Annotated in this window: 126 protein-coding genes and 4 pseudogenes (1 of these 130 cut by a window edge); 91 read left to right on the forward strand and 39 right to left on the reverse strand. The window is 34.3% G+C overall.

Annotated features, from left to right (window positions below; translation table 11 throughout):
- Positions 1 to 428: 428 nt before the first annotated feature.
- Positions 429 to 1,772 (reverse strand): erythromycin esterase family protein, encoded by a 1,344-nt coding sequence (locus BM350_RS11240; RefSeq protein WP_090911982.1) that lies wholly within the window; start codon positions 1,770 to 1,772, stop codon positions 429 to 431.
- Between the two features lie 399 nt (positions 1,773 to 2,171).
- Between BM350_RS11240 and BM350_RS11245 the strand changes: the two genes are divergently transcribed.
- Positions 2,172 to 2,789, forward strand: a complete 618-nt coding sequence (locus tag BM350_RS11245; RefSeq protein WP_090911980.1) for an HAD family hydrolase — start codon at positions 2,172 to 2,174, stop codon at positions 2,787 to 2,789.
- Positions 2,790 to 2,860: 71 nt separating this feature from the next.
- A pseudogene (locus tag BM350_RS11250) lies at positions 2,861 to 3,120 on the forward strand (recombinase family protein); the annotation flags it as partial.
- A gap of 217 nt (positions 3,121 to 3,337) precedes the next feature.
- Here BM350_RS11250 and BM350_RS11255 read toward each other — a convergent pair.
- Positions 3,338 to 3,805: a DUF4240 domain-containing protein gene (locus BM350_RS11255; protein ID WP_090911978.1), complete on the reverse strand. Its 468-nt coding sequence runs from the start codon at positions 3,803 to 3,805 to the stop codon at positions 3,338 to 3,340.
- 594 nt (positions 3,806 to 4,399) lie between these two features.
- Here BM350_RS11255 and BM350_RS27850 point away from each other — a divergent pair.
- Complete coding sequence (locus tag BM350_RS27850; RefSeq protein ID WP_090911976.1) at positions 4,400 to 4,528, forward strand: hypothetical protein; 129 nt, start codon at positions 4,400 to 4,402, stop codon at positions 4,526 to 4,528.
- Between the two features lie 50 nt (positions 4,529 to 4,578).
- Here the strand turns inward: BM350_RS27850 and BM350_RS11265 are convergent, their stop codons facing one another.
- Positions 4,579 to 5,430: a LysR family transcriptional regulator gene (locus tag BM350_RS11265; RefSeq protein ID WP_090911973.1), complete on the reverse strand. Its 852-nt coding sequence runs from the start codon at positions 5,428 to 5,430 to the stop codon at positions 4,579 to 4,581.
- Between the two features lie 98 nt (positions 5,431 to 5,528).
- Between BM350_RS11265 and BM350_RS11270 the strand changes: the two genes are divergently transcribed.
- Both BM350_RS11270 and BM350_RS11275 read left to right on the forward strand, forming a co-directional pair.
- Positions 5,529 to 6,680: an MFS transporter gene (locus BM350_RS11270; RefSeq protein ID WP_090911971.1), complete on the forward strand. Its 1,152-nt coding sequence runs from the start codon at positions 5,529 to 5,531 to the stop codon at positions 6,678 to 6,680.
- A gap of 363 nt (positions 6,681 to 7,043) precedes the next feature.
- A complete protein-coding gene (locus BM350_RS11275; protein ID WP_090911969.1) occupies positions 7,044 to 8,855 on the forward strand; it encodes an acyltransferase family protein in 1,812 nt (603 codons plus the stop codon).
- Positions 8,856 to 9,160: 305 nt separating this feature from the next.
- Here BM350_RS11275 and BM350_RS11280 read toward each other — a convergent pair whose 3' ends face one another.
- Entirely contained in the window at positions 9,161 to 9,925 is a 765-nt protein-coding gene (locus tag BM350_RS11280; protein WP_090911967.1) for an alpha/beta fold hydrolase, read from the reverse strand.
- A gap of 824 nt (positions 9,926 to 10,749) precedes the next feature.
- On the opposite strand from BM350_RS11280, the gene BM350_RS11285 reads away from it, so the two are divergent.
- From BM350_RS11285 to BM350_RS11295, 3 genes are all read left to right on the forward strand, one after another.
- Positions 10,750 to 11,646: a LysR family transcriptional regulator gene (locus BM350_RS11285; protein ID WP_090911965.1), complete on the forward strand. Its 897-nt coding sequence runs from the start codon at positions 10,750 to 10,752 to the stop codon at positions 11,644 to 11,646.
- A 52-nt stretch (positions 11,647 to 11,698) separates the two neighbouring features.
- Entirely contained in the window at positions 11,699 to 12,532 is an 834-nt protein-coding gene (locus BM350_RS11290; RefSeq protein ID WP_090911963.1) for a YitT family protein, read from the forward strand.
- A gap of 323 nt (positions 12,533 to 12,855) precedes the next feature.
- On the forward strand, positions 12,856 to 13,863 hold the full coding sequence (locus BM350_RS11295) for an LCP family protein (protein ID WP_090911961.1): 1,008 nt from the start codon (positions 12,856 to 12,858) through the stop codon (positions 13,861 to 13,863).
- 159 nt (positions 13,864 to 14,022) lie between these two features.
- Here the strand turns inward: BM350_RS11295 and BM350_RS11300 are convergent, their stop codons facing one another.
- Entirely contained in the window at positions 14,023 to 14,634 is a 612-nt protein-coding gene (locus tag BM350_RS11300) for a LysE/ArgO family amino acid transporter (RefSeq protein WP_090911959.1), read from the reverse strand.
- A gap of 153 nt (positions 14,635 to 14,787) precedes the next feature.
- Between BM350_RS11300 and BM350_RS11305 the strand changes: the two genes are divergently transcribed.
- The 3 genes from BM350_RS11305 (at position 14,788) to BM350_RS11315 (ending at position 17,502) form a co-directional block, all read left to right on the forward strand.
- Positions 14,788 to 16,239 carry an aminotransferase-like domain-containing protein gene (locus tag BM350_RS11305; protein WP_090911957.1) on the forward strand — a complete coding sequence of 484 codons (1,452 nt, stop codon included), beginning with the start codon at positions 14,788 to 14,790 and terminating at the stop codon, positions 16,237 to 16,239.
- A 225-nt stretch (positions 16,240 to 16,464) separates the two neighbouring features.
- Entirely contained in the window at positions 16,465 to 16,632 is a 168-nt protein-coding gene (locus BM350_RS11310; RefSeq protein WP_090911955.1) for a DUF3933 family protein, read from the forward strand.
- Between the two features lie 165 nt (positions 16,633 to 16,797).
- On the forward strand, positions 16,798 to 17,502 hold the full coding sequence (locus BM350_RS11315) for a class I SAM-dependent methyltransferase (RefSeq protein ID WP_090911952.1): 705 nt from the start codon (positions 16,798 to 16,800) through the stop codon (positions 17,500 to 17,502).
- 336 nt (positions 17,503 to 17,838) lie between these two features.
- On the opposite strand, the gene BM350_RS11320 is transcribed toward BM350_RS11315, so the two are convergent.
- Both BM350_RS11320 and BM350_RS11325 read right to left on the reverse strand, forming a co-directional pair.
- The gene (locus BM350_RS11320; protein WP_090911950.1) at positions 17,839 to 18,792 is read right to left on the reverse strand and encodes a patatin-like phospholipase family protein; all 954 of its coding nucleotides are present in this window, start codon (positions 18,790 to 18,792) and stop codon (positions 17,839 to 17,841) included.
- 95 nt (positions 18,793 to 18,887) lie between these two features.
- On the reverse strand, positions 18,888 to 19,052 hold the full coding sequence (locus tag BM350_RS11325; protein ID WP_090911948.1) for a YjcZ family sporulation protein: 165 nt from the start codon (positions 19,050 to 19,052) through the stop codon (positions 18,888 to 18,890).
- Between the two features lie 307 nt (positions 19,053 to 19,359).
- Between BM350_RS11325 and BM350_RS11330 the strand changes: the two genes are divergently transcribed.
- Together BM350_RS11330 and BM350_RS11335 are read left to right on the forward strand one after the other, a co-directional pair.
- Positions 19,360 to 20,133 carry a YwqG family protein gene (locus BM350_RS11330; RefSeq protein WP_090911946.1) on the forward strand — a complete coding sequence of 258 codons (774 nt, stop codon included), beginning with the start codon at positions 19,360 to 19,362 and terminating at the stop codon, positions 20,131 to 20,133.
- A 519-nt stretch (positions 20,134 to 20,652) separates the two neighbouring features.
- Complete coding sequence (locus BM350_RS11335) at positions 20,653 to 21,810, forward strand: transglutaminase domain-containing protein (protein ID WP_090911944.1); 1,158 nt, start codon at positions 20,653 to 20,655, stop codon at positions 21,808 to 21,810.
- Positions 21,811 to 21,852: 42 nt separating this feature from the next.
- Here BM350_RS11335 and BM350_RS11340 read toward each other — a convergent pair whose 3' ends face one another.
- A complete protein-coding gene (locus tag BM350_RS11340; RefSeq protein WP_090911942.1) occupies positions 21,853 to 22,161 on the reverse strand; it encodes an ArsR/SmtB family transcription factor in 309 nt (102 codons plus the stop codon).
- A 117-nt stretch (positions 22,162 to 22,278) separates the two neighbouring features.
- Here BM350_RS11340 and BM350_RS11345 point away from each other — a divergent pair, with 117 nt between their 5' ends.
- The gene (locus BM350_RS11345; RefSeq protein ID WP_090911940.1) at positions 22,279 to 23,217 is read left to right on the forward strand and encodes an aldo/keto reductase; all 939 of its coding nucleotides are present in this window, start codon (positions 22,279 to 22,281) and stop codon (positions 23,215 to 23,217) included.
- 247 nt (positions 23,218 to 23,464) lie between these two features.
- Positions 23,465 to 24,649 carry an MFS transporter gene (locus tag BM350_RS11350; RefSeq protein ID WP_090911939.1) on the forward strand — a complete coding sequence of 395 codons (1,185 nt, stop codon included), beginning with the start codon at positions 23,465 to 23,467 and terminating at the stop codon, positions 24,647 to 24,649.
- A 64-nt stretch (positions 24,650 to 24,713) separates the two neighbouring features.
- Here BM350_RS11350 and BM350_RS11355 read toward each other — a convergent pair whose 3' ends face one another.
- Positions 24,714 to 24,938 (reverse strand): hypothetical protein, encoded by a 225-nt coding sequence (locus tag BM350_RS11355; RefSeq protein ID WP_139207577.1) that lies wholly within the window; start codon positions 24,936 to 24,938, stop codon positions 24,714 to 24,716.
- 85 nt (positions 24,939 to 25,023) lie between these two features.
- Positions 25,024 to 25,371 (reverse strand): DUF4257 domain-containing protein, encoded by a 348-nt coding sequence (locus tag BM350_RS11360; protein WP_035438188.1) that lies wholly within the window; start codon positions 25,369 to 25,371, stop codon positions 25,024 to 25,026.
- 310 nt (positions 25,372 to 25,681) lie between these two features.
- Here BM350_RS11360 and rsgA point away from each other — a divergent pair, with 310 nt between their 5' ends.
- Both rsgA and BM350_RS11370 read left to right on the forward strand, forming a co-directional pair.
- Positions 25,682 to 26,734: a ribosome small subunit-dependent GTPase A gene (gene rsgA, locus BM350_RS11365; RefSeq protein WP_090911935.1), complete on the forward strand. Its 1,053-nt coding sequence runs from the start codon at positions 25,682 to 25,684 to the stop codon at positions 26,732 to 26,734.
- Between the two features lie 203 nt (positions 26,735 to 26,937).
- Positions 26,938 to 27,309 carry a DUF3979 family protein gene (locus BM350_RS11370; RefSeq protein WP_090911933.1) on the forward strand — a complete coding sequence of 124 codons (372 nt, stop codon included), beginning with the start codon at positions 26,938 to 26,940 and terminating at the stop codon, positions 27,307 to 27,309.
- Between the two features lie 278 nt (positions 27,310 to 27,587).
- Here BM350_RS11370 and BM350_RS11375 read toward each other — a convergent pair whose 3' ends face one another.
- Positions 27,588 to 28,628, reverse strand: coding sequence for a YkvI family membrane protein (locus tag BM350_RS11375; RefSeq protein WP_090911931.1), 1,041 nt, complete (start codon positions 28,626 to 28,628; stop codon positions 27,588 to 27,590).
- 338 nt (positions 28,629 to 28,966) lie between these two features.
- Here BM350_RS11375 and BM350_RS11380 point away from each other — a divergent pair, with 338 nt between their 5' ends.
- Together BM350_RS11380 and BM350_RS11385 are read left to right on the forward strand one after the other, a co-directional pair.
- Positions 28,967 to 29,422 carry a DUF3939 domain-containing protein gene (locus tag BM350_RS11380; RefSeq protein ID WP_090911930.1) on the forward strand — a complete coding sequence of 152 codons (456 nt, stop codon included), beginning with the start codon at positions 28,967 to 28,969 and terminating at the stop codon, positions 29,420 to 29,422.
- Between the two features lie 76 nt (positions 29,423 to 29,498).
- Positions 29,499 to 30,764 (forward strand): MDR family MFS transporter, encoded by a 1,266-nt coding sequence (locus BM350_RS11385; protein ID WP_090911928.1) that lies wholly within the window; start codon positions 29,499 to 29,501, stop codon positions 30,762 to 30,764.
- Between the two features lie 287 nt (positions 30,765 to 31,051).
- Here the strand turns inward: BM350_RS11385 and BM350_RS11390 are convergent, their stop codons facing one another.
- Positions 31,052 to 31,468, reverse strand: coding sequence for a DUF1259 domain-containing protein (locus tag BM350_RS11390; protein ID WP_090911926.1), 417 nt, complete (start codon positions 31,466 to 31,468; stop codon positions 31,052 to 31,054).
- 578 nt (positions 31,469 to 32,046) lie between these two features.
- On the reverse strand, positions 32,047 to 32,238 hold the full coding sequence (locus tag BM350_RS11395; protein ID WP_090911924.1) for a DUF3896 family protein: 192 nt from the start codon (positions 32,236 to 32,238) through the stop codon (positions 32,047 to 32,049).
- A 179-nt stretch (positions 32,239 to 32,417) separates the two neighbouring features.
- Between BM350_RS11395 and BM350_RS11400 the strand changes: the two genes are divergently transcribed.
- Positions 32,418 to 33,890, forward strand: coding sequence for a flavin monoamine oxidase family protein (locus BM350_RS11400; protein ID WP_090911923.1), 1,473 nt, complete (start codon positions 32,418 to 32,420; stop codon positions 33,888 to 33,890).
- A gap of 175 nt (positions 33,891 to 34,065) precedes the next feature.
- Entirely contained in the window at positions 34,066 to 35,016 is a 951-nt protein-coding gene (locus BM350_RS11405; RefSeq protein ID WP_090911921.1) for a CobW family GTP-binding protein, read from the forward strand.
- A gap of 30 nt (positions 35,017 to 35,046) precedes the next feature.
- Here the strand turns inward: BM350_RS11405 and BM350_RS11410 are convergent, their stop codons facing one another.
- Positions 35,047 to 35,517: a GNAT family N-acetyltransferase gene (locus BM350_RS11410; RefSeq protein ID WP_090911919.1), complete on the reverse strand. Its 471-nt coding sequence runs from the start codon at positions 35,515 to 35,517 to the stop codon at positions 35,047 to 35,049.
- 338 nt (positions 35,518 to 35,855) lie between these two features.
- A complete protein-coding gene (locus BM350_RS11415) occupies positions 35,856 to 36,800 on the reverse strand; it encodes a metal ABC transporter substrate-binding protein (RefSeq protein WP_090911917.1) in 945 nt (314 codons plus the stop codon).
- A gap of 272 nt (positions 36,801 to 37,072) precedes the next feature.
- Here BM350_RS11415 and BM350_RS26895 point away from each other — a divergent pair, with 272 nt between their 5' ends.
- Positions 37,073 to 37,216 carry a hypothetical protein gene (locus tag BM350_RS26895; RefSeq protein WP_090911915.1) on the forward strand — a complete coding sequence of 48 codons (144 nt, stop codon included), beginning with the start codon at positions 37,073 to 37,075 and terminating at the stop codon, positions 37,214 to 37,216.
- A 77-nt stretch (positions 37,217 to 37,293) separates the two neighbouring features.
- On the forward strand, positions 37,294 to 37,953 hold the full coding sequence (locus BM350_RS11425; RefSeq protein WP_090911913.1) for an oxidoreductase: 660 nt from the start codon (positions 37,294 to 37,296) through the stop codon (positions 37,951 to 37,953).
- A 181-nt stretch (positions 37,954 to 38,134) separates the two neighbouring features.
- On the opposite strand, the gene namA is transcribed toward BM350_RS11425, so the two are convergent.
- On the reverse strand, positions 38,135 to 39,175 hold the full coding sequence (gene namA, locus BM350_RS11430) for an NADPH dehydrogenase NamA (protein ID WP_090911911.1): 1,041 nt from the start codon (positions 39,173 to 39,175) through the stop codon (positions 38,135 to 38,137).
- A 175-nt stretch (positions 39,176 to 39,350) separates the two neighbouring features.
- Here namA and BM350_RS11435 point away from each other — a divergent pair, with 175 nt between their 5' ends.
- The 13 genes from BM350_RS11435 to BM350_RS11500 all read left to right on the forward strand — a co-directional run bounded on the left by BM350_RS11435 (position 39,351) and on the right by BM350_RS11500 (position 52,751).
- Positions 39,351 to 39,803 (forward strand): methylated-DNA--[protein]-cysteine S-methyltransferase, encoded by a 453-nt coding sequence (locus BM350_RS11435; protein WP_090911909.1) that lies wholly within the window; start codon positions 39,351 to 39,353, stop codon positions 39,801 to 39,803.
- 383 nt (positions 39,804 to 40,186) lie between these two features.
- Positions 40,187 to 41,845: a peptide ABC transporter substrate-binding protein gene (locus BM350_RS11440; RefSeq protein WP_090911907.1), complete on the forward strand. Its 1,659-nt coding sequence runs from the start codon at positions 40,187 to 40,189 to the stop codon at positions 41,843 to 41,845.
- Between the two features lie 57 nt (positions 41,846 to 41,902).
- Positions 41,903 to 42,319, forward strand: coding sequence for a FosB/FosD family fosfomycin resistance bacillithiol transferase (gene fosB, locus BM350_RS11445; RefSeq protein WP_090911906.1), 417 nt, complete (start codon positions 41,903 to 41,905; stop codon positions 42,317 to 42,319).
- Between the two features lie 20 nt (positions 42,320 to 42,339).
- The gene (locus BM350_RS11450) at positions 42,340 to 42,885 is read left to right on the forward strand and encodes a short-chain dehydrogenase (RefSeq protein ID WP_090911904.1); all 546 of its coding nucleotides are present in this window, start codon (positions 42,340 to 42,342) and stop codon (positions 42,883 to 42,885) included.
- A 14-nt stretch (positions 42,886 to 42,899) separates the two neighbouring features.
- A complete protein-coding gene (locus tag BM350_RS11455) occupies positions 42,900 to 43,517 on the forward strand; it encodes a phosphoserine phosphatase 1 (protein ID WP_090911902.1) in 618 nt (205 codons plus the stop codon).
- Positions 43,518 to 43,731: 214 nt separating this feature from the next.
- Entirely contained in the window at positions 43,732 to 44,199 is a 468-nt protein-coding gene (locus tag BM350_RS26900; RefSeq protein WP_090948241.1) for a hypothetical protein, read from the forward strand.
- A gap of 495 nt (positions 44,200 to 44,694) precedes the next feature.
- Positions 44,695 to 45,768, forward strand: a complete 1,074-nt coding sequence (locus BM350_RS11465; protein ID WP_090912622.1) for a CotH kinase family protein — start codon at positions 44,695 to 44,697, stop codon at positions 45,766 to 45,768.
- A gap of 196 nt (positions 45,769 to 45,964) precedes the next feature.
- Entirely contained in the window at positions 45,965 to 46,582 is a 618-nt protein-coding gene (locus BM350_RS11470; protein ID WP_090911899.1) for an NUDIX hydrolase, read from the forward strand.
- Positions 46,583 to 47,389: 807 nt separating this feature from the next.
- Positions 47,390 to 47,992: an undecaprenyl phosphate transporter UptA gene (locus BM350_RS11480; protein WP_090911897.1), complete on the forward strand. Its 603-nt coding sequence runs from the start codon at positions 47,390 to 47,392 to the stop codon at positions 47,990 to 47,992.
- Between the two features lie 269 nt (positions 47,993 to 48,261).
- On the forward strand, positions 48,262 to 49,641 hold the full coding sequence (locus tag BM350_RS11485) for a putative polysaccharide biosynthesis protein (protein WP_090911896.1): 1,380 nt from the start codon (positions 48,262 to 48,264) through the stop codon (positions 49,639 to 49,641).
- Positions 49,642 to 49,828: 187 nt separating this feature from the next.
- Positions 49,829 to 50,770, forward strand: a complete 942-nt coding sequence (locus BM350_RS11490; RefSeq protein ID WP_090911894.1) for a magnesium transporter CorA family protein — start codon at positions 49,829 to 49,831, stop codon at positions 50,768 to 50,770.
- A 211-nt stretch (positions 50,771 to 50,981) separates the two neighbouring features.
- Positions 50,982 to 51,878 (forward strand): permease, encoded by an 897-nt coding sequence (locus tag BM350_RS11495; RefSeq protein WP_090911892.1) that lies wholly within the window; start codon positions 50,982 to 50,984, stop codon positions 51,876 to 51,878.
- 3 nt (positions 51,879 to 51,881) lie between these two features.
- A complete protein-coding gene (locus BM350_RS11500; protein ID WP_090911890.1) occupies positions 51,882 to 52,751 on the forward strand; it encodes a TIGR03943 family putative permease subunit in 870 nt (289 codons plus the stop codon).
- A gap of 491 nt (positions 52,752 to 53,242) precedes the next feature.
- Here BM350_RS11500 and BM350_RS11505 read toward each other — a convergent pair whose 3' ends face one another.
- Positions 53,243 to 53,332, reverse strand: a complete 90-nt coding sequence (locus BM350_RS11505) for a YjcZ family sporulation protein (protein WP_020060957.1) — start codon at positions 53,330 to 53,332, stop codon at positions 53,243 to 53,245.
- A gap of 555 nt (positions 53,333 to 53,887) precedes the next feature.
- Between BM350_RS11505 and BM350_RS11510 the strand changes: the two genes are divergently transcribed.
- The 3 genes from BM350_RS11510 (at position 53,888) to BM350_RS11520 (ending at position 55,704) form a co-directional block, all read left to right on the forward strand.
- Positions 53,888 to 54,346, forward strand: a complete 459-nt coding sequence (locus tag BM350_RS11510) for a spore coat protein (RefSeq protein ID WP_090911889.1) — start codon at positions 53,888 to 53,890, stop codon at positions 54,344 to 54,346.
- A 437-nt stretch (positions 54,347 to 54,783) separates the two neighbouring features.
- A complete protein-coding gene (locus tag BM350_RS11515) occupies positions 54,784 to 54,978 on the forward strand; it encodes a hypothetical protein (protein ID WP_139207576.1) in 195 nt (64 codons plus the stop codon).
- A 105-nt stretch (positions 54,979 to 55,083) separates the two neighbouring features.
- Positions 55,084 to 55,704 (forward strand): NAD(P)-dependent oxidoreductase, encoded by a 621-nt coding sequence (locus BM350_RS11520; protein WP_090911884.1) that lies wholly within the window; start codon positions 55,084 to 55,086, stop codon positions 55,702 to 55,704.
- A 25-nt stretch (positions 55,705 to 55,729) separates the two neighbouring features.
- Here the strand turns inward: BM350_RS11520 and BM350_RS11525 are convergent, their stop codons facing one another.
- Complete coding sequence (locus BM350_RS11525; protein ID WP_090911882.1) at positions 55,730 to 56,212, reverse strand: DUF456 domain-containing protein; 483 nt, start codon at positions 56,210 to 56,212, stop codon at positions 55,730 to 55,732.
- A pseudogene (locus BM350_RS11530) lies at positions 56,209 to 57,522 on the reverse strand (hemolysin family protein). Before BM350_RS11530 ends, BM350_RS11525 begins: the two are co-directional and overlap by 4 nt.
- Before the next feature lie 620 nt (positions 57,523 to 58,142).
- On the opposite strand from BM350_RS11530, the gene BM350_RS26905 reads away from it, so the two are divergent.
- From BM350_RS26905 to BM350_RS11580, 10 genes and pseudogenes are all read left to right on the forward strand, one after another.
- Positions 58,143 to 58,427, forward strand: coding sequence for a hypothetical protein (locus tag BM350_RS26905; RefSeq protein WP_170857686.1), 285 nt, complete (start codon positions 58,143 to 58,145; stop codon positions 58,425 to 58,427).
- A gap of 500 nt (positions 58,428 to 58,927) precedes the next feature.
- Positions 58,928 to 59,575 (forward strand): cyclic di-AMP binding protein CbpA, encoded by a 648-nt coding sequence (cbpA, locus tag BM350_RS11540; RefSeq protein ID WP_090911879.1) that lies wholly within the window; start codon positions 58,928 to 58,930, stop codon positions 59,573 to 59,575.
- Between the two features lie 517 nt (positions 59,576 to 60,092).
- Positions 60,093 to 60,422: a chaperone CsaA gene (gene csaA / locus BM350_RS11545; protein ID WP_090911877.1), complete on the forward strand. Its 330-nt coding sequence runs from the start codon at positions 60,093 to 60,095 to the stop codon at positions 60,420 to 60,422.
- A 16-nt stretch (positions 60,423 to 60,438) separates the two neighbouring features.
- Positions 60,439 to 60,954 carry a DUF1572 family protein gene (locus BM350_RS11550; protein WP_090911875.1) on the forward strand — a complete coding sequence of 172 codons (516 nt, stop codon included), beginning with the start codon at positions 60,439 to 60,441 and terminating at the stop codon, positions 60,952 to 60,954.
- Positions 60,955 to 61,114: 160 nt separating this feature from the next.
- Positions 61,115 to 62,269 (forward strand): stage II sporulation protein P, encoded by a 1,155-nt coding sequence (locus tag BM350_RS11555; protein ID WP_090911873.1) that lies wholly within the window; start codon positions 61,115 to 61,117, stop codon positions 62,267 to 62,269.
- Positions 62,270 to 62,683: 414 nt separating this feature from the next.
- Positions 62,684 to 63,424, forward strand: coding sequence for a M15 family metallopeptidase (locus BM350_RS11560; RefSeq protein ID WP_090911871.1), 741 nt, complete (start codon positions 62,684 to 62,686; stop codon positions 63,422 to 63,424).
- A 401-nt stretch (positions 63,425 to 63,825) separates the two neighbouring features.
- Positions 63,826 to 64,119: pseudogene (locus BM350_RS11565) on the forward strand (inositol monophosphatase family protein); the annotation flags it as partial.
- 405 nt (positions 64,120 to 64,524) lie between these two features.
- The gene (locus BM350_RS11570; RefSeq protein WP_090911869.1) at positions 64,525 to 65,229 is read left to right on the forward strand and encodes an alpha/beta hydrolase; all 705 of its coding nucleotides are present in this window, start codon (positions 64,525 to 64,527) and stop codon (positions 65,227 to 65,229) included.
- Between the two features lie 582 nt (positions 65,230 to 65,811).
- Positions 65,812 to 66,243, forward strand: a complete 432-nt coding sequence (locus tag BM350_RS11575) for an NfeD family protein (protein WP_090911866.1) — start codon at positions 65,812 to 65,814, stop codon at positions 66,241 to 66,243.
- Entirely contained in the window at positions 66,243 to 67,202 is a 960-nt protein-coding gene (locus BM350_RS11580; protein ID WP_090911864.1) for an SPFH domain-containing protein, read from the forward strand. The genes BM350_RS11575 and BM350_RS11580 overlap by 1 nt, the downstream gene beginning before the upstream one ends.
- A 107-nt stretch (positions 67,203 to 67,309) precedes the next feature.
- Here the strand turns inward: BM350_RS11580 and BM350_RS11585 are convergent, their stop codons facing one another.
- Entirely contained in the window at positions 67,310 to 67,771 is a 462-nt protein-coding gene (locus BM350_RS11585) for a DinB family protein (RefSeq protein ID WP_090911862.1), read from the reverse strand.
- Positions 67,772 to 67,937: 166 nt separating this feature from the next.
- On the opposite strand from BM350_RS11585, the gene alr reads away from it, so the two are divergent.
- A complete protein-coding gene (gene alr, locus BM350_RS11590; RefSeq protein ID WP_090911860.1) occupies positions 67,938 to 69,113 on the forward strand; it encodes an alanine racemase in 1,176 nt (391 codons plus the stop codon).
- Between the two features lie 111 nt (positions 69,114 to 69,224).
- Here alr and BM350_RS11595 read toward each other — a convergent pair whose 3' ends face one another.
- Both BM350_RS11595 and BM350_RS11605 read right to left on the reverse strand, forming a co-directional pair.
- Positions 69,225 to 69,641, reverse strand: coding sequence for a GNAT family N-acetyltransferase (locus tag BM350_RS11595; RefSeq protein ID WP_090911858.1), 417 nt, complete (start codon positions 69,639 to 69,641; stop codon positions 69,225 to 69,227).
- Positions 69,642 to 70,498: 857 nt separating this feature from the next.
- Positions 70,499 to 71,893 carry a MocR-like pyridoxine biosynthesis transcription factor PdxR gene (locus BM350_RS11605; protein ID WP_090911854.1) on the reverse strand — a complete coding sequence of 465 codons (1,395 nt, stop codon included), beginning with the start codon at positions 71,891 to 71,893 and terminating at the stop codon, positions 70,499 to 70,501.
- Between the two features lie 128 nt (positions 71,894 to 72,021).
- Between BM350_RS11605 and BM350_RS11610 the strand changes: the two genes are divergently transcribed.
- Positions 72,022 to 72,450, forward strand: a complete 429-nt coding sequence (locus tag BM350_RS11610; protein ID WP_090911852.1) for a GNAT family N-acetyltransferase — start codon at positions 72,022 to 72,024, stop codon at positions 72,448 to 72,450.
- Positions 72,451 to 72,526: 76 nt separating this feature from the next.
- Here BM350_RS11610 and BM350_RS11615 read toward each other — a convergent pair whose 3' ends face one another.
- Both BM350_RS11615 and BM350_RS11620 read right to left on the reverse strand, forming a co-directional pair.
- A complete protein-coding gene (locus BM350_RS11615) occupies positions 72,527 to 73,543 on the reverse strand; it encodes an ABC transporter permease subunit (protein WP_090911850.1) in 1,017 nt (338 codons plus the stop codon).
- A complete protein-coding gene (locus BM350_RS11620) occupies positions 73,540 to 74,442 on the reverse strand; it encodes an ABC transporter permease subunit (protein WP_090911848.1) in 903 nt (300 codons plus the stop codon). The genes BM350_RS11615 and BM350_RS11620 overlap by 4 nt, the downstream gene beginning before the upstream one ends.
- Positions 74,443 to 75,041: 599 nt before the next feature.
- Between BM350_RS11620 and BM350_RS11625 the strand changes: the two genes are divergently transcribed.
- Both BM350_RS11625 and BM350_RS11630 read left to right on the forward strand, forming a co-directional pair.
- The gene (locus BM350_RS11625; RefSeq protein ID WP_090911846.1) at positions 75,042 to 75,527 is read left to right on the forward strand and encodes a GNAT family N-acetyltransferase; all 486 of its coding nucleotides are present in this window, start codon (positions 75,042 to 75,044) and stop codon (positions 75,525 to 75,527) included.
- A gap of 23 nt (positions 75,528 to 75,550) precedes the next feature.
- The gene (locus BM350_RS11630; protein WP_090911844.1) at positions 75,551 to 75,994 is read left to right on the forward strand and encodes a GNAT family N-acetyltransferase; all 444 of its coding nucleotides are present in this window, start codon (positions 75,551 to 75,553) and stop codon (positions 75,992 to 75,994) included.
- 263 nt (positions 75,995 to 76,257) lie between these two features.
- Here the strand turns inward: BM350_RS11630 and BM350_RS11635 are convergent, their stop codons facing one another.
- Complete coding sequence (locus tag BM350_RS11635) at positions 76,258 to 77,043, reverse strand: GNAT family N-acetyltransferase (RefSeq protein WP_090911843.1); 786 nt, start codon at positions 77,041 to 77,043, stop codon at positions 76,258 to 76,260.
- A 129-nt stretch (positions 77,044 to 77,172) separates the two neighbouring features.
- Here BM350_RS11635 and ytfJ point away from each other — a divergent pair, with 129 nt between their 5' ends.
- The 4 genes from ytfJ to BM350_RS11655 all read left to right on the forward strand — a co-directional run bounded on the left by ytfJ (position 77,173) and on the right by BM350_RS11655 (position 79,187).
- Positions 77,173 to 77,598, forward strand: a complete 426-nt coding sequence (gene ytfJ / locus BM350_RS11640; protein WP_090911842.1) for a GerW family sporulation protein — start codon at positions 77,173 to 77,175, stop codon at positions 77,596 to 77,598.
- 161 nt (positions 77,599 to 77,759) lie between these two features.
- Positions 77,760 to 78,536, forward strand: a complete 777-nt coding sequence (locus tag BM350_RS11645; protein ID WP_090911840.1) for an oxalate:formate antiporter — start codon at positions 77,760 to 77,762, stop codon at positions 78,534 to 78,536.
- Positions 78,537 to 78,584: 48 nt separating this feature from the next.
- On the forward strand, positions 78,585 to 78,905 hold the full coding sequence (locus tag BM350_RS11650) for a hypothetical protein (protein WP_090911838.1): 321 nt from the start codon (positions 78,585 to 78,587) through the stop codon (positions 78,903 to 78,905).
- Positions 78,906 to 78,977: 72 nt separating this feature from the next.
- Positions 78,978 to 79,187 carry a hypothetical protein gene (locus BM350_RS11655; protein WP_035438071.1) on the forward strand — a complete coding sequence of 70 codons (210 nt, stop codon included), beginning with the start codon at positions 78,978 to 78,980 and terminating at the stop codon, positions 79,185 to 79,187.
- A gap of 117 nt (positions 79,188 to 79,304) precedes the next feature.
- Here BM350_RS11655 and BM350_RS11660 read toward each other — a convergent pair whose 3' ends face one another.
- Positions 79,305 to 79,643: a permease gene (locus BM350_RS11660; RefSeq protein ID WP_090911835.1), complete on the reverse strand. Its 339-nt coding sequence runs from the start codon at positions 79,641 to 79,643 to the stop codon at positions 79,305 to 79,307.
- Positions 79,644 to 79,857: 214 nt separating this feature from the next.
- On the opposite strand from BM350_RS11660, the gene BM350_RS11665 reads away from it, so the two are divergent.
- The 4 genes from BM350_RS11665 (at position 79,858) to BM350_RS11680 (ending at position 84,160) form a co-directional block, all read left to right on the forward strand.
- Positions 79,858 to 80,535: a class I SAM-dependent methyltransferase gene (locus BM350_RS11665; protein ID WP_170857687.1), complete on the forward strand. Its 678-nt coding sequence runs from the start codon at positions 79,858 to 79,860 to the stop codon at positions 80,533 to 80,535.
- A 129-nt stretch (positions 80,536 to 80,664) separates the two neighbouring features.
- The gene (locus tag BM350_RS11670) at positions 80,665 to 82,353 is read left to right on the forward strand and encodes a formate--tetrahydrofolate ligase (protein WP_090912618.1); all 1,689 of its coding nucleotides are present in this window, start codon (positions 80,665 to 80,667) and stop codon (positions 82,351 to 82,353) included.
- 90 nt (positions 82,354 to 82,443) lie between these two features.
- Positions 82,444 to 82,971, forward strand: coding sequence for a hypothetical protein (locus BM350_RS11675; RefSeq protein ID WP_139207574.1), 528 nt, complete (start codon positions 82,444 to 82,446; stop codon positions 82,969 to 82,971).
- A gap of 19 nt (positions 82,972 to 82,990) precedes the next feature.
- Positions 82,991 to 84,160, forward strand: a complete 1,170-nt coding sequence (locus tag BM350_RS11680) for a DEAD/DEAH box helicase (protein WP_090911831.1) — start codon at positions 82,991 to 82,993, stop codon at positions 84,158 to 84,160.
- Between the two features lie 202 nt (positions 84,161 to 84,362).
- Here the strand turns inward: BM350_RS11680 and BM350_RS11685 are convergent, their stop codons facing one another.
- Positions 84,363 to 84,983 (reverse strand): hydrolase, encoded by a 621-nt coding sequence (locus BM350_RS11685; protein ID WP_090911829.1) that lies wholly within the window; start codon positions 84,981 to 84,983, stop codon positions 84,363 to 84,365.
- 31 nt (positions 84,984 to 85,014) lie between these two features.
- A complete protein-coding gene (locus tag BM350_RS11690) occupies positions 85,015 to 85,998 on the reverse strand; it encodes a quinone oxidoreductase family protein (RefSeq protein ID WP_090911827.1) in 984 nt (327 codons plus the stop codon).
- Positions 85,999 to 86,182: 184 nt separating this feature from the next.
- Here BM350_RS11690 and BM350_RS11695 point away from each other — a divergent pair, with 184 nt between their 5' ends.
- Together BM350_RS11695 and BM350_RS11700 are read left to right on the forward strand one after the other, a co-directional pair.
- On the forward strand, positions 86,183 to 86,758 hold the full coding sequence (locus BM350_RS11695) for a sigma-70 family RNA polymerase sigma factor (RefSeq protein WP_090911825.1): 576 nt from the start codon (positions 86,183 to 86,185) through the stop codon (positions 86,756 to 86,758).
- Positions 86,758 to 87,441, forward strand: a complete 684-nt coding sequence (locus tag BM350_RS11700) for a DUF3600 domain-containing protein (RefSeq protein WP_090911823.1) — start codon at positions 86,758 to 86,760, stop codon at positions 87,439 to 87,441. The genes BM350_RS11695 and BM350_RS11700 overlap by 1 nt, the downstream gene beginning before the upstream one ends.
- Positions 87,442 to 87,535: 94 nt before the next feature.
- Here BM350_RS11700 and BM350_RS11705 read toward each other — a convergent pair whose 3' ends face one another.
- Both BM350_RS11705 and BM350_RS11710 read right to left on the reverse strand, forming a co-directional pair.
- Positions 87,536 to 88,507, reverse strand: coding sequence for an MBL fold metallo-hydrolase (locus BM350_RS11705; RefSeq protein ID WP_090911821.1), 972 nt, complete (start codon positions 88,505 to 88,507; stop codon positions 87,536 to 87,538).
- An 88-nt stretch (positions 88,508 to 88,595) separates the two neighbouring features.
- On the reverse strand, positions 88,596 to 88,817 hold the full coding sequence (locus BM350_RS11710) for a DUF3925 family protein (RefSeq protein ID WP_170857689.1): 222 nt from the start codon (positions 88,815 to 88,817) through the stop codon (positions 88,596 to 88,598).
- Between the two features lie 213 nt (positions 88,818 to 89,030).
- On the opposite strand from BM350_RS11710, the gene BM350_RS11715 reads away from it, so the two are divergent.
- The 3 genes from BM350_RS11715 (at position 89,031) to BM350_RS11725 (ending at position 92,455) form a co-directional block, all read left to right on the forward strand.
- Positions 89,031 to 89,507, forward strand: coding sequence for a glutathione peroxidase (locus BM350_RS11715; protein WP_090911817.1), 477 nt, complete (start codon positions 89,031 to 89,033; stop codon positions 89,505 to 89,507).
- Positions 89,508 to 89,747: 240 nt separating this feature from the next.
- On the forward strand, positions 89,748 to 90,275 hold the full coding sequence (locus tag BM350_RS11720) for a DUF4398 domain-containing protein (RefSeq protein ID WP_090911815.1): 528 nt from the start codon (positions 89,748 to 89,750) through the stop codon (positions 90,273 to 90,275).
- Positions 90,276 to 90,538: 263 nt separating this feature from the next.
- Positions 90,539 to 92,455, forward strand: coding sequence for an LTA synthase family protein (locus BM350_RS11725; protein ID WP_090911813.1), 1,917 nt, complete (start codon positions 90,539 to 90,541; stop codon positions 92,453 to 92,455).
- Between the two features lie 115 nt (positions 92,456 to 92,570).
- On the opposite strand, the gene BM350_RS28010 is transcribed toward BM350_RS11725, so the two are convergent.
- The gene (locus BM350_RS28010; protein ID WP_090912616.1) at positions 92,571 to 92,711 is read right to left on the reverse strand and encodes an excalibur calcium-binding domain-containing protein; all 141 of its coding nucleotides are present in this window, start codon (positions 92,709 to 92,711) and stop codon (positions 92,571 to 92,573) included.
- A 286-nt stretch (positions 92,712 to 92,997) separates the two neighbouring features.
- On the opposite strand from BM350_RS28010, the gene BM350_RS11735 reads away from it, so the two are divergent.
- Positions 92,998 to 94,020, forward strand: a complete 1,023-nt coding sequence (locus BM350_RS11735; protein WP_090911811.1) for a GH25 family lysozyme — start codon at positions 92,998 to 93,000, stop codon at positions 94,018 to 94,020.
- A gap of 250 nt (positions 94,021 to 94,270) precedes the next feature.
- Here the strand turns inward: BM350_RS11735 and BM350_RS11740 are convergent, their stop codons facing one another.
- The 8 genes and pseudogenes from BM350_RS11740 to BM350_RS11780 all read right to left on the reverse strand — a co-directional run bounded on the left by BM350_RS11740 (position 94,271) and on the right by BM350_RS11780 (position 102,108).
- The gene (locus BM350_RS11740) at positions 94,271 to 94,567 is read right to left on the reverse strand and encodes an LVIVD repeat-containing protein (protein ID WP_244547980.1); all 297 of its coding nucleotides are present in this window, start codon (positions 94,565 to 94,567) and stop codon (positions 94,271 to 94,273) included.
- Between the two features lie 755 nt (positions 94,568 to 95,322).
- A pseudogene (locus tag BM350_RS11745) lies at positions 95,323 to 95,634 on the reverse strand (hypothetical protein); the annotation flags it as partial.
- Between the two features lie 806 nt (positions 95,635 to 96,440).
- A complete protein-coding gene (locus tag BM350_RS11750; RefSeq protein WP_090911808.1) occupies positions 96,441 to 97,583 on the reverse strand; it encodes a site-specific integrase in 1,143 nt (380 codons plus the stop codon).
- A gap of 25 nt (positions 97,584 to 97,608) precedes the next feature.
- Complete coding sequence (locus BM350_RS11755; RefSeq protein ID WP_090911807.1) at positions 97,609 to 98,130, reverse strand: ImmA/IrrE family metallo-endopeptidase; 522 nt, start codon at positions 98,128 to 98,130, stop codon at positions 97,609 to 97,611.
- A gap of 116 nt (positions 98,131 to 98,246) precedes the next feature.
- Positions 98,247 to 98,576, reverse strand: a complete 330-nt coding sequence (locus tag BM350_RS11760; protein WP_090911805.1) for a hypothetical protein — start codon at positions 98,574 to 98,576, stop codon at positions 98,247 to 98,249.
- An 18-nt stretch (positions 98,577 to 98,594) separates the two neighbouring features.
- The gene (locus tag BM350_RS11765; RefSeq protein WP_170857690.1) at positions 98,595 to 100,574 is read right to left on the reverse strand and encodes a DEAD/DEAH box helicase; all 1,980 of its coding nucleotides are present in this window, start codon (positions 100,572 to 100,574) and stop codon (positions 98,595 to 98,597) included.
- A 134-nt stretch (positions 100,575 to 100,708) separates the two neighbouring features.
- Positions 100,709 to 101,563 carry a hypothetical protein gene (locus BM350_RS26910; RefSeq protein WP_348272199.1) on the reverse strand — a complete coding sequence of 285 codons (855 nt, stop codon included), beginning with the start codon at positions 101,561 to 101,563 and terminating at the stop codon, positions 100,709 to 100,711.
- Between the two features lie 161 nt (positions 101,564 to 101,724).
- Positions 101,725 to 102,108 (reverse strand): helix-turn-helix domain-containing protein, encoded by a 384-nt coding sequence (locus tag BM350_RS11780; protein ID WP_090911801.1) that lies wholly within the window; start codon positions 102,106 to 102,108, stop codon positions 101,725 to 101,727.
- Between the two features lie 174 nt (positions 102,109 to 102,282).
- On the opposite strand from BM350_RS11780, the gene BM350_RS11785 reads away from it, so the two are divergent.
- From BM350_RS11785 to BM350_RS11895, 24 genes are all read left to right on the forward strand, one after another.
- Positions 102,283 to 102,528, forward strand: a complete 246-nt coding sequence (locus BM350_RS11785; RefSeq protein ID WP_090911799.1) for a helix-turn-helix transcriptional regulator — start codon at positions 102,283 to 102,285, stop codon at positions 102,526 to 102,528.
- A gap of 13 nt (positions 102,529 to 102,541) precedes the next feature.
- Positions 102,542 to 102,835 (forward strand): helix-turn-helix domain-containing protein, encoded by a 294-nt coding sequence (locus tag BM350_RS11790; protein WP_090911796.1) that lies wholly within the window; start codon positions 102,542 to 102,544, stop codon positions 102,833 to 102,835.
- A gap of 67 nt (positions 102,836 to 102,902) precedes the next feature.
- Positions 102,903 to 103,418: a helix-turn-helix domain-containing protein gene (locus BM350_RS11795; RefSeq protein WP_035434653.1), complete on the forward strand. Its 516-nt coding sequence runs from the start codon at positions 102,903 to 102,905 to the stop codon at positions 103,416 to 103,418.
- A gap of 46 nt (positions 103,419 to 103,464) precedes the next feature.
- Entirely contained in the window at positions 103,465 to 103,707 is a 243-nt protein-coding gene (locus tag BM350_RS11800) for an RNA polymerase subunit sigma (RefSeq protein WP_090911794.1), read from the forward strand.
- Between the two features lie 57 nt (positions 103,708 to 103,764).
- Entirely contained in the window at positions 103,765 to 103,941 is a 177-nt protein-coding gene (locus BM350_RS26915) for a hypothetical protein (protein ID WP_170857692.1), read from the forward strand.
- A gap of 1 nt (position 103,942) precedes the next feature.
- Entirely contained in the window at positions 103,943 to 104,878 is a 936-nt protein-coding gene (locus tag BM350_RS11805) for a DnaD domain-containing protein (protein WP_090911792.1), read from the forward strand.
- Entirely contained in the window at positions 104,875 to 106,203 is a 1,329-nt protein-coding gene (gene dnaB, locus BM350_RS11810) for a replicative DNA helicase (protein WP_090911790.1), read from the forward strand. The genes BM350_RS11805 and dnaB overlap by 4 nt, the downstream gene beginning before the upstream one ends.
- Positions 106,204 to 106,205: 2 nt before the next feature.
- Entirely contained in the window at positions 106,206 to 106,397 is a 192-nt protein-coding gene (locus tag BM350_RS11815; RefSeq protein ID WP_090911789.1) for a Fur-regulated basic protein FbpA, read from the forward strand.
- Complete coding sequence (locus tag BM350_RS11820; RefSeq protein WP_090911788.1) at positions 106,372 to 106,659, forward strand: hypothetical protein; 288 nt, start codon at positions 106,372 to 106,374, stop codon at positions 106,657 to 106,659. The genes BM350_RS11815 and BM350_RS11820 overlap by 26 nt, the downstream gene beginning before the upstream one ends.
- Positions 106,634 to 106,996 (forward strand): cell division protein SepF, encoded by a 363-nt coding sequence (locus BM350_RS11825; protein ID WP_090911786.1) that lies wholly within the window; start codon positions 106,634 to 106,636, stop codon positions 106,994 to 106,996. Before BM350_RS11820 ends, BM350_RS11825 begins: the two co-directional genes overlap by 26 nt.
- 81 nt (positions 106,997 to 107,077) lie before the next feature.
- Entirely contained in the window at positions 107,078 to 107,269 is a 192-nt protein-coding gene (locus BM350_RS11830) for a DUF3954 domain-containing protein (RefSeq protein WP_090911784.1), read from the forward strand.
- A 93-nt stretch (positions 107,270 to 107,362) separates the two neighbouring features.
- The gene (locus BM350_RS11835; protein WP_090911782.1) at positions 107,363 to 107,626 is read left to right on the forward strand and encodes a hypothetical protein; all 264 of its coding nucleotides are present in this window, start codon (positions 107,363 to 107,365) and stop codon (positions 107,624 to 107,626) included.
- A 450-nt stretch (positions 107,627 to 108,076) separates the two neighbouring features.
- Positions 108,077 to 108,232, forward strand: coding sequence for a hypothetical protein (locus BM350_RS11840; protein WP_244547981.1), 156 nt, complete (start codon positions 108,077 to 108,079; stop codon positions 108,230 to 108,232).
- A gap of 226 nt (positions 108,233 to 108,458) precedes the next feature.
- Complete coding sequence (locus tag BM350_RS11845; protein ID WP_090911780.1) at positions 108,459 to 108,806, forward strand: YopX family protein; 348 nt, start codon at positions 108,459 to 108,461, stop codon at positions 108,804 to 108,806.
- Between the two features lie 108 nt (positions 108,807 to 108,914).
- Positions 108,915 to 109,079 carry a hypothetical protein gene (locus BM350_RS26920; RefSeq protein ID WP_090911778.1) on the forward strand — a complete coding sequence of 55 codons (165 nt, stop codon included), beginning with the start codon at positions 108,915 to 108,917 and terminating at the stop codon, positions 109,077 to 109,079.
- 26 nt (positions 109,080 to 109,105) lie between these two features.
- On the forward strand, positions 109,106 to 109,594 hold the full coding sequence (locus BM350_RS11855) for an ArpU family phage packaging/lysis transcriptional regulator (RefSeq protein WP_090911776.1): 489 nt from the start codon (positions 109,106 to 109,108) through the stop codon (positions 109,592 to 109,594).
- Positions 109,591 to 110,133 (forward strand): site-specific integrase, encoded by a 543-nt coding sequence (locus tag BM350_RS11860; protein ID WP_090911775.1) that lies wholly within the window; start codon positions 109,591 to 109,593, stop codon positions 110,131 to 110,133. The genes BM350_RS11855 and BM350_RS11860 overlap by 4 nt, the downstream gene beginning before the upstream one ends.
- 158 nt (positions 110,134 to 110,291) lie before the next feature.
- Entirely contained in the window at positions 110,292 to 110,567 is a 276-nt protein-coding gene (locus BM350_RS11865; protein WP_090911774.1) for a stage V sporulation protein S, read from the forward strand.
- A gap of 352 nt (positions 110,568 to 110,919) precedes the next feature.
- On the forward strand, positions 110,920 to 111,762 hold the full coding sequence (locus tag BM350_RS11870; RefSeq protein ID WP_090911772.1) for a hypothetical protein: 843 nt from the start codon (positions 110,920 to 110,922) through the stop codon (positions 111,760 to 111,762).
- A 507-nt stretch (positions 111,763 to 112,269) separates the two neighbouring features.
- A complete protein-coding gene (locus BM350_RS11875; RefSeq protein ID WP_090911770.1) occupies positions 112,270 to 113,007 on the forward strand; it encodes a DNA-methyltransferase in 738 nt (245 codons plus the stop codon).
- A 619-nt stretch (positions 113,008 to 113,626) separates the two neighbouring features.
- The gene (locus tag BM350_RS11880) at positions 113,627 to 113,890 is read left to right on the forward strand and encodes a hydrolase (RefSeq protein ID WP_090911768.1); all 264 of its coding nucleotides are present in this window, start codon (positions 113,627 to 113,629) and stop codon (positions 113,888 to 113,890) included.
- Positions 113,877 to 114,212 (forward strand): HNH endonuclease, encoded by a 336-nt coding sequence (locus BM350_RS11885; protein ID WP_090911766.1) that lies wholly within the window; start codon positions 113,877 to 113,879, stop codon positions 114,210 to 114,212. The genes BM350_RS11880 and BM350_RS11885 overlap by 14 nt, the downstream gene beginning before the upstream one ends.
- A 121-nt stretch (positions 114,213 to 114,333) precedes the next feature.
- A complete protein-coding gene (locus BM350_RS11890; RefSeq protein WP_090911764.1) occupies positions 114,334 to 114,645 on the forward strand; it encodes a P27 family phage terminase small subunit in 312 nt (103 codons plus the stop codon).
- On the forward strand, positions 114,642 to 115,343 hold the beginning of the coding sequence (locus BM350_RS11895) for a terminase TerL endonuclease subunit (RefSeq protein ID WP_090911762.1). It continues 966 nt past the right edge of the window; 702 of the gene's 1,668 nt are visible here — the first part of the coding sequence; its start codon is at positions 114,642 to 114,644; its stop codon lies off the right edge, out of view. Before BM350_RS11890 ends, BM350_RS11895 begins: the two co-directional genes overlap by 4 nt.

The raw sequence follows: 115,343 nt of genomic DNA on the forward strand, positions 1-115,343 counted from the left end.
AGTCGGTTCCTAAGGAATTCGACTTTTTTAGGTTGAATTTCACAATTCGTGTTTCTTTAATACTATTTTTGATATTGTTCGATTTGGAAATAAAAGTAATCCTATGACCTGTTTTTACACATATCTCGGCTGAACCGCTTAAACGACTTTATTGTAAATTAAACTACTATATTATCTTTAAACAATTAAGATTTAACAGCTTTATTATTTAAACAGTAAGTGTTTTAAAAGGTAAAAAACAGCTATTTTTAGCACAAAAATAGTGCTATTTCCAAGAGGAATTTTTTACTTCTCCTTAGGATAGCACTACACTACATTAAATAATTTTATTGTTACTTTATCCTCACAATTAACAGCACTTTCTAAATTATGTTCAATCGAACATAATAAAAAATACTCCTCATGTTTGAAAGTGACTTCTTTTTGTTTTACTTGATTCGTGAAGGGCTAATATGCTCTAGCCATAGAATCCCATCATATTGTTGGTTAGGAATCATGATTTCATCTATAAATCCCCAATACTGCCCGATAATAGGCCTATACATCCAAGAGGTTTCAGGACGATTTTCCTCACCTTTTAAATTTACAAATACTTGCGGATGTTGTGCAACTTTCAAAATTTCTTCGACACTATTGGCTTGATGCGTTTCCTTTACAGGAACAAGCTTATGATTATCCATACCTAAACTGCTACCACTATATGCAAATAAACCGACTGTGTACATTTGATTTTTTAAATAATGTGGTATCATATCCATCATATTTGGAAATTGTAATACGGTTTGAACCATTTTAGAATTTTGTTTTCTAATATGATAATTGTGTCCCCACACAATGATTTTTTTATTCTTAAATTGCATTTCGCTTAACCATGCTAAATTCTGTGCCATCCCTTGCTCTCGATTGTAAAATGGGAAATCATCTGGATATTTTTCAGGTGGAATATTCTTCCGCTCTTTCACATCATTTGGAATACATGTTTTAAGCGCAGAGATTCGAATCTGGATTGACTTTTCTAGAAGATTTACATCATAGGATGCTTTAGGCGCTACTTGTTGCAATTCATTTTTATAGTGTTGGATAAATTCTTTTATTTTTTCGTATTTGTCCAAAAGGGATGCCTGCATTACCTGAAATTCCTTATAAGAAGAGACAGAACGGTATTTCGGGATTTCTCCTTCTGCTTCTACAAGTAATTTACCTATCTCAGGATCCAATTTTTCAATCCATTCATTTGTAGATTTTGCAAATATAGCAGTAGCAGCATCCCCAGGTATTTGTATATCAAATCCCGTTAAAACAAGAGGTGTTCCTTTTTCTTTTTGTTCTTTTATATATTGAATTAATTCTTCCACATCTTCTGTATGCCAAACTCCCAAAATAGCCTTCTTCATGGCTTGTTCGGCTGTTAGATCATCTATATTTTGATACACAGCATTCGCTTCCGCAAAGCCTGATTCAAATGCGATCACATCATAACCCATTTCTTCATGCAAATACTTAATGATACGAACCTTAGATTGATTCATTTCTGTTGAACCATGAGTAGACTCACCTAGTGAAACAATACGTTTGCCTTGTAAGGTTTGTTTTAAAAATGATAAATCCTCATTCGAACTAGCAGTTGGTTCTTGTAATTTAACTGCATGTTCACGAACCCAATTCTGCCATTTTTGTTGATCTGCAGGCAGTTCTTCAGCAGATGTTACTGTCGAAAACGTTGTGAGTGCAAATAAAGTAGTTATGAATCCTTTTTTCCATTTTGAAAACACACATATCCCTCCTGTTTTTTATAAATTTTATCAAATAAATCTAATTATCTATCATTAATTTGAATAAATGGTAATAATTAGATTTATATGTTTATACTAGAGGATGGGATTTATAAAAATCAAGTAGAAAGTATAATGATTCTATAAATTTAAAATGTTACCAAAATAATTTTCCTTCCCCAAGGAATAAGAAAGGGGAAGCCCAATGAGTAGGAAGGGGATGAGTTTGGGTTGGCGTAAGTCGAACGTTTTTTCTTTCTATTTCTGGTTCTGTTGCAAGGAGTTGATATTTTAAAAGTTTGTATTTGTGATATAATTTACATATATAGGAAAGATGAGGGGTTATGATTTAGCTGAGTTTCGCACATAGATGTTATAAATGATGGGGAGGAAATACATATGGATAGCATAATTTTTGATTTGGATGGAACTATTTGGGATTCTATAGACACCGTACTACTTGCATGGAATAGTATAGTTGAGGAAAATAAACAAGTAGAAAAGAAATTAACAAGAAGAGACTTCGAAAGTACTATGGGACTGCAAATGGACGACATAAGTAGCAAGTTATTTCCAAGCTTAGATTTAAACACTCGAACACAAATAATTAAACAGTGCTTTGAAATTGAAGGTAAATATATAGAGGAACACGGTGGAGCTCTTTTTGAAAACGTGGAAGATGTACTACATAACCTTTCTAAGAAATATAAACTTTTTATCGTCAGCAATTGTCAACAGGGTTATATTGAGGGTTTTTTTCGGTATCATAAACTTGAGAATTACTTTTTAGATTATGAAAACCCTAGTAGAACGGGTCTTACAAAAGGAGACAATATCAAATTAATAATTGAAAGAAACAATCTTTCAAAACCTGTTTATGTTGGAGACACAGAGAGTGATCTAAAGGCGTCTAGGCATGCAGGTATCCCTTTTGTTTATGCAAAGTACGGTTTTGGAAATGTAAGTGAATATGATCAAGTTATAGAGAAATTTGATGATCTTTTAGACCTATTCTAAAGAATAATAACAAATGATTAACAGAATAACAGATTTTTACTTTAAGATATTTCTCGATTTGAAAAGGGTTCAATATGGGTTTAATTGAAAACATACCAACAGGAAAGCTTGTATTCAACGTCATGAGTACATTTGCTGCATTTGAAAGAGAAATGATAGTAGAACGTACACAAGAAGGTAAAGTAATTGCAAAGCTTCCTGAAGATTCTAGAGAAGGTCGATCAAAAAAATTAACAAGAAGCAAATTGAACACGCATTAGTATTATTAGAAAGTCATTCTTATAAACAAGTTGAAGAAATAAGAGGTATTAGTAAAAGTATATTAATTTGAGCCAAGAAGAAAGCACAAATCAGCATGCCTTTCAACTAAAAATAAAAGGACTCATTAATTGAGTTCTTTTATTTTTAGTTAGTGCCTTTTTCTTTGTTCGAATCAATGTACTTGAGGTTTGTGTAGTAATGGCACAGAAACGGTAGCTTGTTTAGAAAGAATAACGTTTTTTAGTATTTAGAGTTGATGAGCATAGTGTGCTCCCCCTAGTAGCAATTTATCCTGTCCATTTGCTCTTATTACTGTATGTTTCATAATCAAACTTTGGCAGATAATCAAAATCCTCATCATTTTTCTGTTCGTATGCTTCTCTACTTATACTCAATAAAGATTCAAACTCCATATCTTTTGGCATTTCCTCTGGATGCTGCAACACATGATAATAAAAATCCCGCCCATTTGCTATAACCATGCATCTTGCATACAGAAAGTTATCTACGGAGAAAAACTCTTCTTCATCTACATAGGAATACTCACCAATATTTTTGGCGTATTCAACCCCGTCCAAATCATAAAGTAATTTGGAGAGCATGTCCTCGAAAGCAAATATCTCTTCATTGGATTTTTTACTTAAATAATTTACCGCTTCTTCCAAAACTGTTTCATCATCACCCTCATGTTCCCAATCGAACATATCAATGATTTTCCAAAACTCGTTCTCGTCCATCTTTAAATCGTTAGACATATAAGCCTCTCCTTTCACTTTTTTAACTAAATAACATTTTTAAAATGAACATATTAAAGCTAAAACTGCCCTGGTATATGACGGAAAGGAAAAACACATATTAGAGGTTCCTAAATATTAAAATAGTGGAATGAATTTGGGATAATGCGAATTTTACTACTCCCTATAAAAAAACTTAAGATTGGAAAAAACGTTATTCTTTCTGGAAAATGATAAGAAAGGATAGCGTTTTTTGGTTTAGGAGTACCGCCCCATCACCATCAAGTTAAGAAATTCATTGTTTCCCAAAACGAAAAAAATGAACTGAATTCCCATAGATAACTATGAGGAGATAAAATTTTCGTTTTGGGGATACTTCAAAATATTAGCTTGATGGGCATGCGGCAAGACCTCTGTATAAATAATATTAAATATATATTATTTAGAACTTTTTGTTAAATTGTTGTGAAATTGGAAATGGAGTAGATGGGTAAGAGTTCTAATTTTAGGGAATAAATATGAAAAAACAATGTTTCATTTACAACTAGTCAAAAAAATTCAATTGTACTTTATAAAAAAGTAGTATGTATTAATTTTTAAAAAAGGATGTGCAGTATGAACAAAGAGAAAAAGTACACTGTTGTTGGTACCGATATTGATGAAGTGAAGAAGCTGAATAAGAACTCTGGTTTAACATATAACGAGGTAAAGCAATTATTAGCAAAACAAATGAAACAAAAGTGATTATCCATGAAACCGAAAGTATATTATTATTTTTGGTTCCATGGATACCGCTATAATTGATTACACACTAAAAAGGCGTTTATAATAGGAGTTTGTTCTTTAAATGCAAGGCTAATTTGCCGATATTTTTTTTGTTTTAGTTTTTTTATTTCAATGTTTTTATGGGATTTAAAAAATAGTTCAGGTCCCATGCTAATTCCAATATTTTGTGAAATCATATTAACAATCGTTTCACAATGCAATACTTCTAATATAATGTTTGGATACACATCATAAGCGGATAAATTTTCTAAAACTAATGACTGATAGGAAGATTTTGGCATAATAAAGTCCATATTAGCAATAGTTTTTATATCAATTGTTTTCTCATTAACCAGTGGGTGATTTTTTGGTAACCCTAAGACAATTTCATCTTTTGTAATAGGTATTGATGGAAATTGTTTTTTTGTATCTTCTTCGATAATGAATCCTATATCTACAGTGCCGTTATGAATCCAATCTACAATCTCCATATAAGTACCTTCATATAATATTACCTTAATTTCTGAGTAGTTCTTTTTAAGCTGAGATAGCATTTTGGGTAATATTTGAGCTGCAGCACTTGTAAATGCGCCTATTTTTAAAGTGCCCTCTAGTTGATTGTTTTGAAGAGATATTTCTTGTTTAATAATAGCCTCACTGTTTAAAATTTGCCGAATGTGAGGAATAATTCGATCTGCAAAAGCAGTTTTTTGAATCTTTGCTTGTTTGTTTCGATGTAATAAAGGATAACCAAATTCTTTTTCTAAGCTAGAAATAGCATGACTTACTGCGGATTGTGTCATGTTAAGTTGTTCAGCCGCCCTAGTGAAATTCCCTAGTTCAACTACTTTTTGGAGTACCTCGTATCTTGCTATAGTCATGAGTTAAATTCATACCTCCTATGCTAAATATTAATTTCACTAATCACATTATACCCTTTACGATAGAAAAAGGAATAATTGACAAAAGGGTGATGATATTGAGAAAGATTGTTTTATTAACAATAGGAATGTTTGCGTTAGGAGTAGATGCTTATGTAATGGCAGGGATTTTACCAAGTATTGCAGATGAATTTCATGTATCTATAGGGAAAGCGGGGCAAGCGGTAAGTGTATTTACATTATGTTATGCGCTTGCAGCACCTTTGTTTGCTGCAATGATGAGTAAAACGAATGCAAAACATACATTATTAATAGCGTTGTCTATTTTCGTATTAGCCAATGTAGTAAGTACAATTACAAACAATTTTATCATGTTATTAATTTCAAGAGGAATAGCAGGTATAGGTGCTGGTTTGTATTCACCATTTGCTTCATCTGCAGCTGTTACATTCGTTCATGAAAGTAAAAAAGGTAGAGCGCTAGGCATGATACTACTTGGAATGAGTGCAGGAACCGTAATAGGTGTTCCTATCGGTATATATATTTCGGATATTTATGGGTGGCGCATGACAATATGGTTTATTGTTGCAATCGGTGTAGTAGGAATATTAGGCTTATGGTTTAGGCTTCCAGTCATACAATCAACCCATTTACCAACATTAAAAGAACGACTAGCGATGTTTCAAAACAAGGTTATTTCATTGGTCATGTTTATAACAATGATACTAAGTTTTTGTAGCTTAGGGCTATACACATATTTAGACCTTATCATAGCCTCTTATGGCTTTGAAAAATCCGTAGTCTTTATATGGATGTGGGGAATAGGTGGCATAGGAGGAAGTTTCATTATAGGATATATAATGGATTTTTATAAGAAACCTAAAATCATATTAATATATCTAATGATTATTATGTTTTTATCTTTAATATGTATGGGGATTTTTCAACAAATAGCAATTTTGGTGGCTATCTGTTTAATTCTTTGGGGAGCTACTGGATGGGGAGCAGTAGCGACTCAACAAAAAACATTAATTGAAATAAGTCCAGAACATGCCACTATTTCTATTGCCTTGCTTAGTTCTATTAATTATTTTGCTGGTTCAATGGGAACACTGGCAAATGGTGTATTTCTAGAAAAGGGTATAGATCCTTTAAATTTTCCGTATTTTACAGCTGGTATATTAGTAGTTGCAATTGGATTGCAATCTATTTTAATAGTAAAAAAGAAGTATAGTGAAATAAATCAGTAAGGTATTGTTTGTACAAAAGTAGTCTAAGTCGCGTATTATGACTTAGACTATTTTTATTTGTTAAGGATTATTTAAAGAGTCTAATACAATATTTTATTCTTTTTTCACTTCACTTTCGGTAAGGGAAATGTAATGAAGTAGTTATTTTTATTTGCATAAACAATTTTATAATAATAGATGATATGGTAGAATTTTATGTATGGTGTGCATTATTATACAAGATAAGTATGTTTATTATGATAATGTACTATTTTTGTAAACCTTTTATTTCGAAATTCGTTTATACTTGTTAAGTGTAAATTCGTAGAATTTCGTAATGTGAATAGTTACATAGTTTCTAGAGAAAGATGGGGGTGACTGTGAATGCCCACACCATTAAAGAAAAATAGTCGTTATATGGTTGGATTAGACAGTTTAAGGGGCCTAGCCATACTAGGTGTTATTTTGTATCATATCAATTTTAACTGGATACCTGGAGGGTTTTTAGGTGTTACTGTGTTTTTTGTACTTTCGGGTTATTTAATTACGGATATTCTTGTTGTTGAATGGAAGGAAAAAAGAAGAATCGACTTGAAGAATTTCTGGTTGCGCCGGGCAAGGAGATTGCTTCCGGGAATGCTTGTCATGCTTGTTATAACTTTAGCTTGGATTACAATTTTTCATAGTTCATTACTTGGAAAAATGCGTGGAGATTCGGTAGCAGCTTTATTTTATTTTAGTAACTGGTGGTATATTTATCACAAATTATCATATTTTGATAGCTTCGGTAAACTGTCTCCACTAAATCATTTTTGGTCGTTAGCTGTTGAAGAACAGTTCTATGTGGTCTGGCCTCTTATCATTAGTTTAGGACTTTCTTATATAAAAAAACAATCACGTCTGACTTTATTTATTTTTCTCGGAGCGATTGCTTCAGCTGTCGCAATGGCAATAATATATGTACCAGGTGCTGATCCAAGTAGAGTGTATTATGGTACTGATACAAGGGCGTTTTCCTTACTGATTGGTGCAGCACTTGCTTTCATTTGGCCGAGCAGTAGATTAGCTAATAAAATTATTCCACCAGCTCGTCTCGTTCTTGATATAATTGGAGGAATTGCTCTTCTTATTATTCTTGTTATGTTTTGGAAGACGAATCAATATGATCCATTCCTATACCGCGGGGGAATGTTCCTTTTATCGATTGCTACTGCATTATTAGTAGCGAATCTTGCTCATCCAGCTAGCCGTATTAGTGTTTTTTTAAGGTTCAGACCTTTGCGCTGGATTGGAGTTCGATCTTATGGGATATACCTTTGGCATTATCCGATCATCACATTGACAACTCCACAAGTAAGTACTGGAGAATTTCAGCTTACGAGAGCTATTTTTCAATTTTTTCTTATTTTGTTTATTGCGCAGCTTTCATGGAAATTTATCGAAAATCCAATTCGTCAAGGCGCATTGAGGAATATTCGTTTACATAACTTAAGAATAAGAAACTTAGCGTTAGGTGGTAAGTTAGCTTTAGCGTTTGCAATATTGGTTACTATGACAGCAAGTTTTGGTTTATCAACAGCGGGCAAAGCGAAAGAAAGCCCTAAAAACAAAGTAGAGGCGGTACAAACACAGCAAAAAGATCAGCCTAAACATCCAGACGCAGTTTTGGAAGAACCGGCTGATAAACCATCACAAAACAAAGAAGAAGTTAAGTCTGCGGGGGCTAAAGAATCTGCGCCGATCACAGCTATTGGAGATTCAATTATGATTGATGTCTCTCCCAATTTAAAAAATGCATTTCCTAATATTAGGATTGATGCGAAGATTGGAAGGCAAATGTCTGAAGCGACCTCTGCGGTAGACAGAATGAAAAAAGAGGGTGCTTTAGGGGAGTGCGTTATTATTGGATTAGGTACAAATGGCGCATTTACTACTGAGCAAATAACATCACTAATCCAATTAATAGGTAATGAACGTAAAGTAGTATTAATTAATACAAGAGTACCGCGTCCATGGGAATCATTAGTTAATAAAAAGTTAGAAGAAATAGCATCAAACTTCTCAAATGTTACGCTAGTTGATTGGTATTCAGCTAGTGCTGGGAAGCAAGAATACTTTGAACCAGATGGGGTTCATTTGACGAAAGCAGGAGCGGAGGTATATTCTTCACTTATAGTGAAGAGTATTAAAAAGTAGAGTAATAGCAAATTGATAATTTTTCACTTGATTTCACTTGGATGTGTAGAATTTTATTTTTTTTTAATATATTTCTATATGTATACAAATTGAAAAAACAACATAATTCCTTTTTTTAGGAGGGACGAGAGCGTCCGGCCATACATACAATCGGCTTAGATGTCGAAAAATTAAAATGGATTTTAAAAACATATGGATTATTAGATGGGGATAAAAAAGAGAGATTGTACTCAAATATAGTTTACATATGAGAAGAGAGTCGCGTTGATATGCGACTCTCTTTATTAAATAAAAAATGTTTTATATTATGACGATGTGTCTCGTAAAAATTGAGAGTACAAATCGAAAAAATAATTTGGCCGAAAGATATTTGCAGCATGACCAGCTAAGGGGATTTCTTTATATGAAACATTTGGAAGAATGGATTTTAAATCAAATAAACAAGATTTATAGAGATGATCGTGTTCTCCCATCACCCATAAAATTGGTTGCGTAAGTTCTCGTAATCGGGATTTTAAATCGAATTCCAAACGATGCCGCAGTGACTCTCGAATAATAGATGAGTGTAATTGTAACCCGAATCGATAGTAAATATTTTTGGAAACAATCGCAAATGGATTGGCTTTTAGTATGCCACTTGGAAATATAGTACTTGCATACTGATGAAGCCAAGAAGAGTATTCATTATTTCGTTTGTCCCAAAACTTTTGGAAGACATTAAACAAAATAGATGGGTTATTGTAATGACCTCCAATATGACAAAGGCTCAATACTTTTTCTGGGTACTTATGAGCAAATATAGAGGCAATATAGCATCCATAGCTTAGGGCGCAAATATGAGCTTGCTGGATCCCTTCTTTTTCATATAAATTTGACAATTGCTCTACTAATCGATCTAAAGAAAAATCAATGGCTTGTCCTTTGTCATCACCATGGCCAAGTAAGTCATATGTGATGATGTTATAAGATGAGGAAAATAGTTTACATTCTTTTTTAAATGCACGACGATTTCCAACTAGTCCATGAATGAATATAATCGTTTTTTTCTCAAAATCTTTTTTTGTTTGCAAAAGTATGCCCCTTTCAAGTCTATGGTAGAAAAAAGAAAATAAGTTCTACTAGAATGGTGTTATTACTAGTAAGCTTAGGCACCGATTATGCTCGGAACATTGAAATGAATGAATATATAATGATAGAAAACATGTTTATGGAAAGTGTATATAAAAATAACACAAGAATTCTTTGTACTAAGTTAATTGATTTTTCATGTTTAATAGATTGAGTACAACTAATTTTAAGCACCAGGTAATAATACCAGATAATTGTGGTGGTTGTAAAGGTAACTTTCCAACGAGGGTGTATTCATCTTAAATATGCCGGGAACTGTAAAATAATTTAATTTGATAATTGCTGATGGAGTGATCGTAAATGAGTATCTTTCGAATATTTGTACAACTTTTAAATTGTAGAAGTATAGTGAAAAGTATGAGAACTGCATTTCATGCTTTTAATTAAATCCATCCATCATTTTTTTAAATGGTTTCTATTAAAATAATTCATTTTATTTATTTTTATTATAAATATATAATAGCGATTAGGTGAGTGTATAGGACTGTTATCTATTTTTTCTTTCGTTTTTCATTCAGATGTGAAAGATTAAGAATGTATAAAGTTTACCTATGAAGCTAACTATTTCTATCAAAATAGTTAGCTTCATAGGTGTTTTAGAAAAGATTTTATTTCATATACTTTCTAATATCATTTTTCGTTATGATGGAAATATGGTTATAACAATAAGTTGATGATACGAGAATCTTGTAATCTTTATACATACATAAACCGTAATTTATGCTATTGAGGATGAAATAATGATTGTACAACAGGAGGCATTATTATGGAGCTGCGTCATTTGAAAACTTTTATTATTGTAGCAGAGAGCGGAGGATTTACACGGGCCGGAGAAAGACTCGGATATACACAATCAACAATCACAAATCATATTCAATCCCTGGAAGAAGTAATTGGAAGTCCGTTGTTTGATCGCCTCGGTAAAAAGGTAGTTTTAACTGAAGTAGGAGAGCATATGCTTTCTTACGCGCAAAAAATATTGGCATTATCAAATGAAGCACTTGAATCATCTCAAATGAACGGCAAACCATCAGGAACGATACGTATTGGGGCAAATGAATCTTTAATGATATATCGATTACCTGTTATTTTATATGAATTTAAAAAGAAGTATCCGCAGGTTCATATCATTTTACAGCCATCAGAGAGTCAGGAGTTGCATAATGAATTAAAGTCAGGGAAATTTGATTTTGCTTTATTTACAAATCCAGAAAAACTAGGTGTAGATATTGTCACTCGTTCGCTTGTTAGAGAAACAATTGTGCTTGTTGCTCCGCCAGGGCATCCGTTAACGAAGCGGAAAATTGTTACTCCTGCTGATTTAGAAGGAGAAATGTTATTGCTTACCGAGCCAGGGAGTTATCGAGACTTACTAGAAAAATGGATAAAAGGAGAAGGGATTAGTTGTTCACGTATTCATTTTTGGAGTATAGAGGCAATTAAACAAACTGTTATGTGCGGGTTAGGGTTATCGTATTTACCGCTTATTACAGTTAAAGAAGAAATTGAGCGTGGAAAGTTAATTGCCTTGCCATGGATGTACAGTGAAGATTTTGTCACAACTGAACTGGCGTATCATAAAAGTAAATGGTTGACACCAGCGATGAAGAAGCTAATAGAAATGATAGAGAAACATGCAGAGAGATGGAGAGAGACAATTTAGTTTCCTATGATGTATAGAGATTAAACATAGGAATAGACGGGAGGAAAACGTAATGAATGAACGTATGAAAGAGATTATACTTGTTGTACTTGGATCGTTATTGTTTGCAATTGGAATTAACTTTTTTGCTATTCCAAACCGATTATCAGAAGGAGGAATTATCGGTCTTACGGTAATTACTTACTATTTGTTTGACTGGTCTCCTGGTGCTGTAAACCTTATAATGAATGCCATTTTACTTGCAATTGGTTATAAATTTTTTGATAAGAAAACGATGGTATATACAATTCTTGGTATTATATCTACATCTTTCTTTTTATATATCACAGAAGATGTGGCCACTCCGGTAAATCATGATACATTATTAGCAGCTCTGTTTGCAGGGGTTTTTGTTGGTGTTGGTTTAGGGTGTATGTTTCGTGCAGGTGGTACATCAGGTGGTTCAGCTATCATAGCTAGGTTAGCAAATCAATATTTAGGCTGGAGTGTTGGAAAAGGTGTGCTAATTATCGATATCGTTGTTATTGCTGGCTCAGTATTTATTATTGGACAAGAGAAAGCGATGTATACACTTGTAGCAGTCTTTATCGGTGCAAAGGTTATTGATTTTATTGTGGAAGGATTAAATACAAAAACAGCAGTGACGATTATTTCAAATAATCCAGATATTATTCGAGAATCTATTATGCAAAATATGACACGCGGTGTAACGGTATTAGAAGGACGAGGTGGTTACACAGGAAATAATAAGGAAGTGTTATATGTTGTCATTAATAAACAAGAACTCGTCCAATTAAAACAAGTTGTAGGTCGAAAAGATCAAAATGCATTTGTTGTGATTCATGATGTACGAGATGTATTAGGTGGCGGCTTTAAAGCGAGTTGAAAAATCTAGCCCTCAAATGTTTGAGGGCTAGATTTTTTGTCTATATAGCCAAAATGTTATTTATCTCTAATGATTTCATAAAATAGTATTGAAAATTATGCCAAATAAGAGAAAGATTACTTGGGATTTCAAAAAATATTTGTGTTAAAATTTCGTTGTCATCATTTTGTTACAAAACGATGTTATTTTTTTTGTAACGAAAAGCTATGATTCGTACGTTGTAGATTCTTACAAAAATGTAAGGTTGATGAAATGTAATTCGATACAAAGGATGTTACATTTCAATTAAACTAATAGAGGATGTTCTGAAAGGGGGAAGTGAAATGAAAACGGACATGGAAGCAACAAGTAGAATTGAAAAGAAAAAGAAGCGCTCTAAAAAAAGAGGTTTTTTATTGTTTTTGATCATTCCTGTTTTATTTCTCGTTATTGGAGGAATAAGTTACAGTTCCTTTATATATAGTAAAGCAAAAGCGGTTGTAAGTAATTCTTATGCAGAAATAAATAAGTCTAATAAACGTGATGTAGAGGTGGCTCCTTTAAAAGATAATATTTCTATTTTAATTATGGGTGTTGATGAAAGTGAGCAAAGAAAAAGTCAATATGGTGAAGCAGTTCGTACGGATGCATTGCTACTGGCAACGATTAATAAAAATGATAAATCGGTAAAATTAGTGAGCATTCCTCGTGATTCACGCGTATATATACCGTCACGAAAGAAATTAGATAAAATTACACATGCGCACGTATTTGGCGGTGTGGAAAGTACACGTGATACGGTTGAACGTTTTTTAAATGTACCTGTTGATTATTATGTGAAATTTAATTTTGAATCGTTCATTAAAATAGTGGATTCACTTGGTGGTATTGATATTGATGTGCCGGTTACTTTTACGGAACAAGATAGTAAAGACCAAGCTGGTGCCATCCATCTTGAAAAAGGGTACCAACATTTAAATGGAGAACAGGCGCTTGCGTTAGCGAGAACACGGAAAATTGATAGCGATGCAATGCGTGGTCAAAGACAGCAACTTGTAATCGAAGCAATTATGAAAAAAGCGGCATCAGTCCATTCAATCCCAAAACTTAGTTCATTATTAGATGCAGTGGATCAAAACTTGAAAACAAACTTAACATTCAATGATATGTTGGCAATTACAAAAAATATGGCAGGAACAGACTTGAAGTTAGAAAAAATACAAGTACAAGGTACAGACAAACGTATGAATGGTATTTATTATTATCAACCAGATGAGCAAAATGTTAAAGGAATATCAAAACAATTGAATGATCATCTTGGAATTGCTGAGAAATCAGAATCTAATAAATAAGAAAAAGGTTGGCTTTTTGCCAGCCTTTTTCTTATTTATTATGACCACTCTTATGCCCGGCTAGATGCTCTCGTTTTCCTATAAAAAGGAAAGGGGTTTTATGTCGGTTTTCTAACTTATATACATATATATCAGGATATTTTGAATATTCGACTGTAATTAAGTGAATAGTTTTACCAACATATAAAACGCAACGGCCCAAATAATAACACCAGAAATTTTATTTAATAGTTGTATTCGTTTTCCGGATGCATCCACTTTCCCTAGTATCCGTCCGGCGAATGCTAATCCGATAAACCATAGCCAAGAAACGAAAATTGTTGCGAAGGTAAACGCCCATTTTTCAGCGCCAATGTATTGAATAGAGTTCGTTCCAATGACTCCAATTGTATCTAAAATAGCATGTGGATTGAGTAAAGAGACAGAAGCTGCAAATGCAATTTGTTTTTTTATTGTAATGGTTTGCTCATCATTTTGGGAAGCGGTAGGTTCACTCTTCCATATCGCCCATCCCATGTAAAGAAGAAAGAAAAATCCAACTGCGTAGAGTGTAGTTGTTAGCCAGGAAAATGTTAATAGCACAAGAGATACGCCTTGCACAGCTACCAAAATCAAAATAGTGTCACAGATTGCCGCTGTTATAACAACTGGAGCAGCCTGTAATAAAGTAGATTGACTGGCACCTTGAGTAAAAACAAACACATTTTGAACGCCTAAAGGAATAATAAGTCCAAATGAAAGAATGATGCCGTGAAGAAATGCTTCGCTCATTTTTCGCCTCCTATGTAAAAGCATATTTTTTGGGGGTTACCTATTGGTGTCTAGTATATAAAGCGAAATATCAATTGTATCCATCCATATGGATGGATGATGACCCAACCAAAGTGTATACTACAATTGTAGATACATAATTGGGGTGATGTTATGGAACGGTTTGATTGGCAACCAAATGTTTTATCTCCAATACCTTTATATAAGCAAATTGAAGATTATATAAAAGAGAAAATTGCAAATGGAGAATGGACAATCGGGATGAAATTACCGTCTCAACGAACGTTAGCTGATGCATTTAAAGTTAACAGAAGCACAATTGTCACTGCACTAGATGAATTAGCTGCTCAAGGATTGGTTGAAGGAAAAGGACGACAAGGAACGAGAGTGATAAATAATACATGGGGGTTATTAACTTCTTCGGCACCTCTGAATTGGAATTCATATGTTGATACCGGAATGCATTATCCTAATTTACCTATAATTAGAGAAATTAACCGAGCAGAGTTTGATCCGAATATCATTCGATTAGGAACAGGAGAACTCTCGTCAGAACTTTTGCCGCAAGAGAAGACCAAACATATTATGAATAAACTTTCGAAGCAGTATATACCTTTAGGGTATGAAGAACCAAAAGGAGACATTTTACTACGTGAACAGATAGCAAAATATTTACAAACATTAGGAATACAGGCATCAACATCATCTATTTTAGTTGTTTCAGGTGGCATTCAGGCTTTACAGTTAATTTCTATGGGGCTATTACAAAAAGGTGCAACAATTTTAGTAGAAAAACCCTCTTACTTATATTCTCTTAATATTTTTCAGTCAGCAGGGATGCGTTTAATTGGTATTTCGATGGATCGGGATGGAATACAATCAACACTTATTTCAAAATATAAAAAGCAATTTTTGGGTTCGCTTCTTTATACCATTCCTTCTTTTCATAATCCAACTGGGATTTTGATGAGTGAAGAGAGAAGAAAAGTTGTTGTAGCAACTTGTAATGAAATTGGTCTACCTATAGTCGAAGATGGTGTGTATCAAGATTTGTGGTTCGGCTCGCCATCTTCAAAGCCCTTAAAGGCATATGATAGAAGTGGGAGTGTTCTTTACATAGGAAGTATGTCTAAGACAATTAGTCCAGGATTGAGAATTGGCTGGATTGTAGGACCAGAGGCTGTTATTAATCGATTAGCAGATATTAAAATGCAAACAGATTATGGATCAAGTTCTTTGTCACAACGAGCTGCCGCTCAGTGGTTTTTAAGCGGATTGTATGAAGAACATTTAGATTGTACCCGGCGACAATTACAAATACGCAGAGATATTGCATTACATGCGTTGGAAAAACATTTTGCATATATTGCAACGTGGAATGTACCGGAAGGCGGTTTTTACATCTGGTTACATATAAATTTGAAATTTTCTATGCAGGAACTATTTTATAAAGCTTTACAAGCGGGGATTTTACTTAATCCAGGAAATTTGTATGATCGGCATGCTAATCAACATTTGCGAATTTCCTACTCTTATGCATCGCTGCATGATATTGAAAGAGGAATTGAAAAACTTGCACGAATTATACAAGAAATAAAACAATAAATACGATAATATATAAATCCAAATTAAAAACCTGACATAAACCCCTTTTCTTTTTAGATGGTCGAGAGCATCTGGCCATGCGTAGAAGCGGTCAGGGCCTTTTTCTTCCACGTGCGAAGTTCAAACAAAGAGAGAAAGAAAGTAGCAGGTTATTTTTTGTTCAGCATGGCGGCAACTTGTGTGTTGGAAAGTCAAGTTGGATTTATATATAAAAGGAGAATGAAAATGAAACGCTATGTCATTTGCCAAGTGATAAATGGAACAAAATATTTAGCTGCTTATGCAGAAACAAAACAAGAAGCAATTGAAAAAGCAGAACTGTTAGGGTTAAGAACGGGAGAACGTTATATTGTTATCACGGAGGAAGAAGCAGAGGGATTGCAATATCCGTAAAAGGACGGTAGCTATTATGGCTACCGTTTTTTCTTCTTATATTTATTTTTTTAGCAGTTTTTCTCTAATTAGCTGTATACAGTGAATTTAGACTTGAGGAGGGAATTATATGTCCCAATGCGAATGTATATGCGTGGTATATAATAAAGGAGCTGAAGTAAAAAAGTGAACCGAATTCAACATATAAGACAGAAAGAAAAAGAGTATCACGAACATTGTTATGCTAATCATAAGTTATTTGAGGAAGGGTCATGGTTATATAAGCCAGTTTCGGGTGTTATTGAGATGATGAATTTATTTCAAAATCAACAAAGCGTTACTGCATTGGATTTAGGATGTGGAGTTGGAAGAAACAGTATACCGATTGCGCAAAGAATGAAAGCAGGAAAAGTGGTATGTGTAGACTTGCTTTCTTTCGCACTGCACCGATTGCAGCAATATAGTTATGATTGTGACGTTGCTGATCGTATTCAAACTGTAGAGAGTAATATCGAAGATTATCAAATTATCGCAAATGAATACGATTATATTGTGGCTGTATCTAGTTTAGAGCATGTCCCTTGCAAAAGTGCCTTGGAAGAAGTATTGCATAATATGAAAATTGGGACGAAAGATAAAGGAGTTAATTATATTGTAATAAATTCTAGTGTAGAAGAAATTGATATGAACACGAAGATAAGATTGGACCCATTATTTGAAGTAAATCTTTCAACAGAAGAAATGCTTTGTATGCTGGGCAAGATATATAAAGGATGGGAAGAACTAAACGTAGGAGTAAAGCCGCTAGAGTATCACATTGTAAGGGATGAACAGCCAATTTTATTAAAAACAAATGCAATTACTTGTTGTGTAAAGAAAACCATTTGGTAACTACTCAGTCATACATTTCATTTAGCAGTTTGGTAAAGAATATAATTCCAGCGAAAATACGCTTACCTATAATTGCTGCCATGAAGATAAAAATGGATCTACACCTCTCGCTGCCTTTCTTTGTTTTAAAACTTTGCGCGTGGCAGGAAAAGGCTCTGACCGCTACTATACATAGCCAGTCCCTCTCCACCACTTAAAAAAATGCTTTTCTATCTGTTTTTCATAGAGTGACTGAGTAGTTACACCATTTGAAAATATATAAGTAAGTCTCTTGAATTTACGTTTTGAAGAAGAAAAGAAGCTAGTTAAAATCTTACTGCTAGCTGTTGTATTTTATCATTTGTTTTGGTTATCTGGAGCATGAAATGAAGATTCGCTACGATATTGACGTATATACTGTTTAAAATTCCAAGAGCTCAGAAATTTTTTAGCTGCCTGATAGCCAGAATGATAAAGCCAATCTCTTTCTTCATCACTTAAATTAAAATTGGTACTCGTAATACTTCCAGTAGGGATTTTAATTGTGCGTGCGCTTGTTTCTGTATTGAGGTAGCGTAAATCGTGGGCTTGCATCATTGTTTTAAATAGCCCTTTAAACATAGAAACAGGTTCTTCATAATGCACAGGTTCAGCTTGAATTTCGTCTTTCGCGAAATGAAATCCAAAGGTAGGCCAGCGAGGGATGTTTGGTGAGTCGAAAATCCATATCGGATAATTACTGAGAATGCCCCCATCAAGCATATAGCAAGGTTTATTCCACTTAGGGGTTTTCCATTTTACAGGTTGAAAAAAGAAAGGAATTGTTCCGCTCATTCTTGCTGCTTTTGCAATAGAAAATTTTTTATTTGGAAATCCATAATGCGGTAAGTCATCAGGGAAAATTACCATGTTCCCATTGCTAATATCAGAAGCGATAATTTTTAAGCCGCTCGGGTTAGGTAAGTCACTAAAACAATAAACGCCCTTTTGAGATAATAAATCCTCTAACCATTGTTCTATAAAATCGTTTTTATATATACCCATTTTGAACCACACATTTACTCCTTTTCCAATAAGGGGAATTTTATCTAACCATGTTTTTGTTATGAAGTTTGTATAATCAGCACTATTTATAATTGTTCGTAGTTCTTTTCCTGTATAACCGCATGCGAGCAGTGCGGCTATAATAGCACCGGCTGATGTACCAGCGACTCGCTCCCATTCATAACCATGTTCTTCTAATGCACAAATTGCTCCAACATGTGCAATGCCTCGAACGCCGCCGCCTTCAAAGACACCATCTATTTTCATGAAAATACCTCTCTTCAATTCATTATTTATAAAGTTAAAGAAAATAAAAAAGCACGACAAATGCGTGCTTTTCTACAATAGTTGTTAAAGATTACTTAGAAGACAAAGCCATTACAGCAGCTTGCTCCAATGATGATAAGAAGGATAAATAAAACGATTAATAAAGCAAAACCGCCAAATCCACAACCGCCATATCCTCCACAGCCGCCATATCCTCCATAACCGTAACCAAATCCACAACCGCCATATCCATAGCCCATATTTATTTCCTCCTTAATATAAGAATTTTGAGTAAAAAAAGTGGGAATTACGAGGGTGTCTTACAAGGGATGAAAAGTTTGCATGTTTGTAGGAACACTGTATATTATGTGTTAGAAAGGCATTCCGATTATAATGAACAAGCCCTTTTTCATAATGGGCAGTACAGGTAGAGATAAAGAAAAAAACGAAAGAAGTTTTATCATACCTAGCGAGATGACCCTCACCTCAAGCACGAAACGGTAGATGGGGGTAGTTCAATAAATTTTATGATATGATGTAGGTAATCATGTAGAAAAAGGAGTTTGTATGACGAAGCATATTGAAGAATTAATTGACAAGTATCAACTGAATCATATAAAAGATGAATTGTTAGCCACAGCATTTGAATGTATAAAAGTGGTACCAAAACAAGAAGAGATATTGCCAATAGGGTGTTCAAAAATGGGAGGATCACCTGATTTGCCAGCAGAGTTGGCGTATCCAGCTTATAAAGGGCGTCCCCTTCACTTTGTTGCCCAGTTTAATTTAGCTGAAATTCAAGCTGTAGGTATAAAAAATGATTTTCCTGAAAATGGCATGTTATATTTCTTCTATTTTGCTGATGATGAGCAAGAAGACTTTTATGAAGTGTATGGAAATGCAAACATAAAAGAAAGCTGGCGTGTTTTATATTATGAAGGAGCAATCGAGGATTTACAAAACACGAATCAAATGAAAGGGCAATTTTCTCAGTGCAGAATTACATTTGAAAAAGTGCAAAAACTCCCTGAGTTGTTTATTGAAAATGAAGATGATTCAGATCGTTTCTTGCAATTGTTAGAGGAATTAATACCTGATCACTATGACAATCATCAAATTTTTGGTACACCATTTTCCGTTCAAACAGAAGTATTTGAGGAAGCACAGGAATATTTGAATGTGCATCACAGTGAGATGATATTATTATTTCAAGTAGATTCTGATGAGCAACATTTAAACATGATGTGGGGAGATATGGGAATGTTATATTTCTGTATTGCAAATGAAGATATAAAGCAACGCCGTTTTGAAAACACTTGTTGTATTTTACAAAGTTTATAATTTAAAGAAGTTTCGCATGTGAACGGAAATTACTTTTCCATATATACAAGCTAAAAAAACGATATAAAAACCCTCTTTTTTTAGGGGAGGACGAGAGCATCTGGCCGCGCATAGAAACGGTCAGAGCCTTTTCCTGCCACATGCAATGTTTAAAACAAAAGGAGGAAGCGAGAGTAGGTCATGTTGTATTCTCTATAGCAGTGACTTATATGTCGGAGAATTAAAGTGGATTTATATAGTTTAGCGTTGTTTAAATTACTTCACTTACGTGTATGTAATCTTTATATCTAGCACATACATTTTTAGGTGATGTCAACGAGTTTTTGTTGTCTAGGTCCGTATACTTAACTGGAAAAACGCGGAACTGCTACCTGTTACGCGCTTAAAGATGTGGGTTTCTTTTGGAAATACGTTAAAATATCAAAAAATGTATTTTCTTTTTTGATAGAATTAATATATGTTTATATATATTAGAAAATCATTTTTTATAATTACTTTATATTACGAGGATGTGATTAAATGAAGAAATCTGTAAAATGTTTATCAACTATAGTACTTTGTTCGTCTATTATAAGTGGAACTCTTCATATGCCTTCAGTATCATATGCTGCTACAAAACAGGTAGATAGTTCTGTAAGCGATGCAAAACTAATTGCAGCGTTTCAACAAGAGTTACAAAAGCATTTAAATAATCATGAAACAAATATTACAATTGTTTATAAGACAAAGAATTCAAACATAAAAGAAGTGTTAAATACACTGGTGCAAGCCTATAATCAAACGTTGGAAAAGGATGAATATTTAAAATATAATGTAAGTGGTACGAAATTTTCGATTCGTGGTGTACCAGGGAATTATTCATTTACAGTGAATATTTCATACCGAGAAACGAAAGAACAATCACAGTACGTGATGAAGCAAGCAAAATCAATTGTAAATTCAATAATTACAGCTGGAATGGACCAAAATGAAAAAGTAAAAGCCATTCATGACTATGTAGTGAAAAATGTTTCATATGACACATCACTACGTTCTTACACTGCATATGAAGCGTTATCAAAACATTCGGCAGTTTGTCAAGGATATGCACTATTAACCTATCAGTTATTAAAAGAAGCGGGAATTCAATCTCATATTGTAACGGGAACTGGAAATGGGCAGTCTCATGCATGGAACCTTGTGAATGTTGAGGGGAAATGGTATCACCTCGATACGACATTCGATGATCCCGTTCCGGATAAACAAGGCCGTGTTACGTACTCTTATTTTAACTTGTCCGATGAGCAAATGAGTAAAGATCACCAGTGGGATCGTAGTAAATATCCAGCTGCAAATACAAGTTATTATAATGAGTTAACAAATAAAATTAAAGCAGGAAATAAGAAAGCTCCTATTTATCAACAAATCTTAAAAGATACAAATCTTGTTTATTTAGCGGCAGAATTTGGAGCTGAAAACTATAACCAGTTAAAACAAAAATTACAGCAAAAATTTACAACGAAACAAGAAAAGGTAGAATTTCGTTACCATCAAACAATCGATAACACGATGAACGATGTTAAAAAAGTACTGAATGAAGTTGCTTGGCCAAAAGGAGCAAAGCGAGTGTCATATCAGGTAGCTCCTTACCAAGCGCAAAGTGGATATTCATTGTTAACAATTACATTTTCATATTAATAACAAACAGGAGCATCTTTATGAAGATGCTCCTGTTTGTTATTAATAAGGTTCTGTCGCTTGTAAAATAGCGTCTAATAATCCTGGGAATCTCTTGTTTAAATCTTCTGTCCTAATGGAGATGAAACGCTGTGTTCCTTCGATTCTCGTATACATAACACCGGACTCTCGTAATACTTTAAAATGATGCGAGAGTGTAGATTTTGCTATCGGGATGTTTAAAGCGCCGCAAGACTGTTCACCGCATGTCAGTAAGTCGTTTACAATCTTTAACCGGATTTGATCGCTAAGTGCATATAATACAGAGGAGAGTTGAATTTCCTCATGATTTGGATGGTATAGAGTTCGCATTTTTCCACCTGCTTTTCGTAACGTATTTTATTTTCTATTTGCACTATAACATATATCATGATATATTTCTATTGTTCGAATATATTAGAACAATAGAAATATAAAGGGGATAGAAAAATGAAATTAGTAACTTTACAGAAGGCAAAATTGGAAGTTTCACAAATTGGTTTTGGAACAAATGCAGTTGGTGGCTATAATTTATTCTCAAATATTGATGAGGCAGAAGGAACGAAAATGATAGAAGAAGCTTTATATCAAGGAGTTACTTTTTTTGATACAGCAGACGTATATGGATTTGGACGTTCAGAAGAGTTGTTAGGAGAGGTATTACGAAGGAAACGAAAAGATATTACACTTGCTACGAAAGGTGGGGTTCAAAAGTTATTAGGAGCTACTACTCGTATAAACAATAAACCTAGTTACATAAGAACAGCTGTAGAAAATAGTTTGCAACGATTACAGACAGATTATATAGATTTATATTATTTACACTTTTCAGATCCAGGAATTCCATTTTCAGAGTCAGTGGGGGAACTAGTACGTTTAAAAGAAGAAGGAAAGATACGAGCGATTGGTATTTCAAATGTCAATATTAAGCAGTTAAAAGAAGCGAATCAGCATAGGGATATTGCTGTTTTACAATCACCATATAACATGTTGGATCGGACTGCGGAAAAAGAATTAATTCCGTATTGTATTGAACAAAATATTTCATTTATTCCATATGGACCTCTTGCTTTTGGAATTTTAGGTGGTAAATATCCGAAAAATTTGCGATTGAGTGAGGGAGACTGGAGAAGAAGTGTTTCTTTATTTGAAGAGGATGTATATAAGAAGAATTTTGTGAAAGTAGAAAAACTAAAGAAATTTGCAACGGAAAGAAATACGACTATGCCGAATTTAGCGTTAGCTTGGTTACTTGCACAAGACGGAATTGATGTTGTTATTCCAGGAGGAAAACGTGTAGAACAAATAAGAGAAAATGTAAAAGTAAATCGAGTTACTTTACTCAAGAGTGATTTGCAAACGATTCAATCTATTTTAGAAGAGGAATAAGATAAAAGTTGCATGTGTTGCATTTATCTATAAATATATATAAGTTAAAAAACGACATAAAAACCCCTTTCTTTTTATGGGAGAACAATAGTATCTGGTCGTGCATAGAAGCGGTCAGGACCTTTTCCTGACACATGTAAGGTTTAAAACTAAGTGAGCAAGCGAATACAGGGCATGTTGTATTCTACATAGCATAGACTTATATGTTGAAAAATTAAAATGGGTTTATATAGAAAGGGTGTTTATGGTGAAGAAAACGATGCTTTTATTTTTTATGATCATGTTTATGATAGGAACAGATACATTTTTAATTTCACCCCTCTTACCGACATTGCAAGAGTTATATAATGTTTCTACGGAAATATCAGGTTGGATGGTAAGTGCATACGCATTAGGGTATGCTCTATTTGCATTAATTGCTGGTCCTATTTCTGATGGTCTAGATAGAAAGCGGGTTATAATAGGTGGAATGATATTTTTTTCAATTAGTACGTTTTTATGTGGTATAGCTCCTACTTTTTGGTGGATGATTACCTTTCGTTTTTTAGCTGGTGTTAGCGCAGCATTTGTATCACCGCAAGTATGGGCGTCTATCCCGCTCCTTGTATCACCTCAGCATATTATGAAATGTATAGGAATTGTTACAGCTGGATTATCTTTGTCACAAATGTTTGGATTACCTATCGGAGCTTACCTTGCATCTGTGCATTACTCTACTCCGTTTTTTGTAATTGGAATTTGTTCTGCTATATTGGGGATACTCATATATTTTACGCTGCCTCATTTACGACCGCTACAACAAGAATCTCAAAAACAAACAGTTTTTAGTCGTTATAACCAGTTATTACATATATCAAAAACAGTACCGTCATTTTTTGCTTATTTCTTATTTCAAACGGGTAACTTTGCAGCTTTTTCATTTTTAGGAAAATGGTTATCAGATCAATTTCAATTAGAAGTAAATGAAATTGGAAGCGCCATGCTTATATTAGGGTTTGGGAATTTAACAGGCAATTTGTTTGGCATTAAACTTGTCAATAAGTTTGGTAAGACCCGCTCGTTATATGGGGGAATAATTGCGCTTGTTGTTTTGTATTTGATATTGCCTCAATTAAAATATGTGTTATTTATAGAGGTATTTTTCTTTATTATATTTTTTATAACAGGTATTTTGTTTACTATTATGATGAGTGCATTACAAACATTATCACAGACAGCAAGAGGTACTATTGCCGCGCTGGCTAATTCATCAATGTATATTGGGCAAATGATTGGAGCAGCTTTAGCAGGTTTTTTATATGTTATATTTCATAATTTTTCTGCTATCGGGATGTTTACAGCTAGCATGTATATCTTTTCTCTATTCACGTTTAAACGAGCTGGAATTATAAAAAATATAGAATCTGAAACAAAACAAAAAATAGTTTCATAATGTATATAAAAAACATACATACACTATGTAAACTGAAAGGAAAAAGCACTGGTTCATGTACATACTAAAACAGTGCTTTTCGTTTTGGATGGATTGTTGCAGCATTTTCATCTTTAATGCCGGCTTCTTTAATAATACGTTGCTTTGCTTTATCTAACAAATCGTTTACTGTTTCGCCAAAATAGTTTGCTTCTCGCTTTGTGCGGGCTTCTCGTAAACATTTGTAGTTTTCTATCAGCTCCTCTTTTTCAGGGTCTGTTAAGAAATCTTCTATTTTTTTGCTTGCCATACGAAACACCCTCTCTTCTGACAGACGCTTTCATTCAGCATTTTTATTTTTCATTATATCAGTAAATTGCAAATTGTAGTACATATTAACGCCTTAATAATTTGTCAATTTCTTGTATTTTTTCATTTGCTTTATTCATCTGTGTATTCTTTGCTTGTTCTCCTCCAAGCGCTTGATGGAGTAAAAATGTTTGGCCAGAAATAGCAGTAACGATTGCAACTTTAATGATTTCTTTTATAGTTGTCGCATCAAATAAAACAAGGCCAAGTAGGGCAGCGAGGCTGCCAGTGATGATATCAGCTAAAAAGCCAAGATGGAAAAATGTTTTTAATCGGCGTGGAAGCAATAATTTGCCTTGATGATTGATAAGATGGGCAACAAAACCGGTAATTCCACCAACGAGAAGAGCAGTTAGCCACGAATACATATCCATCAAACCCACTCCTTTTAGTAAATATCATTCTGTTTTTGGCGCATTTACTCCTTTTTAAATTTTATGTGTATAGATTGAGAAAGTTTGTTTTTGTTATATATGCTTTTTAGTCTGATAATTCTGTTATATATAGTGGATATTTTATTTGAAATTTCATATAATATAATTAAATCTAATAAGAACGGAGTGATGTATTATGTCGATTGTTTATAAAATTTACACGGTTAATACAAATAAGGAAGGAACGGACGAAACTTTATAAAGAATCGTTATATCCTTCCCCATTAAACATTTTAGGGAGGATTCGAGATTGAATCGTAATTATTTAGTAGAATTTGGATGGGATATGCATTTTGAAGAGCAATTATCGAAGCAATATGAAGTAGGGCGTGTTCTGTTAGAGCATAAACATATGTATCGGATTATATGCGAAGATGGTGAATATGTAGCTGAATTAACAGGGAAATTTCGTTATGAGGCAATTGAGAAAGGTGATTATCCTGCAGTAGGAGATTGGGTAGGCGTAACAAAATTGCCAGAAGAAAAGAAAGCAATTATTCACACTGTGCTTACAAGAAAAAGTTCTTTTTCTAGAAAAGTAGCTGGAGAGAAAACAGTGGAACAAATTGTTGCAGCAAATGTGGATTATCTCTTTTTAGTTAATGCTTTAAATACAGATTTTAATGTAAGGCGAATTGAGCGTTATTTATTGTTAGCATATGAGAGCGGAGCGATGCCTGTCGTTATTTTAACAAAGAGTGATTTATGTACAAATATAGAGCAAAAAATAATGGAAACAGAGACGATTGCAATTGGAGTGCCTATTTTTGCAGTTGATAGTTTGCATCAAACAGGCATAGATCGATTGCAACAATTTTTACAACCAGGAAAAACGATTGCGCTTATTGGCTCTTCGGGAGCAGGGAAATCCACGTTACTGAATGCTTTAATGGGAAATGAAGTGGCCAAAACAGGTGGAATTCGTGAGAGCGATAGTAAAGGAAAGCATACGACAACACATCGAGAATTGTTCCAATTACCAACTGGTGCACTTGTTATTGATACACCGGGAATGAGAGAACTTCAGCTTTGGGAAGGAAGCGGTGCCATGCACGCAACTTTTTCTGATATTGAAGAAGCTGCTCAAAAATGTCGCTTCCGAGATTGTCAACATGAAAATGAGCCTGGTTGTGCAATTCGTGCTGCGATTGATGAGGGAACATTGGAGGAAGCTCGATTGTTCAATTATAAAAAACTACAAAAAGAAATTGCTTATGCGATGAGAAAGCAAGATGCTCTTTTAGCCCGTGCAGAGCGTAATAAATGGAAAAGTGTCACAAAACAAATGAGACAGAAAAAATAAAAAAACTCCAAAGGCGTAGTTACAAGTGTTAATTGAGAGATTTAAAGTATAATAAAAAAGCGTGTGGATCAAATGATTCACACGCTTTTCGTTTTTAATTTGTGTTTATATAGTTTTGAGCGGAGAAATACAGCTGTTATAGTCGTTTGTGGTAGAATAAATGTATATAGGGTATTGAGAAAGAGGTAAGAGAGGGGTATTTTATGCTGCACGAGGAGATTACATCATTTTTAAAGGTTCTTCCACAAGAAGATGGGACACGAGGCTGGAAGTATTATATTCAAGAAGAAAAAGGTACATATTTTATAACAAATACAATCTCATTAACAGGTACAAGTATAGAATTGTTTTTTAATGAAGACGATGAGATTGGTCTTGTTTTATATAAAGATGGTCAGGCGGTAACAAAAATCCAACGTATTGCTGTCCAAAAGGTGGATATTATAAAAGAAGAAGAAGAAAGCCTTCAATTTGTACTAGATCGTATGCCAAGCCGCATGATTCGATTACAGTTAAAACCATTTTTAGCAGTTGAAATGGGATTGTATTGGGAAGTGTGTGAGGATTGCGAGTAAAAAACATCCAGTTACTAACGGATGTTTTTTATTTTGCCATTCGCAGTAAGTAAGAGATTTCTTCCTCAAGATCTTGAGGAATTCAAAGAAAATAAGTTAATTCAGCAGCTGGAACGTTATCACAAATGGCTGAAGAGTTACAAATATGAATTGAAAGATGTAAGGTGTAATGAAAAAAGCACGTAAATAAGATGATTCACGTGCTTTTTGTTTTCGTTTAGTTTAATAGAGGTCCAATCCGTTCAACTCATTCGTAGCAAGGGATAAGAAGTTTCACTTTATGTATTTTGCTGTTGTTTGAATGCAATAATTGGAAGGAAAATCAAGTTAATCCACCCAATCACAGGATATAATATATGAAGTAATTCACTATAACCAATATAACTAAAACAATAACTAATCAGTAAGATGAAATAAATAATGATGTTACTTTTCCAGCCGGTGATAGATTGAAGTTGTTTAGTCATACCAAATATGTTACCGACAAGTGTTGTAAATACTTCCCCAAAAATAATTAATACAAAAAAGAAATGAAAAGTAGCATTGAAGCGACGTACAACTTCTGCCATTGGAATATTATATTGATAAAATTGCTCGACAGTTAAAATGGCGAAGTGACTACATAATAAAATTAAACAGAGACCAGCCCCGCCTAACATACCACCCCATTTAATGGCTTTTTGATCTTTTACTTCACTTGCTAACGGTACAAGTACACTTTGAGCGAGTGAGAGGTTGAGTGCAACATATGTAATTGGACTTGTAACCCATTTGATATTCCAATTTTCAGAAGGTGTCATGTTGAAAAAGGAAGGTACATCATGAAAGAGTGTTGTAATGGATAGCCCCACAATAAAAATCATCATAATTGGTACGACGAGTGAATTGACTTCGAATACCCCTTGTAATCCTCGGCCGCCAATTATCATACAAGCAAGTATCGTTATAAAGATTCCAAGTTGTCTTGGAAGGCGAAGTTGCTCTTCAAATACCGCTCCAGCTCCGGAAAGCATGACGCTTGTTACACCAAATAATACGAGAAGTAATAAAATATTTACAACGCTTCCAAAGACATCACCAAATAAATATTTGTTAAATTCTTGAGCAGAAAATGCATTGATTTGTGAAGAAAGCAGCATCATTTTTGTACCTAACCAAATAAAGAAAATGCCGCTTACTAAAATGCCGATTGTTCCATATGTGCCATGGATTGTAAAGAATTCCACGATTTCTCTTCCTGTTGCAAATCCAGCTCCAACGACAGTTCCTATATAAGTAGCAGCAATTTTTTTAGCTACTTTCCATTGCTCATTGTCCATGTAATCCCTCTTTCTTATGTTATGAGCTGATTGATTTGTTTCCTAGACTTTGAGAGTAGGGTGAGACAAAGTAAAACATTCATCAATTATTTCTTACTTTTTTAAAAAAAATTCTTGAAATTTGTGATAAGAGAAGTTTCACCCTCTACTGAAAACGTTACTTAATTTCATACATATGAATGAGTTTGGACAAACATACGATAAAGTGATAATTTCGCATGGTTTTTTTAAAGGTGAGATTAGTGAAGGGATTTATCAGTAATGTAGAGGTGTGTTTTTTCATTATTCATATTTATCTTGTAATTTATGGTATAATAAAGGAAAAGGGGGCGGAGAAAATGTTTCGCTTTTTTACAAAAGGCAAGGAAGAAAGAGAGATTACGAAAGATGAATTAGAACTTGCTATGGCAAAATTTCTTGAAGCGAATGCTAACGTCGTATATACAGTATTAGTAAATGATGACTACACAGTTAATTATGACTTATTAAAACCTTATTTACCTGCTTTTCCTACAAATACATTCATTATTACAAAGGAGACACTTGAAGTCTTCGAGAATACACAAGAAAACCTTGATCTTGTTAAAGAAATTGATGATGTACAACGTGCTGTTGATCAATATGTAACGGACAAAGAAGTTTTTCCAATCGTTGAAGGAAATGAGAATCGCCTTATTTGTTCAATAAAGTTAGGTCCATATTTAAAAAGAAAACTAGAACGAAATTTATATGTTTCAGAGAAACATTATTTAGTGACAAGTAAGCCTGATAAAATAAATACAAGCATTGTATAATAAAGAAACAACAATACTTCATTGTTGTTTCTTTATTGTAAGCATCATGCGGAAGGTGTAGAGAAGAGGAAACTTCATGATTCTTAGGGAATGGGATTTAAATTTAAAGATTCGTCTAGTAGGGGAATGGCTCTTCGGCCTTTTCTTCTGGATGCTTCTTCCGTTTATGGCCATATATTTCGCGGAAGAACTAGGAAAGACGATGGCTGGAATATTACTTGTATTGTCGCAAGTATTATCTGTTTTTGCCAATTTAGTAGGCGGCTATTTAGCGGATACGTATGGACGTAAGCGAATGATGGTAATTGCTACATTTGTACAAAGTGCTGCCTTTGTACTATTTGCTTTTGCTAATTCACCGTGGTTGCAATCGCCTCTCTTAACATTTGTAGCTTTTTCACTTATCGGTATTATGGGTTCTTTATATTATCCGGCAAGTGCAGCAATGGTTGCCGATTTAGTACCCGAAGAGCAGCAAAGTAAAGTATTTGCGGTTTTTTATACAATGATTAATATTAATGTTGTGTTGGGACCGATTTTAGGAGCGTATTTCTTTTTTTCTTATCGTTTTGAATTGTTACTGGCAAGCGTTGTCATTAATTTTATATTAGCATTTGTACTACTTAAATTTATAAAAGAGACGTTACCAGAGAACAGAACAAAAGTAGAAAAACAAAGCGGATGGCTGACTGTTGTGAATGAACAGATAAGGAATTATCGGATTATTTTTCAAGATGGTGTCTTTCTGTTGTTCATTGTTGCAGGTATTCTTGTTGCTCAAACTTTTACACAGCTTGATCTATTGTTAGCTGTATACATAAAAGAAAATGTTCCTACGCAAGAGTTTTTTAATCTAATGATAAATGGAGAGAAATTGTTTAGTTGGATTATCGCGGAAAATGGATTTTTGGTTGCTCTATTTACTGTATATGTAACAAGGCTAGCAAATTACTTTTCTGAGCGGGCTATTTTTGTTTTATCTTCTTTTGCATATGGGATAGCAATGATTATGTTTCCTCACACTATCTCAGTCTGGGGGCTCATTATTGCGATGCTCATTTTCACGTTCGGAGAGCTATTAGTTGTTGGAATTCAAAATAGTTTCGTTTCTAAATTAGCACCTGAACATATGCGAGGACAATATTTTGCGGCAGCAACACTTCGTTGGTCTGTTGGCCGAACCATTGCACCAATTGCGATTCCTTTAACAGCATGGATAGGTTATCAATACACATTCTACATTATTGCATTACTTGCGTTTTTGAGTGCAATTTTATATTATGTGATGTTTCAGTTGTTACAAGAGAGAAAAGTTAAGGTGAGAAAGGTGATAAATGAGTAAGTCTAGCTTTAAAATAAAGTTTAATTAAATGAACACTTTTAACCTTGATATAAAAACAAATATAAAGAGCATGTTTTGAAAAAAGATTGATCAAAACAAGCTCTTATTTATGTCAAAAATATTGACTCAAATCTAAGGATTAATATACATTACCTTACTAAAAGTATGTATTTTTTCAAGAACGATATCTTGTATTGATAGAGTAATAGATTTACGAATTTTCCATTCGAAGGGATCGGAACTTCACGTTAAAACTCATATGAAAAATATATACGATTCACTTCACATTAACTCCCATCATCAGCAATAGGGTAGCTACTTAGGACTGAAAAAGAATTTGCCAATTTTTTTGCAAAATGTAATGGTGGTTCTACTGATTGGACATGAATATACATAATCAATGGATTCATATATAACCAATGATTATGTAAGGCACTAACAATAATTCCCTGTTGCGTAATTGACCGCATAAATGAGGGGATTTCTTCTTGCAGAATAGCAATTTCACCTAAATTTAATGCATTACCATTGTGATCCAATGATTCGAAGCCTACTCCTACAGGTACTACAGACATACTCGGTTTTCCTTGGACAAGCACCTTAAAATTGCGATGGAAAGATACTGAACAAGAATTTTGATTGATTTTACTTTTCCCTTTAAGAATGGTAGCAAATTGTTCGCAAAGAAAATGAAAGTTGTTCATAAATTAGATCCCCCTCTATTAGGAAAATGGGAATTTTATTGTAAAAATTATGAATGTTTCCATAGTCGCCAACTACTATTTTGCCCTCCTCTTTTTTCTAATTAACACTCCAAAAAGAGAATATTTATATAATCATATGCATAAATTGTCTGTTTTAGAATGGAAAATAAGAATTTCAGATAACAATATAGAAAATCTTAAAAAAATCTGCAGGAGTTTCACTTCTATTTAATTACTGTTATCAGAAGTTCGACTGTTGGAAAAGATATATCTATATGAGTAATGAGGGCGGTATAAAAGAGCGGGAGACAATTGCTTTTATGTGCTAGCTTGGACAGGGTTTCCATCAGTGGGGATGAAGAAAAAACCGACTGATGGAAGTTTCACTTTATCCCGCATTAACGGGCAGTAAGACCCCCACCTCAAAGTTGAGAGAATCGAAGAAGATAGGTAGGGGATAACTGCCCGTAAAAGCCCGATTGGTTCAACTAACCATCAGTGGGGGATGAAAAAACCCCGACTGATGGAAGTTTCACTTTATTTTAACCTCTATGTCCTGTTAATTTGTACACCCGTTTTCAGTGAGAAATTCCTCTTTCAAAATGATTCATTTCAACTAAGTTAAGAATATATTCGTAATTGTCAATCATTCTCTTGATTTCATTGCGCTCATTTTCTGTTAATTTTACATCTGTTAATCGTTTACATAAGTGAGATTTTTGGCTTTCTAATTGTTTTTTAATCTCATGATAGTTGTAAGAGCGTTTCATGTTTCTATCCCCTTCCTTACATTTCCTATCTACATTTTTATTATACGGTTAAATAAAAGAAAAGAGTGCATATTTATTTGAACTTTTTGTGAATATTCAGAAAAATGGAATGATTCATCCTTTTCATGAATACAATGCATTGAACTATGAATTTGTGTTGATGAGTAGGGGTGGGGATGATGCGATTAAATATGCAATCCCATCTTACAACAAATGAGATGGTATCTATTATTGACAATGGCTTACCAAAAACGACAGTACCGAAAAATATTATTATTATTGGAGCGGGCATGGCTGGATTAGTGGCTGGATCATTATTAAAGGCTGCTGGTCATCGTGTGAAAATACTAGAAGCAAATAATCGAATTGGTGGGCGTATTTATACGATGAGAATGCCAGAAACAGGCTTATATCTAGATGTTGGAGCCATGCGGATTCCTTACACACATGAATTAACGATTTCGTATATTAAGAAGTTTGGGTTGAAGTTAAATCCATTCATTAATCGAAATGAAACGGATATTATTTATGCAAATGGTCGCAAGACAACATTGAAACAATACGAGAAAAAACCGAGTATTTTACGTTATCCAGTTGCAGCGAATGAAGAAGGAAAATCATCGGAAGAGTTGTTGATGTCAGCGATACAACCAATTCTTGATTTTATTAAAAGAGACCCAGAAAAAAATTGGAGTATTGTAGAGAAAGATTTTGGTCGATATTCTACAGCAGAGTTTTTAAAGGATTATCCTCACCAATATAAAGTGCCTTTTTCACCAGCTGCTGTAGAGGTGATAGGGGTGCTTCTTGATTTAGAAGGATTTTTAGAAAGGTCTTTTGTAGAAACATTGCGTTTTATTTTCATTTTACAGCAATCTACAGGTTTTTATGAAATTGAAGGCGGCAATGACGCGTTGCCAAAGTCTTTTTTACCGCAATTGCAAGATGATATTATCTTTCAACAAAAGTTAATGAAACTAGTGCAGCACGAAAAAGGAATTACAGCATATTGTCGTAATGAGAAGACGTTTGAATATAGCAGTATTACAGGGGATATTGTCATCGTCACCATTCCATTTACAACAATGAGATTTGTTGAAATTGATCCGTATGATTCTGTTTCTCATGAAAAGTGGAAAGCCATTCGAGAACTACATTACATGGCTGCGACGAAAATTGGAATCCAATTTAAAAGTCGTTTTTGGGAAGAACAAGGGCAACGTGGTGGCCGCATCATTACGGATTTGCCTATTCGTTATGCATATTATCCAAGCTATGGAATTGGGACAAAAGGGCCTGGAATGGTACTGGGGAGTTATACTTGGTCGTATGATGCGTTATTGTGGGATGGTTTATCTGAAAATGACCGTATTTATTATACTTTGCAAAATTTAGGGAATATACTTGGAAATCAAGTATATGATGAATTTATTTCTGGTATATCGAAGAGCTGGACGTTAGACCCGTACGCATTAGGAGGGTTTGCAATCTTTCAGGCAACTCAAGAAGCAGAATTGCAACCTCACATTGTGAAACCAGAAGGGAGAATATATTTTGCAGGTGATCATACTACGTTGTATCATGGCTGGATACAAGGAGCAATTGAATCAGGAATTCGAAGTGCAGCAGAAATAAATCAAGTACAGATCTAAAAAGAACATGAGAATGCATCTCATGTTCTTTTGGGGTACTTAAGGTTTTCTTATTTGTTGCTATTATATATTCGTGTAGATATACTTACAACTAATATGTTCTATATTCGAAAAATAAAAAGACAACCTATGATATAATTATGTAATTAGACATATAACAAGGAGATGTAGAATCGTGATTCCAGTAACAATATTAACCGGATTTCTCGGATCAGGGAAAACAACATTATTAAATCGTATTTTATCTGAAGAGCACGGAAAGAAACTTGCGGTTATTGTAAATGAAATTGGACAAATAGGTATCGATAATCAATTGATTATGAATGTAGAAGAAGAAATTATGGAAATGACAAACGGTTGTTTATGTTGTACAGTACGTGAAGATTTGCTTGTTGCACTAAAGCATCTACTAGAAGTAAGAGCAGAAGGTAAAATGGATTTTGAAGGTTTAGTAATTGAAACAACTGGGCTTGCAAATCCTGGTCCAATTATTCAGACATTCTTTTTAGACCCTATTATTCAGTCCGCATACCAAATTAACGGTGTAGTAACTGTAGTAGATAGCTATCATATATATAAACACTTTGAAAAAGGTTTAGAAGCAAAAGAACAGATTGCTTTTGCTGACATGGTATTAATAAATAAATTAGATTTAGTAGAGCAGGAAGAAAAGGAGAATTTACTCATTGAATTACAAGGGATCAATCCAACTGCACAATTAATCCCAACAATAAATTGTGAAGTAGATATTTCATCCTTGCTAGATATACAAACGTTTAAAACGCGTGACAAGTTAGAAATTTATCCCCATACAGAGCAGCATCATTTAGAAGGGGTAAAGGCCTTTGTGTTAAGAGAAGAGCGTCCTCTTGATCTGCAAAAAATAAATGAATGGATGTCAGCCGTTGTACAAGAATTAGGAGAGTATTTATATCGTTATAAAGGAATGTTGTCTATTGAAGGAGTAAATCGCCGCGTTGTGTTCCAAGGCGTACATACGTTATTTGCAGCTTCCTATGATAGAGAGTGGCAAGAAGGAGAAAAACGAGTAAGTGAGATTGTTTTTATTGGTAAAAATTTAAATAAAGAATGGTTTCAACAACATTTTGAAGAATGCATAAAATAAGCCTGCGTTTGCAGGCCTATTTATGTTGGTTTATGAAAGTTTCACCTTATCTATAAGTAACTCCATTACAACTCCAACAACAGGACCTCCATCGTCAATATCACCAGTTAGACGAAAGCTAAACGATTCATATAGTTTCATTGCTAATTTGTTGTTAGGATGAAGACTTAAATAAATCTTTTTACATTGATATTTTTCTTGTAAATATGAAATTAATAAATGGAGAAAGCGTTTCGCGTAACCGTTTCCTTGAAAGTTGTGATCAATCATAAAACGGTCTAACCATATGCTTTCATTTTTTTCAGAATACCATCCATACATTGCGTATCCAACAAGTGTTTCTCCATCATATAAAGCTAACGATGTTGCATTTCCTTCATATAATGATTCGGCTAAAGAAAATGCGTTGCTTTCAATAAATTGTCGCTGCTCCGCTGCTACGTCTAAGGCAGCGACTGAACGCCAATTATGTACTGTTACTTCACAAATGTGAAGATTCATAGTTTCATCTCACTTTCCTATTTATTATAACTATATAAATACAAATTAAAAAATCGACATAAAAACTCTCTTTCTTTTTAGGCGGGCGAGAGTATCTGGCCATGCATAGAAGCGGTCAGTGCTTTTTCCTGCCACGTGCAAGGTTTTAAAACAAAAGGAGAAAGCGGGTTCAGATCATGGTGTATTATGTATAGAAATGACTTGTATATTGAAATAATATATAAAACTAATATGGATAATTTTACTATATGTTTTTTATAAGTCAAGGCAATCAGGAAAGATGTGGCATAAGAAAAGACCGCAGAAACATTTTTTCGCGGTCAGAAATGAATACTATATTAATTTGTAGCTTCTTTTAAAGTTTTCATGTTCTCTTCCATTAGTGTGAAGTAATCTTTATTTTTTTTCGCATCATTATCAGAAATAGTTGCAAGATGATTTAAGCGTAAAATTTTCGTTCCTGTTTCTTTTTGAATAACTTCTGCTACTTTTGGTGTAGAGAATGTTTCAAATAAAATATATTTTAATCCATGCTCTTTTGCTGTTGCCGTGATAGAAGCTAGTGCTTTTTGGGATGGTTCATCAGAAGCAGAAATACCTGCAACTGGAATTTGTTTTAAACCGTAACGTTGTTCCCAATATCCGTATGCTGCATGAGAAACTAAAATTTCTTTCGTTTTTGCATGATCAACAACTTCTTTAAATTGATTATCTAAACTTGTGAATTTGGTTTGCAGTGCAGCAAAGTTTTTCTCGAATTCTTCTTTATGCTCTGGTTGTAGTTCTACAAGTGCATTTTTAATTGCTTCAGCTTGTTTCGTTGCAAGTGTTGGATCTAGCCAAACGTGAGGGTCTTTATCATGATGATGTTCTTCTTTATGACCTTCCTCGTGTTTGTGTTCGTCTTCAGTCGAAGCGCGTAGTTCGATATCTTTTGATGCATTCACAACTTTAACCTTTTCATTTTTTAATGTTTTTTCCATTTTTTCAGCAAATGGCTCTAATCCAGCTCCGTTATATACAAGTAAGTCTGCTTTGGCAACTTGTACTGTTTGTTTTTGACTTGGCTCATACGTATGGGAATCTGCACCTGGTGGATATATAGCTGTTACTTCTACGTAATCGCCACCGATTTTTTTAGCAAAGTCAGCTAAAGGAAAAATAGTTGTATAGACGGAAAGTTTACCATCTTTTTTATTTGCTGTGTTATCTTTGTTTGAACATCCAGCAAATATAAGGGTAAATATTAGTACGAATGAAAATATAAGTGATTTTTTCTTCATTTTGCTTGCCTCGTTTCTTTACTTTCTAAAATGTATTTTCTCCAAATAAAAGAAAGAATAACTTCCTTTTTTATAAAGCGTAATAATTACGTTTTATACCACCGATTTAGTATAATACATCTTTGACAATGTTGCAATAAATAATAATGATTACGATTTATGATTTGTTCTAAATTTGTCACAATGCTCTGGTTTATTTTTTTTGTTTTTGCATATATCCTTTTAGCTTCTTCATATAGTGTGATAGAGGGTGCAGAGAAGGAGATGAGTGAATGGAATATGTGAGCGAAGCAGTTTTATTAATATTGGCTGTTATTTTTCCATTATCATGTGTGCTGTTTTTTTTGAAAGCGCTTATTCGGAATTTAGGGGATACAAGTACAGTTACTGAGGTGCCAAAAGAAGAAAAAGAGTAAACAAAGGGCTTGCATATTGTATTTTGCTTTGCATATGATAGAGAAAGATATTAGAAGATAAAGAGGTATGGAAACGGATGAAAACAAGAACAGCCTTGGTACTTGGAGCTAGTGGTCTAGTTGGACAGGAAGTGACACAATTACTGCTTGATTCGGACTATTATGATTCAGTTACAATTTTTGTGAGAAGATTATTAGAATGGGAACACGAAAAGCTTCAACAAAAGCAGGTGGATTTTTCGATTTTGGAACAATATAAAGAGTTTTTTGCTGTAGATGATGTGTTTAATTGTCTTGGTACGACAATTAAAAAAGCAAAGACGAAAGAAAATTTTAAAAAGGTTGATTATGATTATACAATACGAGCAGCTCGTGTAGCAGAAGAACAAGGGGTACAAAACTTTCTTGTTATTTCTTCGATGGGGGCAAATCCGAAGTCGCTATTTTTCTACTCGCAAGTAAAAGGAAAGATGGAGGAAGGTATTAAAAAGCTAGTCATAGGAGGCATTCATATTTTTAGACCATCTCTTTTACTTGGAGAACGAGAAGAGTTTCGTTTTGGAGAAAGAATGGGAGAAAAGATTTCGGGAATTATGCCGTTTTTATTTAAAGGGTCTTTTTCAAAATATAAACCGATTTCAGCAGAGCAAGTAGCAAGAGGAATGTATGTAACAGCGCTGCGAGAAGAGTCTGGAGTTCATATACATGAATCTTTGGAAATTGCTAAGATGAAATAAAGTGAAACTTCCATCCGAGGGGGGTTCTTCATCCCCCTCGGATGGAAAGCCCACCCAATCGGGCTTTTACTGCCCGTTAATGCGGGATAAAAGTGATTTTCACTAGATATTTTCCTCTTTAAGAAAATATAGCTTGTATAAAATAAAGGAGCTGCCCAAAGTACTATTTGGGGCAGCTCCTCTATTTAGTAGTATTTTTTAGTTTTCCTGGAGCACGACTATATTGAAACGGCTCAGCTAATTCAAAACCAAGCTCATTCGCTGCTGTTCTTGGGAAATATGGGTTTCGTAATAGTTCACGGCCGATAAAAATTAAGTCAGCAGAACCTTGTTGTAAAATTTCTTCTGCCTGTATGCCGCTTGTAATAAGGCCAACAGTACCTGTAGCAATAGAAGCGTGTTCTTTTATATGTTTTGCATAGGGTACTTGATAACCAGGATACACATCGATATGTGCTGGTACAACAGCTCCCGAACTACAATCAATGAGGTTAACACCTTGTTCTTTCATCCACTGTGCAAACGTTACATAGTCTTCTACAGTTAAACCTTCTGGATGATAATCATGAGCGGAAATACGAACAAATAATGGCCCACTCCATACTTCTTTTACCGCATTAATGATTTCACGTAAAAAACGATAGCGATTTTCACAAGATCCACCATATTCATCTGTACGATGGTTTGTGAGCGGAGATAAAAATTCATTAATTAAATAACCATGTGCTCCGTGTAATTCAATAATATCAAATCCAGCCTTTTTGGCACGTGTTGCTCCATTTTGAAAGGCTATGATAGCTTCTCGTATTTGTTCTTTGCTCATTTGCACAGGAATTTTCATAGAGGAATTAAAAGGAATAGCTGATGGTGCAATAGGGTCTGTATCAAGAACAGCTTTTCTACCGGCATGTGCAATTTGAATAGCAGCTTTTGCCCCGTGTTCATGGATCATATTGACAACTTGATGTAGGCCATCTATATGCTCATTATTCCAAATGCCTAAATCTTTGTGGGAAATGCGTCCTTCTGGTGTTACGGCTGTAGCCTCTAGCATGACAAGCCCAACTTGACCAGCTGCACGTGATGCGTAGTGGACGAGATGGAAATTCGTTATTTTGCCGTCTTCGTTTTCAGAGGAGTACATACACATAGGTGACATAACAATTCGATTTTTTAGTGTAACATCTTTTATTGTATACGATGAAAATAATTGATTGTTCACAATAAGAATCCTCCTTTATTTTTTAAAATGAGCATATATCCAAGTATCATTTCTTAGCTAATGGGAGTGTCATTTTATTGTAGCACCTTGCTCCTTTTTTCCATAACAAAATGCTTAAAGCCATGTTATGATGAGTTTATGTTTAATGAATATGAAGAGAGGTGGCGTATTTTTCATGTATCAAGCATATTACAAAAGTGAACTTGGATGGATTGAAGTAAAAGGGGATGAGACTGGCATTTCCTCTATATTATTTGTAGAACAAAAACAAGAAGATATTCCTCATCCAATTGTTGAGAGATGTGTAATGGAGCTAGATGAATATTTTCATAAGAAGCGAACGGAATTTACTGTCCCGCTACGAGCGAAGGGAACTCCTTTTCAAAAACAAGTATGGAATGCACTTTGCAGTGTTCCATATGGGGAAAGTGCTTCTTATCTTGATATGGCAGAGAAAATCGGCAATCCAAGGGCTGTACGAGCAATCGGCGGAGCGAATAGTAGAAATCCTATTTCGATTATTGTGCCTTGTCACCGAATTATTGGGAAGAGCGGGAAGTTAGTAGGTTATGAGGGTGGACTTTGGCGGAAAGAATGGTTATTAAAGCATGAAGGTTTTTTAAGATAATGGAATATTTCAAATGAAACAATTTAGTTGAGTTATATATAAGTTAAAAAAAAATGACATAAAAACCTTTTTTAAAAAGGGAGACGAGAGCAGCTGGCCGTGCATAGAAGCGGGGTCAGGGCCTTTTCCTGCCACATGCGAGGTTTAAAACAAAGAGAGAAAGCGAGTACAGGTCATGTTGTATTCTGCATAGCAGTGAATGATATGCTGAAAAATTAAAATAGAGTTATGTAGATGATAAGGTAGTGAAAAAAGTGACGTGTGTCACTTTTTAATTTTTTTAAAGATAGTATTTGAAATTGTCAGAAAATTATGTATAATACTATTCAAGAGTATTTGTTCTTATTTTTAGTTGTTACAAAGAGAAAGAGGGGAAATGGTCTATGAAGAAGAAGGTTTCACTTATTACAGCACTTGCACTTTCTACGAGTGTGTTAGTTGCAGGGTGTGGAAATGGGGAAAAAGCATCAACAACTGAACAGGGAAAAGAAGGAAATGTAGCGCTTGCTGATAAACAAGTATTAAATTTACTAGAAACAGCAGAAATTCCTTCTATGGATACGTCAAAGGCAACTGATGGTGTATCATTTCGGGTATTTGTAAACGCAATGGAAGGATTATACCGCTTAGATAAAGAGAATAAACCAACACCTGGTATGGCAAAGGACGTGAAAATTAGCGAGGATAAGAAAACATACACATTTCACTTGCGAGATACAAAGTGGTCTAATGGAGAACCCGTAAAAGCACAAGACTTTGTGTTTGCTTGGCGTCGTGCTGTCGATAAAGCAACAGCATCAGAATATGCTTTTATTTTATTCGATGTTAAAAATGCTGAGAAAATTAATAAAGGAGAATTACCGCTTGAACAGCTTGGTGTTACAGCAAAAGATGATAAAACATTAGTAGTTGAGTTAGAGAAACCTACACCATATTTTCTAGATCTTACAACATTCCCGACATTTTTCCCATTGAATGAAAAATATGTAAAAGAACAAGGGGACAAATATTCATTAGAATCAGATAAGTTATTATATAACGGACCATTTGTGATGAGTGAATGGAAGCATGAACGAAGTTATCAGTTAAAGAAAAATCCAAACTATTGGGATAAAGATAATGTGAAATTAGAGGAAATTAATGTAAGTGTTGTAAAGGAAACATCAACAGGTGTAAATTTATATGATAGTAACGAAGTAGATCGAGTCATTTTAAGTTCGGAGTTTGTTGATAAATATAAGAAAAGTGATGAATTTAAATTGGAATTAGATTCACGTATGTATTTTATTCGTTTTAATCAGAAAAATCAGATTTTTTCAAATAAAAAAGCGCGTCAAGCTATTGATTTATCATATGATAAAAAGGGAATTGCAAATGTGATTTTAAACGATGGATCATTACCTGCATATTACTTAGTAGCACAAAAATTTACAAAAGGGCCAGATGGAAAAGACTTCCGCGAAACAAATAAAAACTTTCATGATGGTAAAGGAAATGCAGCAAAAGCAAAAAAACTATGGGAAGAAGCGAAAAAAGAGTTAGGGCAAGATACAATTACAGTTGAAATGTTGAACTATGATAAGGATAACTTGAAAAAAGTTGGAGAATATATTAAAGCAGAATTGGAGAAAAACTTACCTGGTTTGAAAGTGAATATGAAACAGCAGCCGTTTAAACAAAAGTTAGAGTTAGAAAAGAAATTAGAATATGAGTTCTCTTTATCATCATGGGGCCCAGATTATCCAGATCCAATGACATTTATTGATATGTTTATTACAGATAGTGCATTTAACGAAATGGCATATTCTAATAAGAAATATGATGAACTAGTTGCGAAAGCAAAAGGTGAGTTGTTAACCGATGAGAAAGCACGATGGAAGGCTCTTTCTGAAGCAGAGAAAATTCTATTTGATGATGCAGCCATTTCTCCGGTTTATCAGCAGGGCGTTGCTTTTCTTGAGAAATCTAAGGTGAAAGGAACTGCTAAGCATACATTTGGAGGTGATTTTAGTTATAAATGGACATATATTACAAAAAAATAGTACGATAAAGATGCGCGAATATTGCGCATCTTTTTTGCTGTGAGGGGGATAATGACAATGATAAAAGGAATGAATCATCTTTGTTTTTCTGTTTCAAATTTAGAGGAATCTATACAATTCTATGAACAAGTGTTGGAAGGGAAGTTACTTGTAAAAGGTAGAACACTTGCCTATTTCGACCTGTGCGGAATGTGGGTTGCATTAAATGAAGAAAAGGATATTCCAAGAAGGGAAATCTATCAATCGTATACACATATTGCGTTTTCGATAGAAAAAGAAGATTTTAAAGCTTTATTACATCGTCTTGAAGTGAATAAAGTACATATTTTACAAGGACGAGAGCGTGATGTACGAGATTGCCATTCTATTTATTTTACAGACCCAGATGGACATAAATTTGAATTTCATACAGGGACGCTGCAAGAGAGATTGCAATATTATAAAGAAGAAAAACCGCATATGCTGTTTTACTAAATATGGAAAGGAGGAGGGATATGCATGTACTTATTGTTGGGGGAACTGGCATGTTACAGAAAGTATCAAAGTGGTTTGCTGAGCAAGAGCTTCATACTTCTGTAATCGGTCGAAACATAAAACGCCTAAAGGAAATAGAAGATTCATGTGATATTCCTGAAAGAGTTACATGTCTAGCGGTTGATTATCATAATAGTGATGAGTTGCGTGTTAAAATTAAAAGTTCAATTCAAAAAAACGGACCAGTCACGCTTGTAGTTGCTTGGATTCATTCAACGGCTGTAGATGCATTGCAAATCATTAGTGAGGAGATTGAAACATTTTCGAAAGAATGGGAATTGTTTCATATAATTGGAAGCAGTGCTTACAAATCAGGGAAAAAAATAAGATGCTCTTCTTTATGTAGATATTATCGAATTATATTAGGTTTTATAGTAGAAGAAAAACGTTCGAGATGGTTAACACATGATGAGATTGCGAGTGGTGTTATAGCCGGAATTCAACACAAACAACGGGAATGGATTGTCGGAACATTAGAACCGTGGGATGCTAGACCGAGTTGGTAAAGGAGAAAATGATGATGAAAACAATGTTATATATTACGCGTCACGGGGAAACAGAATGGAATGTAGAAAAAAGAATGCAAGGCCGAAAAAATTCAAATTTAACGGAAACGGGAATATTACAAGCAAAACAATTAGGGAAACGTATGCAAGATATACAGCTTGATGTTATTTACAGCAGTCCAAGCGGAAGAGCAATGCATACAGCTCAGTTAATTAAAGGAGACAGAGATATTCCAATTGTAGCAGATGAACATTTATATGAAATTGATATGGGAGTTTGGGAAGGACATACACAAGTTGAATTACAGGAGAAATATCCGAAAGAGTTTCATTTATTTTGGAATGCACCGCATCAATATGAATCAAAATCAGGAGAAAGCTTTTATGATGCGAGAACACGTATGTTAAATGGACTTGAATACATACTAAAAAAACATGAAGGAGAAAGTGTTTTAATTGTTTCTCATGCTATTACTTCATTACTTATGATGGGGTATTTTGAACAGCGCCTCATTGAAAACATATGGAATGGTCCTTTTATGCATAGCGCAAGTTTAAGTATGATTGAAGTGATAGAAGGAGAAAGTAAAATTCACTTATTTGCTGATATTGCGCATTTTGAAGAGGTGTAAATGTTTATAAAGGAAAATTTTTATTCTTGGTGGAGATGAAAAAGTAATTTGTTTTAATAGATAAATAGACCGCTTAAAGCGGTCTATTTGCATTTTTGAAAAAGAGAAGGATATTTTTGCTATGTTATAGAGCTGAATTAAAGCGTATATTATATTATCAATCAGAGCGACGAGAACGACCGAGAGAACCGAGAGGGCCAAGAGGACCGGAACGATGAGAGCGACGAGAACGAGAACGACGAGAACGAGAACGACGAGAACGAGAGCGACGGGAACGAGAGCGACGAGAACGAGAGCGACGGGAACGAGAGCGACGAGAACGAGAACGACGAGAACGAGAGCGACGAGAACGAGAGCGACGGGAACGAGAGCGACGAGAACGAGAGCGACGAGAACGAGAGCGACGGGAACGAGAGCGTTTAGAACAGCGGGAACGACGAGAGCGAGAGCGTTTAGAGCAGCGGGAACGACGAGAACGAGAGCGTTTGGAACAGCGGGAACGACGAGAGCGGTGAGAACGAGAACGGCAAGAGGAAAGAAAACGCCAAGAGCGGCAAGTGCAACGAGAACGACGAGAGCGAGAGCGTTTGGAACAGCGGGAACGACGAGAACGAGAGCGGTCAGAACAGCGGGAACGACGAGAGCGGCGAGAACAGCGAGAGCGCTTAGGCTCTTGGCATAGAAAGGTTTCCATTCCAGCCCCTTTTACCTCTTCTACTGCTTTTTGAATGTCATTTCTTGAATACATTTAAGAAAAGCCTCCTTAATAAAAAATGAGATTGTATCTGTTGTTGAATTTTGAATAATGAACTTTCTATTAATAAGGTATGTCGACTAGATAAATTATGTTTGTTCTTTTTGAAAAATGGTGTTATATCCTAAAGGAAACAGACTGTGATAGGTAGCCTGCTTTTTAGGAATTAGTATTTTGATCTGCAGGAACGATGTGAGTATTTTGAGAGTTTTCATCTTTTTGAATAGTACCTCTGTAAAGGGTGCCTCCATATTTCGATATTTCGAAAAGGAAATTCTTTTCGTACTATTATATTATGAAGCATTTATTTTTTTGCATAGGAGAAGCGTATATAGCTAATCAAAATGAATATATAGTGGATGTGGCAATTGGGGAAGGAAGGGCATACATTGGTTGTAGATGAAAGAGAAGGGAAGGGAGAAAATGATACCTTCTTATGATTTTTTTATTCACCCAATGTATATCGTCGAGTTACGAAAAGATGTTTGGTCTGATGATCCTGTTCCAGCTAAGTTAACATATGATAAAAGAAAGTATGATATTGATATCGTATATCGCGGCTCTCATATTCGGAAATTGAAGAAAAAATCATATCATGTGATGTTCTATAAACCTAAATTTTTCCAAGGTGTGCAAGAGCTGCATTTTAATTCGGAATTTAATGATCCTTCTTTAATACGAAATAAGTTATCACTAGATTTTTTTTCAGACATTGGCACGTTATCACCGAAGGCGCAACATGTTCTTGTGAAGGTTAATAATCGATTTGAAGGAGTTTATTTACAGTTAGAATCGGTAGATGAAAATTTTTTACGGAGACGAAATTTACCAAAGGGTTCGATTTACTATGCAGTCGACGATGATGCGAATTTTTCATTAGTGAGTGAGTTAGATAAAGATATAAAAAAGAAATTATCCTTAGGGTATGAGTTGAAATGTGGAAATGAACATAGTGAAGGATACATTAGTGAATTTATCTATCAACTGAATACGATTTCCAGAGCAGCTTACGAAAAAAAAATCGTAAAATATGTCGATGTTGATAAATATTTAAGATGGTTAGCGGGTGTTGTATGCACGCAAAACTTTGATGGATTTGTGCACAATTATGCACTCTACCACAATGAAGAAACAAAGTTGTTTGAAATGATTCCATGGGACTATGATGCAACGTGGGGACGAGATGTACAAGGTCGAAAGATGGGGCATGATTATATTCGTATTCAAGGATTTAATACGTTAAGTGCTAGATTACTTGATGTTGATGTTTTTAGAAAGAAATATAAAAAAATTTTGAAAGATATACTCTCTCATCAATTTACAGTAGAATATATAAAACCGAAAGTAGAGGGAATGCACGAAGAACTTCGTCCATATATTGTGCAAGATCCGTATGTGAAATCGAAAATAGATGTATTTGATAGTGAGCCAAGTTTGATTTTTCGATATATAGAAAAACGTCGTGAATTTATACGAGAACATTTAGATGAATTATGAAGATGAACAAAAAAGAGATTGAACAATCAATCTCTTTTTTATTATATAATAAGTGTAATCCATATAAATACAAATTAAAAAATCGACATAAAACCCTCTTTCTTTTTAGGTGGGCGAGAGCATCTGGCCATGCATAGTAGCAACTTATATGTCGGAAAATTAAAATGGATATATATAAATTGAAGAAGGTGAAATGATGGAAATAAAATGGATTGAATGGGTAAAACAAATACAAGCAATTGCGCAGGCTGGATTAGCATATTCAAAAGATGTCTATGATATAGAACGTTTTCAAGACCTTCGGAAATTATCAATTGAAATGATGGCACATTATACAAAAACAGATTGGGAAGTGATTGAGCATTTATTTGCCAATGAAACGGGTTATCAAACTCCCAAAGTAGATATACGAGCGGTCGTGTTTCAAGAAGGAAAGTTACTTTTTGTAAAAGAAAAAAGTGATGGGAAATGGGCACTTCCAGGTGGGTGGGCTGATATTGGATATACACCTACGGAAGTAGCGCGAAAAGAAGTTTTAGAAGAAACAGGTTACAAAGTAGAAAACTTTCGTTTATTATCTATCTTTGATAAACAGAAACATCAGCCATCACCTTCTGCAATAGATGTATATAAAATATTTATTAGCTGTGAAATAGTAGGTGGTGAAAGACAAGCTGGTATTGAAACGGAAGATGTTCGCTTTTTTGGAGAAGAAGGATTGCCAGAACTATCAATAGGAAGAAATACAGAATGGCAAATCCGGCAAATGTTTGCTTATATGAAAGATCCGAATAAAGAAAGATTGGTTGATTAAGCAATAACGAAGATTATATAAATACAAATTAAGAAATCGACATAAAAACTCCCTTTCTTTTTAGGCGGGCGAGAGTATCTGGCCATGCATAGAAGCGGTCAGGTCCTTTTCTGCGACATGCAAGGTTTCAAACAAAAGGAGAAAGTGAGTAACGGTCGTGTTGTATTGTGCATAGTAACAACTTATATGTCGAAAAATTAAAATGGATATATATACGAAAAGCTATTTTGGTTATTTATAATGTTTTTTCTAATATGATTTTTGGTTCGCCTTTTTCATCAGTATATGTACGATAATATTAAATCTGTGCTTAATACTTAATATTAGCATGCTTCTCCATTTGTTTTTTGTTTGGATTGTTTTGTAGCTATTCTCTTTACACCATTTATGCTGCATATGCATAAGTTCTGAAGAAATGCCTTGTTTTCTGTAGTTTGGATGTACACCACCAATCCAACTATAGAAATGATTTTCTCTTCTTTCAAAGCCAATTACAGTTTCATGATCGAGAGCAAGTGCTAAAAGTAGACGTTTTTTCGTTCATTTCTTTTAGTAGATTTGTATTAGGAACTTGGAAAATTTCTTTGTGAAAAATTAGTAAATTTTTTATAACTTGCTTGTTTTTTGGAATCATTTCTAGTAATCTATATTCCATCGTGCACTTTCTCCTTTCGAAATAGAAATGTTAAGTATGTTTTTTTATTATTGCATAATTTTATACTATTAAGTAGTAGCATATTGGCAAGGATAGATTTTTATGAAATAATAAGAAAGTGTGTGTGCGTAGAAAAAAGGAGATAATGAAGAATGTTAGCAAATTTAGTTGAGCAGTTACTACAATTTTTTATAAGTCTGGGCTATTCTGGGATTGCGCTAGGACTTATGATCGAAATTATTCCGAGTGAAATTGTATTATCTTATGCGGGTTATTTAGTTGCTAAGGGAGAAATTAATTTCGTTGGGGCAGTGATTGCCGGAACGATTGGTGGAACGTTAGCGCAAATTTTCTTGTATTGGCTTGGATATTACGGCGGACGTCCGGTTGTTGAAAAATACGGTAAATATTTATTAATTAAAAAGCATCATTTAGATGTAGCAGAAGAATGGTTTAAGCGATATGGTGCAGGCGTGATTTTCTCTGCACGCTTTATCCCATTTGTACGTCATGCAATATCGATTCCAGCAGGACTAGCTAAAATGTCATTGCAACGATTTACAGCATATACAGTACTCGCAATTATTCCGTGGTCTATCCTGTTTATTTATTTAGGTGAAAAACTTGGCGGGAATTGGCGTCATATTAAAGAATATGCTGCTGACTACACGCATTATTTCATCGCAGGGGCGATTCTTTTTATTGCTGTATACATAGGTATGAAATTATTGAAAAAAAGAAAAACAGGTCGTTAAAGTCAATGAATTTTCATTGGCTTTTTTTCTTTGTTTATCCCGCTATTCGTGGGCAGTAAGACCCCCACCTCAAGATTCAAAGAGAAACAAAGAAGATAGGTGGGGGATGAAGAAAACCCCCACTGACGGAAGTTTCACTTTATTGTACTATTTGCGGGCAGTAAAACCACATCTTAAGGCTCTGAGAGATTAAAGTTTTATCTTATATAAGTTCTAAAAGTAGAAAGTTGTCCATATGGTGTAGTAAAACAGTATAGCGGAGGAATTTCATGAAAGGGTCACCGTTTTTACGCGGAACATTCTTTTTAACAATGGCAACGATGATTTCGAAAATGTTAGGTTTTATATATGTAATTCCTTTTACAGCGATGGTTGGAACGGGAGGATATGTATTATATACATATGCTTATCGTCCTTATACACTTATGCTTAGCATCGCAACGATGGGACTTCCTTTAGCTGTCTCCAAAATGGTATCTAAATATAATGAATTAGACGATTATTATACGGTGAAACGAGTATTAAAAAGCGGGCTTATTTTTATGGGGTGTATGGGAGTTATAGCGTTTTTATTGTTATACTGTTTAGCTCCCTATCTCGCAAAGGTTGTTATTGATAGCGGAGATCAAACGGGTAATAGTGTAACTGCTGTTACATATAATATTCAAATTGTAAGCTTTGCTTTACTAATTGTTCCTTCTATGAGCTTATTACGTGGATTTTTTCAAGGGTTTCAATCGATGGGGCCATCTGCTTTAAGCGTAGTAGTAGAACAGTTTTTTCGCGTGTTAACAATCTTAATCGGAAGTTTTGCAGTGCTTCATTTATACAAAGAATCAACAGCGTTGGCGGTTGGAGTTGCTACGTTTGGTGCTTTTATAGGAGCTATAGCAGGACTTGGAATATTAATTGCATATTATTTAAAGAGAAGGCGTCATTTAAAGAAAAAAGAAAGTATGAGTGTTCCGCAAACAACAAAATCATTTTTCGCACTGTACAAAGAATTATTTGCATACTCTATTCCATTTGTTGTTGTTGGTCTTGCGATTCCCTTGTATCAAACAATTGATACATTTACAATTAATAAGCTATTAATGCAAATGGGATATTTACAGCGGGAAGCGGAAAAAATAAATGCTGTGATTGGGCTCGTACAAATGGTTGTGTTAATTCCAGTTTCGGTTGCTACAGCTTTTAGTATGTCACTCGTTCCTGAGATGACAAAGGCGTATACAGCAAAAAATGACCAGTTATTATATAAACATTTTACCAGAACAAATTTACTTGTAGTATTTCTAACGATTCCAGCATCGTTAGGAATGATGGTTTTAGCTGAACCAGCATATACATTACTATTTGGTATGGGAAATGATCCTGCGTTAGGAAGTGTGATTTTACGCTATTACGCCCCGGCTTGTATATTATTTTCGCTCTTTGCGGTAACAGCGGCCATGTTACAAGGGATTAATCAACAGGGAAAAACAGTAATTGGTTTGTTTATAGGAATAGGGATAAAAATTGTGCTAAATATTGTGTTACTTCCACAATTTGACTATATTAGTTTTGTTATTGCGACATATGCTGGTTATACTGTTTCTGTTTCGTTTAACTTGTGGATACTTTCTAAATATGTTATAAAAGCAACATAATGTCTATAAAAGACAGAGAATGCTCTGTCTTTTTCTATTTGAATAATTTGTGAAGAAAAGCGTTTTCAAAATAATTTTCTATTGAAATCTTTTCATTTGTTTCATATGCTGAAAATGGCGGTTTAAAATAGACTGTTATTTCAAAGTGAGGTTGATTCCTACATGTAAAAAGAATCGGGGTGATAGTATGTTAAATATTTATTTAACAGACCGAAACGGAAAACTACAAGAGATTGAGGAGATTCAAAAAGGTTGTTGGATTAATGTACTCCATCCAACAGAGGAAGAAATTCAATTTTTAGTTCAAACATTAAATGTTGAACTGGACTTCATTAAAGACCCCTTGGATGATGAGGAACGTTCGCGTATTGAAAAAGAGGATGATAATGCCTTAATCATCGTTGATATCCCAACAGTGAGACATGATGAAGAAGGGAATTCAATGTATGATACGATTCCAATTGGTATGATTGTCATGCCGGAATGTTTTGTGACAATTTGTTTGGAAGAAAATCCGATTTTTGAACGCTTTATTAATCAGCGTATTAAAGAATTTTATACTTTTAAAAAGACACGTTTCGCACTGCAGCTCTTATATACGATCTCTACTTATTATTTACGTTATTTAAAACAGATTAATCGAAAAACAACTGATTTAGAGCAGGAGCTCAATAAATCGATGAAAAATAAAGAGATTTTTACGTTATTAGGGCTTGAAAAAAGCTTAGTGTACTTTACGACATCTTTAAAGGCAAATAAGATTGTGATTCAAAAATTGATGCGAAATAATACATTTTTGAAAATGTATGAAGATGATCAAGATTTACTGGAAGATGTATTAATTGAAAATAAGCAGGCAATTGAGATGGCCGAAATATATAGCAATATTTTAAGTGGTATGATGAATACATTTAGTTCTGTCATTTCTAATAATTTAAACAGTGTTATGAAGTTTTTAACTTCGATGACAATTATATTATCAGTGCCAACAATGGTTTCCAGTTTTTTTGGAATGAATGTTCCGGTTCCTTTAAGTGAAAACCCTCATGGTTTTTTAATGGCTATGATTATATCTGCAATCTTATCTTGCGTAATGGCCTTTATTTTTTGGAAGAAACGTTATTTTTAATATGAAACTCAGCTGTTTTGGAACATTTCCAAAACAGCTTTTTTGCTATAAAGTGTCGAGGAATTAGCATTTTTGTGTAGTGCTATTCATTAATTTATGAAATAAAATGTGTATAATATACCATTTAGGTTAATTTTTATAACCACTTGTTCAATCTGTGGATTACAGTTACAATTACATATTGTTAATGAAAAGATAGGGGATATGCATCATGGAAATGTTTCATTTACCAAAAGCATTCCTGCAAATGAATACGATTTTTATTTCAATTTTAATTGAAGCACTGCCATTTGTATTAATTGGTGTATTTATTTCAGGATTCATTCAAATGTTTGTGACAGAAGATATGGTAGCAAAATGGATGCCAAAGAATCGTTTTCTGTCTGTATTATTAGCAGTTTTTCTAGGGATGATGTTCCCAGGGTGTGAATGTGGAATTGTTCCAATCGTTCGGCGCCTTATTGGGAAAGGAGTACCACCATATGCAGGGATTGCCTTCATGCTGACTGGACCAATTATTAATCCTGTCGTTTTATTTGCGACATATGTAGCGTTTGGTAGCAGTATGCATATGGTTTGGTATCGCGCTATTGTCGCCATTATTGTTGCTGTTATTGTTGGTCTTGTTTTATCGTTTATGTTTAAAGATCATCAACTACGGAATACTAATTTTCCGGTGGTAGATCATAATCGACCATTTCGTCAAAAATTTTGGGACGTATGTACACATGCTGTTGAAGAGTTTTTCTCAATGGGGAAATTTTTAATTATTGGTGCACTAATTGCGGCAAGCGTACAAACTTTTGTGAAGACTTCAACACTCCTTGCAATTGGACAAGGACCGTATTCTTCACCAATTGTTATGATGGGACTTGCTTTTATTTTATCATTATGTTCAGAAGCTGATGCGTTTATTGCATCTTCATTCCAAAGTACATTTTCAACAGCGTCTCTCGTTGCGTTTCTTGTATACGGACCGATGGTAGATATTAAAAATATGTTTATGATGCTTGCGACTTTTAAAACACGTTTTGTTATTGTTGTTATTGTTTTAATTACAGTTGTTGTTTATGCAAGCTCACTACTCATTTATATGATGGGGTGGTAATCGATGTTTCGAGCTTATATTTTACTTGGATTTACAATTTTGTTGGCACAACTTCATATTTCTGGTGATATTACAAAATATATAAATATGAAATACGCGTATCTATCAAAAACAGCAGCGATTATTTTAGGATTTTTAACTGTGATCCAAATGATTATTGTATTTCAAAAAGAGCATGGAAAACATGATCATAATCATGAATGCGGGTGTAATGAAAGTCACTGTGGTCATGATCATTCAAAAGATGAAAACACATGGTGGAAACGTACTATCGCGTATACGCTATTTTGCTTTCCAATTATTTCGGGACTCTTTTTTCCGATTGCAACGTTAGATTCTGACATCGTAAAAGCAAAAGGATTTCATTTCCCGGTTGCGCAGCCAGAAAGTAAAGACCCGTTTATGAATCGGCAGTTTTTAAGACCTGATACGAGCATTTATTATGCAAAAGAAGGATATCGGGAAGTTATGGAAAAAGAGAAGAAGCAATTTGTGACAAAAGATAAAATCGCTTTAGATGATGCAAACTTTTTGAAAGGTATGGAAGTTGTTTATAACTATCCTGGTGAATTTACCGGTAAAACAATTTCTTTTAAAGGTTTTGTCTTTCGTGATGATTCAGCTAAAAAAGAACAATACTTTTTATTTCGCTTTGGAATTATACACTGTGTTGCGGATTCAGGTGTATATGGAATGCTGGTCAAGAAGCCTGAAGATGCCCAGTGGAAAAATGATGAGTGGATTCAAGTTGAAGGAACAATTTCAACAGAGTTTTATCAACCATTTCATGCAAACATCCCTGTATTAAAAGTTACAAAATGGAACACAGTAGAATCACCAAAAGAGCAATATGTATACCGAGGAGCCGATTGATAAAATCGGCTTCTTTTTTATAGATGTAAAGTAGATAAGGGAGACTCCTGTTGTTTAAAATTTCACCTTATCATTATAAGTGTATATATCCATATCCATTTTAATTTTTCGACATCTTTGTCTAGCTCTGCCTCCTAGGCCCTCATGTCTAAGAACCTTCCACACAAGAAGGTAAAAAACACCTTCTGTGTGAAAGAACCTTAGACAATGGGCCTAAACAGTCGGCTCCGCTTTTCTTTGTAAGTTGCTGCTATGCAGAATACAACATAATCGCTACTTGCTTACTCCTTTTGTTTTAAACATTGCATGTGGTAGGAAAACGGTCCTGACCGTTGCTATGCATGGCCAGATGCTCTCGCCCGCCTAAAAAGAAAGGAGCTTTTTATGTCGGTTTTCTAACTTGTATATATAGAAAAAGAACATCTAAACATTAGATGTTCTTTTTCATAGTTTTTTTGTCTGCATAAAAGTTGTATGAAGCGGATAGCTAATTAGCAAAAGCAAGCAGCACCAACAATAATTAAGAGGATAAATAATACAACCACTAATGCAAACCCGCCGCCGTGAGATCCAAAGCCCATTGTTTTTTCCTCCTTTTGTTATAAGGTACATAATACAATATGCACTTTTGTAATGGTTTGACTGGGATATATGTCATATAAAGATGTTTTTTTTATCCCGCTATTCGTGGGCAGTAATACTCCCACCTCAAAATTCGGTAAAGCATTGTCCAGCTCCAGTGGCTAGAATGTTCGGTGGGAGATAAACTGCTGGCATGCGCCCGATTGGTTTAACTAATAATCAGTGGGGGATGAAGAAAACCCCCACTGATTAAAGTTTCACTTTATTGTATAGGGATAGAAGGATAAGGAAACATATAAGAATGATGATTTAAAAGTGGTGTTTTGTTATGAAAGCAGGCCTTATAAATTACGGGGTTTTAGAGTGGAAGTATATCAACATTGAGATGGTTTTTTCATGGGAAAGTGACACTTATTGATGATGGAGTTGTATATAGATTTTCAGCAAACAACACAATTTTTGAAAACATAAGTATAGGGGAGTTTTGTAAGATTCACAAAAGTTCTGTCGTTCTATTTAGAGCATACATATCAGTAGAGAGGAGGGAATATTGAATGGACTATATTGAAAAACTCATGGTATATAGTTATGAAGTGATATGTGTGATTGGTGAATATATGAAAGAAGTACGAGATCATGAATTAAAAGAATTGCTACAACAACATCTACCGTATTTATTGCAGGCATACAATGAACAGATTAATTTTCAAGAAGGTGAAAATGTGCAGCATATCATTGGCCAGTATCCAGTTTCATCCTCAATGGAAATGATTCATACAAACTATAATGGACAAAAAGGTGATATAGAAATTGCTTTTTCGTATATTTCATATTTAAAACGGTTGGCACTTGAATATGCGCAAGTAGCAACTCAAGTAGCAAATCCAGAATTTCGCTCCTTTTTAGAAAGTTGTTTTTTGAAAATGAATCGAAATGCATACAGTGTATGGCAATATGTGATGAAAAAAGAATATAGCATACAAACAATAATGGATGAAGAAAAATATGGGTGAAAAAGACAGCAATACCGCTGTCTTTTTGTACTTATTTTGTTAAAATTCTACGTTTCTGAGTCGCTATATCCTCAAAAGACAAAACCTAATTAGTATCGCAATCGTATGAATTAAAATGTTATATATAAAGCAGTTTTAATGTTCGACATATAAGTCACTGCTATGCAGAATACACCATGATCGCTACTGGCTTGCTCCCCTTTGTTTGAAAACCTCGCATGTGGCAGGAAAAGGTCCTGACCGCTCCTATGCATGGCCAGGTGCTCGCGCCCTCCCATAAAAAAGAAAGTGGTTTTATGTCGTTTTTTAATTTATATATAGTTAAAATTTAGAAAATTAACAATGATTTACTATTTCTTTACTAATTTATAATATTTCCTTTAAAAAAGAGAAGTAATATGAGAATGTACATATTCTATCAAAAGGGGGATAAGCAAATGAATAAATGGGTTAAATCGTTAACTGTAGTTGCACTTGCTAGCTCTTTATTTGTGGTAGGTTGTGGTAAGAGTGAGGAAAAGAAAGAAGAGACGACGCAACAAGAAGGTAAGACAACTGATAAAGAAACAAGTGGGGAAGTAAAAGATAAAAACTCGAAAGAAAGTTCTTCAAGCTCTACTGAAAAGAAATAAATGTTATATGATGATAGAAGCTTTCTCGATCAATGAGAAAGCTTTTTTGTTGTGTATTTTTGCTTTTTCAGAAATAATAGAGAGATTGAAAGGGTGTGAGTTAGTATGAATATATGTTTATTTGGGGCAACAGGTCGAGTTGGAGTCGAAATTTTAAAATTTGCATTACAGGATAATCATAAGGTGACAGCGCTTGTGAGAAATAAAGAGAAGCTACAAATACAACATGAGAATTTTCGTGTAATAGAAGGAAATGTATGGAATGAAGAAGATGTGAAAGAGTGTGTAAAGGGAGCGGATGTTGTAATTAGTGCACTTGGTACCGATGGAAACGGCACGTTATCAAAAAGTTTGCCAAATATTATAGACGCTATGAACAAGGATGGGATTATAAGAATTATAACAATTGGAACGGCTGGAATTTTGCAGGCACGTGTGAATCCGCAATTATATCGCTTTCAATCCAGTGAATCACGTCGAAAGACAACGGCTGCAGCGGAAGACCATGTAGCAGCCTATTTAGCTTTAGCGAATAGCAAATTACAATGGACGATTGTCTGTCCAACACACTTAATAGATGGAGAAGAAACAGCTAGTTATCGTACTGAAGAAGATGTGTTACCGCTAGATGGTATGAAGATTACAGTTGGAGATACAGCCCATTTTGCTTATCAATTACTTTATCATGATATTCATTATAAAAAACGAGTTGGCATTGCCTATTAAAAAGCCATCCTTATGATAAGGATGGCTAAAAAAGAATATAGCATACAAATATAATAATCATAATGATTTGTAAAATCGCTTTAGCTATCGTGCTGCTTAAAAATCCGATGACGGTTGCAACCCCAACCATAAAGGCTTCTTGCGGTGCTTTTTTATGCATTAATTCTGTTACGAAAACGGAAAGGAATGGGATAATAATCAGTCCAAATGGAGGGAAAAAGAACGATCCAACAATGATCGAAACCATACCGATACGTTCGCTCCATTTTGTACTTCCGTACTTTTTTAAGAAATAGCTATTCGTAATAAAATCAGCAATGAAAATAATAATTGTAAATATAATTTGAACGATCCAAAATGACGTTGTTAATTGCAAGTCGTTAATTCCAAATTGATAAATGAAAAATCCAGCCCATAAAGCGAGTATACCTGGAATGACCGGGTAGATGAACGCGATAAACGATATAATAAAACAAGCGATAATACATATAGTTAATAAGATATTCACGACATAACTCCTTTTTGTGCATCTATTTTACTAACCGCAATTTTTTTTACTTGATGTCCATCTAATTCTAATGCTTTAAACTGATAATTTTCATATTGAATCATATGACCAGGCTCAATATTTATGTCAATGGTTTGTGACAAAAACCATCCTCCAATTGTATCTAAATCACTATCATCAATATGAAGACCTAACATATCATTTACATCAGAAATAAGTACTTTTCCATCAAGTACCGTTAATGTCGGATTGCGTTTCTCAATCATTGGTGTTTCATCTATGTCAAATTCGTCTTGTATTTCTCCAATAATTTCTTCAATAATATCTTCCATTGTAAGAAGACCTGCAGTTCCACCGTATTCATCCATAATAATTGCTAGTTGGACGCGATTTTTTTGTAGATGAATGAGTGCCTTTTTAATTGGTACAGTTTCGAATACTGTTAAAACAGGATGTATGTATGATTGTAGCGGTTTGAAAATTCCCTTTGTTTGATCATGGAAGATTTCTTTTGTATTAATTATACCGACAATATCATCCTTATCTTTTCCGATAACTGGATAACGCGTATATTTTTCATTGGAGATAATTTCCATATTTTCCGCTGATGAATTTTCAGTTGACAAACAAATCATTTCAGTACGCGGAACCATAATCTCTTTTGCGACACGGTCATCGAATTCAAAAATATTGTTTACATATTTGTATTCTGATTGATTAATTTCTCCGCTCTTGTAGCTTTCACTTAAAATAAGGCGTAACTCTTCTTCAGAGTGAGAAAGTTCATTTTCTTTTACTGGTTGTAATCCAAATAGTTTTGTGAAAAAGAGCGCGGTACTATTTAATAACCAGATAAAAGGATACATTATTTTATCAAATAGAATTAAAGGTCTTGCGAACTTTAATGTAATTTGTTCGGCCCTTTGAATAGCAAATGATTTCGGAACGAGTTCACCTAGTACAACATGAAAGAACGTAATAATGCTAAAAGCCATAACAAAAGATAACGTATGTGCCATGGCGCCTGTTATATTTATTTTTTCAAAAAGCGGCTTCAATAAATGTTCCACAGTAGGTTCACCAAGTCAACCGAGCCCTAAAGATGTAATCGTAATGCCAAGCTGACAAGCAGATAAGTATACATCTAAATTTGAAATAACTTTTCTTGCTAGGATTGCTTGTTTGTTACCTTCATTGGCAAGTTGATCAATTCGACTTTTGCGTACTTTAACAACAGCAAACTCTGATGCAACGAAAAAGCCAGAAATAAGAATGAGTAAAGCTATGAGAAAAAGATTTAATATGTCCAAGGATATTCCTTATTCTAAAATAAAATTAGAATAAAGATGTCACCTCCTGAATAAAAGTTTTACTTTAATAATATATGGAAAAGGAAAGAATAGTCAAAGAAAGCAGAGAGAGAATGTAATATTTTAATAAAAATCCAGCTATAAGAGGGATAGGAGGGGCGATAAAAGTTTTGATGTATTGGTCCTTATTAGCGATTTTAAAAGAGGGAACCGCCAATAAGGATCTCAATTCGTTAACTAATAATTAGTTGGAAGAAATGGTTTACTTTATTGTTGTGCGAGATAGGTTATAAATGTGCTCGGTATGGCGATTTCTTTTCCATATGATTTGTAAGAGAGAAAGTAGCTTGTATGGGATGTACAGTAATAAAAGGCTTATTGTAACAAGGGTGGGGGAAGTAACACAGTATTGCACAATAAATTGAAATACCCCATTTACATGAAAAATACATTCCATATATGTAAAGGAAATTAATATAGAACCAATGATAGACTTATGATTTGCAAGCAGAGAAACGAGCAGTGTATTACTAAAAAAAGCTGAATCATGTATATGTGTTGTTTTTTGAGCTGTATACAAGAAAGGAATCCATTTTTTGATGCTCTGGATTATAATGACCATGGACGTACTACAAATAATTAAAAGAGAGGAAAAGTATGGAAAGGATGTGTATGATGCTACGAATAGACAAAGAATAATGACGCTACATTGTAGTAAAACAGTGCCAAATGAAAATGGAACCCAACGTAAAACTAAAAAATGCTTTCTATTTTTAGGAGATAATCTAGTGAAAAATCGACCAATTCCAAGGCTGATGAAAAAACCAACAGTAAGTGAAAAGAAGAATCGTATCATAGATAAAAAATATAATTTCCATATGTATGGGAACAATGAAGTTGAATGAAATGATTTTGTCATATTTTCTGGATGGTAAGAAAAGAAAAAGAATGGTTCATGAATCCAATCTGTTATTGGAATAGCAATGGAACGAAAATGTATCAAATGATTAATCATTGTATGTAATACTTCAGAATAGGATTGTTCACTGTTTAGAAAAACAGAAGGAATTGGACTAATAAGGATAATGACCATCATCCCTAAAAGATAACGATATACATAGGAAATAATAGAAGTCGCCATATACCCCACCTTATCTCGGAATATTCTGAAAATTATTTCTATTATTGTAACGTTTTTTTCTAGAATACACAAGCTCTTTTAGGTAGGAAAGAAAATTTTTATATAGTATTTCCCTCGATATTTGTTGGAAAAATGAAAGGTTTAAGAAGAATTTGTGACGGATAATGAATAGAATTCAGAAAAATTAAATAAATTTATTTATTTTTGTCTAAAAATATTATATATTTATGTCACAGAAATTATTTTAACATAAGGGGGATTTTTATGAGAGTAAAGGGAAACTATGTTTTAAAAAAAGAAGTGTTATTTTGTAAGGAAACATATACATTGCAAGAAGCATTAGATCATTTAAGTAAAACGGGATATCGATGTGTTCCAGTTCTAGATGAAAAAGAAGAAATATTTTTGGGGAATATTTACAAGGTGGATGTTTTAGAATACAAAGGATCTTTAGATGATAATGTGAAAGAATTATTGCGCAATAAAGATGGTTATGTAAAAGAAGACTCTTCATTCTTTAAAGTTTTCTTTACAATTAAGGAATTACCATATATCTCTGTTGTGAATGATAACGGAATCTTTCTTGGAATTTTAACGCATAAAAAAGTGTTTGAGTTACTAGAAGATGCATGGGGTCTTCATTCTAGTGTATATTCAGTTATGATAGGAACACAAGATTATAATGGGGCTATTCAAAAACTATCAACTGTATTGAAAAAGTATAGTGGGATTCAAAGTTTAATGACATTTGATAATAATGCCCTATATGTACGTAGAATTGCGTTTACATTAGGAGAAGCATTTGCGGCAGAAGAATTACAAGCACTTTTAACAGATTTAGAAAATCATGGATTTCGCGTTATACATGTAGAAGAAATGAAAAATTCACGTGAAGTGGAAATTGTAGAGTAAGAGGGAAATCCATCTCTGGAAATTAGAGATGGATTTTTTTATTTATATATAAGCTAAAAAACGACATAAAAACTTCCTTTCTTTTTAGGAGAGGACAAGAGCATCTGGCCGCGCATAGAAACGGTCAGGGCATATTCTTACCATTAAAACAAAAGAAGAAAGCGAGTAGCGATCATGGTGTGTCCTGCATAGCAACGACTTGTATATCAAAAAAATAAAATGAATATATAGTTCGAAAGCATTGCAGGAAGTTTAACAGAAAGGTGTGTAAGCATTTTTCTGTTGTGAAGGAAAATGAAGGGAATTGTCTAATATATATACAGATTGAATAAAGACATAAAAGGCGCTTTCTTTTTGTTGGACGAGAGCATTTGGTCATGCATAGAAGTGATGAGGGTCTTTTCCTGCCAAATGCAAGGATTCAAACAAAGGGAGAAAACGATCAGGTCATGTTTTGTTCTACATAGCAACGACTTATATGTTGATAAATCAAAATGGATTTAGGAGGAATATAGAAATGGCTACCTTTGAAGATTTCATGAAATTAGATATTCGTATTGGAACAATTTACCGAGCAGAAGTATTTCCAGAAGCCAGGGTGCCTGCAATTAAACTAGAGATTGATTTTGGTGAACTTGGAATGAAACAGTCAAGTGCACAAATCACGAAACGATATGAACCGGAAGAGCTTATTGGAAAGCAAGTTGTTGCGGTTGTTAATTTTCCGCCCAAACGAGTAGCTGGATTCAAATCTGAAGTCCTTGTCCTTGGCGGTGTCCCTGAAAAAGGAGATGTGATTTTACTAGAACCGGGTATGGAAGTGCCGAATGGGACAACGATTAGCTAAAAATAGGAGGAGAAAAGTGGACAAAGCAAAAGCGTATTTGCAGTGTGTCGTGGAAAATTTTCAAGCTATAAAAAAGCAAGGGGATCGAACGTTCTCACAGCTTACTTATGAGGAGATGTGCTGGATTCCCCATGAAGAAGCAAATAGTATTGCGATTCTTGTAAAACACTTATATGGTAATATGCGTTCACGATGGACAAATTTCTTAATGACAGATGGGGAAAAGAAAGATCGAAATCGTGATGATGAGTTTGAAGGTGGATACGCTTCAAAAGAAGAATTGTTACATGCTTGGGAAGAAGGATGGTTATTTGTATTTCGGGCGTTGGAATCTATTACAGTTCATGATGTTCTAAAAACAGTATATATACGCCGAGAGCCGCATACTGTGATGCAAGCGATTGAACGACAAATTGCCCACTATGCTTCACATGTTGGACAAATTATTTATATTGGAAAACTATTGAAAGAAAAAGAATGGACATGTTTAAGTATTCCTAGAGGAAAGTCTAATCAGTTTTTGCAAAAATAACGTTGAATGTACCGTAAGTAAAACAAAGAAACACGATAACACAATAGGAAATAATCCAATCATCAGCTTCAATTTCATTCACCTCAATGCCAATATTGCCAAATTTCAGTTGGTCTATTCTCTGTAGCTTGTACATATGTTCATAGAGAGAGGTGATCTAATGAGTCGAAGCTATTTTTATGTGAAACGGACAAGTCTTCCGAAATTTATTTTTTTACTTTTATTGGGTATGATGGCTGCTTTTTTGTTTGTTAGTATGATCGTGACATCATTAAAAGAAACGAAGTCAACGTATTTATATAAATGGTTAAATGAGCTTTCAATGAATGGATATATGTATGTGCTTGGTTCAGAAAATCGTTATTTTACACAAGAATATCGCCATTTAAATACAGATTTTTCGATTTCTTCTTTTATTTTATCTGCCGCGACAAATATTCGCTTTGATGACGTTCGTAGTCTAATAGGAATAGAGCTTCCAGGACTTTCGAAATATGACACGGAAATTGTAATTGCTGGAGAAGGAACAAATTATACAAATTTACCGATTGAATCAAGTGTACCTTTAGAAGAGCTTGTAAAAGAGCGGACGGGGGAACAAGAACAATCTCAAAAAAACGAATCACCTGAAGAGAAAAAGAAGCCAGCACAAACGACAGGAAATCGAAAAGTAGCATTTATTTATCATACGCATAGTTGGGAGTCATATTTACCATTGTTAAATTTAACGAATAATCCAGATCCAAATAAAGCAACGAGCTCAGTAAAGAACATTTCTGTATTCGGGGATAGATTTCGTGAAAAGTTAGAAAATTATGGAATAGGTGCAACGAATGATAAAACAGATGTTGGAAAGATGTTGGTGAGCCGAGGATTAAATGATCGCAGTTCTTATAAAATGTCTCGTGGGATTGTGCAAGAAGCAATGACAAATAATAGAGAGCTGCAATACTTTTTTGATTTGCATAGAGATAGTGCTAGAAAAGAAGTAACAATGAAAACAATTGGTGATAAATCATATGCGAAGTTGGCATTTGTTATTGGTAAGGGAAATAAAAATTATGCGAAAAACCTGCAACTGGCAACAGCGCTACATGAATCATTAAAGGAAAAATATCCTGGATTAAGCCGAGGTGTTATTCAGAAGGATTTTAGCTCGGGAAATGGTGTATACAATCAAGATTTATCCGGTCAAGCTATTCTCATTGAAGTAGGCGGCGTTGATAATACAGAGGAGGAACTCGATCGTAGTATAGACGCACTCGCAGAAGCATTTAGTGAGTATTATTGGCAAGCTGAAAAGGTGAATGGTTAAGCGTAAGCAAGTGTTGCTTACGCTATTTATTTTGCACAAAAGTTGTTTCTTTATCTTGTGAAAAAGGATTTGGAAGAATGATAGCGAATTTTCATTTATCCCGCTATTTGTGGGCAATACGACCCCCACCTCAAAATTGAGAAAATCGAAGAAGATAGGTGGGGGATGAAAAAAACACCACTGATGGAAGTTTCACTTTATAAAGCATCCTTGCTAATAATTATATTATATAAATAAATGTTGGAAGTATAAATATTCTTAGAATTAGATAAGTAATTGTACTCTATTTGTTTAAAGAAGTAAAAAAATGGGCAACAATACATGGTATGTGATGGAAATGATCAACGGATATGAACTGTAGTGCAAGTTGATAAGTGTGTTGTGGAAAAAATTATTAGAATAAAAGGATGTTATATGAAAAAAAAATGGATGCTGTTTAGTATAGTCATTGTTGTTGGAGTGATTATGATTGCAATACCCCAATATGTAAAGCATAAAGAAAAACAAGCGATAGAAGCACAAGGAAACATTGTGTTTCCAAAGGTACAAGAAACAACTGCAAAAATAGAAGAAGGACTTGCGGTTGTTAACAATCCAAATTCAACTCTTGTTCTTGTAAACAAGAAGAGACGCTTGCCTGATTTGTATGAGCCACAAGATTTAGTGATACCCCAAGTTCGCTTTTTATATGAAGGCGACAATGAAAAAAAGAAAATGCGTAAAGAAGCAGCTCTAGCATTGGAGCGTATGTTTCAACAAGCAAAGCGTGAAAAAATCTTTTTATTTGCAGTTTCGGCATTTCGTTCATTTGAAAGGCAAAAAGCATTAAATACGATGTATAAAAAGCAAGATGGGGAAGCAAAAACAGCAATGTCTAGTGCAATTCCTGGTACAAGCGAACATCAAACAGGATTAGCAGTTGATATTACATCACAATCGGCAAAATTTCAATTAGAACCTTCCTTTGGAGGAACGAAAGAAGGAAAGTGGCTTGCTGAAAATGCCCATAAGTTTGGGTTTATTATCCGTTATGAAAAAGAAAAAGAAGAGGTAACAGGGTATATGTATGAACCATGGCATGTTCGTTATGTTGGAAACCCATATGCTACGTATTTATATGAAAATCAGCTTACTTTAGAAGAAGCTATAAAGTGAACCATCTATTAGTGGCTTTTTTTACTTTTCGCTAATAGATGGTTTTTATCAATTAAGGTCTTACTGCCCGTTAATGCGGGGGAAAGGATGAAAAGAAAAAAGTATATGCGTAAACAAAAAAGCGATGTTTCTACTCTGTAAAATAAAGAATGATTAATAGTTCTCTTTCCTTACTAAGAGTAAATAACTTATATAATGTTACACATTATATAAATATTGGTACATCACTTAATGAAAGTGGTGTACTTTTTTAATTCTATAGACCTCTGCATGACCTCATTTACAATAACAACACATCTTCATGAAAAGCAAATTTACAGCAACAATTACTTTAGTTATAATAAGAATATATATTAATTTTTGAATTTTCATTCTAATTAGAGGTGTTTAGATGAAAGTATATACAGTGTAAGAGGATGATGAGACTTTGGGCTCCAACTTTACAGTGGTGTATGCTTGCTAAAGGAGATATTGATGGTATTATACTTTATAACTCTGAGGGTGATGACTTATATTCTGGTATACTTATGGTCAAAGAGGCGGGAGGAATTGTAGTTGACTTTAAAGGAAATGACTTCACTGGTATGAACAAAGAGCCTTACTTAATTGCTTGTCATCCTGATAATAAGAATTATTTATTGAACATGGTAAGTGAAGGATTAAATCTCTCAAAAGTACCAACTGACATCACCTAACAAATTTTCCTGTAAAGCAATTAAGTATACCATCACTAATTAGATGTAAATAGTTATTAATGTCTTTTTATGAATAACTGGTGCCAGATGTGCAGAGATAATAAAGTTGTTTAATTTACAATAAAGTCATTTAAAAAATAATATAGTTGTTTAAAAATCCTTCTTCCACTAACGGTGCAGGTTAGCTCAATAAGGAATCAAAATAAGAGAACTTGTAAGCTCCTGAAGAGGTGGACAAAAGAAAGATTTAAAATATAAAGTAGACTATGTTATACAGATATAGAGAGATATTATAATTAATTTGTGGTAAGTTATGAATAGTTTGATTTATTTAAACTAAGTAGAAGAATATAAAATGTATGTGATTTTTTGCAAATCCCATACATCTTATTCTATGGAGGAAATATGCTTAAAGACAATTTTAAAATTAGTAATATTCCCGCAGTTTTATGGGGAGAAAAGAGTGAAAAAATTTTTATTGCAGTACATGGAAATATGTCAAATAAAGAAGATGCAGTGATTCAAATATTAGCTGAAGAAGCCAATCAAAAAGGTTATCAAGTATTAAGCTTTGATTTACCTGAGCATGGAGAAAGAAAAAATGATAATACTCCTTGTAAAGTACAGTTTTGTGTTAGTGAATTATCTATAATTATGAATTACGCAAAAGAACATTGGAAAGAAGTAAGCGTGTTTGCATGTAGTATGGGAGCTTATTTTAGCCTTTTAGCTTATCAAAACGATGTGCTAAAAAAGGCATTATTTTTATCACCGGTATTTAATATGGAACGAATTATCGAAAATATGATGAAATGGTTTAATGTAACACCAGAGCTTTTGCAAAAAGAAATGACTATAGAAACACCTATTGGTCAAAAGTTATATTGGGATTATTTATGCTATGTAAAAGAACATCCTATTAATACATGGAATACAGATACATATATTATGTATGGAGCCAAGGATGAACTGTGCGAATTTGAAACTATTAACTATTTTACAAAAAAACACAGTTGTGAATTAGAAGTCATGGAAGCAGGTGAACATTACTTTCATACTGAAGAACAGTTGAAAGTATTTGAGCAGTGGTTACATAAGCACATCGATTAACAAATTACAATTTATCTAAGAGATTTAGTGAAGAACCTGTTAGAGAAGAATTGTGAATATATAAACTTATATTATATTTGAGAGGAATTATAAATGTGAATTGGTTCATTTAAAGTAATGGGGGCGTTAGTTCAACAACAAAAAATAATGTTGTTGTGGTAAATGAGGTCATTTGTTGTACAAAAAAAAGGATAGAACATACAGAATTATTCTGTCTGTCACTATCCTCTTCTTTTATTCTTATATAATGTGTAACATTATATGTCTATTCTTGTTAAGACAAGGAGTGATTCAAATTTCTTGAAACTAAATAAAATTAGACGGAAACATCGCTTTCTTGTTATTGTAATGTAAATCACTTACTGCATAATGAGAACCTTTCTTTTTAGAGAAGATTTTGATTTTTTGTCACTTTTTGAGAGGGTTTATCATGTATAATAAAGAATATATTAATATATAATTTTAATATGTTTTTCATCTATTAATAGATGTTGCAGCTTTAAATTGGTTATTCAATGCAACGTGATAAAGTTTTCTTTCTCTCATATACATATAAAAATAGAATGGAAGCGAGGGTTGCACATGACAGGGTGGGTGATTTGGTTTGTCATTGCCGGTCTTTTATTTATTGCGGAAATGCTGACTGTAACGTTCTACTTATTATGGCTTGGGATAGGTGCTGTGGTCGGAGGTCTAATTGGCCTATTTGTACCAAACTCTTTACTACTTCAAGTTGTGATAGCATCTGTTGTCAGTCTTAGTTTGACATTTTTTACAAAACGAATTTCTAAAAATTTTCGGGAAGCGAAAGGATATACAGATGCAGTAGATCAGCTTATTGGAAAAAAAGGCATAATTGCGCAAGCGGTTACAAATGAAGCGAATGGTATTGTGAAAATAGAGGGAGATATGTGGACTGCTGTGTCAGATGAACCAATTTTAGATGGAGAAAGAGTTATTGTTGTAAAAAGAAGCAGCACGGTAGTGCACGTAAAAAGGGAGTGTGAATTATAATGGTTGGTTTAACATTATCAATTATTTTAGCATTAATTGTTATTGTATTTATCGCATTATCAATTAAAATTATTCCGCAGCAAAGAGTAGGTGTTGTAGAGCGTTTAGGTAAATTTCAGCGTGTTATGCATCCGGGTTTAAACATGGTTATCCCGGTTATCGATCGTGTACGTCTTTATCATGATTTGCGTATCCAACAAACAAACGTCCCACCGCAAAAAGTAATTACGAAAGATAACGTACAAGTTGAGATTGATACAATTATTTTCTATCAAGTTATTGACCCAGAACTTGCAACGTATGGTATTTCCAATTATGAATTTGGGGTTCGTAATATTACATCTGCAACAATGCGACAAATTATCGGGAAAATGGAGCTTGATGAAACATTATCTGGACGTGAAAAAATTTCAACAGAAATCCGTTTAGCACTTGATGAAGCAACAGAAAAATGGGGTGTTCGTATTGAACGTGTTGAAGTTGTAGATATTAACCCTCCAAAAGATATACAAGCAGCCATGGAAAAACAAATGAAAGCAGAGCGTAATAAACGTGCCATTATTCTTGAAGCTGAGGCGGCAAAACAAGATAAAGTTCTTCGGGCTGAAGGGGAGAAACAAAGTAAAATTTTAATGGCTGAAGGGGATAAAGAAGCACGCATTCGTGAGGCAGAAGGTTTACGACAAGCGAAAGAATTAGAAGCACAAGGGGAAGCGAAGGCAATTGAAGAAATTGCAAAAGCAGAACAAATCCGGATTCAAATGTTACGTCAGTCAGGACTTGATGAGCGAGTACTTGCATATCAGTCATTTGAATCGCTAACTGAGATTGCAAAAGGACCTGCAAATAAAGTATTCCTTCCGTCAAACGCCGTTGAAACATTAGGAAGCTTAGGGGCAATTGGAGAGTTGTTTAAAGAGAAAAAGCTGCCTTCGATAGATACGAAAAACGAACAATAGAAACGTGGAAGAGAGATGGATACCATTTCTCTTCTTTTTTGAAGTCGATGGCGTTGATAATACCTTAGAAGAGTTGTATAACTCTAGTGAAGTGATCCTCAAATTTCTTATTCGAACAAAGAAATTTGAGGATCTTTTGCATGTTCTACTAATAAGGTATGTAATTGACTACGATGATGATAAAAATGAGCAACAATTTCAAGTAACCACTCAAATCGAGAGTAGGAAGCGCCCCAGTAGGAATGGGTGACTTCTTCAAGTTCTGCTAAGGAATAGGCTTGAAATGTTTTAGAAAGAAGATGGAAACCTTCTTTCATTGTCTGTTGTACCTCTTCAAGCGTATGCGGTGTATGTTGTATGTAAAATATATCTAACTCTTCCTTTGATGCTTCGGCTAAAATAAGGAGATCAGCATGACAAATTAGAGATAGATGTGTGCAAATTTCAAAGAGAGAGCGTTTATTTTTGAGCGGTCGTTGCTGTAACTCATCGTAAGTAACCTGTTCTAACATCTGTATTGTAGAATCAATCGCAATTTCTAATTGGTGCAGTGCTGCTTGAACAAACATTGTATTTCTCCTCACATCTGTTTATAATAAGATTTTACAGGTATTATATCACGCTTAAGATTCTGAAGATTCTAGTAGTTTGACTAGGAAAATGAAAAGTATTATAGTGTTAAAGGTCCTATTGAACGATAAATAGAATGGGATTATTCAGTTAGGAGTTAAAATAATGATTGCAAGATACGGAAGAAATACAATTGTTGAGGTTAATTTAGATGCTGTAAAACATAACGTAAGAGAATTTAAAAAACGTGTAAACGATGAAAATATTGCAATGATGGCAGCTGTAAAAGCAAATGGATATGGTCATGGTGCCATTGAAGTTGCAAAAGCGGCGATTGAAGCTGGAGTAAGTCATATTGCGGTTGCTTTTGTAGATGAAGGAATTGAACTCCGTGAAGCGGGTATAACAGTACCGATTTTAGTTTTGGGCTATACACCGGAGGAAGCTATAATAGACGCAATTGAATACGATATTATGATGACCGTATACAGAATTGACGATTTAAGAAATATTGATTGTATAGCAGAGCGTCTGAAAAAGACGGCGCGTATTCAAATAAAAATTGATACAGGTATGAGCCGGATTGGTTTACAAGAAGAAGAAGTGGTACCGTTTCTACAAGAATTGAAAGCAATGCAACATGTAGAAGTAGCAGGGATGTTTACACATTATTCTACTGCTGATGAAGTAGACAAAACATATACATTGATGCAAAAAGACTTATTTGAGAAGGCTGTAAATATTGCAAAAGATATGGGGCTTCATTTGCCGCTTATTCATAGCTCGAATAGTGCAGGAACAATGGAGCTAAATAATGAATTTCAAAATATGGTTCGCGTTGGGATAGGGATATATGGAATGTATCCATCAAAAGAAGTGAATCATAAAACAGTAACAATTCAGCCGATTTTAACATTAAAATCCAAAGTGGCTCATGTGAAACGGGCTAAACAAGGAAGAGGGGTAAGCTACGGCAATACGTATGTTGCGGCAGGGGATGAGTGGGTTGCTACGATTCCAATCGGATATGCGGATGGATTTAGTCGTCAACTGTCAAGTAGAGGGTATGCGTTAGTTAATGGTGTGAGAGTACCTATTATTGGCCGTGTTTGTATGGATCAGCTTATGCTCGATGTAACGAAAGCGATGCCTGTACATGTTGGAGATGAGGTAGTCTTTTACGGTAAGCAAGGAAATGAAGAGATTGCGGTAGAAGAAGTTGCTGATATGTTAGGGACAATTAATTATGAAGTCACGTGTATGTTAAATCGAAGAATTCCGCGTGTATATAAAGAAAATGATAAAATTGTTAGTGTTGTAAATCCATTAAGAAGAAAGTGATTCATAAATAATCTAAGGTTTTTTCTATATATGAAACAAAGAAAAGGATAGATAAAGCAGAGTGGTCTCTGTGTTATCTATCCTTTTTATATAGCTTAAGAAATCTCTATTTTATATTCTCTTCTGTAAGTAATAGTGAGTGTGTCCTTTTGGAAAATCTTCTATAACACCATATACTTCATAACCATACTTTTTATAAAATTCGGGTGCTTGGAAACTAAAAGTATCAAGTTTAATGAGTGTACAATCCGTCTCTTTCGCTATTCGTTCGGCTTCCAATAGAAGTTTACTGCCATAACCTTGGTGACGCAGGCTATCATCGACCCATAAAATATCAACATGTAGGCATTGCCAAAAAATAACACCGATTAGACCAGCTACGACCTCTTCACTCTCATTTTTTACTGTTAAACAGACGTCTTTCACAAGCGATTGCTTACTTCCTGAAACTTGTGAGTTATTGAATGAAATGAGTTGTTTTCTAATATAATCGCTGTCTTTTTTACTCCATTTGTTTTGAATCTGCATATTATAGTCTCCTTTTTATAGTGTGTGAATTAAAAAAAGATGGGCGTTCTATTCATCTATATAAAGCCATTTTAATTTTTTAACATATATAAGTCGCTGCTATGCACGGCCAGATGCTTTCGTTCCCCAAAAAGCAAGTTGATGGTAACATGTTTTCAGCTAACGCTCTACCATAGTTTTATAGTGTTACCCTTAGTGTTTGTTTATCGAATTTCAGTCTTCCTTTACTTATAGATTTACTATATTTCCAGTTTTATTACTTACTCTTCTTGTTATCGTATATTGATTTTCCTAAGATTAATATAAAGAAAGTTAATATAGATAGTAAAGGTTTCCCAACAATTAAGAAAAATAATCCTACTGTGGGTATGAGTAATAGATATATGATTGCCAGTTCTTTTCACCTCTATTGCCAGATTATCTATTTAAGTCTTTGTTTCCAACATAAATCAAAAATAAACATAATAGAAAAATACCTATTGCTGTTAGTATAATATCTTGTTTATCTTTACCCTCTCTATGTCTTTTTACGATTGCTAAACATACCGAACCAGTCAAACCTAAACACGTCATGATTATATCCATCAGTTTAAACATCCCCCCCTATTGGCTATAATAAGTGTCCATATTGTATGTTTCTTATTCTACGATAACAATTACTAAGACTGTAAAAATATGTCGTTTTGGCACGTATTCTAAGAACAAACAGTTACTATAGATAAATGCTTCCTTGAACAGATAGTAAACGATAGGAGAAGAAAAAAGATTCTGTAACATCATAGGTATATAGAATTGTTTGTCAGAACATTAAAATAATTATACGGTATTTATAGAAATAATGGAAAAAAAGCAATTAATTAAAACCAAGCTTTCTTCAATAATTGAATGGCACAGGGAATGTCAGCTATGGATATTCCTCCAAATCCCATCAAAACGTAAGACTTTTTCTGGAGATTATTTACCATATCATACGGAGATAAAGGATATACCTTTACGCTTTGTTCTGCCGCTTTATTTATAAGCTCTTGTTCATTCATCCCGTTATGAACGTGTAATACAATATGAAGACCAGAATCAGAACCTATGATATCTACTAGAGGTCCCATCTCTTTTTGGATGGTATGTACTAAAAAGTGATGTTTCTTTTTATATACAGTACGAATTCGATTTAAGTGTCGCTCCCAATACCCCTCTTTCATAAATGTTGCAAACGTAAGCTGCTGTATTTTGGAGACGGTTTGCTTGAAAATGGTTCCATCATGTTGATAGTTTGCTAGTAGAGTTTGCGGAAGAACCATGTAACTCATTCGGAATGAAGGTAAAAATGATTTTGAAAATGTGCCCATATAAATGACACGCCCGTTAGTATCTAACCCTTGTAAGGAAGGAATCGGTTTTCCTGTGTAACGAAATTCACCGTCATAATCATCTTCTATAATGTACCCGTTATTGTCGTTAGCCCATTTGAGTAGTTCCATTCGGCGAGAAAGCGTCATAATCATTCCATATGGAAATTGATGAGACGGTGTTACATATACGACATTCGCACCACTTTCATATAAAGAAGAAATATGAATCCCTTTTTCATCTAGGGAAATTGGCCGTATATGTAAGCCGCAGCTTTGCATGACAGCTCTTACGCGGTGGAATCCTGGATTTTCCATTGCATAGTTGTTCTCATAACCAAGTAATTGCAAAAGTAACCAAAGAAGAGGTTGTGTACCCGCTCCAATAACAATGTGTTCTGGAGTAGATTCAACACCGCGTGCTTGATAGAGATAACGAGAAATTTCAGAACGTAGTTGCCATTCGCCTTGAGGATCTTCTTTTGTAAACAAATCATTCTCATATTCTAAGAGACAATTATTTGTGATCTTTTTCCAAGTAGACAATGGAAAGGAAGAGGTATCTATGCTTCCGTGACTGAAATCAAAACGAAAATTCTCCTGAACAGATTTTTTTCTATTTACTATATTTTTATTATTTGTTGTTCGAATCATATTGTAATCTATACTCGCCACAAATAAACCACGTCTATGTTTACTCTCTACATATCCTTCAGCTATTAACTGTTGATAGGCATATTCCACTGTATTACGGCTTACATTAAGCTGCAAAGATAAACTCCGATGAGATGGCAGGCGACTACCGAATTCAATTTTTCCTTGTAAGATTTCTTTTTTCATGTAGTTATAAATTTGTATGTAAAGAGGTATTTTACTTTTTGAGTCTAATGGGATGGTGAGTTCCATTGTTATCAACCTTTCAAACTGCCCTTGTAAAAAAGAGTGAAACTGTCACTTATAAAAGGGGCATATGATTTCTATAATACAATCATAAAACATTTTGAATTTTTGATAAATAGTTGGAGGGGAAGATTATGAATACACATGTACGAGAGGTAAAAACAGAACAAGAATTTTGCAAGGTGCTACCAGTATTACAACAACTGCGACCTAAACTCTCTAGAGAAGAAGTGCTGTCTCTTTTAGAAAGGATGCAAGAAGAAAATTATCGTCTATTTGCTTTGTTTAATCATGAAGGAGAAGTAGTGAGCTTAGCCGGAGTGGCAATTTGTACAAATTTTTATAATGCGAAACATGTCTTTATATATGACCTTGTTACAGCAGAAGCACATCGTTCAAAAGGACATGGAGAAAAACTACTCTCGTATATTGAAGAGTGGGGGCAAGAGAATAATTGTACTTGTGTCGTATTAACTTCAGCGTTTCCAAGAGTAGATGCACATCGTTTTTATGAGAGAGAAGGATATGAGAAGGTGAGTTATTCATTTCATAAGGAAATATAAAAAAGAGGAGGATTTTCAAAAAGCAGACCTTTTTGAAAATCCTCTTTTGTGTTTTTGAAAAGGAATGATAAGGTTGTTATTTATTATTAGCAAAAGTGAAGGAATGCTTGTTTTGTATGTGTGGATTTGTTTCTTTGTGTCTTTCCATTTTTTTTATAGAATATTTTTGTTTGGTTAAAGCATCTTGTACTCCTGTTGTCATTAGTTTTAAGACAAGAATAGTTAAAAATAAAGCAATAAGTGTACTAAAAACAATCCACATAGATACGTTTAGTTCAAAATAGTTGAGACCAATAAGTCCTGCCCAGTCGTTAGAAAGTGAAATAAATTTATCTTCTGCTAAATCTGCACTTTTCTTTTGTACCCCTCCGATAAATTGATTTACTAGCGCGAGGTGCATAATTAACAGAAGTGTTTGCACAATGTGCTGCATAAATAATAAGAAAAGACGATCTTTTAATACTACGCGTAAATGCATACGAACAATATAGAGACGACTGGCGCCCATTAATTGTGAGCTTAAAATATAGTCTTGTTTCATAAATTCATCAATTTCAGAAGATACATATGTTGTTATAGTAGGTAAAACAACAAGGACAAGAACGATAGCTTGATAAGATAGAAGAGAAAAGTTCACGTCGAGTTTACTATCTAAGTTTGAAAAAATCATTTTGTCCATAGGCTGCATTAATATATATGCAATGAAAACGGTTGGTAAATAATAAAATACTTCTGTACATGTTTTTACAAAAGATTTTAATCGCGTTACATATAAGCTTAATAACACACCAAGTATTGTACCAAGGAAAACTCGTAATAAACTAATTCCAATCGCGAATAAAATCGTAAACTTCGCACCGTCTAGTATTTGGAGAAAAATAGATTCACCAAAACGATCTGAACCAAGCGGTGGCATTTGCTTTGGTGAAAATGGCGAGGCGGCAATTAATTCTCCATTCTCATCGTATAACAGTCTCATTGGTTTTAAAGTATCTTCTTTGAAGTAAAAGCCGTAAATAAAACTAGCGATGACAAGTACAACTATATATGTTAATCCGATAACAAAACGTTTTGATTTCCAAATAGCCTTCATATAATCTCTCCATTCATTTGTGTTTGCCATCTTTTCATAAAGTAAGAACAAATTTGAAATAAAAGGTAAAAAGGCATAACAATCATTATAAGTACAATAAATGTAATGGATGTTGAAAAATGATTTGTGAAAATAAGGAATTGAATAATGCCTGACATGTGAAACACGGATTCTAGTACAAATAAATTGGAAAGTAAAAAGACAAAAATCATTTTTGAATGATGGAATAGGTGAATGAAAATGTTTTTAAATAAATGTATACGGATGATATAGCTTGATGAAAGTCCTTTCCCGTAGGCAACTTCAACATACGGTTTTATACGCTCTTCCTCTATGTACAATATCATCATTCGAAACATTTGAATGGTAGGGAGTATCGACAAACAAATAATAGGAAGTATGTACGCTCTGTTTTCATTGAATGTCATAATATGTACTGGCAATTCACCTGTTTGACGGAAATACCACATAAAAAACATTTGTAGACAGATCATAATCATGACATCAGGGATGGCCTCCAATACGAAAACAGTGCGCTCTATCATATTTTTAATCCGCTTTGATGATAGAAAATAAAGGTAAGCAATACTTGCTGCAACAAATAAAGAAAGAAATAGGGCAGCAAATAAAATTGTAAATGAATATACGTATGGTTCTAATACAGTAGGAAACAAGGAAACGGTTTTCATGTTTCCTGTAGATGCAGGGATTTGAAAAGTAAGCGAGTGTACAGAAAAAATTTGTTTTCCCATATTAGTGATGGCTTGTATGAACTTGATTGGCTGAAATGAAATGTTTCTGCTTTCGTTTATAAATAGGGCTGGGATGTTTAAGAGAATAAGTAACATAATGAAAACAGTTAATAGCTGTATAGAAGATTTCCATAGTTTCCTTAGCATAATATCCCTCCGAAAATACATTTTTACAATATTATACAAAATAATTAGGGGTTTGTTTTGATTTTTCAGAAAAAATATTATAATAAATAAAACTAGTAAAAAATATAATATTTATCTAGTTCAAGTATTAAGTAGAGAAGAGTGGTTTGATGTTATTTCCAACTATTGATTGGATGGAAGATAAGAAAGCAAATATAGGGGGATTCTATGAAACAAACGTATTTAGAAGGTGAAAAAGTAATGGAGAGTACTATGATTCAATTCGGATGGGAATGATCCGTGAGGAATGGGAAGAAATGAAAACAGCAAGGAGATAAGCCGTTTCTACCTATATAAATCCAAATTAAACAATCAACATAAAAACCCTCGTTCTTTTTAGGTGGGCGAGTACATCTGGCCATGCATAGAAGCGGTCGGGGCTTTTTTCTACCACATGCAAGTAATTCTGCATAGCAGCGACTTATAAAGAAAAGCGGAGCTGACTGCTTAGGAGGCAGAGCTAGACAAAGATGGCGAAAAATTAAAATAGATATATATAGATACTATAACGTTCAAACAATGATTTACAAGATGTATAAAAAGAAGTAGGAGGAGCCTCTATGAATTTTGTAATTCGTGAGATGAAAGAAGAAGATATTCTATCTGTACAATATGTAGCTAAAGCTTCATGGAATGATACGTATAAGGATATTATTCCGGCAGCAGTACAAGAGAAATTTTTAGGGCATGCCTATTCCCCTAACATGATGAAGCATCGTTTACAACATTCACATTTATTTGTAGGAGAAGTAGACGGGAAAGTTGTAGGATTTGCCAATTTTTTACCAATAAAGCATCAAAATGAAGCTGAGTTAGGAGCGATATACTTATTGCCCGCATATCAAGGGAATGGTATGGGAACAGCGTTATTACGTAAAGGAATTACAACGTTAGAAGGTGTCAAGAAGATTTATATAAACGTAGAAGCAGAGAATAAAACAGGAAAAGCATTTTATACTGCAAAAGGATTTGCAGTGGTAGATGCGTTTGAAGAAGATTTTGATGGACATACGCTGAAAACATTAAGAATGGTATTACATGTTTAATAGGAGAGAGGAAAGATGTTTTTATGATCCAAAGAGCAACTGAAAGTGATGTGGAAAAAATTTTAGTTCATTCGGCTGAGTCTTTATATGAAGGAACGATGAAAACAAGTAAGTTTAGCCAAGAGAAAGTACTGGAAATTACGACGCCACTTTTAGAAAAAGGAGCATATTATCTTGTTGTTAAACAAGATAATATTTTAAAAGGATGGATATTGATTGGGAGCAATAAGGACTATTTTTCTGGAGAAGAAATAGGTTTTATTTATGAATTGTATGTGTTGCACCCTTATCGTGGACAAGGGTTTTCACGTCAGCTTATGAGAACAGCTGTCGATGAACTTGATAAGCTGGGCTACTCAGAAATTCGTTTGAATGTATTTGCAGGGAATTTTGCGAAAGAGTTGTATAAAGAAATGGGATTTGTTGAAAGGCAAGTTGTTATGAGTTTGAGGCGTGAGAGTAAATAAACTAGGAAGAAAAGTAGAATTCCGCAATAATTAGAGCCAAGAAGCATTATTTGGGTTAAGGAATAATGATAGAAAAGCATTTGAACAGGGGATAAAAGGTTATATCTAAGAAGGGTATACGTAATATATAAGTTAAAAAACGACATAAAACTTCCCCTTTCTTTAGGGAGGACGAGAGCATCATGAGATAGGATTTAACATGAATATAATGAAGTTGCCATCAGTGGGGAATGAAGATATCCTATGCTGATGGCAGTTTCGTTTTAGCGATACATCGTCCAAGTTCCAATATCCTCAAAGCCCAAACGTTTATAAATTCGTCCAGCAGCAGGATTGCTGTAAAATAAACAAAGCGCTCTTCCTTCCGCAATAAAATTTTGAATCATTTTACTTACGATTTGCGAAGCATACCCTTTGCCGCGGTGATTGGGATGTGTGCATACACCTACAACCATAGCGGATAATGAATTTTCAGCAGATGTAGACGCACATGCGATGATTTCTCCGTTTTTCTCTATGTAATATGTCCGGCCTGTGTTTGTTTCAATTGCTTGGCGCAGGAGTTTTCCACTATTGTCTGCCAGTTCAAATTCAGTAATTTGTTTTCGTAATTGCATAATACGATCTACGTCTAAGGCAGTTGCTATTTTTATATCCTCTTTGCTTGTATCTTTGACTAACTGTGTTTCAGCTGTACATTCACAAAAGTATGTGTGCATTTTTTTACCAAGTTTTAAGTTAGTGAGATTTTCAAACTGTTCGACAACCTCTGATTTTCCAGAGAGTTTAATATGGTCATAATTAAGAAATTGATTAATGAATGCTTCTGGCTGGAATGAATCCCCAGCATAGGCGATAAAGGAATCATGGAAACGCAATAAGACAGCGTGTAATTCATTTTCTATTGTAAATTGCCCCCATAGTTCTTGAAAGTCTTGATCATATCCAAATGCCTCAATATCACCGATTAAGAATAAATTAAATGCAGCTTCTTTCTTTAGGAACGAAATTACTTGTTCATGATCTTGTTCTGTTAATTTGCGAATCATGTTTGCTCCCCCTTTTTTTATATTTTCTAAATATTAGTACGTATTATTTTGAAAATCAACAAAAATGTATGTTTAGTTCACAACGTTTAGGAAAAACTAGGAAGGATATGAAAAAGGAGGTTATGAACGGTGGATCATCCAATTCAAGGGCTGATGAAAGCAGCTATGGAAAATTTGAAAGAAATGGTTGATGTAAATACAATTGTCGGTGAGCCTGTTCAAACAGCTGATGGCGGCATTGTATTAACTGTTTCAAAGGTAGCGTTTGGTTTTGGAGCAGGTGGATCAGATTTTTCAGCAAATGATGTACAAAAGGTACAAGGTCATCCTGCATTTGGTGGTGGTAGTGCTGGTGGAGTTTCTATTACACCGGTGGCTTTTCTTGTTGTAAATAAGGATGGCGTAAATATTCTTCATTTACAAAATGCAACGCATTTGGCAGAGAAAGTAATTGAACTTGCACCGCAAACCATTGATAAAATTCAGTCCATGTTTCAAAATAATAAAAAGCAAGACCAATCACATTATCCAAAAAATCCAGATGAAATCGCATGAAAAATGCCTGTTTATAAACAGGCATTTTTTCTTGTAATGGAGATGTAATAAAACTCATAAAAATGTAAATAGTTTTTGTAGTTTTTTCTATATTTCTAAAAATTTTCGTGATAAAATATCCTATAGTATTGAAACATATAAAACGAAGGTGGCTAGGTGCTTTGTCTGGAGGATCTGACCAAATCAAAAATATGATTTATATTAATGGTAATCGTCGCAATCATTGTTTTATCACATCTGGAATTACGTTTGAGGAGTTTGCAAACAATATTCCTTCACCGCTTCATCAAATGCTGCTTTTAAAGCATAGTTTTGAATGGACGGATTTTCATTATCATACTTTATTCGAATATGTAGAAGAAGAGAATATACATAAATTAATTTCAGCAGATGTCGAGGAGTTTGAGGAATTTTGTTGGATTGATTTTGATGATGTAAATGACTTGGATGAATTGGCGCCAAAAGAAATTGCAGAATTGCTTTATTTGGCGCACAAAAAGGAACCGCTTGGGAAGGCTTTTTTCCCGCTTTTGAAAAATAGATTTGTTTATCTTTCTCACGATGACGGATGGTATAATAAAGTGTACTATCGAAGAATGCAGGAATTTATTGGTATGCTTAGTAAGGTAATTCCTTATAAACTTGGCTCATTTGGAAAAAAACGATTCGCATTCTTTCAAAAATCGAAAATTTATCCAGCAATTTCAAAAGAGGTTATTCTTGAACTTCTGCCATTTATGGAAGATGGCTTATACTTAGATTTAGCCGGAAAAATAGAATCAAGACGCGGTTTAGAGATTCCTGTTTATGTCATCGGTTCGTATGAAAGTACAAATGAAGTCTTAGATGGTTTAGAAGATTTGAAAAGTGAAGCTTCTAAAACAGGATGGCTTATCTTTGATAAGAAAGAGCAAGAGTGGCAGTGGATAATGGATTAAGAGAACTTGACGATATGAGTCAAGTTTTCTTTTTTGAAAGGAGATAAAATGGAGAAGAATTTTATTATAGTAGGTATTAGTAGTATTATACTTGTCGCAATCATGCTATTAACATGTCCGAAAGAAGCGGATTTTCAAAAGCATTTAGAAGACAAATATTCAATTGTGTGTAATGAAGTAGATTTTAATTGTACGCAGAAAAAAGATCAAAAAGAAGAGAAAATGGAGTTTGTTAGTAAGGATGTTCGAAACGGCGTATTTTTTATAAAGATAGAGCAGACGTTTCAAACAGAAACAGAGATAAAGAAGACGTATAGCGCTGTTGGGATATTCGGCATGTTTCTCTTTTCCTCTGAAAAGACTTTCTAAAATGTAGAAGGTCTTTTTTTTGTACTCTCTTTCATATAGTTAGGATAAGACAAGCTTAGGGAGGGAGTTATGGTGAATAAGATTTGCATGGTTTGCGGGGGTGAAGATTTTTTTTCGTCCACCTTATATGCTCGTACAAAACAAGACTGGGCATATGCACCGAATATGTATCGCTTTGAAAAAGTATTTATTGAACAGCGAGATGAGGAGAATTATCCAGTGTTTCAAGAAATTACTGCTTATCATTGTAGTAGCTGCGGTTATGTGATGTTATTTCGTTAATATGCACCTGGCGCATAAGGGATGTAACAATTGTTGCATCCCTTACATAAGAAAAAGGAGTGACAGATTCACTCCTTTTTCTTGGTGTGTAAATAGTTTGTATCAAACAAGTGTTTTTTAAAGTGCTGATAAGAAGAACGGATATAATAAACTAAACAGTAAAGAAAATCCTCCAAAACCAATGGCTGTATATCCGAGTGTTTTTGCTTCGTAATGAACAGCAAGAAGTCCAATTAAAATGGAAAGCGATCCAAGTGTAATGGGATAGAAAGCAATTGAAAATAAGGAGAGAAATAATGCAACGTATCCAACAATGTTACCGATGTCCGTCCGCTCTTCTTCTTTATGAATTTCTTTACGACGACGTCTAATTGGAAGTCGCTGAGGGGTAATTTCTATTGCATATTCTTCCTGTTTTTCTCCGCTTTTTAGATGATGTGTTCGTTTTTTCGGCAAGGAATGTCCCTCTCTTTCGAATTAGGGTATGCTTAGTATTTTTTATTAAATAAGAAAACATGCTTATTATTTATATACAACTAAAGAAAAAAATGGAGAAACAATTATCTGTTGCTATATTATCCATCTCTTCTTAAGAATAAACAGGAAAAATGTAAAATGGTGTAGAATGACTTTTACATAGATGTAAAATGGAAAGGTGGGAGAAAAAATAATGAAGTTTAATTGGCATGAAGCAGCGCAGCAAAAATGGGATGATAATGCGGATTTCTGGAGTCAAAATAGTCAAGAAATGTGGGATAATGGTAGCCGCAGTACAATTATTCCGTTTTTTCAAAAATATATACGAAGCGGAGAAACCGTTCTTGATGTAGGGTGCGGGGATGGATATGGTACATACAAACTAAGTAAAGCTGGTTACAAAGCTTGTGGTGTCGACTTATCGGAGCAAATGATTGAAAAAGGGAAAAGTCGAGGTGAACATTCTAATTTATCATTTATAGTGGGTGATCTTACTTCGTTGCCGTTTCAAGATGGGGAGTTTGCCTCCGTGTTAGCGGTAAATTCATTAGAATGGACCGAAGCACCTCTTGAAGCGTTGCAAGAAATAAAGAGAGTGTTAGGAAAAGAAGGTTTTGCCTGTATTGCTATTTTAGGACCAACTGCAAAACCACGTGAGAATAGCTATCCACGTTTATATGGGGAAAATGTCGTTTGTAACACAATGATGCCATGGGAGTTTCAAAAACTTGCACAGGAGCAGGGGTTATATTTGGTAGATGGAATGGGAGTATATAAACGAGGGGTAAACGAAAAGATGATTGGACAACTTCCGCTTGAATTGCAGCAAGCTTTAACATTTATGTGGGTATTTATGTTTCAAAAGAAGTAACTTTTCTTGCTACTAATGGGCAATAATCCTCACGGATAGAAGTTTTATTGTAAAGGTGGATTATAAGTGCAGAAAATACAAAAAACTGATACAATATTTTCAGAAACAATTAAAGGGGGACTAGGGAATATGGCAGCAACTACTACAGTAAAATCTGATATTGAAATTGCACAAGAAGCAAGTATGAAGAAAATTCAAGAGATTGCAGCAGAATTAAACATTTTAGAAGAAGAATTAGAGCCGTACGGTCATTATAAAGGGAAACTATCTCTTGATATTTTTAAGCGCTTACAAGGAGAAGAAGATGGAAAAGTTGTACTAGTTACAGCGATTAACCCTACTCCAGCAGGGGAAGGGAAATCAACGGTAACAGTTGGTTTAGGACAAGCGTTTAATAAAATCGGTAAAAAAGCAGTGATTGCGCTTCGTGAACCATCTCTTGGACCAACTATGGGATTAAAAGGCGGTGCAGCAGGCGGAGGTTACTCGCAAGTTGTACCAATGGAAGATATTAATCTTCACTTTACAGGTGACATTCATGCGATTACAACTGCAAATAATGCACTTGCAGCATTTATTGACAATCACATTCAACAAGGAAATGATTTGCGTATCGATACGCGTAAAATCGTATGGAAACGTTGTGTAGATTTAAATGATCGTGCACTTCGCAATGTTGTAATCGGCCTTGGCGGACCAGTGCAAGGTGTGCCGCGTGAAGACGGCTTTGATATTACAGTTGCATCTGAAATTATGGCTGTATTCTGCTTAGCGACAGATGTACAAGACTTAAAAGGACGTTTAGCACGTATTGTTGTAGCTTATAACATGGATAACGAACCTGTAACAGTAAAAGATTTAGGTGTAGAAGGTGCATTAACACTGTTATTGAAAGATGCGTTAAAACCAAATTTAGTACAAACGTTAGAAAATACACCAGCAATCATTCATGGCGGCCCATTTGCTAACATTGCACACGGCTGTAACAGTGTAATCGCAACGAAAATGGCAGCAAAATTAGGTGATTATGTGATTACGGAATCTGGCTTTGGTGCGGATTTAGGTGCTGAGAAATTCTTAGATATTAAAGCACGTGCAGCAGGAATCAAACCAGAAGCAGTTGTTATTGTTGCAACAATTCGTGCCCTTAAAATGCATGGCGGCGTAGCGAAAGATGGATTAAAAGAAGAGAATGTTGATGCGTTAGCAAAAGGTATGGAAAACTTACAAAAACATGTTGAAACAATTCAAGCATTCGGTGTTCCATTTGTTATCGCAATTAACAAGTTCATTACAGATACGGATAAAGAAGTTGTATACTTACAAGAGTGGTGCAATGAGCGCGGTTATGAAGTATCTTTAACGGAAGTATGGGAAAAAGGCGGTCAAGGCGGTGTTGACCTGGCAGAGAAAGTATTAAAAGTAATTGAAAAAGGTGAGAATACATACGCACCTTTATATGATTTAGAGCTTCCGTTAGAAGAGAAAATTCGTACAATTGCTCAAAAGGTATACGGTGCAAAAGATATTGAATTTGCGCCAAAAGCTCGCAAACAATTAACGCAATTTGCTGCAGAAGGTTGGGGTAACTTACCAATTTGTATGGCAAAAACACAGTATTCTCTTTCTGATGATCCAACAAAACTAGGACGTCCATCTGACTTTATTGTGACAATTCGAGAATTTAAACCATCTATTGGTGCTGGCTTTATCGTTGCATTAACAGGAACAATGTTAACAATGCCAGGCCTTCCAAAGAAACCAGCTGCTTTGCAAATGGACGTAAATGAAGATGGAAAAGCAGTAGGTTTATTCTAAAAGGTTGTATTTCTTCTCTTTTATCGGTAAACTATACGTACATCATACGGCGCCTTTCGATGGAAAGGCGCTTGTTTTTTGGAGGAATATATGTTTGATCCAACTGTTTTTGAAAATTTAAAAGTTGTCGTTGAAGGAGCTGTATATGATTTTGATTTACATGCTGATATCGTTGTAACGAATCGAAAGGATATAATGGATCTGGCATCATTTAGTCGTACGTATACCATTTCGTTTCAGCTCACAGAATATATAGAGCCATTAGTGGAAGCGACTTTTTTATTATCAGTTGATGCAAAGAATTTATCAGGTGAGATATTAGCGGTACCAAATTTTGTTCCTGGCTGTGAAATGAAACTTTTCTTTGAATTTTCTATGGGGCATCCAGAAAAAGATTGCCAAGAAATCGAAGCGTTGCTACAATCCATATGGGGAAAAGAACGAATGATTACGCAGCAAATTTCATACGAATATAATAAGCAAGCGATTTCATATCATAATAAAGTAGACATCTTATTTCAAAAAGCGATTACAGAAGATCATGTCGATGACTTAGTAACTGTTATTTCTCATATGATAGAAACGATGCGAATAATACAACAATTTCTTCAAAAATAGAGATAAAGGAGAAAAAGAAATGATAAAAGAAATGCAACCATTTTTGCAACAAGCTTGGGAGAAGGCTGGTTTTAAAGAGTTTACTGAAATTCAAAAGCAAGCTATTCCAACGATTTTAGAAGGACAAGACGTTATTGCTGAATCTCCAACAGGAACAGGTAAAACATTAGCGTATTTATTACCACTTTTACATAAAATTAACCCTGAAGTGAAACAACCTCAAGTGGTCATTTTAGCACCAACGCGTGAACTTGTGATGCAAATTCATGAAGAAGTACAAAAGTTTACGGCAGGTACTGAGATTTCAGGTGCATCTTTAATTGGCGGTGCAGATATTAAGCGTCAAGTAGAGAAGCTAAAGAAACATCCACGAGTAATCGTTGGGTCACCTGGACGTATTTTAGAACTAATCCGTATGAAGAAATTGAAAATGCATGAAGTGAAAACGATTGTATTTGATGAGTTTGATCAAATTGTAAAACAAAAGATGATTGATGCCGTGGCCGATGTAATTAAATCGACAATGCGTGATCGTCAAGTCGTATTTTTCTCGGCAACAATGACAAAAGATGCAGAAGAAGTAGCACGTGATTTTGCAGTTCAGCCGCAATTTATTCGTGTGAAACGAACAGAAACGAAGAGTCTTGTTGAACATACGTATATCGTTTGTGAACGCCGGGAAAAAAATGATTTTGTTCGTAAAGTTATGCATACTGGTGATGTAAAAGCAGTTGCTTTCTTAAATGATCCGTTCCGTTTAGATGAAATTGCTGAGAAATTGAAATTCCGTAAGATGAAAGCAGCGGCTCTTCATGCGGAAGCGAGCAAACAAGAACGTGAAGCAACAATGCGTGCATTCCGTCAAGGCAAAGTAGAGATTTTATTAGCAACAGATATCGCAGCGCGTGGATTAGATATTGATGACTTAACACACGTTATTCATTTAGAATTGCCAGATACGCTGGATCAATATATTCATCGTTCAGGACGTACAGGACGTATGGGGAAAGAAGGAACGGTCATTTCACTTGTGACACCACAAGAAGAGAAGAAGTTACTTCAATTTGCGAAGAAGCTAGGTATTCAGTTCAAGAAACAAGAAATGTTTAAAGGATCGTTTGTTGAATCGAAACCGAAAGCTCCAAAGAAAAAGAAACCAGCATTCACTGGAAAGAAAAAGCCTAGATAAATGGGAAAAGCCGTAGCTGCGAATATGATGTAGCCACGGCTTTTCTTTATCCCGCATTAACGGGCAGTAATACTCCCACTTCAAAATTCAGCGAAAGCAAAGAAGTTAGGTGGGAGATAGACTGCCCGTAAAAGCCCGATTGGTGAGGGCTGATAATCAGTGGGGGATGAAGCAAATCCCCACTGATTAAAGTTTCACTTTATCAGGTAATACGCAGCTGTTCTAAATAAAACACACTCTTATGAAGAGAAGTTTCTATATAACCAATAATTTGATTCATTGTAAATACTTGTAGAGGCTCATATAAATCTTGCTGTGAGTACAGCATATCTTCAAACACTAATGATTTAAAAGAATGGATGTGTTCCCCTGGTACTTCCTCAATACCTATCAAATTCGCGTTCATATTTAAGATATGAAATAAGTTCTTATCCCTATCATAATAATGTAGCAACTTTCCGTTTAAAATCTTAAAGTCGTGATGGTACAAAGAAAGGATATTAGGATCATGATCGATTCGATTTTTGAGCCAGGGAAGATAGAAGCCTTGCAGCCATATATCATCAGCAATGAGATGTGTGTAATATCCTAATATGAAAGGAGAATCTTTGTACGCCTTATATTTATGTAGGAATGCTTCATAATCAATTTTTCTTGTATAATTCTTTACTGTGCCTTTATAAAAGTGCGATATTTCTTTTTCCTCTTTTGAATGAACTGCATCTGCCGCAATTCCTCCGAGTAGGAAAGAAGTTTTGTCTTGAATCTCTAATTTTTTTGCAACCAAATTCGCTATAATTACATGCATAATTCTTGATCCCATGAAAGGTACCTCCGCTTGAAAGAGAATCATGTTATGTTGGCTGAACATTTAATAAAACTTTTCCGGTACTTTGTCTACTTTCGACCCATTCATGTGCTTTCCCTGCATCCTGAAGTGAAAAATGATTTCCGATTTTAATTTGTAGGCTACCATTGCTTAAAAGAGGAAATATTTGCTCTGCAGTATGCCCGAGTAAATGAGGTCGTTTTTTTCGAGTTGTTCCAAAGCTAAAGCCAAGAACAGATCGGCAGCTTGCATGTAAATCTTTTGTCTGAAATGTTCCGATATTACCGCTTGCATTTCCAAAATGGACGAGGCGCCCATAGAAAGCAAGACATTGCAAGCTTTGTTCTGATATGGTACCGGAAATAGAATCCAATATAACGTCTGCACCTTCTCCATTCGTAATCTCATTCATTTTATGTACAAAGTCTTCTTCCTTATAACAAATAACATGATCTGCTCCGGCTTCTAAAGCAATTTTCTTTTTTGCTTCATTTCCAACTGTTCCAATGACCTTTCCAGCACCTAAAATTTTAGCGAGTTGAATAGTTGTTGTACCAATTCCTCCTGCAGCGGCATGGATCAGTACAGTTTCGCCTTGTTGTAACCTTGCAATATTTGCTAGCAGTGTATAACTTGTAAACGAAACAATCGGACAGGCTGCAGCCGTTTCAAAATCAATTTCATCTGGTAATACAAAAGTAAGTTCTTCATTTGCTACAACATATTCGGCGTACGATCCGTTAACTGGAAAAGCAATAACGCGCTGTCCTACCTTAATATTCGTTACGTTAGCCCCAACCTGTTCTACGATTCCAGCAGCATCTATACCAGGTATAAAAGGAAGATTCCCGGTGCCCTTTTTTCCATATCGAGATTTAATATCAGCAAAGTTCACACTTGTTGCGACAACGCGAATTAAAACTTGATTCGCGTTAATAGACGGCATAGTTACGTCTGTATATTTCATCATTTCAGGGCCTCCAAAGGCAGTTACAATAATTGCTTTCATGATCTGTCCTCCTAAAGTAGATTCTATAATTTATTTTAAAAGGTCATCATAAATTGGAAAATTATATAATGGTTATGAAGAGTTATAAGAAAACGTTATGAAAAATTTATTTCAAAAAAATCGAACGAAATTTTCTGTTCTTGCCAATATATAGTGTACGACATAAGGAAGGAGGGGATGAAGGATGGAGAAAGAAGCTGAATATGGTTATCTTATCGAGCAGACGTTATTAGGAAATCAGGAAGCATATAGTGAACTATACGATAAAACAATTGAAGATGTGTATAAGACAGCTCACTTTTTAATCGAGGAAAAGTCGGATGTAGATGATGTTGTTCAGGAAATATATATGCAATTGTATCAATCGCTTAGTCAATTTGATCGGGGGCGCTCCTTTAGGCCATGGTTAATTGGTCTTGCTGTAAGACAAATTCATTCCTATAGGAGAAAGAGATGGATGCGTCTACGGATTGTGAAAAAAGCAGAAGAACAGCGAAAACCAATTGAATTTGATTTTTCTACTGATCTTGTCAACAAGCTGTCCAATCAAGAGCTTATTACATCGATACATAAGTTACCTTATAAATTAAAACAAGTCATCATCCTGCGGTATTTACATGATTACTCTCAAGAAGAAGTAGCAAATATTTTAGATGTACCAGTTGGAACGGTTAAATCTAGAATTCATGCAGCCTTAAAGAAATTACGGCAAAAAGAGCGTGAGGGAAATATTTTATTAAAAGAAGTGGGGGATGCATAATGAGTCTTGATTACGAAGTAAGAGAATCTTTGCAAGAAGAAGCAAAAGGAATTGTACCATCACCGGAATTGAAAGACAAAGTAATGAATCAAATAAAAGTAGAACGCGGAGGGAAAACAATGAAAAAACGTCTTATAACGAGTGTGTTAGCAGCAACATTACTTATTCCAACGAGTGCTTTTGCGTATCAATCTCTTGTGGCAGATGGTGTGTATGGATCATTTGATAATGTAAAGAAACATTTTGCAAATGCAACATTTCAAGGGTATATGCATGTAAATGCGAAGTTATCGCAAGCAAAAGGTGAAATGGGAGACAAAGAGTATACAGAGTTTACAACATTGTTAAAAGGACTACTAGATGCAAAAATGAAGTATGGAGATGCAAATGGTAATATTGATTACGATCAACTTTCTCAAGAGAAACAAGAGGAAATGACGAAGGCTTCAATGGTAATTCAACCGTATTTTGATAAGTTAAACGGAGAGAAATCAAGTAAAGAAGTGTTAACTTCTGAAGAATTTAAGCAATATATACATGCTCAAATGACATATGAAAAAATACAAGCGAAAATGAAATCAAGTGAACCTATAACGATAGATGAGGTTCCTGAAGAATATAAAGCAGAATTTCAAGAAGCAGATCATTTCATGAATTATGTTAGTGAAAAAGTACAAAAGTAACATATCGAATAAACTTCAAAACAGAGTCCATGACAAGAAAAGTAGACTCTGTTTTGTTACAGCGACAAACATTTTGGTCAAGATAGTAAAATCCTTATTTTGGAGTTGTTTCTGTTTGTTCTCGTTTTATCAAATAATCAATAATTCCCATAGCCCCGATTTCTAAATCGAGTTTTAGCAAGTCATAAATAGAATGCGACGCTGGGACGCCTTGGTTGGTAAGGTGTGATGATACTTTTTCAAGTAATAAATCGGACAGCTCTTGGCTTGCTTTTTCAAAGTTTTGTTCTTGTTGAAACACTTGCTCTCCTGCTTCAACAAATATTGGGAGCCAATGTTCTAGCTGATTGCAAATTTCAGAAATATGAGAAGAGGCACCGTAATGACCGAAATAAATAAAATCGACATTCATATTTTGAATAAGGTCTTTAGAAGCTAACATAGCTTCAGGCTGAAACTGTGTAGGAGATGTTGTTGGCAAATAAAGTTCAACACCTAGTTCGGCTAATTGACGGTAGTAAATGCCAATCGTATCGCCTGTAAATATACCATTTGTTAAAGAATCATGAATGCTAATGTGATGCTTCGCATGACCTGGTGTATCGTAGAATGTCAGCGCCCGATTATTGGCAATTTGCAATGTTTCACCATCTTGTACGATGTGAACACGTTCTTCGGGAATAGGCAAAATGGGATGAAAGAGTTTATCAAATGAATCACCGTAAACAGCTTTTGCACCTTGAATGAGTTTTGTCGGATCAATCATGTGACGAGCGCCCCTAGAATGAACGAACAGCGTTGCACTTGGACATTTTTCCATCATTAAGCCAGCAGCACCAGCGTGGTCCAAATGAACATGTGTAACAATAATATTTTTTATATCGGTCAGTTGGATATTCAATTGTTGTAATCCATCTAATAGATAAGGAAGAGAAGGTGCGGCGCACGTTTCAATTATCGTAATCTCATCACCAAGTAAAACATATGTACCTGTACGTTGTTCATGTTGTAAGTCGTAATCATCGATAAGGTATAGCTGTGAAGATAGTTTTTCTACTTTTTTCAAATTTATCACTCCTTGTATTTTATTATTCTTTTATTATAAAAGAAAAGGCAGAAAACGAAACATCGTTTTCTGCCTTTATGTAATACGTTTAGTTATTTTGTTGTTTGCTAAGAGACATAATAAAGTAGCCGACAAGACCGCCGATTGCTGGAACAGTAATCATTCCCGCGAGTGTGAAATATTTGCTTAAGAAAATACCGTTAACATCCATAAACCAACCTAAAACAAGTAACATCATCATGTATAGTACGAAATAAAATTCGCGATTAGAAAGCTTTTCACTTTGTGCAGTTTTCATTATCAACACCATCCCTATTTTTAATAATGGAATTGAAAATGTCACAATTCAGAAGATAAAATGTCACATTTTGTTCACACTTTTATTGTAAAACTTTCCAAGTAAAATGTCTAGTTAATTGTGACGATTTTTTGAACAAAAATAAAACATTCTCATTAGACAATGTACACCATACATTTTATGATGGATATATAGGCGTGTATGAACTTAAGGAGTCGATATAATATGACAATTTATAATTTTTCTGCAAAAACAATAAAAGAAGAAGAAAAGTCGTTACGTGAATATGAAGGAAAAGTAGTATTAATTGTGAATGTTGCCAGCAAATGTGGTTTTACACCGCAATATAAAGGATTACAAGCTTTGTATGAAAAATATAAAGAACAAGGTTTTGAAATACTCGGATTTCCATGCAACCAATTTGGCGGACAAGAACCAGGGACAGAAGAAGATATTACGAATTTTTGTGAATTAAATTATGGTGTAACGTTCCCTATGTTTATGAAGGTTGAGGTAAAAGGTGATAGCATACATCCGTTATTTCACTATTTAACAGAGCAAGCACCAGGATTATTAGGAATGAAAGCGGTAAAGTGGAATTTCACAAAATTTTTAGTAGGTCGTGATGGTAAAGTAGTGAATCGCTTTGCACCGCAAACGAAACCAGAGCAGTTAGAAAAAGAAATTGAAAAAATACTATAGAAAGAGGGAGCTCATATAAAAGAGCTTCTTTTTATGTGAGCGAGAGAGAAGAGATTAGTGCTTTTCAAAGTTGAAAACAAGGGGAAAATTGAGTGTAGATTATGTTTTGTTTGGTATAGCAGGGACTCATATGTTGAAAAAGTAAAATAGATTTAAATTGTTAATACAGAAGAGTTTTTATTTGATAATAGAAGTATTTAAAAATAATATAGTAGTATAAGGTTGTAGGGGGAAAATAGCTTGAAAAAACGTATTTTAACTATAGGATGTTTATTTATTATGTTAGCCGGCTGTGGTACTAGTAATTATGGTGCGCATGTTGAAGCTGGTATGAAAGCATTGAAAGATGAGAAGTATAGTGATGCAATTATGTGGTTTGAAAAAGCTGACCAAGAAAAATCTACTGATGAAACAAAAACATTTATGAAAGTTGCAAAATGGATGGAACATGGTGCGACCGCATTAAAAGATGGAGATTATAAACAAGCGATGGAAGACTCGAATCAAGTGATAAATATAAAAAAAGATACGACACTTGAAAAAGCTGTAAAGTCCAATGCTGAAGATATGTTGCAAAAGGCAAAAGATATAGAGAATAAAGAAATAACGAGAGAAGAAAAGAGAAAGAAAATAGAAGAAAAAGGCATTGATAAAGCAATTAAAGCGGTAGATAGCGTTGATGAAATAAGAGAAAAGCAAAAAGAGATTGGGGAATCTTTAGATAAAGCTGAAAAAGTAAAAGAAAAAATAGAGGCAAAGAAAAACTAACATATAGAAACAGTAAGCCTTAAGAAACAGAGCAATAAGCAAGGTGATTCTTCGCTTTCTACAAGGAGCGAATTTGAAGGAACTATAGTAAAAGAGAAGCTCATATAGAAGAGCTTCTTTTTTCATGTATTCATTTTACATAAAAAAAGAAAAAGTTCACACGGAATACAAATGTATTCGATACAATGTGTCGGTGAGAAAAAAGCCATAAATATATGAAGAGATATTATGCTACTATTGTTCAGTCAGAGAGGAAGAGAGAAATGAAAGAAACGTTAAAAAAACAATTTCAAAATATGCGTTTTCCGTTATTAGTTGCTATTTTGATTTGGTTAAAAACATATATTGTTACGCGAACTAGTTTTGACTTAAAGCTAGAATCTGCTATGCAGGAATGGATTCTCTTTATTAGTCCATTAGCGTCTTCTTTAGTGTTAGTTGGACTTGCTTTATTTGCAAAGGGTCAAAAACGGAATTATATAGCTATCATTATTAACCTTATTATGACCATTATCTTAATTGGTAATGTGATGTTTTATGGTTTTTATAATGATTTTGTTACACTTCCGGTATTAATGCAAACGTCGAATATGGATGGATTAGGATCTAGTGTCAAAGCATTGTTAAACGTTAAATTTATCTTAATGTTTATAGATATTATCGTTTTATTTTACATTGCTAAAAAGAAGCCTAATTTTGCAAAAACAGCACGTGTTTCTGGCTCTATGAAGTCACTATATTTTTTAATCTGTATCGCAGTTTTTATGGTAAACCTTAGTTTTGCGGAAAAAGAACGCCCTGAATTATTAACTCGTTCATTTGACCGTGTTATGCTTGTGAAAAACCTTGGATTATATGTTCATCAATTATATGATCTTGGCTTGCAAGTAAAGACAAGCTCACAAAAAGTATTTGCGGACGGAAGTAAAATTCAAGAAGCAGAAAATTATATGAAGACGGTGGAGGTAAAGCCTGATCCAAATATGTTTGGAATGGCAAAAGGAAAGAATGTTATCGTTGTATCTTTAGAATCAACGCAGTCTTTTTTAATTGATTCTAAAGTAAATGGACAAGAAGTTACACCGTTTTTAAACCAATTTAAAAAAGAAAGTTATTATTTCGAAAACTTTTATCATCAAACAGGACAAGGGAAAACATCGGATGCAGAATTTATGATTGATAATTCTTTATATCCGTTAGATCGTGGTTCTGTATTCTTTACGAATGCCGGAAACGAGTATGTAGCAACTCCAGAAATTTTACATCAGCAAGGCTATTATACAGCTGTATTCCATGCGAATAATGCTACGTTTTGGAATCGTAATATGATGTATCCGTCATTAGGATATGATCGATTCTACAATGAATTAGATTATAAAGTTACTCCAGAGACGAAACTTGGCTGGGGATTAAAGGATAAAGAATATTTTGATCAATCTGTGGATAAATTACAAAAGATTCAACAGCCGTTCTATACTCGTTTTCTTACGTTAACGAATCATTTTCCGTTTGCGTACGATGACAGTATAAAAATGATTGAACCATTTAATTCAGGTGATGAAACATTAGATAATTATTTTGTTACAGCGCGTTACGAAGATGAAGCTTTGAAACATTTTATTGAACGCTTAAAAGAAACGGGATTATATGACAACTCAGTTATCGTATTTTACGGTGATCACTACGGTATTTCAGATAACCATAACCGTGCGATGGCACAGTTTTTAGGGAAAAATGAAATTAATCCATATGATCACATGCAGTTGCAACGTACACCATTATTTATTCATGTTCCAGGTCAAACAGAGGGAAAAACAATGACTGCTCCTGCTGGTGAAGTAGATGTAAAACCAACAATTCTTCACTTATTAGGAGTTGATACTTCTAACGATATTGAGTTTGGTCATGATTTATTTTCACCAGAACGCAAACCATTTGTTGTAGAACGTGATGGAAGCTTTATTACAGACAAATATATTTATTACAATAACACATTTTACAATCGTCAAAACGGTCAAGTTGTTCAAGTACCAGAACAAGAAGCAAAACCGCTTATTGATAGAGCACAGACAGAATTAAAAATGTCCGATAGTATTATTCAAGGTGACTTGTTACGCTTCTTTGATGGGAATAAAGTAAAATCAGGAACGATCAAAACAGCTATTAAAGAAAAAGAATAATGAAAACCCCGATGTCTGTGCATCGGGGTTTTCATTATCCATTAATATTATATTTGACAGAAAAAACTTCAAAGAGGTGGAACTGAGCCAAAAGAAATGATTTTAAATATGTATATTATTTTTCACAGGCAATACCGTCACCGTCTTTATCTAATTTACGACTATCGTCAGGCTCACCTACATGTAAAGGTGGCTTTTCTATTTTTCTTAAAGAATGAAATAAAACATAAAATAAGTAGAATGGTGGTGGTATAATTTTACAATGTAAGTATGTTAATTAAATTAAGGATTAAAATGAAGGGAGTAAGAAATGAAATCTAAAAATATAGCACACCATTTTCAAACATTACAACAGAAGCGGCACTGTTTCTTTCAAAAAGTACAAGGTATTTTAAAGGTGCGCTTTTTTCAAACTTAAATTCATCCTCCAAGTATAAGATGTGAAGATAAATCTAGTAAACTATTTATTTGAATGATAATAGGTATTTGGACAGACCATAAAATAGATTCTGAATATAATAATAAAAAGGAGATATTCAGAAATGGGACATATTATTGACATTTCAAAGTGGGACGGCGATATCGATTGGGACGTAGCAGCGCCGCAATTAGACTTGGCTATTTGTCGTGTACAATACGGTTCGAGAGTAATAGATGAAAAATATAAGGAATACGTTGCAAATTTAGAACAACGTAACATTCCACACGCTGCATATGCTTATGGATGCTATGTCAGTGTAACGGATGCTGTAATAGAAGCTAAGGATTTTATGGCTCGTACAAGCCCTAATGCTAAATTTCTTGTGTTAGATGTTGAGGATGATACATTAGCGAGTTGTGGTCCTAGTAAACTAGCAGAAGCATCGCAAATGTTTATTAATACTTGTAAAGCAGCTGGTTGGAAAGTTGGGTTGTACGTAAGTCATCACCTGTATGGTTCTTATGGATTACAAAATATACAAGCTGATTTCCTTTGGATCCCACGTTACGGTGGGAAGCGTCCAGATTATGCATGTGATTTATGGCAGTATACTGATACAGGATATGTAGATGGAATTGGTGAATGTGACTTAAACTATATTATAGGAGACAAATCTCTTGAATGGTTTATAGGTGGAAATGATGACGGTGAAATTATTCTTCCTCCAGATTGGCAAACAAACAACTTAGGAAGTATCACTATAATTGTCCAAGTTGCTAATGTTCGCCAAAGGCCATCTTTAGATGCAAAAGTCATGCGGCAAGTTTATAAAAATTCAGGTCACGTTTATCTCGATTGGTATTATGATGACTCTCACTTTTGGTACAAAATTGCGGAAAACAACTGGGTTCGTGATGATGTAGCGCAAATCAATAAAGATGGGAAAACAAAAGGAGTTGTTTGGATTTCAGGAACAAATATTAACCTTCGCAAAGGAGCATCAAAAGGTGATCCAGTTGTAGGGCAAGCAAATGTTGGAGCTTGGGATGTTCATTTCAGATACGAGGATTGGATTTATGTGTACAAAGATGGTGTTGAAGGTTGGATGTATTTTGACGAATCTTATGTAAAGTGGATTCGATAATAAGGAAACTTCCGCTCAATTTTGAGTGGAAGTTTTCTTATTCTGCTGATACGGAAGCTTTTATTTTGCGGCATCGACCTATTAGCCTACCGATTAATAATGAAAATTGGGAAAGTGAGTGAAAGAGACGAGAATCTTTGTTTCATAAAGGATTAGGAAGGAGAAAGACTGACGATAATGATATGTTATATAAACATGACATGAATACGGTATACATCATGAAAAAGGAAGGGCTCCAAGATAGAACTCTCTAACCTCCTACTGTAAAAATCGCCAATCCGAAAGGGCCATTTAAAGCTCCTGCACCAAAGTTCGCTACACGTACAGGATTCGGAGGAATGGAAATATCAAAAATTGTTACCGTACTATTGTTAAAATTTGCTGCATACAGAGTCGTATCTGTAATCGTCAATCCTTCAGGACCATTTAAAGCTCCGGCATCCAAATTCCTTACATGTACAGGATTTGGAGGAATGGAAATATCAAAAATATCCATGGTACTATTGTTGAAATTTGCTACATACAACGTGGTACCTGCAGTCGTCAATCCAGTAGGGCCATTTAAAAATCCTGTACCAAAATCCGTTATACGTACAGGATTCGGAGGAATGGTAATATCATAAACTTCTACCGTATGTTAAAAGTAATATAATAAACAAGGAATTTACCAGTTATTCTCTCCATTTTATGTAACAAGCGTTTGGATGGCTGAGCACTTGTCCTACTGTGGAGGTACATTTCTTGTTGAAAGAGTCCCTTTTATTGAATCGATGAAGCATCTAGGATATTAGTGAAAACACATACTACAAATCCAATTCTCCTCATTTTCTTCCATGTATGTATAAAAAACGAGCTAATATTCATTCAGCTCGTTTTTATTTTTATCATTTATCAATACTGGTCTAGAAAAAGTAGTAGTATTCGATTCTTTTATGGAATCATTCATTACATATTTAGCAGTAGATAAAATAATAGTTACCCAATGCAGTTCATAATGTTAATAGTGACGGAATTGCTGTCTACGCCCAAAGCAGTAGCAGTAACAATTAATATTCCAAAATCGCCGGTAGATGAGAAAGTGGCAGTAAAATTGCCGGATGCATCTGTAAGAGCAGGATTAGGAGCTATGGTACCAAAAATATCATTCACTGTAAAAGTGACCGGTGTACCTGCTGGAGGAGGACTTCCATTCACCAACACTTGACCAGTAAGAACAGAGTTATTTGGTGCCCCTGTTCCCAAAGCACATACCGTGGTTGGATCGGCATTCAAGGTAATCGTTGCTGTGGGTGGAGGAGTAATAGTAGCTAACAAATCCAGCACATTTTCGAATTTGAATTCCAAGAGCATTTCCTTCTTGATGACGTCACGAAGGGTTCTTTGTACACTTGAGTTGACAGTAAGAAGATTAGATATTGTAACTACTGGAGGAGAAAGTGTAGTTCTTCCCGGTGGTAATGTTCCGAGAACAAATTGAAGCTTCTCAGCCTCAGCATTGATAATATGAGCCAAAGCTAATTCTTCTAGGGCAATGGAGCTTAAAAGCAGTGGAATGGTCTGTGGAGTCGTAACAGAAATGGTAGGTGTAATATTAGGTATATTTGGAAAAGACAAGATGCGTTCATCCTTTCTAGGAAACCGTCGAATCACCTTATTTCGTGTATAGATAGGTTTCCTACTTTTGTAATTTGAGTGTTCATAATGTTAAAAGTAATATTATGAACAAGGAATTTACTAGGTATTCTCTCTATTCTATGTAACAAGCGTTTAGATGGCTGAGCGTTTGTCTTGCTGTAGAGGTATATTTTGGGGTGAACGAGCCCTTTTTATCCCGCTATTTTTGGGCAGAAGACTCCCACTTTAAGATTGAGAGGGAAGCTAGGAAGATAGGGGGATGAAAAATCCTCCTCTGGTTGTTTATAAAAAGCTTCCGATAACACTGATTATGCCACCAAAAACCAAAAAAGGGGCTATTTTGTTTCCCTAGCATAGGGAGACTAAGGATTTGTCTTCCAATAAATGTATTGGTGTGCAATATCTGCGTTTTGGCAGTAAGCTTCTCTAAAAAGTTGAAAGATCTGTGATGTAATGAAAACGAGTACTTTGATATTTTTACAAGGAATATTGGTACATAACATGCTCACACTTTGTTCACAAGCTATATAAATTTATATGGAAATGAGTGAAAAAATAATATTTTAATAAAATAAAACCAAGAACTATAAAGCGCCAAAAACCTTTATTAATAAAGGTCTTTGGCGCTTTATAGTGTTTGAGAATTACAAAATGAATTATTTTAAAACTGTTCATTCTTCTCCCAAGAATGAACGAGATGTCTGTAAAAGCCGTATATATCAAGGCTTTCTAACATAAAAAAATGCAAATGACCACATTTTGACCACATTGAAAATATTTGTTTATTATTGTACTTTATGCTGATTGTTAATAATGTTTTCGAAATTGTCAGCAGCATTTTGCTGCATGTTTTGTGTCACATGGCTATATTTGTCCAATGTCATTTGAACAGAAGAGTGACCTAAACGATCTTGTACGATTTTCGGATGCTCACCGGCTTCAAGCATCAGTGTTGCATGTGTATGTCGTAAGTCATGAATTCGAATTCTAGGAACACCGGCACGATTATAATGTATTTTCATAAATTGATGCGGGGCATCTAAATGTAATGGTGAAAGAGGTGTTTTTCCGCAAAATACAAAAGATTCTTCGCCAATCTTTATTCCAAATCGGAAGAAAATCATCTTTTGATATTTGTGGTATACCTCTAATTGCTCAATAACAAAATTTGAAATACTAATACTTCGATAAGATGATTTTGTTTTTGGAGAATCAACTGCTAATCCTTCATCTGTTTTAGTGAGTGCTTTTGTAATGAATATACGCTTGTTGATAAAATCAATATCTTTCCATGTAAGAGCGAGAAGTTCACCGCGTCTCATTCCAGTATAAATTGCTAATAAGAAGAATATGTAGTATTTTTTGTTATCAATACGTTTTAAATACTCCAAAAAACGATTGCATTCCTGGACACTCCATGTTTTCATTTCCATTTGTTCTTCACGTGGTTTCTTTACTTTTGTCATGACATTATCATGCACAATTTCCCATTCAACAGCATGCTTGAAAATAACTCGAAAACAGCGATGAATATTACTAATTGTTCCATTAGATAATCCTTGTTCTTTTAATTCTGTGTAGTGACTTTGAATCATAAAAGGTTTAATGTCCTTTAATTTTTTATAGCCGAATAGGGGAAGTACATAAAGTTTCATAAGACTTTTTTGTTTTTCAAAAGATGTTTTTTTTAACTCAGCCTTGCGGATAGGTTGTAACTTCTCCCAAATGTCTAATAAAGTTATATGTTTATCATCAAAGTAAATGCCTTTTTCAATTTCTGTAATTATAGCAGCAGCAGCGTTTTGAGCCTCTTTTTTTGTTTTGAAGCCATTTTTTGTTTTCTGTTTTCGTTTACCAGTCTCTGAATCTATTCCAATATCAACTGTAAAAGACCACTTGTCACTGCGTTTTCTAAAATATCCTTTCATTTGACTAAGACCTCCTAATCATCAATTAAACAGCGTAATGTATCCGTAAAAAGTCTCGAATGCGACTCGCAAGCATTTGTCTTTCATAATGAGTTAAACGTTTGTTAGCCAACTCTACAGTCACGTTAAACGTATTAGAAAGTATGTGGGTTGCTTCTAATCGTGAGGATGGGAGAGTTAACTTTTGTAACATAAAGGTCGGAATACAAAAGTGCATAGCGAAATTCTGTGCCTTTGCTTCCTGGTAATCCAAGAACATCTTTGGCATATTTAATTGGTTACCAGAGTGGAAGAGAAGGTGTGCAATCTCATGACCAAAATCTTCAAATTGTTCCTGTGGAGACTTTCTGTTATCTAATATAATGCTTACTAGACCGTTACGATCTATTGCGCAACTTCCTATTGGAGCGAAATAAAGCCAAATGTTTAGCTTTTGTGCAATCTTCATCATATCCACTTGTTCTGGAACAAAGATAGAGAGTGATTGGTACAAGTTTTTCGTATAGTCTTCAAGTTGTGTCGTGTAGTAGGGCTGTGATTTGTACATGTTATTTCACTCCATTATCGTAAAATGAGAACACCTGTTCTTATTTTAACGCAAAAAGAAAAGCCCGTGAAGAGGGCTTTTGGAAAAACTGTTATTTAATTGAACTTCTTATGTTTCTATAATGTATAAGCGTTTTCTAATTCTCTATTTTTATTGTCTGGTATAAGATAATTATCTAAGATCTCTCTTGAAAAGATTATATGGGATTTATAAGAAGTAACCAATTCCCAAGTTATAAGCAATTCATCTTTATAAGTGAGTTTATCGACTATTTTAGTTAAATCTTCGGCATAGCTAGTTGCAATATGTACTGTTACTAATCCGTTTTCTTGTGTTATGAAAGATATATCTAAAATTGTACCACCTTTTTGAATGTTGCTGGCTACTAAATCAAGGTAATGCATACCCTTGTAATTAAATCCCCTTTCTTTGTTACATTTCATCATTTCAGGTTCCTCCTAATACTATTTTTCACCGTACTGATTTAAATAGAAGGCTAATTTCTCTAAGAAGCGTTTTTTTGCTACAGCAAAATCTTCTGGTAAATATGAAGTGAAATGCTTCCTTGTTGTACGATATAGTCCCTGTTTAAAATTCTTTACAATATATCCTATATTATTTATAGGGACATTATCAATAGTATTTTCTCTTTTAAATAATTCAAACCCTTCTTTTTCTAGAACGGATGTTTTGAAAAACTCATCTAATTTGGAATGCATCCATCTTGTAAAATCCTTACGCATTGTCTCGGCTAAAAGTAACTTTTGATATTCATCGAATGTATTATCGTGCTCAATTTGAGATTTAGATTCTAATTGGTTAATAAGAAGGGCAGCTTGATCTTCTTCAAGTAGTCCCATAACTTGCATGTTTTTAATCTCATCGATTTTTTGTTGTGTAATTTGTTGTGCCTCGGCAACTAATTTATGTGTAGCGTTTATATATTCTTGATAACCATTGTGTGTGAATGAGTCTTCTTTTCCTAAACCTTTTACAGAATAAGAACTTACAGATCCTATATTTACTAAGATTGGATTAGGATCATGATCCGAAATAGGTGTTCTTCCAGGAACAGGCTCCTTTTCTATGAAACCCAATTCATCGAAAGTAAAAGCTAGTTGTTCTGTAATATCTTTAGCTTGTTTCTTTAAGAATTGTCCATACTCTTCTTGTGTTTTGTAATAATTCCAAAGTGGTTCTAATCCTAGTTCTTGATGATAAACAACATTACAGAAATTATTTACCTCATGTTGTTCTTGACCATATATTTTTCTTAAGCCACGTCCTATAGCTTGAGCGTAAGGAGCCAGGGTTTTAAAAGGTCTAAAAATAGATATTACAGATATATTCGGATTATCGTAACCTTCACCTAACATTTGAATACTTACCATAACGTCATATTGTCCATTAGCAAAATCACTTAAACGTACTTCAATTTGCTCTGGTGATAATCGACTACTGACATACGTACATGAAAGACCACAGTCTTGAAACCATTTAGTAACTAATTGAGCATGTTCATCATTACAAGTAACAGCTAGAACTTGATGGTAAGGATAGCTGTTTCGCTTCAATTCTAGGATTTCTTTGGTATGATTAATTACTTGTTTTGAACATACTTCATCCATTGCAATAGTCCTGTTTACCCAATCATTTCCAAGGATTCTTTTTGCTTCTTCAAGTGTATAGTCTTTACCACTTTTTGAATCATGAAAACTTAATTCACCGGGAATACCTTCTGCTTTTACTACATTTTTTAAGAGTCCATCTTCTATAGCTTCAGCAAGGGTATATTCAAATATCGGATCGTATTCATGAGTAGAAATCTTTAAATTATCACTTCGAAAAGGTGTTGCAGTTAATTTGATGACTTTTGAATCTTTGAAATAATCTAGTGTTTTTTGCCACATATCTGCCGCCACGTGATGAGCCTCATCGATGATAATCATGTCAAAAAAATCATGGCTAACTAAGTCTTTTAAATTCACTTCCTCACTACTACCAACTATCTTATGAATATTTGTGATTACGATATCTGCAAGGTTTAACTTTTTTAAAGTTTGTTGTTTTGCTTCTTCATCTTTGCTGTTGAAACCTTGGTATAAGTAACTTTTTGGAAACTTGCTTCGGTCAAGTATGACCTTACGTTTATACCAAAATGTATTTTCTGGATTTGTAATAGAGTCGAATTCTTCAAATACTGTTTTTCGAACAATTTTACCAGGAGTAATAATTAAAACTCTTCCTTTGCTTAAACCGAAAGGAAGCATAGCCATTACACCTGTTTTACCTGATCCAGTAGGCATGATAATTAAACTTTCACGATGACTTGAATCTTGAAATTCCTTGTAATGAGAAATAGCTGCTCTATATGCATTGATTTGAGGGATATATAAATTAGGATTACCTTCAATTAATGGTTTAGTTGTTTGAAAGATACTCATGTATTTCATCCTTTCTTTAATAAAGTTAATAATACTGTCTATTTCTAATTTACTAACTATTTTTATCATAAGTTAAGGGATATTTTCTAGCCCTTAACTTAGAAACATGCTACTGCTTAGCATCTTCTTCAAAATTATTGTACTGTAACAAAATTCTTAAAAAATTTTTCACGCTTTGTTTTATCATAAACATACGAATCATTAAACTTCTTCTGCCAAGATTGGTCTTCTGGCTGTAGGCTTTCAATCTTAAAACCAATGTATTTATTTAATGATTTTCGATCTAAGTTTATGCTGTATGTTTTCCCATCGTAAGGGAGGGTCATTTTAACTGCATTTACGTCAGGGAATTGTCTTAGCAACCTAGCTGGTTCGCTTACAAACATTTTTTCAATAGCGTCTCCAGTTGCAAAGTATTGTTTATATGAGTCTTCTTTTACAGGAGAGTCAGGCTTTTGAGATTTATAAGATGTGTAAGAATCAAAATATGTAATTTCAGCTTCATTATTAGTCAGTTTTATGTCTTTAATAAATGTTCCGCCTTTAATATTTTGGGTATAGGCAGAAAACGCTGCTTGCTTCTTTTGTTCTGCTATTTTGTTTTCTTCTTCCCGTTTTTGTTTCTCTTCTTGTTTTTTCTGTTCTTCTAGTTTCTTTTCCTCCTCTTGTTTTTGTTTCTCTTCTTGCTTTTTCTGTTCATCTAATCTCTTTTCTTCCTCTTGCTTTTGTTTTTCTTCTTGCTTTTTCTGTTCATCTAATTTCTTTTCTTCAGCTTGTTGTTTTTCCTTAGCATTTCTTTTTTCTTCTGCCCTTTTCTTAGCTTCTTCTTTTTGTTTTTCTTTTTCTTGTTGAGCTTCTTTAGCTTTTTGTTTGTCTTCAGGTGTCATAGACATCCCAAATCCCGCAAATGAAATAAAGGAGACAATAAATGCTATGCCGGTAAATTTGAAAAATTTCTTAGTGTTGTGTTTCTTTTTAAAACGAAACACAAATGAGGTAATTAATAAAATTAAAGTGGATATAATTCCTAATACGAATAGAATTGCGAAAAAAGTGTTCATTTACTAGTACTCCTAATCTGAAAAATTATGTAACTGTGTAATTTTTATACAGTTGTAGAATAAATAAAAACACGCAATAAGAGCGTGTATTATTTTTGTTCATCTCCAGGCTTACGATTTTTTTCTTTCACCTTGATAAACTCCCAAAACTGGCGAAGTTCTTCTTGTTTCTCTGGAGAAGCATCTTTGATGTCTTTGAACCAAAGTCCGAGTTTAGGATCTTTGAGCGCAGCATCTATCTCTTCATAGTTTAATTTGTCAGTTCTTCCGTGTAGGAAGTCTGTTGAAGTATTAAAAAGAGTCGCTATTTTATTTATGGTATCCAATGGTGGTTGCTTAGTGTCATTTTCATATGCAGTGTATGTAGTTCTAGCAACATCTAATTGATCAGCTACATAAGATTGAGTCCACTTAGGGTCTTGTTTTTTCTTTTGTTCCCTTAAATACCTTAGTCTTTGTCCGAAAGTTTTCATCATTTCACCACCATTTCATTGATACATAAGATAATTATAAAGCATAGATAATGTTTCTATAAGTAACAAAAGAAAAAAGTTCCAAAAAGGATACAAAAAGTATTGAAATGTTCCTAAAAGTAACATATAATCATTTTAAAGATGTTCCTTAAAGGAACGTTAGGAGGTTTCGAATTGAGAGAATGGTTAAAGAATATCAGAAATGACAAGGGTTTAACTCAGGAAGATGTAGCAAATGCATGTTCAATTGCAAGAAGTTACTACACACATATTGAAAATGGAGTTAAAACTCCATCAGTTCCTGTTGCTAAAAAAATAGGTAACATACTTCAATTTGAATGGACAGTTTTTTTTGCATATCAATGTTCCTTAGAGGAACAAATGGATGGTTTGTCAAAAAAGATTAAAAAACTAGCTTAAGGTGGTGTTCCACATGTTGAGTTTTGATGTAGAAAGTTTTCGCCAAATTATTCGTGAAGAAGTGGAGAGGGCAACGGTACATATACAAAAGCAAAATGAGTTGCCACCATTCCTTACCGTAACGGAATTAATGGAGCTCCTTCACATCAAACGCACAAAAGCTTCCGAGTTGTTAAATCGTTCTGATTTTCCTGTATTCCGTGAAGCAGGGGTATTAATCCCAACGCATCTTCTCTTCCAGTGGATTGAAAAGCATACTTCCTGGGTAGAAGAGAATACCGAGTTTTATAACAAACAAGTTATCTAAAGCAAAAATTATCATATTTACTTGTCACAAATAAATAATCGTTTAGGTACGAATGGGGGATATAGAAATGGCCATAGGAAAAGAAATTGCCATGGCTCGTAAACGACAAGGTCACACTCAAGAAAAACTCTCCTTAGATATTCCTGCAAGTCGTGAGTCATTAGCAAAGTATGAAACAAATAGTCGTCATTTACCAAAGGATTTACACAAACATATTTCAGAAGCACTGGATGATCCACAATTTTTCTTTCACATTTGGCAAGAAGCAGCTGGAGCGGTTAGTATTCCCTTTTTCAACGGGGAATTTGTTGATCATCATCCTACAAGCATGAAATATATGGTCCAAAAAGAAACAGCGGAAGCACTTGAACAACTAGAAACAGTTTGTTGGTTTAAGCCACCACAAGCATTATCAGAAAATGAAAAACAAGAAATGAAAAAGGTTATGCATGAAATTTTAGATGCGGCAGCATCAATGACAAACTTGGTAGCTGTTTTATGTGACCAATATGATTTTTCAATGAAGGATGTCTTTAAATACTGGAAGATGTCCTTAAGGGCGAGACGGTATACAGACAGTTGATTAAGTAATCTGTATAGAAAAATCAAATGTAAAGGAAAAATAGTAAATGACAGTAGATTATGGAAACCCTAGATTAGATGATTACAAGAAGTTAATTCGTTTTGAAGCAGAATTAAGCGGAGAGATAAAGCTAGCTACAATTTTTGGAGAGTCAAGTAAAGTTAGAGAGTTAAAGCTTAATAAGAAGTTAATAGCAATTCGAATCAGAATTATTGAGGCTTCGTTTATCTTGAAGCATAAAAATACAAAATCTACCGCTTTGCAGAGCGATAGATTAAGTGCTTTTTAAAATTAAGTTAGGTTAATTATACCAAATTAAGCGCTGAATAACAATGGGAGGTGTTGTATGCTTTTAGACAAGAAAATACATAGAGTGTTGCTGAATCCTACGATATTTCAGCAATCAACATCAAAACAACACCTCATTCATTTAGTGCAGCAGTATCTTGCAAAAGGATATAAGAATTATCGCTTATTACGTATAGAAGATGGATTTGCGATATGTAAACGGGAGGATGAATAACATGGCAGTTTATAGACAAGTACAAGTTTCATTTTGGCAGGATGCAAAAGTTATTGAGGAAATGACGCCAGAAGATAAGTTGTTTAATCTGTATCTTCTTACAAATCCACGTACTACACAAATTGGCGTATACCAAATTACAAAAAAGCAAATGGCTTTTGATTTAGGATACTCCATGGAAAGTATTAATTCACTCTTAGATCGTTTTGAAAAGTACCATAAATTAGTTAAGTATAATCCAGGAACACGAGAACTAGCGATTATCAACTGGGGAAAATACAACCTTAATAGAGGTGGTAAACCGATTGAGGATTGTATCCGTAAAGAATTAGATGGAGTATCAGATGTTAGTCTGGTTGGTTTAGTTGCACAAAAAGTTAAAAACGATAAAATTCGTTCCATTTTCGAAGAATTTCTTGTTGCTAACGATACGTCCGACGATACGTCAACGACAGGTGGGCAAGAAGAAGAAAAAGAAGAAGAAAAAGAAAAAGAACAACAACAAGAAAAACGTACGAGCGCGAAAGAAGTTGTTGAAGTTAATCCGATTTCTTTTTACGAACAAAATTTTGGATTCATTACACCTTTTATCGCAGAAGGTATTCATGCTTGGATTGATGACCTAAATGCAGAGCTTGTTGTTAAAGCCATGGAAATTGCTTTAGAGAAAAATACTAGAAATATGTCTTACGTAAATACAATTTTACGAGATTGGCACCTTAAAGGTCTTAAGACAGTAGCTGATGTCGAGGTGGCTGATAAAGCATTTCGCGCTAAGAAAATAGCACAGGTGAAGCAAAAACCAACTTATCAACAAAAAGGTTTATCTGAATCAACTAAGCAAGTATTGCAACAACAAGAGTCTTGGCAACAAAAGGTGCCTACTGATGAAGAACTTCAAGCATTCTTAAATAACAATAACGGGTGGATGCAATGAGTAATGAGATCATTCGTAATGTAGAAGCTGAGCAGAGTATTTTAGGGTCCATCATCTTGGATGGAGATTTGATTAAGGATTGTCGGTTAAAGCCTAAACAATTTGCAGTTCCAGTACATCAAGTAGTTTTTAAAACGATGTGTGACCTAGATGCTGAAGATAAACCAATTGATTTAGTGTCGCTGGTTGCAAAGTTTGATCCAAGTTTTATACAGCAAGTCGGAGGTATGGAGTTCTTTGTTAATTTAGCAGATACGGTTTCAACAACGAGTAACTTTTCGTACCACGAAGGATTAATTATTGAATCTTGGAAAATGAGACATGCTCAAGAAGTTGCTGGTGATTTATACAATCGTATTCAACAAGAAAAGGATATACAAGCAATTAGCGATACTATTAGCAAGTTAAATGCAATTGAGGAAATTGGGTATTCTGATGAGTTTGATTTAAAAGAAACACTTGTTGACCTATACGAAGAAATGCAACAAGACTTTGGAGATTTAACAGGAATTGATACAGGATTTAATGATTTAAATTATATGACATCTGGTTTTCAAGGTGGTGATTTTATTATTGTCGGCGCTCGACCATCAATGGGTAAAACAGCATTTGCTTTAAATATTGCCCAAAATGCAGCATTAACAGGTGTAGCAACGGCAATTTTTTCACTAGAGATGGGAGATAAACAGTTATTAAAACGAATGGTCTCTAGTACAGGGAATATCGATGGAACGAAAATGAAGAATCCTAAAAAGTTATTTAGCTTAGAGGATTGGAATAAGGCAAGCAAAGCGATGGGAACAATTAATAATTTGCCACTAGAAATTTATGATAACGCTGGAGTTACAATACAAGAAATTTTTGCAAAAACAAATAAGCTAAAACGAAATCATCCAGATAAAAGGTTACTAGTCGTAATAGATTACTTGCAGCTCATTACAGGAGATGCAAAGCACAAAGGAAATCGAATGCAAGAGATTAGCGAGATAAGTCGCAAATTAAAAGTTATGGCTAGATCTTTAGATGTATGTGTTATAGCCTTATCGCAGCTTAGTCGCGGTGTTGAAAGTCGCCAAGATAAACGCCCAATGTTATCAGATTTACGTGAAAGTGGACAGATTGAGCAAGATGCTGATCTCATCATGTTCTTGTATCGTGAAGATTATTACGACAAGGAAACACCAAATAAAAATATTATTGAAATCATTTTAGCTAAGCAACGAAATGGCCCTGTAGGTGTTGTAGAACTAGCCTTTATCAAGGAATTTAGTAAGTTTGTCAATCTTGAACGTAGATTTGATAACCAATTTAGGAAGGAGGCATAGTGATGTTGTTACGACAAGAAGTTGAACGAAGAAGGTTACTTATTATTCGTAAACTATTAGGCTTAGGATTAGCTGAATTATCAGACGGAAGAACGCTAGATCAATTAACTTTGACACAGCTTGAAGAAATTTTAGGAGCAAGTTTGAAGTTACTGGAGGATACGAAGAATGATTCTAACGAAAAATTGGCGTAACGGTGACACTGTTCATATTAAACGTAAAAAGTTCGAAGATATTCTTAAAGCTGTAAAGGAACTAGAAAAGCGTGGTTATTCATGTGTTCATCCAATTAGATCATTAGCGCAGCGGCAGAAAGAATTCATTCATAAGCGTACGAATGGAAAAATCAGTACAACTAATTATAGTTTTGGACAAGCTAATGCGGATACTTGCTATGTTGTGATGATGAGAAGAGAAAAGGGTGAGACGCATGCCAAAGCAGTTAACAATCTTTGATGTCGAACCAGTCTCAGAATTTAATATTAAAAGGGCTAAAGTTAAATATTCAAGCTCTCAAGTGCGTTATGCAGATGTAATTGTTCAAGTTCCACGTAGAGCTAAAGCAACTGATGAGTTGAAACAAACAACCGCATATGATGAAAAGTACGAACTATTTGAAGATTATACGATTGGAATTTGGCGATATAAACGGATAGAAGATCAACACTTTGATTGGGAAAAAGCTGAAGAATTATGTAAGCAAGCAAGGGATACTAAACAAGCAATTCCAATTCGACTTTACTTATCAGTGGAACAAACATTTATCCCAGAAGATGTTGTGCAGTATTTATGAGATTACACAAAATAAAAAAAGCCGAGATCACTCTCGACTTACTTCGACAAAGTAATTATAGCATATATGGGAGTGATTTCGGTGGGGATTATTAAAGAAAATATTGCAGAAATGAAAGCTGAAATAGATTTAAAAGAAAACAAGATTTATGTAGTAAAAGATGGACAAATCCATAAGATAGATCCACCGAACAGTGGACATGGTGAACAATCATTTGTATATAAAAATGGAAAAGTGACTCGTGTTGATGAACGAAAAACACAGTTACTTTGATACCAATTTTGAAATTAAGTTCCATGTGTTGGTTGTTGAGAAAAAATTAGAAGGTATTAATAAAAATTCCATTTTGTAGAAAAGGAGAATTAAATGAAAGGCCCTACAAAGTATCAATTATTAAAAGATGATTTTGATCATACTGTAAAACAGATTGAATTGAAGAATAAAGAGATTAAACTTCTTAGGGCAGGACGTGAATTATCCATATATGAGTGCCGCCAATTGTTTAACGAACGGATGAAACTTAAAGAAAAAATTGAGTTTTTGCAAGATGATGTTCAAGTAAGAGATGAACAAATTGAGGGGCTCGAGAAGGAATTACATGAATTAAAAAGAGCAGCTAACAAAAGCTAACTGCTCTCTAAAAAGGATTAAGAGAAAGAAAACTGGACTAAGCTGTTTAACAGCTTATCTATAGTATGTATTGATGGTGAAATAGTATACAAAAAAAGCAGTCAGCAAAAGCTAACTGCTCGGCTGGTTCTCCAAAAGGGGGGAAGGAGAAAGGTTAGGGACTTCATTAAAAGAATTCTGGCTATCGCCTATCTACAGCATTGACGAAATATTGAGTTTTATTCAGGGGGGGGGGAAGAAAATAGCTACTTTAAAACTAAGAGTTGTTAACGATAGATGGGTTATTGATTTAAATAAAATGACGGATGATTACATGGAATCTTATGCATACGACGGAATGCCAAGTTAGTATGATACGGGTGAGTTAGCATGCGCATCAGCGATTGGATATGTAAGTATTCCAGAAGGGCAATTAAATAAGATCATGGCTGAGTATAAGAATGGTGGAGAATGCGGATGGTGTGTGAAATTAGAAAAGAATTACGCGGACCACACTTATTAGACTTTGTTCCAGGTGAAAAGATGTGCCGCAATTGTTGGGAGATGAACCGTAAGAATTACTTAGGTGCGATTGGTGAAGATATTGGCCCATTCGATGCAAAATAAAAGAGCAGCTAGCAAAAGCTAACTGCTCACCCTTGGAGAGGGAAAAACAGGCATACAGGTTGTGAGTTCTAGGAGATGCCTGTTTGTAGTATGTGCAGATTGATAAATATTATGCGGAGGGATGAGGGATGAATAACAAGTGCAAGAAGTGCGGCGCAACATCAAATTTAGAGTATCATGCAGGGATTTATTATATATGCGGACATGACAACGAGGGGGAAGAAGAATGAGAGAGATTAAGTTTCGTGCATGGGACAAAGTATACAAACATTTTCACGAAGGAGACCTTATTAGAGAATACGTTATTGGTGAATTTATCGATAACCCAGAATACGAAGTAACACAGTACACAGGTATTAAAGATAAGAACTGTAAAGAGATTTATCACAAAGACATTGTTAGGGGCCATGATAATGTAATTTACATCGTTGAATGGGATGAAAAAGATGCAATGTTTTATTACAAAGATCCAGATGGAAACGAAGACGATGATTTAAGAATGAGCGCAGTTGCATTCGAAGTAATCGGTAATATCTACGAAAATCCCGAACTGCTGAAAAACTTAACCAAATAATGCCTTTATAGTCCTACTGGAAGAACCAGCGGACATCATTCTATGGAGCGATATTAATATCGTTCTGTAGTTTGGTGTCCGCTTTTTTATTTTACAAGAGGTGATGGAATGAAGTACTTTCGTGATCAGTTACGAGAATGGAAGAAACAGCAACAGAAAAAGAGGCCAAAACGAAAAGAAGAACAATTAAGTGTCCGCGATATAGAGGAATTAATGGGAATGTATCGACCAAGATATGTACGTAATCGCGGTGGAGCGTTCAGACAGAAGTAATTAAAAATAAAAAGGAGTGGTCTTACATGATTAAACAATTATCTTTCTTACCAAAAATCGATAGAACAGCAACACAGGAACGTTTGGAAGGTGTTCTTGAAAGTGTACGTATATATAGACAGTTTGGAATGATTCGAAAAGAAATGAAAGTCACTCCTTCTTATGGAGTTCAAGAGCACGGCCCTACACATGCAGTTGGTAATCCATTAGAAGATGTTGCGGTAGCAAATCTACAGCAAAATAAGCGTGAAGAATGGCTTGAAAAGATGTCATTTCGTATTGACCAGGCATTGAATCGTTTTGGTAATGGTCAATCAGGAAAGAACCAAAGAGATATTATTATCAAACGATATCTTGAAGATGATGATGTATGTGATTATATGATTTATAACGAAATGGGAATGAGTGAGCGGACATACAGGCGTGTTAAGGCAAGAGCATTCTATAAGCTTGCTTTTGCACTTAGATTAGAAGTTTATGAGCAAGAAGAGCAAGCGGGAGGTGATGGACAATGAATTTTGTTCAGCCTATCCGTGATCCAGAGCAGATACAACAAATAAAAGAATATTTGAAAGAGAAGAGTGAACGTAATTATATCCTGTTTGTTGTGGGTGTTAACACTGGATTACGCATTAGTGATATTTTGAAGCTAAAGATTGGTGACTTAAACGGAAGCCACATCTCAATGCGTGAAATGAAAACAGGTAAGCAGAAACGTATTCAAATTACTGCAGCATTAAGAAGAGAGTTGAAATGGTTCATTGAAGGGAGAGAAAATCATGAGTACTTAATTAAAAGCAGACAAGGTAGTAACAAACCGATTGGTCGTAGTATGGCATACAAAATACTTAGAAGTACAGCAGCAGAGTTTGGTTTAGATGAGATTGGTACACATACATTACGTAAGACGTTTGGATATCACATGTACATGCAGACAAAGAATATAGCGTTGCTTATGGAGATATTTAATCATTCATCAGAAAGAGTAACACTTAGATATATAGGGGTAAACCAAGATGCAATGGATAGAGCGATGACTAAGTTTAAGATTTAGTAATTCGCTTTTTATTTATGTAGATAGGCAGGTACAACATAAAAAGTATCGAATAAATACATTTAATAGTATTGTTTGCTTTGGATATGAATATTAGTTAAAGGTACATTCCAGTCAGTAACCAAAAAGACGATTAAATAACAGAGGGAGCAAATTACATGGAAAATATATTAAAAGTATCATCAAAATCAAATCCCAATTCAGTTGCAGGCGCAATTGCAGGCGTATTAAGAGAAAGCGGTAATGCAGAAATTCAAGTGATTGGAGCTGGCGCTTTAAATCAAGCAATTAAAGCCATTGCTATTGCAAGAGGATTCGTAGCTCCTAGTGGTATTGACTTGGTTCTTATTCCAGCGTTTCAAGAGATTTCAATCGATAATCAAGAAAAAACAGGAATCAAATTAATTGTAGGACCTAGAAAATCTAGGTCTTAGAAGAGACCAACAATATAAGAATATTTGAAAAGACCGATAGAAGTCGGTCTTTTTCTTTTTTACTTATAGTTAACCATTTTTATTGTGTTGTGTAACTCAAAAAAGAAAGTGTTATAAAGTTAATAATAGCAATGGGTTCAGCGTTTGGGGCAGTTACACAAAATATAAGATATGGGTAAGTGAAAGGGAGTAGAGTTTTAATTATATTTCATTAAAAAGTTATAAGAATTCCTTGGAGAGTATAGTGTTTTTATAAAAAAGTATCTCCGCAAGAAATATGTAAAAAATGAAGGGATATGAATATTTTTAGGCGAAAGTATAGTTGGATTTTATAAAAAAAGGGGGAATTTAATTGGACTTTAACGGAATTATGGGGAATCTTGTTGCAAGTGCAATTTATACTTTACTATGCTTTCTTGTAGCATGGATTTTTCAAACACGTCAAAAAAAGAATGAAGTAGCTGCTACCATAGTTAATCATACTCAGCATATTCAAATTATTAATTTTCCGCCACAAAAAACTACACATATAAGAACAAGTAGTAATGGAACATCTAGTGAATGGGTGATTCTTCCTATAATAGCTTTCATGCTTTTAACCTACTTATCGTTGGTTTATAAAAGCCAAATAATAAATTTTGGTTATATAACATTCTCCTTCGGTGTTATAATATCAATCTTAATAATTTACGGGGTACAAAAGGTAGTAGAAATATCTCAATTACCTATAAAAGATAAAATAGGATTGTGTTTTCCAGTTGTTTATTGGTGTATTTTCCTTGTTATTAATATTAATTTAGGCTCTCCGATAATAAGTGATTCTAATATTAAAAATGTAGAACAGATTATTGTAACTGGAGGATGGAGCGGATTAGGTATTAGATTTTTTAATATTCCCAGTACTGCTAATAAAGAATTTCTGACAATCATTCTTAAGGTTTCTGGACTTGGATTACTCTATATAAGTTGGATATACATGATTAGGTTTCAATTGTCTTTTATATTAAATTGGGTTGTTAATATAAAAAACAGAGGACAAGCTAACAGTTTTATAATGGGGTTTTATAGAAGAACGTTTATTTACAATGTTAATGGATATACTTTTCTAATTATTTGTACATTATTGCTTTCTTTTGTTTTTGTAAATGGATTTATATATTTGATATTACCGAATATGCAGGAATTTAAACCGTGATAGTTTAGAAGAGCTTATACAATGGCAGATTCGTGACCGCTTTTTGACCGCAAATGTGCCGGTTGATTTGGATTTATCGTGTTATATTTGTATTGTGAGAAGTGGCGGAAATAACACGACTCGCAAGGATACTTTTATAATTTAAACGGCCCTTTTTGTATTATGGTTAAGTCCTTGATTTCCGACAGCTTCGATGTTGCAGATTGAATGAACATTGAAGTATTGAAGAGCTTTTGCTCTTCTTTCAGTCGCTAACACCAAGAGCACATTGTATGTATTAACAGGGAAACGCATATGCAGTTGGCGATTGAAAGAGGTACAAAACCTCCTTAACCAAAAAGTATGAAGCGCACATGACTTGTCTATTTTTGAAAGACCGTTATCCTATTGAGATAGCGGTTTTTACTTTATTTGTGTGGAAGTAAAAACTTCATTTACCGTATTTATAGTAGAGCAGCTAATTCATGTTGCTCCTTTTTATTATGCAAAAAAAGGATGGTCACAAAATTGTTAAATCGAGTTCTTAATATGGATTGTTTAGAAGGAATGAAAATGATAGAGGATAAATCAATTGATATGATCTTATGTGATTTACCTTATGGAACTACATCTTGTAAATGGGACAGCATCATTCCGTTTGATCTGTTATGGGAACAATACGAAAGGATTATAAAGGATAATGGCGCGATTGTATTAACAGCAAGCCAACCATTCACAACAAAGTTGATTGCTTCTAATATGAAGTTGTTTCGTTATGAATGGATATGGAAGAAGGGAAATCATACAACAGGTTTTCAAAATGCAAATAGAATGCCATTAAAGAATCATGAAAATGTACTAGTGTTTTATAAGAAGTTACCAAAGTATTATCCGCAGGATTTAATTGTATTGAATAAACCAGTTCGACATAGTGGATCTAAGAAATTAAAAATACTTGGTGATCGAAGAGATAAGACATTAAACAAGCCGCATATTACTAAATATACGAATTATCCTAAATCTATTTTAGATTTTTCTAGGGATAGCAAAACATTTCATCCAACTCAAAAACCTGTTGCTCTTTTTGAGTATCTTATTAGAACTTATACACGTGAAGGTGAAACGGTATTAGATAATTGTATGGGATCAGGTACAACAGCTATTGCATGTATTAATACAAAACGTAATTACATCGGCTTTGAGATGGATGAAGAATATTGGAGATTAGGAAATGAACGAGTTCAAGAACATTTAAAGAATAAGTGATTAAGCACTCATTTGGATGCTTTTGTCACATTTTGAGAATGACGAGCATATACTGCTTGTACCTCTTAACTTTCGTTAAAAGGAATACCGTAATCCAAATCCCAAAGAGGAGTGCTTGTGGAAACAGGTGCTCTTCTTTTTATTGTGCAGAAGTAATAATAGAGGATATTAACAAACATACAGACATATATTTGTATGGCAGGTGGTTTCTAATATGCTATTCCCGATTTAAGAGGGTGCTTACTGAAGAGACGCTCTCTTTCACATTTTGCGAATGACGAACATATATTGGAGTATGGGGATGGTGGAAAAGACAATGTAATCGCTTATTCCTTCCAATACTCACACTTCTTGATATAGAGCATCCACTAGATGGGTTGCTCTTTTTATATTGTATGGAATATTAAATATCACATACCGTACTTGAAAAATGAAGAATAAATTAAATGAGAAAGCATCCATTCAGGTGCTTTTTCTTTTGGAGGATGGAGTGATTAGATGAGTTGGTTTAGTTATTTTCTTGGATGTGGGACAGGATTTATAGTTGGTTTGCTAATCATGATTCAGTTCCTCAAGGCAAAGGAAGTTAAAGAATTAGATTAATAAGGAGTGAGGATAATTGGACAGCGTTTTAAACGGTAAGATTGCTGCGCTTGGTCTTATACCTATTGATAAGAAAGCATATATCAAATACCTTAAACCTCATGAGAAAGCGTACAAGAAGGCTGGGATTGATGTTAATCGATTCAAGTATTACAAACTGTATGGTGAGAACCACATGCTTTACTCTATAGAATATCTTGAACAAACATTAATAAAAGAATTATTGGAAAGAGATAAAGGTAATAAAGTACGTTGGGTAAAGACAGATGAAAGAATATAAAACTAAACAACAGAAGCGTAAGTTCTATGACAGTGGAGCTTGGAAACAATTACGTGAACAATTAAAGAAGCGTGACAACTATGAGTGTCAAGAATGTAAACGAAACGGTAGTGTTCGTGTGGACACCAATGAATACAGCGAGAGTGCAAAGCGTAAGAAGATACAGTTAGTTGTCCATCATATAAAAGAACTCGAACATCATCCAGAGCTTGCACTTGATATAGATAATCTTGAAACAATTTGTGTGGATTGTCATAACAGAGAGCACGGAAGAACGTTTCAAAAGAAACAGAACAAATGGGAACACGATGAAAAGTGGTAGAAAAATTCATAAACAATACCCCCCCTAAAATATTTCAGCTTTTTTTCGTCTAAGGGGCACCGGAGGAGGGGGTTAACTGTCAGGTTTTTTTCGAAATTACGCACGTAAGGGGGGTGGGTAGATGGCTGTTAGTATTGTGAAATTAAAAGAACAGCTCATGAATAGTATTGACACTACAGATTTAGTCGAAGTTGAAAAGGTAGAAAGATACATTGATCTTGTAAAAGCATTTAGAAAAATAAATAAAACTATTAATAAAGAAGGCGAGTCCGTAACGATAAAAAACGGTTCTCAAGTTTTTGTTAAAGCCCACCCTCTTATAAGTGAGAGGAATAAAATTAACAGTTCATTAATTGCTTTGGGAAGAGATATAAAACTTGTTCCTAAAGTTGGTGCTTCTAATTCGGGTTATAGTACAAGTGATTTAGTATGATTAGGCAAAAGTATGTAGATGAATACATTGAACTTTATAGAAGTGGTAAAGTAAAGTTCAACAAAGAAAGAGAACTGTTAATTGAATATCTGGAAAAATACGTTTTAAACAGAGACGACTTGTATTTTGATGATGAAATGATTGAGAAGTGTATCCGCTTCGGTGAAAAGTGGTACTTTCCATTGCAATCATTTCAAAAATTCTTAATAGCATTCGTCTTTTTATTTTATAAGAAAAATGGTCGTGTATTTTATCGTAAATTCTTGTGGATGCTTGGCCGTGGCGGCGGTAAAAATGGTTTAATGACAGTTATTCTCCACTTTTTAATAAGTGAATTGCATGGTATTCCCGAATATAACATTTCCGTTGTTGCAAACAGTGAAGAGCAAGCAAAAACAAGCCCGGACGAAATTCATAAATGTATTAAAAGAAATGAAGTTTTACAAAGAGCTTTTAAAACAACATTAACTCAAACCATTTCGAAATCGACTGGAAGTGTAGTGAAGTTTAGAACATCAAACGGAGATACAAAAGATGGTCTTCGAGATGGTGCTGTAATGTTCGATGAAGTCCATCAATATGAAAGCAATAAAGATGTTCGTGTCCACATCAGTGGCTTGGGAAAAAAGAAAAATCCGCGTGAGTTTTACATTGGTACAGATGGATATGTAAGAGATGGATTTTTAGATAAATTAAAA

The sequence above is a fragment of the Bacillus sp. 103mf genome (assembly GCF_900116295.1).
GTDB classification, from domain to species: Bacteria; Bacillota; Bacilli; order Bacillales; family Bacillaceae_G; genus Bacillus_A; species Bacillus_A bruguierae.

Coding starts and splice junctions, on each gene's coding strand:
- BM350_RS11245 (WP_090911980.1), top strand. CDS start 2,172: ATGGATAGCATAATTTTTGATTTGGATGGAACTATTTGGGATTCTATA.
- BM350_RS11255 (WP_090911978.1), bottom strand. CDS start 3,805: ATGTCTAACGATTTAAAGATGGACGAGAACGAGTTTTGGAAAATCATT.
- BM350_RS27850 (WP_090911976.1), top strand. CDS start 4,400: ATGAACAAAGAGAAAAAGTACACTGTTGTTGGTACCGATATTGATGAA.
- BM350_RS11265 (WP_090911973.1), bottom strand. CDS start 5,430: ATGACTATAGCAAGATACGAGGTACTCCAAAAAGTAGTTGAACTAGGG.
- BM350_RS11275 (WP_090911969.1), top strand. CDS start 7,044: ATGCCCACACCATTAAAGAAAAATAGTCGTTATATGGTTGGATTAGAC.
- BM350_RS11285 (WP_090911965.1), top strand. CDS start 10,750: ATGGAGCTGCGTCATTTGAAAACTTTTATTATTGTAGCAGAGAGCGGA.
- BM350_RS11290 (WP_090911963.1), top strand. CDS start 11,699: ATGAATGAACGTATGAAAGAGATTATACTTGTTGTACTTGGATCGTTA.
- BM350_RS11295 (WP_090911961.1), top strand. CDS start 12,856: ATGAAAACGGACATGGAAGCAACAAGTAGAATTGAAAAGAAAAAGAAG.
- BM350_RS11300 (WP_090911959.1), bottom strand. CDS start 14,634: ATGAGCGAAGCATTTCTTCACGGCATCATTCTTTCATTTGGACTTATT.
- BM350_RS11305 (WP_090911957.1), top strand. CDS start 14,788: ATGGAACGGTTTGATTGGCAACCAAATGTTTTATCTCCAATACCTTTA.
- BM350_RS11310 (WP_090911955.1), top strand. CDS start 16,465: ATGAAACGCTATGTCATTTGCCAAGTGATAAATGGAACAAAATATTTA.
- BM350_RS11320 (WP_090911950.1), bottom strand. CDS start 18,792: ATGAAAATAGATGGTGTCTTTGAAGGCGGCGGCGTTCGAGGCATTGCA.
- BM350_RS11325 (WP_090911948.1), bottom strand. CDS start 19,052: ATGGGCTATGGATATGGCGGTTGTGGATTTGGTTACGGTTATGGAGGA.
- BM350_RS11330 (WP_090911946.1), top strand. CDS start 19,360: ATGACGAAGCATATTGAAGAATTAATTGACAAGTATCAACTGAATCAT.
- BM350_RS11335 (WP_090911944.1), top strand. CDS start 20,653: ATGAAGAAATCTGTAAAATGTTTATCAACTATAGTACTTTGTTCGTCT.
- BM350_RS11340 (WP_090911942.1), bottom strand. CDS start 22,161: ATGCGAACTCTATACCATCCAAATCATGAGGAAATTCAACTCTCCTCT.
- BM350_RS11345 (WP_090911940.1), top strand. CDS start 22,279: ATGAAATTAGTAACTTTACAGAAGGCAAAATTGGAAGTTTCACAAATT.
- BM350_RS11355 (WP_139207577.1), bottom strand. CDS start 24,938: ATGGCAAGCAAAAAAATAGAAGATTTCTTAACAGACCCTGAAAAAGAG.
- BM350_RS11360 (WP_035438188.1), bottom strand. CDS start 25,371: ATGGATATGTATTCGTGGCTAACTGCTCTTCTCGTTGGTGGAATTACC.
- BM350_RS11370 (WP_090911933.1), top strand. CDS start 26,938: ATGCTGCACGAGGAGATTACATCATTTTTAAAGGTTCTTCCACAAGAA.
- BM350_RS11375 (WP_090911931.1), bottom strand. CDS start 28,628: ATGGACAATGAGCAATGGAAAGTAGCTAAAAAAATTGCTGCTACTTAT.
- BM350_RS11380 (WP_090911930.1), top strand. CDS start 28,967: ATGTTTCGCTTTTTTACAAAAGGCAAGGAAGAAAGAGAGATTACGAAA.
- BM350_RS11385 (WP_090911928.1), top strand. CDS start 29,499: ATGATTCTTAGGGAATGGGATTTAAATTTAAAGATTCGTCTAGTAGGG.
- BM350_RS11390 (WP_090911926.1), bottom strand. CDS start 31,468: ATGAACAACTTTCATTTTCTTTGCGAACAATTTGCTACCATTCTTAAA.
- BM350_RS11395 (WP_090911924.1), bottom strand. CDS start 32,238: ATGAAACGCTCTTACAACTATCATGAGATTAAAAAACAATTAGAAAGC.
- BM350_RS11400 (WP_090911923.1), top strand. CDS start 32,418: ATGCGATTAAATATGCAATCCCATCTTACAACAAATGAGATGGTATCT.
- BM350_RS11410 (WP_090911919.1), bottom strand. CDS start 35,517: ATGAATCTTCACATTTGTGAAGTAACAGTACATAATTGGCGTTCAGTC.
- BM350_RS11415 (WP_090911917.1), bottom strand. CDS start 36,800: ATGAAGAAAAAATCACTTATATTTTCATTCGTACTAATATTTACCCTT.
- BM350_RS26895 (WP_090911915.1), top strand. CDS start 37,073: ATGGAATATGTGAGCGAAGCAGTTTTATTAATATTGGCTGTTATTTTT.
- BM350_RS11425 (WP_090911913.1), top strand. CDS start 37,294: ATGAAAACAAGAACAGCCTTGGTACTTGGAGCTAGTGGTCTAGTTGGA.
- BM350_RS11435 (WP_090911909.1), top strand. CDS start 39,351: ATGTATCAAGCATATTACAAAAGTGAACTTGGATGGATTGAAGTAAAA.
- BM350_RS11440 (WP_090911907.1), top strand. CDS start 40,187: ATGAAGAAGAAGGTTTCACTTATTACAGCACTTGCACTTTCTACGAGT.
- fosB (WP_090911906.1), top strand. CDS start 41,903: ATGATAAAAGGAATGAATCATCTTTGTTTTTCTGTTTCAAATTTAGAG.
- BM350_RS11450 (WP_090911904.1), top strand. CDS start 42,340: ATGCATGTACTTATTGTTGGGGGAACTGGCATGTTACAGAAAGTATCA.
- BM350_RS11455 (WP_090911902.1), top strand. CDS start 42,900: ATGAAAACAATGTTATATATTACGCGTCACGGGGAAACAGAATGGAAT.
- BM350_RS26900 (WP_090948241.1), top strand. CDS start 43,732: ATGAGAGCGACGAGAACGAGAACGACGAGAACGAGAACGACGAGAACG.
- BM350_RS11465 (WP_090912622.1), top strand. CDS start 44,695: ATGATACCTTCTTATGATTTTTTTATTCACCCAATGTATATCGTCGAG.
- BM350_RS11470 (WP_090911899.1), top strand. CDS start 45,965: ATGGAAATAAAATGGATTGAATGGGTAAAACAAATACAAGCAATTGCG.
- BM350_RS11480 (WP_090911897.1), top strand. CDS start 47,390: ATGTTAGCAAATTTAGTTGAGCAGTTACTACAATTTTTTATAAGTCTG.
- BM350_RS11485 (WP_090911896.1), top strand. CDS start 48,262: ATGAAAGGGTCACCGTTTTTACGCGGAACATTCTTTTTAACAATGGCA.
- BM350_RS11490 (WP_090911894.1), top strand. CDS start 49,829: ATGTTAAATATTTATTTAACAGACCGAAACGGAAAACTACAAGAGATT.
- BM350_RS11495 (WP_090911892.1), top strand. CDS start 50,982: ATGGAAATGTTTCATTTACCAAAAGCATTCCTGCAAATGAATACGATT.
- BM350_RS11500 (WP_090911890.1), top strand. CDS start 51,882: ATGTTTCGAGCTTATATTTTACTTGGATTTACAATTTTGTTGGCACAA.
- BM350_RS11505 (WP_020060957.1), bottom strand. CDS start 53,332: ATGGGCTTTGGATCTCACGGCGGCGGGTTTGCATTAGTGGTTGTATTA.
- BM350_RS11510 (WP_090911889.1), top strand. CDS start 53,888: ATGGACTATATTGAAAAACTCATGGTATATAGTTATGAAGTGATATGT.
- BM350_RS11515 (WP_139207576.1), top strand. CDS start 54,784: ATGAATAAATGGGTTAAATCGTTAACTGTAGTTGCACTTGCTAGCTCT.
- BM350_RS11520 (WP_090911884.1), top strand. CDS start 55,084: ATGAATATATGTTTATTTGGGGCAACAGGTCGAGTTGGAGTCGAAATT.
- BM350_RS26905 (WP_170857686.1), top strand. CDS start 58,143: ATGGACGTACTACAAATAATTAAAAGAGAGGAAAAGTATGGAAAGGAT.
- cbpA (WP_090911879.1), top strand. CDS start 58,928: ATGAGAGTAAAGGGAAACTATGTTTTAAAAAAAGAAGTGTTATTTTGT.
- csaA (WP_090911877.1), top strand. CDS start 60,093: ATGGCTACCTTTGAAGATTTCATGAAATTAGATATTCGTATTGGAACA.
- BM350_RS11555 (WP_090911873.1), top strand. CDS start 61,115: ATGAGTCGAAGCTATTTTTATGTGAAACGGACAAGTCTTCCGAAATTT.
- BM350_RS11560 (WP_090911871.1), top strand. CDS start 62,684: ATGAAAAAAAAATGGATGCTGTTTAGTATAGTCATTGTTGTTGGAGTG.
- BM350_RS11570 (WP_090911869.1), top strand. CDS start 64,525: ATGCTTAAAGACAATTTTAAAATTAGTAATATTCCCGCAGTTTTATGG.
- BM350_RS11575 (WP_090911866.1), top strand. CDS start 65,812: ATGACAGGGTGGGTGATTTGGTTTGTCATTGCCGGTCTTTTATTTATT.
- BM350_RS11580 (WP_090911864.1), top strand. CDS start 66,243: ATGGTTGGTTTAACATTATCAATTATTTTAGCATTAATTGTTATTGTA.
- BM350_RS11585 (WP_090911862.1), bottom strand. CDS start 67,771: ATGTTTGTTCAAGCAGCACTGCACCAATTAGAAATTGCGATTGATTCT.
- alr (WP_090911860.1), top strand. CDS start 67,938: ATGATTGCAAGATACGGAAGAAATACAATTGTTGAGGTTAATTTAGAT.
- BM350_RS11595 (WP_090911858.1), bottom strand. CDS start 69,641: ATGCAGATTCAAAACAAATGGAGTAAAAAAGACAGCGATTATATTAGA.
- BM350_RS11605 (WP_090911854.1), bottom strand. CDS start 71,893: ATGGAACTCACCATCCCATTAGACTCAAAAAGTAAAATACCTCTTTAC.
- BM350_RS11610 (WP_090911852.1), top strand. CDS start 72,022: ATGAATACACATGTACGAGAGGTAAAAACAGAACAAGAATTTTGCAAG.
- BM350_RS11615 (WP_090911850.1), bottom strand. CDS start 73,543: ATGAAGGCTATTTGGAAATCAAAACGTTTTGTTATCGGATTAACATAT.
- BM350_RS11620 (WP_090911848.1), bottom strand. CDS start 74,442: ATGCTAAGGAAACTATGGAAATCTTCTATACAGCTATTAACTGTTTTC.
- BM350_RS11625 (WP_090911846.1), top strand. CDS start 75,042: ATGAATTTTGTAATTCGTGAGATGAAAGAAGAAGATATTCTATCTGTA.
- BM350_RS11630 (WP_090911844.1), top strand. CDS start 75,551: ATGATCCAAAGAGCAACTGAAAGTGATGTGGAAAAAATTTTAGTTCAT.
- BM350_RS11635 (WP_090911843.1), bottom strand. CDS start 77,043: ATGATTCGCAAATTAACAGAACAAGATCATGAACAAGTAATTTCGTTC.
- BM350_RS11650 (WP_090911838.1), top strand. CDS start 78,585: ATGGAGAAGAATTTTATTATAGTAGGTATTAGTAGTATTATACTTGTC.
- BM350_RS11665 (WP_170857687.1), top strand. CDS start 79,858: ATGAAGTTTAATTGGCATGAAGCAGCGCAGCAAAAATGGGATGATAAT.
- BM350_RS11670 (WP_090912618.1), top strand. CDS start 80,665: ATGGCAGCAACTACTACAGTAAAATCTGATATTGAAATTGCACAAGAA.
- BM350_RS11675 (WP_139207574.1), top strand. CDS start 82,444: ATGTTTGATCCAACTGTTTTTGAAAATTTAAAAGTTGTCGTTGAAGGA.
- BM350_RS11680 (WP_090911831.1), top strand. CDS start 82,991: ATGATAAAAGAAATGCAACCATTTTTGCAACAAGCTTGGGAGAAGGCT.
- BM350_RS11685 (WP_090911829.1), bottom strand. CDS start 84,983: ATGGGATCAAGAATTATGCATGTAATTATAGCGAATTTGGTTGCAAAA.
- BM350_RS11690 (WP_090911827.1), bottom strand. CDS start 85,998: ATGAAAGCAATTATTGTAACTGCCTTTGGAGGCCCTGAAATGATGAAA.
- BM350_RS11695 (WP_090911825.1), top strand. CDS start 86,183: ATGGAGAAAGAAGCTGAATATGGTTATCTTATCGAGCAGACGTTATTA.
- BM350_RS11700 (WP_090911823.1), top strand. CDS start 86,758: ATGAGTCTTGATTACGAAGTAAGAGAATCTTTGCAAGAAGAAGCAAAA.
- BM350_RS11710 (WP_170857689.1), bottom strand. CDS start 88,817: ATGGTGTTGATAATGAAAACTGCACAAAGTGAAAAGCTTTCTAATCGC.
- BM350_RS11715 (WP_090911817.1), top strand. CDS start 89,031: ATGACAATTTATAATTTTTCTGCAAAAACAATAAAAGAAGAAGAAAAG.
- BM350_RS11725 (WP_090911813.1), top strand. CDS start 90,539: ATGAAAGAAACGTTAAAAAAACAATTTCAAAATATGCGTTTTCCGTTA.
- BM350_RS11735 (WP_090911811.1), top strand. CDS start 92,998: ATGGGACATATTATTGACATTTCAAAGTGGGACGGCGATATCGATTGG.
- BM350_RS11750 (WP_090911808.1), bottom strand. CDS start 97,583: ATGAAAGGATATTTTAGAAAACGCAGTGACAAGTGGTCTTTTACAGTT.
- BM350_RS11755 (WP_090911807.1), bottom strand. CDS start 98,130: ATGTACAAATCACAGCCCTACTACACGACACAACTTGAAGACTATACG.
- BM350_RS11760 (WP_090911805.1), bottom strand. CDS start 98,576: ATGATGAAATGTAACAAAGAAAGGGGATTTAATTACAAGGGTATGCAT.
- BM350_RS11765 (WP_170857690.1), bottom strand. CDS start 100,574: ATGAGTATCTTTCAAACAACTAAACCATTAATTGAAGGTAATCCTAAT.
- BM350_RS11780 (WP_090911801.1), bottom strand. CDS start 102,108: ATGAAAACTTTCGGACAAAGACTAAGGTATTTAAGGGAACAAAAGAAA.
- BM350_RS11790 (WP_090911796.1), top strand. CDS start 102,542: ATGTTGAGTTTTGATGTAGAAAGTTTTCGCCAAATTATTCGTGAAGAA.
- BM350_RS11795 (WP_035434653.1), top strand. CDS start 102,903: ATGGCCATAGGAAAAGAAATTGCCATGGCTCGTAAACGACAAGGTCAC.
- BM350_RS11800 (WP_090911794.1), top strand. CDS start 103,465: ATGACAGTAGATTATGGAAACCCTAGATTAGATGATTACAAGAAGTTA.
- BM350_RS26915 (WP_170857692.1), top strand. CDS start 103,765: ATGCTTTTAGACAAGAAAATACATAGAGTGTTGCTGAATCCTACGATA.
- BM350_RS11805 (WP_090911792.1), top strand. CDS start 103,943: ATGGCAGTTTATAGACAAGTACAAGTTTCATTTTGGCAGGATGCAAAA.
- dnaB (WP_090911790.1), top strand. CDS start 104,875: ATGAGTAATGAGATCATTCGTAATGTAGAAGCTGAGCAGAGTATTTTA.
- BM350_RS11815 (WP_090911789.1), top strand. CDS start 106,206: ATGTTGTTACGACAAGAAGTTGAACGAAGAAGGTTACTTATTATTCGT.
- BM350_RS11820 (WP_090911788.1), top strand. CDS start 106,372: ATGATTCTAACGAAAAATTGGCGTAACGGTGACACTGTTCATATTAAA.
- BM350_RS11825 (WP_090911786.1), top strand. CDS start 106,634: ATGCCAAAGCAGTTAACAATCTTTGATGTCGAACCAGTCTCAGAATTT.
- BM350_RS11835 (WP_090911782.1), top strand. CDS start 107,363: ATGAAAGGCCCTACAAAGTATCAATTATTAAAAGATGATTTTGATCAT.
- BM350_RS11840 (WP_244547981.1), top strand. CDS start 108,077: ATGCGGATGGTGTGTGAAATTAGAAAAGAATTACGCGGACCACACTTA.
- BM350_RS11845 (WP_090911780.1), top strand. CDS start 108,459: ATGAGAGAGATTAAGTTTCGTGCATGGGACAAAGTATACAAACATTTT.
- BM350_RS26920 (WP_090911778.1), top strand. CDS start 108,915: ATGAAGTACTTTCGTGATCAGTTACGAGAATGGAAGAAACAGCAACAG.
- BM350_RS11855 (WP_090911776.1), top strand. CDS start 109,106: ATGATTAAACAATTATCTTTCTTACCAAAAATCGATAGAACAGCAACA.
- BM350_RS11860 (WP_090911775.1), top strand. CDS start 109,591: ATGAATTTTGTTCAGCCTATCCGTGATCCAGAGCAGATACAACAAATA.
- BM350_RS11865 (WP_090911774.1), top strand. CDS start 110,292: ATGGAAAATATATTAAAAGTATCATCAAAATCAAATCCCAATTCAGTT.
- BM350_RS11885 (WP_090911766.1), top strand. CDS start 113,877: ATGAAAGAATATAAAACTAAACAACAGAAGCGTAAGTTCTATGACAGT.
- BM350_RS11890 (WP_090911764.1), top strand. CDS start 114,334: ATGGCTGTTAGTATTGTGAAATTAAAAGAACAGCTCATGAATAGTATT.